The sequence below is a fragment of the Nonomuraea sp. NPDC050394 genome (assembly GCF_044459065.1).
Classification (GTDB): Bacteria; Actinomycetota; Actinomycetes; order Streptosporangiales; family Streptosporangiaceae; genus Nonomuraea.
Map to the genome: position 1 here is coordinate 168,277 of NZ_JBITIO010000016.1, position 89,991 is coordinate 258,267.

The following is an 89,991-nucleotide window of genomic DNA, read 5'->3' on the forward strand; positions in this document are numbered from 1 at the left end:
CGGCGCCGCGAGCTTCACCCGCCGGGCGCTCGGCATCGGCATGTCAGGAGACGCCGAACTCAGCCGCAACCTCAACATCCTCTTCGAGGCCGACCTGCGCGAGCACGTCGCCGACCGCCTCAGCCTCGTCTACACCATCGCCAGCGCCGAGCTCACCGGCGCCTTCATGACCGTCGACAACCGGCGCAGGTGGCTGTTCAACCTGGTGCACGACCCTGCCCGTCCCGCGGCCGGCGATCTCACCGATCTGGTACGGCGGGCGGCGGCCGTACCGGATCTGGACGTGAACGTGCTCGCCACGCAGGAGTGGAGCGCACCCGCGCTGCTGGCCGACCGCTACCGCATGGGAAGGGTCTTCCTGGCCGGCGACGCCGCGCATCCCATGACGCCCTACGGCGGGTTCGGTATGAACTGCGCGATCCAGGACGCGGACAACCTCGCCTGGAAACTCGCCGCCGTCGTGCGCGGGTGGGCGGGTCCGGGGCTGCTCGACAGCTACGAGGCCGAGCGGCGCCCCGTCGGCGCGGACACGGTCGCCGAGAGCCGCCGCAGCCTGCTCGCCTCACTCGACGCCACCCTGGTCCTGCCCGGAGTCACCGGCCCGCGCCCGACGTCCCGGCCCAGTGACGGCCTGGTGCTGGGCTACGCCTACGATCGGCCGGGCGCCGCGGTCGTGCCCGACGGCAGCGAGCCGCCCGCGCTCGACGACCCGGTCGCGGTCTACCGTCCCACGGCGCGGCCGGGACATCGCCTGCCGCACCTGTGGACCGGCGAGGAGCGGGTGTCCACGCTCGACCTCGTCGGCACCGGCTTCACCCTGCTGTCCGGGCCCGAGACGAAGGCGTGGCACGCGGCGGACCTTCCCATGCGCGTGCACTCCGTCGAGGCCGGGGTCGCCGGCGCGCTCGGCATCGGGGACGACGGCGCGCTCCTCGTCCGCCCCGACGATCACGTCGCGTGGCGGTGCGCCTCGCCGCCCGCGGATCCCGCGGCCGCGCTCGCGCGCGCCCTCGAGACGGTTCTCAGCAGGTGAAGGGAGCGATCGCGCCGGTGAGTATGGCCAGGCCCAGCGCCAGGAAGAAGTCACCCCAGACCAGCTCGTGCCGCGTGGCGACGCCACGATGAAGGTCGTAGCAGCCATTGAGCAGCCGGCCGTCCCTGACGTGGCCGGCGACCAGGTCGTGCAGCGTCCGTGCGGCCCGGTCCCGGAGGCGGCCGGCCGTGTCGCCGTCGGCCAGCGCGGCCAGTTTGAGCAGGCCGACGGCTTCGATCGCGTCTGCGGAGGTATCGGACGAAGGGCCCGGCGTCTCCGGGATCTGGCTCAGCAGCGGCGGGTCGGCGTGCGCGGCGTCGGCGAGCGCGAGCGTCAGCCACGGCACCGTCCGGCTCCACCCTGCCGGCGGTTCGGGGTGCGGCGCCCATTCACCGCCGGGCATGCTCCGCCAGGCGGGAACCGGCCGCTCACCACGCGTCACGAGGTCCACGTGACGGCCGAGGTGGCTGCGCATGGCACGAACGCCGCGCTCACCCGCGCCGGCGAGCAGCGGCACGAGCCCCGGCAGGCTGTCCACGCGGGCGAGGTCGCGCGGGCCGCCGAACGCCGCGCCCCACGGGACGATGCCGAGCACGGGATCGTAGGCGGCCAGCAGGGCTTCCGCCGCACGTTCCCTGAGTTCCGGTCCGGCGAAGGCCGTGCCGTACCAGAAGATCATGCCTCTGGTGGCGGTGTCGGCCTCGATCCAGGGAGCGAGGGCGGCCGTCCGGGTGCGGGCGGCACTGCGGCCGGCGGGGTCGGTGCTCAGTGCCGCCCGCAGCCAGAGCAGCCCGGCCCAGAAGCCGCCCGTCCATGAGCCGCGACGGGTGGTCGTCCAGACGCCGGTCTCCGGGTCGGCGAACAAAGGCCAGCGGGTGCCCACCGCCGCGTCCGTCACCGCCGCCCGATCCAGCACCGCGTCCAGCGTGCGCTCGGCCCAGGTCATGCCCGGCTCCGCAGCGGCAGCGCGACCAGGGCGGCGAGCGCGAACTCGGCGGCCACGAGAAGCCACGCGACGCCGTACCCGGCCGCGTCGATCAGCAGCCCGAAGGCCGGTGGACCGGCGGCGAACCCGGCGAAGAAGCCGGAGGAGACCAGCGCGGAGTCGCGTCCCGCGGCGCCCCTGCCCGCTTGGCCGATGACCACGACCATCGTGACCGCGTTGGCGGCGACCGCGAAGGCCCCGATGGCCGTCGCCCCCGCCCAGACCGCCGCGGGGACCCAGGCGGCCGCGCCGACCACCAGCGCGGCCAGGCACGCGCCCGCGGCCAGGAGCGCGAGGTAGGCCGGAGCCCGGCCGGACCGGTCCGCCCGCCGCGACCAGCCGACCCGCCCGGCGATGCCCGCCACACCGAGGACGGCGACCAGCCAGGCCGACACGACCGGCGTCAGCCCCACCTCCTGGACGCCGTACAGCGCCAGGTAGGTGTTGACCGCGGCGATGCCGCAGCCGAGCAGGAAGGAGAACGCCGCCAGCCTGCCGATCCGCACCCGGACAAGAGCGGCCCGGCCGGTGCTTCCACGTACGGGGTCGGCGGGCAGGCCGGTGCTTCCGGGTACGGGGTCGGCGGGCAGGCGGCGTACCGCCCAGGCGGCGATGACCAGCGCGATCCCCGCCGCGGCCCACATGACACCCCGCCAGCCCAGCCACCCCGCCAGCGCGGCCAGCGGCAGACCGGCGGCGAAGGCGCCCACCTGCACACCCGACTGCTTCCAGCCGGTCACCGCGCCCCGGTGGACCGGGTCGACCGACGCCACGATGACCTTGTTCGTGGCGGGGTTGGCCAGCGCCTGGGGCAGGCCGCCGAGCGCGAGCGCGGCCAGCAGGGCCGGTGTGCTCACCGACGTACCGATCAGGGCCAGCGCGAGCGCCGCCACGAGGGACAGCACGACCACGCTGCGTCGCGCACCCAGGCGATCCACCCACCTACCCGCCGTCAACGACAGCAGCGCGGCGACGCAGAACCCGGCCGTGGTGGTCCAGCCGAGCACTCCGCGGGGGACCACCGCCTGCGCCACCAGCAGCGGGCCCAGCGCCCCCACGAGGAAGAGCTGTGCCATCGACACCGCCATGACCGCGGTGAGCAGAGCCGTGACGGATCTGTCCGGCATTTCCATCTCCTTTCTCAGGAAGGATCATGATGAGAACTGATCTCGGCGACGACCTGCTCACCGAACTCGCGGTGAGCGCGCGGGACGGCTCACCCGCCGATCTGGAGGCGTTCGTCCTGGCCGCCTATCCCTGTGTCCGGAGCTTCGTTTCCTACCTGGCCGATCCGCAGTCGGCCGACGACCTCGCGCAGGAGACGTTCCTACGTGTCATCGGCAGCCTGCGCACGTTCGCCGCCCGTTCCTGCGTGCGCAGCTGGCTGCTGTCCATCGCGCGCCGCGTCGTGATCGACCGCTTCAGAGCCGCCGCGGCGCGGCCCGCCGTCGCCGAGCTTGCCGACTGGCTGGCCGTCGTCGAACGGCGGCGCCTGGGCACCACCCCCAGCCCGGAGAACGAGGTGGTGCTGGCTGACCTGCTGGCGGAGGTTCCGGGTGAGCGCCGCGTGGCCTTCGTGCTCACCCAGCTCGTAGGACTGCCCTACACCGAAGCGGCCGAGGTGCTCGGCTGCCCGGTCGGCATGATCCGTTCCCGTGTCGCCCGGGCCCGGCTCCAGCTTCTGACCTCGATCCATGAGGCGGACCGGGCGGCCTGACCCGTCCTCACGCAGAGCGCGGCAGTAGCGCACGCAACGCGTCGCGATCCGGTTTGCCCGCCGGGGTGAGCGGCATCCGCTCGATCAGGAGCAGGTGCTCGGGATGCTTGCCCCGGTCGAGTCCCTGCCCCGTCAGGTGGGCGGCGAGGTCGTCGAGGGTGAGCTCATGCCCCGCCCGGAGCACCACGCACGCGCCCAGGCGTTCGCCCATCACCGCGTCGGGCACACCCAGGCAGACCGCCTCCCGCACGCCGGGGTGCGTGGCCACCGCACGTTCGACCTCGGCCAGGCTGATGTTGGCCCCGCCGCGGATGACCACCTGCTTGAGCCTGCCGACCAGCCGCAGGCATCCGGTCTCGTCGATCGTGCCCAGATCGCCGGTGCGTACCCAGCCCTCGGCGGTGCGGTAGCGCTGGTTCAGCTCGGGCGCCCCCACATAGCACATGGGGGTCATCGGCCCGCGCGCGATGATCTCCCCGAACTCCTCGCCGGGCACCGGGCTGATGCGGATCTCGGCCACCCGGGGATCCGGCGGGCCCACCACGACCCCGGGTCCGGCGTCCTGTCCGGGAACGAAGCCGAGGCCGCCGTGGCAGTTGACGCCGTCGGCGGAGCCGTACAGGTTGACCACGGGACAGCCGAACACCTTTCGCGCCTCGGCCGCGGTCGCCGCGTCGAGCTCGGCTCCACCGAGCACGAGCGCGGTCATGGGCGGCATCGGCGCCGTCCCGGGGCGGTCGAGCATCATCCGGATCATGGTCGGTACGGCCAGCACATGCGTCGGCCGGTGTTCCCGTATCGCGGCCAGCGCCGCCTGGGGCGAGAAGTGCTCCAGCAGGACTAGGCAGCCGCCGTGCCTGGCCAGCGTGACGGCGGTGCCGTTGCTGCCGAACGCCGAGGCCAGCGGCACCAGGAACAGGCAGCGCGGCGGAACCCGATCGGGGATCAGCGTCGCCAGGAAGTTCCCCCGCCCACCGGCCAGGGCGTTGTGCGAATAGGCGACCATCTTGGGCTCGGCCTCCGACCCCGACGACACCAGGATTCGGGCGGCGGCATCAGGATCGGGGCGGGCAGGGACGAACGCCACCGGATCGGCCGACAGCACGTGCTCCCACGGCACGCAGCCCGGCGGCACCTCCTGAGGTCCCACGGCGATCGCCGTGCGCAGCGCGGGCAACCGTTCGGCGGCGGCCAGGAGGTCCCGGGCATGGAAGGCGCCGCGGTGTTCGACGGCGGCCACGACGGCCCGCGCCCCTGAGCGGCCCAGCAGCGACACCGCCTCGGACACGCTCCGGCCCGCAGGGAAGGGCAGCGCGATCGCCCCGAGCGCGGCCAGCGCCAGGTCGGCGATGACCGCGTCCCTGCCGTTGGGCACCTGGACACCCACCACGTCCGCCTCGCGGACGCCGAGCGCGCGCATCCCGGCCGCCGCGGCGCGCACGCTCAGGTCCAGCTCGGCGTAGGTCATCACTCCGGCGGCGTCCACGACCGCCGGCCGGTCGGGCGCGGCGACGCGATGCGCACGGAAGAGCGCGTAGAGACCGAGGTCGGGACAGGTTCCGTCGGCCGCCCATGCGCGGCGGAGGGTGGCGGGAACCAGGTCGATCAGGGGAGCGGTCATGCGAACCTCCAGGGAACCGGCACGACGATGGCGCCGTGGTCGTCACGGCTGAGAGCGGAAGCGAAACGGGGATCGGAGGGAAGGGCGTCCAGGCTGGTCGTCACGGCGGTGCCCCGCAGGCCGTGCCGCCGGAGCAGGGCGACGGCCTCCGCCGTGGCCGCTTCGCGGGGAATCTCCGGAGCGTGGGCGGCGCAGTCGTCGGCCACCGCCACCCATCCGTCCGCGGTGGGTGCCGGCCGCCGGAAGCCTCCGGGGGCGCGCGGATCAAGCCCGGCTCCGGCCCGGCGTGACGCGGGCGCGGTGAGCACCTCGGCCGCGCCCAGCAGCGAGGAGTCCACGCGCACCCCGGCGCCGGTCCGCTCCCGCAGCAGCAGCCCGGCCAGCACCGCCTCGGCTCCCAGCAACCCGCCCAGCACGTCCAGCAGGGTCATCAGCGACGGCGCCGGAGGCTCGCCGCCGGGCCGTACGGCTTCACCCACGCCGGTGCGGGCCTGGACCATGAAGTCGGTGCCCAGCGGCGCGTCGGCGAGCCGCCCCGCCCAGCCGCTGGTGTAGGCGTAGACCAGGCCGGGATTGACCCGTGCCAGGTCGTCGTCGTCAAGGCCGAGCCGCTCCGCCGTTCCGGGCGCCCAGTTGTGCACGAACACGTCCGCGGCCGACGCCAGCTCGCGCAGTTCGCCCCGGCCAGGGGCGGACTTGATGTCGATCTCCACGGCCTTCTTGCCACGGTTGAGCGCCAGCCAGCGCGCGGACACACCGCCGCAGGTGGGCGGCATGCCGCGCAGCGGATCTCCACCGGGCGGCTCGACCCGGATCACGTCGGCGCCGAGCAACCCCAGGATGTGGGCGGTCAGGGGCGCCTGGATGCGCCGCCCGGCCTCCAGCACGGTGAAACCCGCCAGCGGGCGGGGGGTCTCCGGTACGCGGGCCGATGCCGGGCCACCCGGCTGACGGAGTGAGAGCCGCCATGGCGTTTCCGGGGCGGGTTCGGCCAGCCGGTCGGCCAGGGAGGTGAGCGGGCACACCGAGGCGCCGGATTCCCTGGCGGCCCGCCGTACCTCTGACCATGTCGCGGCACGCGCCCGCTCGTGCAGATCCACCGGCAGCGGCGAGCACGCGGTGGCGTAGCGGAACTGGAACGAGCGCCAGGCCGCGCCCGCGACCCGCCCGGGCACGCCGAGCGCGCGCCAGAACGCCACCCACACCCCGGGATCCAGCGTCTCGGCCTCGAAGATCACCCCGTCGGAGGTGGTGAACGGCGGGCCGCCCGGCGCGATCGGCACCGCCTCGGGGTCTTCGGCGGTGGCGGCGGCCAGGTACTGACTCACGGCGAGCAGTCCCGCCAGGTCCACGCCCATGCGCACCTGCGACACCTCGGCGCCGCGCAGCCGGCCGAGCCTGGCCGCGAGAAGCCCCTGGACGGTCAGCAGCGCGCACGCCGTGGTCAGGTAGTCGGCGGCCAGCCCGCGCGGCTCGCCGCGACTTCGTCCGTGCACGTGCATGACGCCTGTGGCCGCCTGCGCGGTGGCCTCGTCGCAGACCTCCTCGGCAGGGGACTCGCGGGCCCACGCGATCTCGGCGCGCGTCGTCCCGTCGAGGCTGATGACTCCCGCGCCGGTGCCGTACGCGGTGGCGTGGCGGTGGCAGCCGAGCAGTTCGAGATGGTGGGCGGCCAGGCCGACCAGGGCCGGCGGACCTGCCGTGCGCAGGCTGACGCCATCGAGCGGACGTGCCGTCCTGACCGCGGCTGGATGAGTCACGGACTCTCCTCTCCTGGAGCGGGAACCCGATGGCGCGTTCGCGCGACCTGTTCCACAGCACCCAGTCGGACGGAAATATCCGCAAGTTCCCGACTTATCCGGAGAAGAGATGATTGATAGCGATCTGTTCGGAGCGCCGGAGTGCCCGCCACAGGTGCGTGACCTGCGGGATCGAGTGGCCGGATTCGTCGCGGACCAGGTCATGCCGCACGAGGCGGTGCTCGACGCCGGCGGCGCGAAGGCCGGCGACCTCCTTCACCAGCTCAAACAGCAGGCGATGGCAGAAGGACTCTGGGGCCTGCCCCTCCCGCGATCTCTCGGTGGCGCGGGCCTGCCGCTGATCGACTACGCGCACGTGGCCGAAGCCGAGGGCGCCAGCGACCACGCCCCGGCCGTCCTCGGCTCCCCGGCCCTGCTCGACGTGAACGTCCTCGGCGAGCATCCCGGCCACCTCCACCAGGTCGCCCGCGGCGAGCTGACCCTCTGCAACGCCATGACGGAACCCGACGCCCCCGGCTCCGACCCCTCGCTCATCACCACGCGCGCCCAGCGCGAACCCGACGGCACCTGGACCCTCCACGGCCGCAAGTGGTTCGTCACCGGCGCCGATCGAGCAGACCTGGCGCTGGTTCTCGCCCGTGCCCCGGGGGGCCTTTCCGCCTTTCTCGTGCCGACCGGCTCGCCCGGCTTCCGGCTCGTGCGCGAACTGCCCGTCCTCGGCGCGGGCGGTCAGTGGGAGCTCGCGATCGAGGGGGCGAGCGGGCAACTCGTCGGCGCCGAGGGCAAGGGCCTGCGCGTGGTGGGCGAGCGGGTACGGCTCGGCCGCCTGCTGCGCTGCCTGCGCTGGCTGGGACAGGCCCGGCGCGCCTTCGATCTGATGCGTCACCGCGCCAGAGACCGGACCCTGTCCACGGGACGCCTCGCCGACCATCAGCTCGTCCAGAAACCGGTCTTCGACGCGTTGCTGGCGATCCGCACCACCCGTCCGCTGGTCTTCCATGTCGCCGCTCTGCTGGACGCAGGCCGCGACGCCCGCCTCGACACGGCCCTGGCCAAGGTCTCCGCCGCCCGCATGCTGTCCCAGGTCTCCGACGCGGCCATCCAGGTGTACGGCGCCGCCGGCCTCGGCCCCGACACCCCGCTGCCCGCACTGTTCCGCCTGGGACGGATGGCCCGCCTGCTCGACGGGCCGGACGAACTCCACATCACCACGGTGGCCCGCAAGGTGCTCGCCTGAGCGACTCACCCCGAAAAGCGGCACCAGGCGGCAACGCGTGTGGAAGCCGGCCATGACGCCGCCGCATATCGTCAGGCCACATCCGCCCAGGGAAGGAAGCCGAACAAGCGGCAGGACGACCGCCGGTGGGCCGTCATGCAATCTGCACATCGAGGTGGTGCACGGAGAACTACCGGGATCCGTGTGCTCATCAGCAGGATGAGCGGCATGAGTTCAGAAATCCGCCCCTTCGTGATCGATATTCCGCAGGTCGACCTCGATGACCTGGTCATGCGGCTGGGCCGTACCCGGTGGCCCGTCCGGCTGCCGGGGGCCGAGTGGAGCCGGGGTGTCCCGGTGCCCTATCTCCGGGAGCTGGTCGCTTACTGGCGGGACGCCTACGACTGGCGTGCGCAGGAAGCCAAGTTGAACGCGTTCCCGCAGTTCACCACTGAGATCGACGGACAGACGGTTCACTTCTTCCACGTGCGCTCCGCCAAGGAGGATGCCCTTCCTCTGATCATCACGCACAGCTGGCCGAACTCGATTGCCGAGTTCATGAACGTTCTGGGGCCGCTCTCGCAGACCTTCCACCTGGTGGTGCCCTCGCTGCCCGGTTTCGGCTTCTCGCCCTTCCCCGACCCGGCTGACGAACGGCCGTGGAGCGTGGAGCGCGTGGCTCGTACCTGGGCCGAGTTGATGAGCAGACTCGGGTATCACCGTTACGGGGCACATGGCAACGACGCGGGCGCACTGGTCTCCCCGCAGCTGGGCGCCCTTTTCCCCGAGCAGGTGGTGGGGGTGCACATCACGGGGGGTCTCGGCATGCCGACGGGTGACCCGGCCGAGCTCGCGGACCTGTCAGAAGAGGACAGGGCCAGTGTGGCGTGGGTGAGCGACATGCTCAGCGGCGTTGGCGGCAGCGGCTACGCGCCCTACTTGACCGCCCGGCCGCAGACGCTGAGCTTCGGCTGGTCCGATTCGCCCGTCGCCCAGCTCGCGTACCTCATCGAGCGGTTCAAGGAGTTCGACGGCTGGCCTGAGGGAGCGGCGCCCGGCGAGCCCATCGATCGTGATCTGGTGCTCACCAACGCCAGCCTCTACTGGCTGACGAACACGGGCGGGTCGTCTTCGTGGACCTACTACGAGGGCGCGGCCGGCATGCCGATCGATCAGGCGGTGGTGCCGACCGGTGTCTCGCACGGCGGCCCGCCGGCCTTCCGCAAGATCGCCGAGCGCGGCAACGACATCGCGCACTGGGCCGACCACGCGCACCCCAGCCACATGCTGGCGATGGCGGCGCCAGAGCCCCTGGTGGCCGACATCCGGGCCTTCTTCGCCACCTTGGAGGGACGCTAGCCGGGCACCGAGGCGGTCAGGGCGAAGGTTTCGTCGCCTTGGGCGCCGGCGGTGAACGTGCCGCCGGCCGCCTCGACTCTGGCCGCCAGATTGGCCAACCCCCTGCCCGTCCCTGGTACGGCTGCCGCCACGCCGTCGTTGGTGACGCGCAGCCGTACCTCATCGGCGTGGACGTCGAGCGTGATGGTGCACAGCCGCGCGGCTGAGTGCCTGACGACGTTGGTGACCGCCTCGCGAAGGACCCAGGCCAGCACCGGAGCCTCCTCGACGCCTGCGGTGTGCACCCGGGCCTCCACACCGGCGGAGGCGAGCAGCTCGCGAGCGGACTCGATCTCGGCGTGCAGGGCGAGCTTCGCCCTCTCGGCGGTGATCGAGCCCACGTCCGTGAGGGCGCGCACGGCCAGCGGGCCGATCTCCTGCAGCAGCCGCGCCGCGTGTTCCGCGTCGTGGTCGATGGCCCGCTGTGCCAGCTCGGCCTTGAGCGTGATGCCCGACAGGGTCGAGCCGAGCAGATCGTGCACGTCCCTGGCGACCCGGAGCCGCTCGGTGATCACGGCGGTCCTGGCGATCTGGCGGCGCAGGCCTCGCAGGTGCGCGGCCGCGGCGGGCAGGCGGTTGAAGGCGAACACGCTGATCGCGATGGCCAGGGCCGACGTGGTCTGGTAGAGCTGGTAGCCGGCGACCTCCGGATAGAGCCGCAGGGACTGGCCGATCCCGACCGCGCCGGCGACGACGATGGGCACCGACCACCGGGCAGGCAGCCACAGCAGCGTGTTGGCCACGGCCATGCTCAGAAGCGGCGTCAGAGTGCCATCTCCCACGTAAAACGCGGCCGCGCCCATGACGAGGATGTGCGAGGGCAGCGTCCAGCGCCAGGCCCGCGGAGCCGAAGCCCTGGGCGCGCCGTGGTAGAGCTGCAAGGCGACGGCCAACGGCGCGGCCAGCAGGGTGACGGCCCAGTCGCTCCGATCCGCGTCGCCCATGCCCGCGACGTTGCTGAGCACGATGACCGAGACACAGAGCGCCATCGCGGCGGTGAACCAGCGTGCCAGTGCGGTCAGCTCGTCCGGCGGATCGTGCCGGCGAACAGGCACCGGCTCGCGGCGCGCGTCGGCGACCGTCCGCGCCTGTGCCGCCGCCTCGCGGGAGATCCGCGCGATCTCGGTGAACGTGCCCGCCGTCGGCGCCTGACCCGACAGGCGAAGGACGCGGGTGAGCCCGGCACCGAGTACGTTGCGCAGGTCGTCGGCCGCGCGCAGTCGCTCATGCGTGACCTCCAGGTCCGCGAGCTGCCGGTTGGCGGCGTGGGTCTGGCTGAGCAGTACGGCCAGCCGTACCAAGGCGAACAGGGTGAGGCCCATGTTCACATCGATGACGGCCGAGCTGGCGATCGCGGAAGGCCGCAGCAGCGCATCGCCCACGATGACGGCCGCGAACAGCGACCATCCCAACGGGCCGGCCAGACTCAGCGGCGCAGCCGCGGCCAACGGCCCCGCGATCGGCCCCCAGAGCCCGGGGAAGGGCAGGTAGGGGCCGAAGGTCGCAACCGCGAGGAGGGGCAGCGCCCAGCGCCTGCCCCGGGCCGCCACGACGAACAGCAGGGGGATCACCATGATGAGCCCCAGGCCCATCACCAGTGTGAGCGGGGAAGATCGCCCCGTCATCTCGGCGGCGGCCATGAAGCGGGAGAACCGTGTGGGAATGAGCAGGCCCACGTAGCACACGACCAGCGCCCACCCCTGCCACTCCTTCACCATCACCTGAGCTGTCTATCATCAAGGGCGTGATTCGTGTGCTTATAGCCGAAGATGTCCGGATGCTTCGCGAGGCGATGGCCGCCCTGCTCAGCTACGAGGTGGACATCGAGGTCGTGGCCGAGGTGGCCACGGGCGACGCGATCGTTCCCGCCGCGCTGGAGCACCGGCCTGACGTCGCGGTGCTCGACATCGAGCTGCCCACACTCGACGGACTGGCCGCCGCCGCCGAACTGCACGAGCGGCTGCCACAGTGCCGCGTGCTCATCCTCACCGGGCTCGGCAAGCCGGGCCACCTACGGCGCGGTGCCGAGGCCCAGATCTGCGGCTTCATGCTGAAGGACTCCCGGCCCCAGGACCTGGTGGCCGCCATCCGGAAGATCGCGGCCGGCGAGCGTGTCGTCGATCAGCAACTCGCCTTCGCGGCGCTCGACGTCCCGGGCAATCCGCTGACCGAGCGCGAAGCCGCCGTCCTGCGCCTGTCCGGCGCCGGCGCCACACCCAGGCAGATCGCCCTGGACCTGCACCTCAGTTACGGCACCGTGCGCAACTACCTCGCCTCCGCTGTGACCAAGCTCAACGGACGCACCCGCATGGACGCCATCCGGATCGCCACGGAGGCGGGCTGGATCTGACCCCGCGCCGCGCCTGCATGGTGAGGACGCCGCAGGGACGTCGGCCGTGCGTGGCGGTTTCTGGCGAACCGCGGGCTGTCACCGCGCTGCCCGCCGGTCACCACCATGACCAGGTTCGCCTTGGTGGCCGGCTGGTCCGCACAGGCACTCACCACCGGCGAGCGTACTTGCGGCTGGTCGCGTGGAAGTGATCGACACATGACGAGGTCTCCGGTAGATCTGACCGACGGGGGTGAGCGGCGCTGCGGCTCCTGCCATCCGCCGGTGGCCGTGGCGTCCGGCGACCCTCAGCCCGAGGGGGTCGACCAGGCCACCAGCGGCGGGCGGACCGCCGCGCACAACGGCTGACCTTGGGCATCGGTCAGCCCCAGCCGTGCCACCAGCACGCCCTGCGCCACGGCCTCGTCCAGCACCCGATCGGGGATCGCGTCCAGGTGCAGTTTGGCCCGCCGGAACATCGAGAACGCCCCGGCCGCACTGACCGTCCCCCACGACAGGTAGATGAACCGGCCGCCCGGCCTGCCCTGGACGAACGAGCCACGCAGATCCCAGCCGGCCTCGGTACCGGTCGCGCTCACCTCCAGCTCCCACAGGGCCGAAGGGGCATCGCCCGGTGTCAGACCGAGCAGTTCCTCGCGGCGCTCGCGACCTTGCACGCCGACATGGATGTTGGCGTAGCCGGGAAAGCCCGGCTCGCGACCGCATGCCCGGCCAGGCAGTTCGGATGCCTCGATACGGATCAGCACCTGCCCATCATGCCCCGCCCCGGGGCAGTAGCGGCATGAGCGAGCCCGGCCCCCGCCGCGGGCCGTCTTCCGCCTTCTCTGGCGCACCCGTGCGTGAACAGTAGGATTCAGCGGGTCAGGGGGTATGCGCCGGAGGAGGGGCATTGATGGCGGCCCGGCCGGAGCTGGCCAGAAGAGTGCTGCTCTACTGGATGGACGGCATGATCGCGTTCATCGCGGTCGCCTTCGCCTTCATGCTGCTCGGCCTCGTGTCCGGGGGCACGATCTCAGCGGAACGCGCGCTCCTGGCCGGGGCGCTCCTGCTGACGCAGTTCGCCCTCTTTCCCTTCATCCTGCGCGCCGCCTACGACGACAAGCCCAGACCCACCGTCCTGCTGGTCATCTCCGGCCTGGCCATGCTGGCCTCGGTCGCGCTCGTCCCGCCCGGCCTCGGCGCCAGCACCTGGGAGATCGTCGCCGGTCTGTGGCTGGCCGGCCTGGCGATCAGCGTCCCGTGGCGGGTGAGCGTCGCCTTCGGCGTCGCCCTCGCCGCCATCACCGTCCCCGTGGCGGTGGTCGTGTCCGGGCTGCCTCTGGCCGTGGCGTTGGTTGGCGAGGGTGCCACGCTGGTGGTCACCCCGCTGGCCACGTGGTTGTTGGTGTGGCTCTGGCGCACGATCAAGGAGGCGCACGAGAGCCAGGAGGCCAAGTCACGCCTGGCCGTCGCCGAGGAACGGCTGCGCTTCGCCCGCGACCTGCACGACCTGCTCGGCCACAGCCTGTCGGTGATCAGCATCAAGAGCGAACTCGCGGCGAAGCTGTCGGCCAAGAACACCGGCCGCGCCGCGGGCGAGATGTCCCAGGTCCGCGAGCTGGCCGGGGTCGCGCTGGCCGAGGTCCAGGCCGCCGTCGAGGGCTACCGCTCACTCGACCTGTCCCTGGAACTGGCCACCGTACGCGCCACCCTGGAGGCCGCCGGCGCCCGCTGCACGGTCAAGGCCCACATCGACGACCTGACACCCGCCGCCCGCACGCTACTGGCCTGGGCGGTACGCGAGGGCGCCACCAACATCCTCAAGCACAGTACGGCCACACGCTGTGCCATCACCATCGACCGGGGCGTGCTGGAGATGCGCAACAACGGCGTCAAAGGCCCCCGGCGCACCACCGGCAGCGGCCTGCGCGGCCTGTCGGAACGGCTCACCGCCGCCGGCGGCACCTTCTCCGCCTCCGTCACCGACGCGGACTCGGACTCGGGCGAGTTCCTCCTGCGCGCGGCGGTCCCGGCATGATTCGGCGGCTTCTCAAGGCCGCCAGAGCTCTCGCCACTGCTGATGAAGTTCATAGGACAGTGCGCGGGCGCCGAGGAGGTGCCAGATGTCCTGTGTCATCGAAGAGCTGATCATTGTCAACGAAGGCTGATCCCGGGGCCCGAGGGGGTGCGCGAACTCGCGGCCCACCAGCACGTCGAGCCGCCCGAACTCCGTCACGGCCAGGCCGACGAGCCGTTCGAGGTCCTCGCGGGCGGTGACGTCCACGGCGCGGGTAACGGCGCGCCCGCCGCGGTCGCGGATCTCATGGGCGATCTTGTCGAGCCGCTCCGTCCGCCGTGCGCCGAGCACGACGGCGGCGCCCCGCCAGGCGAGCAGGCGCGCGGTGGCCTCGCCTATCCCGCTCAGGTCAGCGGCAGGGGGTCACCGCCTCGGGGGTCGATGAGGTCGGCGGCCTTCACCGCCTGGCCGAGGGTGGCGTAGGTGTGCAGCATCTGGCCGACGCCGGTGAGCCACAGGATGCGGGCGATGCGGCGGTGCGGTGAGGCCAGGTGCAGGCCGGCGCCGTGCTCGTCTTCGCGGTGGTGTTGTTCGATGAGCAGGTGCAGGCCGGAGCTGTCGATGAAGGTCAGCTCGGCCAGGTCCAGCACCAGCGGCAGTTCGGGCTGCGGGTGCTCGTGTTCGATGTAGGCGCTCAGCTGGTCGGTGTTGGTGGCGTCCAGCTCGCCGGTGACCTCGATCAGGGTGCCACCGATCAGGTTCCTGCTGTGCAGGTGCAACGGTGTCACTGTGGGCCTCGTCTCCGACCAGGTCCTTGTCAGCGGCCGGCCGCGTGCGGCGATCACCGCGACAGGTCTGCGTGGGTGCTGCGGGAACTTCCTGGCCTGTCTCGACGGTAACTCCGGAACGGTCTTACATGAAAGACGTTTCACGATAAACTTTAGGGTAATGAGTCCGATACCATCCGTCATCGGCATGGGAGGGGGGAGCGCCATGTTGGAGCCCGGCCGTCCCGTCCCTGGCTGGACGTTCCTGACCCACCACGCCCGGGTGCTGCTGGAGATCGCCCGCAACCCCGAGGTCCGCCAGCGCGAGATCGCCGCGGCCATCGGCATCACCGAACGCACCGTGCACGCGGTCGTCCACGACCTGCACGAGGCTGGCTATCTCACCCGCGAACGCGTCGGCCGCCACAACCGCTACACCCTCAACCCCGACCAGCACCTGCGCTACCCCACCGAAGCCGACCTGCCCGTACGCCGCCTGATCGACATGTTCTCCGAACGCGACCTGCCCACCGGCCCACCCCCATCGCACGGTGGATAAGTACGACAAGGGACGGCAAAGGCAGCGAAAGGCGCCTCGATAGCTGTCCTGTACGGCATCGCGCGCCCGGACGACGTGCTCATGCGCCGAGCGGGCCAGAGGCCGCCAGCTTCACGGCCGACTTCGCCGCGGCCAGGGCGATGTTCCTGGCCTCGTCGGGGGAGTATCGCCGGCTCTCCACGATGACGTTGAGCCTCATGTTGACGTCCCGGGCGTACAGATTGGCTATGCCCCGCTGCCAGTACGCCTCCTCACCGACTCCGACGGCGGTGCGCTCGTACGATCCGTGGGCGGAGGCGTAGCCGCTCTCGAAGCGCTCGTCTGCCAGTTCCGCTCCGGTCTTGCCGCCTTGGGAGAGGTGATGATCCCAGGAGATGACGATCCTGTCTCCGGTCTGGTTGCTCCAGAAGCACTGGTTGGACAGTTTCGGCGTTTCACCGGCTGCCTCCAGGTTGCCGCTCGGATTTCCGTACCCCGCGGGCACCTCGACCTTGCCGGTGGCCTCCTTGCACGTCGGCACCCGCTGCGTGTACTTGTCGGGGACCTTCGACAAGAGCGTCGTCCCGGGGGTCGGGACGGCCTCGCTGTTGCCCGGCTCCTGGGCGTCCGGTTTGTGCGGGAGCGGGCTCGACGGGTCGCCGGCGTCGCCGTTCAGGGATAGGAAGGTCAGGACCGCCGCCGTGGCCACCACTGCGGCCGCGGTGGCCCCGGCCAGCCACCAGGTGCGTTTGCGATGGGGTGTGGGCGGGGTCCTGACGGGCGCGGCGAGTGCCGGGGCACTGGAGGCGACGGGTCCACCGACCAGCTGATCGATCTCCGCCTGCTGTTCAGCCGCGAGCCGATACACCGCCTCGGGCCGAGGCCGGGACGCGGGCGTCACCGTGCCGATCGCCGTGAGCAGTTCCAGTGGCGACGGGCGCTGCGCCGGGTCCTTGGCCAGGCACACCTCGATGAACGATCGCAGTGCCCGCGGTACCGCGTCCAGGTCCGGTGCTCGGTGCGCGACGTTGTAGAGCACGCCCGGCACCGACGTACCCGCGAATGGCGGCTTGCCCGTGCACGCCATCACGAGGGTCGAGCCGAGCGAGAACACGTCGGCGGCGCCGTTCCGCGGGAGGTCCTGGACCTGTTCCGGCGCCATGAAAGGCGGCGAGCCCACCATGGCGCCGGCGTGGGTGAGCTTCGGGTGTCCCTCCGCGGCCCGTGCGATACCGAAGTCGATGACACGTACGCCGCCGTCCGTGGTGAGCAGCACGTTGGACGGCTTGAGGTCGCCGTGGACCAGACCCGCCCGGTGCACGTCGACCAGTGCCTGCGCGAGACCCTCCGCGAGCAGCCTGACCGCTTCCTCGGGCATCGGGCCCGCGGCGGCCAGGACCTGGCCCAGCGAGGGACCGGGCACGAACGCCGAGGCCAGCCAGGGCGCCGTGGCCTCCGTATCAGCGTCCAGTATGGCGGCGGCGTAGGCACCCGACACCTTGCGCGAGGCCGCCACCTCGTGCCGGAACCGGACCCGGAACCCGGCGTCCTCGGCCAGTTCGGGACGCACCTGCTTGACCACGACGAGACGGCCGTCGGGGGCGACGGCGAGCAGGACGCGCCCCATGGCACCCTGCCCGAGTTCGGCCACCGTCTGGAACGGGCCTATGCGCGACGGCCCGGCCCCCCGTGTCGCACGCATGACGCCCTGTCCCTTCCCGTGAAGACATACCGGTGGTCAACGCCCCGCTCCGCCTCCGCAGGGGCTCTACCAGGCCGTCACGGCGACCCGATACAGAAGCCCTTGCCGTCGTGTTCCCGCATGACGGAGGTGCCGTTGGGGCAATCGCCGACGCTGAGCGACGGACCTTCCAAGATCCCCAGTAGTTTGCGACCCGCGTCCGGTGACGAGCACTCGACGACGTCGTAGCCCCTGGTGGTGAAGCACGTTCCGACCTCGGAGCTGTTCCAGCCCTTCGAGCAGGAGGAGACGGCGGGTAGCAGCAGAACCACCGAGACGAGCAAGGCAAGGCGGGAGGGCAAGCGGACTCTCCTCAATCCATTCGTATGCGTCGAACCTAGCGGGCCCACGGGAAACTCGGCAAGATCACCAGATCCTCAGCCGCACAGCTCGGGCTGGTCAACGGGATCGCAGTCCAAGCTGCGGCAGATCACCTTCTCGTCCAGGTCGGTGTCCAGACGCACACCTCACCCGTGTGCCGGGCGCTACGGCTGGGACCTCAGGACCATCGGCGTTGTGGTGGGCTGCGCCACCTGTTGACCTTCTCGGCTCACATCAAGGCCCACTCAGAAATGCACATCCCTGCGGGAACCTACGTTGAGCTTGCGCAGGATCCTGGCGACGTGATCCTCGACGGTCCGGCGCGACAGGAACAGTGTTTGCGCGATCTCGCGGTTGGTACGGCCGCCTGCCAGCAACTCGGCGACTTCACGTTCGCGGGGTGACAGCTCGTCGCCGTAGCCGCGGCGTCCTCGGGGGGATGGGGTGGCGACGCCGGTGCTGCGGATGAGGTGGCGGCAGCGGGCGGCGTCGAGGGGAGCGCCGAGCTTTTCGTAGGAACGCGCCAGCTCGGTGAGCACGCTGGTGCTGGGCGGGTGGATCCGAGCGGCCTCCTCGGTGAGCCGAGCCGTCTGGTAGGGCAGGCCGAGTTGCCGGTGCCGATGGATCGCCGTCTCGAACAGGCGGGCGGCTGCGGCCGGGCTTCCCGTGGCGAGGGCGAGCCGGGCGCGGCAGGCCACCAAGGTCGCACGGGCCAGCGGAGCGTAGCGGCCGGCGAGTCCGGCGCGCATGTCCTCGATGAGTCCGCGCGCGTCGCCGGTCCGGCCTTCCGCCAGATAGGCCTCGACGGCCTGCGGCGCCAGGTCGCCCGCCCACACCCACAGACCCTTGCGGTGGAGCAGGGCGGTCCCGCGGTCGGCGTGAGCGCAGGCGGCGGAGACGTCACCGCGGCTCAGCAGCATGGTGATCATGCCGCCGGTCGCGGCGTTCGCGACGGGGATGATCGCGGAGTCGGGCTGGGACATGCGGGTGGCCTGGTAGCAGGACTCGGCGCGACCCCAGTCGCCGCGTGTCGCGGCCAGCCAGCCCAGGACGAGGTGCAGTTCGCTGGTGACGGGCAGCAGGTACGCGTAGGTCTGGGCCATCCGCTCGGCCCGCTCGCGCAGCCCTTCCCACGCACCGGCCAGCCAGTCCAGCCGGATGCGGGTGGACTCGGCGGTGCCGATCACGTACGAGGCGCCCGACTGCGTGGCGAGGCTCAGCCCGGTGCGCAGGTGCTCCCGCGCCTCCGCGTAGTCGCCTATCCACGCGCAGGCGTCGGCCAGGTTGCAGTGTCCCCGCGCCAGCTCCCGCGTCTGCTCCGTGCCGCCCGGATCCCGGGGTGGTCTCAGCAGGGCGATACGCTGCCGGGCCTCGGGGTCGCCGGACATGAGCCGGGCGCTCACGGTGTTGGCCAGCAGTGAGGTGGGCAGCGCGCCGGGCGGCAGCGCACCGAGCGCGTTCTCGACCCGCTCCAGCCAGGCTCGGCTGCCGGTGATCGGCGTGGTGCCCAGATAGGGCAGTGCGAGGACGGCCATCCCGCGCAACCTTCGCTCGGGGCGTTCGCGCAGCGAGCCGATGGCCTGCTCGATGTAGGTACGCCCCCGGTCCATCTCGCCGGTCTTGCGCACCAGTAGCAGGCCCAGCCAGAGCTGAACCTCACCGCGGGCCGCGCCGGACAGCCGGGAGTCCGACAACAGCCGCTCGATCTGGGCGATCACCTCGTCGTGGTGCAGGCCGGTGAGCGCGTACTGACACAGCTTGGTCGCCAGCCTGTTCACGTCCGGCGTGGCGGCGGATGGGTCGGCGACGGTAGCGCAGAGCAGGTCGATCGCCGTCGGGGCGTCTCCCGCGTCCGCCGCGGCGTCGGCGGCCAATTCGCTGTAGCGCAGCCAGTCGTCGGCCAGTCCGGCATGCTTGGCGTGCGCGGCCAGCCGTACCAGTGGGGGCGGGTCGAGGACGGCCAGCGCCCGCACCGCGCGCAGGTGCAACTCCTGCCGGTAGGGGCCGGGCAGCACGTCGTAGACGGCCCGCTGGGCCAGGGCGTGGCGGTAGCCGTACTCGTTCTCGGCGGTCTCGACCAGGACCGCGTCCTCCAGCAGCCGGGTGAGCTGCTCGCCGCTCCCGCACGCGGCGACGGCGGCCAGCAGCTCCGCGGTCGCGGGTACGGCGAGGACGGCCGCAGCCTGCGCGAGGGCGCGCGCGGCAGCGGGCAGCGCGAGCATGCGTTCGGCCATGGTGTCCCGCAGCAGCGTGGGCACCTCGACGTCGTCGAGCAGGCGCCGCGCCGCCATGCCGTCGAGCTGGAGGTCGTCGCCGCGGTCGCACAGCGCGTACGTGGTCTCTTCGACGACGAAGGGGATGCCCGCGGTGCGTTGCCGCATGGTCTCGGCGAACCCCAGGGAGACGTTCCGCCCGCCGAGGATGGCCTCGACCAGCTGGCGGACGCCCTCGGTGTCGAGTGGGCCCAGGACGAGGTGCGCGGCCGTGGTGCCCGGCCGCGGGCGGAAGGCGCGGCCCAGTGGCGCGTCGGCGGGCAGGTCCTCACGGCGGAAGGTGACCACGAGCGACAGGGCGGGAGGCGGGTCCGTCATGACGAACCGCAGGAGCTGGCGAGTGCCGTCGTCGGCCCAGTGAACGTCCTCGATCACCAGCACCGCTCGTCCGAGCGCGTCCAGCAGCTCACGGATCGCCCGGAACAGCCGGTGCCGCTCGGCGGCCGGATCGTGCAGCGGGCCGGGTGCGGCGGGTAGCCGGTCGGCCAGCTCGGGCAGGTAGGGGCGCAGCACGCCGGTCACCGCGCTGGGCCGGCCAATCCGGGGGCCGCAGGAGTGCAGACATTCGAAGATCACGCCATAGGGGAACGGCTCACGCAGCGGCTGGCAGTGCCCAGCGGAGACCCACGGCTCCGGTCCGGCCGTCAGCCCGGTCATCAGCTCGTTGACCAGCCGGGTCTTGCCGACGCCGGCTTCCCCCTCGACGAACACGATGGACGGGGACGCGGCGACGGCGGTGACGAGGGTGTCCAGCTCGGTCCCACGCCCGATCAGCACGGGGGAACCGACGCGGACCCTCGATCGGCCCCGCGCGAACAGGTGCCTGCCGTCGGTCATCGTTGGCTCCCGGCCGGAGTGTCACGTCGCGGCCCGCAGGCGGCGCCGGTGCGGATCTCCCGAGCGTATGGCGCACCGTACGGTTGCGGAACCCGGGCGGTCGCGATCGGTAAATCCCGTACCCCTTACGGGTCGTTACCACGGTTGTTCCCCGCCGCGTGGTGACGGATGGTAGCCGCCGAGCGGCCAACTTTTCCCCCACCCCCCACCCTGCGGGCCGCTTGTCCCAGCCGCCCGCGCGCGGCCGGGACCGGGGAGACGGAGTGGTCATGGCACAGACAGAACGAACCCCGACAGGGGCCGGGCGAGGGTCCGTGCGCCGCACATCCCTGGCCGCGGCCCTGGCCGTCTTCGCCTGCGCTACGGCGATGCCGGCCGGCACCGCCGCGGCCGACGGCCCGGACGGCGAGGTGGTGCAGGCCGATCGCCACGTCACCGGGCAGTACATCGTGGTCCTCAGGGAGGACGCCCCGCGGGCCGCCCGCGGACAAGCGGCCGCGCTGAGCCGCCGCTACGGCGGCGACGTCACCGCCACCTATGCCGTCACGCTCAACGGCTTCACCGTCAGGGAACTGTCTGACCGGCAGGCGCGCAAACTCGCCGCGGACCCGTCGGTCAAGGCCGTGTACGAGGACGGCATCACCCGGGCCGCCGACGAGCAGCCGAACCCGCCCTCGTGGGGCCTGGACCAGATCGACCAGAAGACGACCACCCTCGACAAGAAGTACGTCTACCCCAACACCGCCGGGAGCGTCACCGCGTACGTCATCGACTCGGGGGTCAACAAGGGCCATACGGAGTTCGAGGGCCGCGCCTCCTACGGCTACGACTTCGTGGACGACGACGCCGACGCCTCCGACTGTTTCTGGCACGGCACGCACGTCGCCGGAACGATCGCCGGCAAGACCGTCGGCGTCGCCAAGAAGGCCAAGGTCGTGGCGTTACGCTCGCTCGGCTGCGGCGGGAGCGCACCGGACTCGGCGACCGTGAGCGCGATGGAGTGGGCCGGCGCGAACGGCGTGCTCCCGGCCGTGGTGAACATGAGCCTCACGATGGACTCGGCCGGCGTCGGCGACGAGCAGGTGAAGGCGCTGGTGCGGAAGGGTTTCGTGGTCGCGGTCGCGGCCGGCAACAACGGCCAGGACGCGTGCGGCGTGAGCCCCGCCAGGACACCAGAAGCGATCACCGTCGGCTGGATCAACCAGGGCGGCGGACGCAGCGGGAACTACGGCACCTGCCTTGACCTGTTCGCACCCGGCGGCGGTATTCACTCGGCCGACCACACCGGCGGCTACCGCTCCGGCAGCGGCACGTCCATGGCCTCGCCGCACGTCGCCGGTGCGGCGGCCATGTACCTGGAGGCCAACAGGGCCGCCACGCCGCAGCAGGTGCGGGACGCCCTCGTCGACAACGCCACCCCAGGCCTGGTGACGAGCCCCGGCACCGGCTCACCGAACAGGCTCCTGTGGACGGGCTTCATCGGCGGCGGCACCCCGACGTGCGGCACCGTGGCCAACGACGAGGACGTCGACATCCCCGACCCCGCGACCGGCGCCAGCCCCCCGCGCCCGGTGGGCACCACCATCGTTCAGGATGCCTGCGAGGGCCGGGCGTCCGCCACGCTGCCGGTCAAGGTGGACATCGATCACACCTACACCGGAGACCTGGCGATCGACCTCATCGGCCCAAGCGGCACCGTCTACAACCTCAAGAAGGCCGGCGGCCTCGGCGCGCACGACGGAGTGCACCAGACCTACACCGTGGACGCCTCACGTGAGAACGCCAACGGCACCTGGAAGCTGCAGATCCAGGACGTGTACCGGTTCGACACCGGCAAGCTCACCGGCTGGTCCATCACCTTCTGATGCGTACGCGCCGTTCCCACCACACCCCACAGCAAAGGGAACTCGAATGCGAGCACCACGTCTCATACTGCCGCTGGCCGTCGCGCTGGCCGTGACGATGACGCCCATGACGGGCCGGGCGGCGGCCGACCCGCCGCCGCGCCCGCGCAGCACCGCGGCCACCCCCACCGACCGGCTCACGCCGGGCGCGACCCCGGGCCCCGGCATCGTCAACGGGCAGCCGGCCTCATACCGCGACCACCCGTCCGTCATCGCAGGCTTACGCGTTGGTGGCAGCGGGCCGCAGGGCGCCTCCTGTACGGCGTCCGTCGTCGGGAAACGAACGATTCTCACCGCCGCACACTGCATGATCGACGTCGCCGGCGAGAAGAGCTACGTGTACGGCGACGACGACCTGACCACCGCAGGCGACGAGGCGTTCCGCACGCGGGTGAACAAATACGTCACGCACCCGGAGTACCGGCAGGCCAACGACTGGCGCAAGGGGTACGACGTCGCCGTCGTCACCACCCAGGACGACCTGCCCGTACCCCAGAGCCAATGGGCCAGGGTGGCCGGGTCGGGGGACGCCGCGCTCACCCGGCCGGGCAGGACCGGCACCGTGCTCGGGTTCGGCAAGCACCAGCAGGGCAAGCTGTACTCGGCCACACTGCCGGTCAACGACCCCGGCGGCTGCCAGGTGTTCGACGTCAGCGTCAACGGCGAGGTCATGCTGTGCACGGGATATGACGACGGCCGGACGGGGATCTGCTCCGGCGACAGCGGCGGCCCGTTCACCGTGGACGGAGTCGTCGTCGGCATCGTGTCGTTCGGCGCGGGCACCTGCGACCGCTACAGCATCATGGCCCGTCTCACCAACGCGATGGGCGACTGGGCCAAGGAGACCATCGGTCAGGAACCCGGCGAGGGAACGTTCGGCGTCGGTCTCAGCCCGTCGGCCGGCAAGGTGGAGCCCGGCGCGTACATCTCCACGACCGTCACCAGCCAGGCCGGCGATCAGGGACCGGAAGGGCTCGACCTGTCCGCCGCGGGGCTGCCCGCCGGCGCCAGAGCCACCTTCCAACCGGTCAGGGTCAACGCGGGCGACACCGCCAAGCTCACCATGGAGACGGCGGCGAGCACCCCGAAGGGCATATACAAGATCACTGTCACGGCCCAGAACGGCTCCGGCGGCGCCAAGACCGCCGACTACACCCTGACCGTCGGCGACGGCGGCGGCACCGAAGGCCCACAGGTCTCCGTCTCGCCCGCGTCCGGAACCGTCCAGCGCGGCGGGCTCGCGCAGGCGACGGTCACCGTGACCGGCGGATCGGGCACCAGCAGGCTGAGCGCATCCGGTCCCGGGCTGCCCATCAGCCCGTTCTTCAACCCCTCGTCCGTCGGCCCCGGCGGGACATCCCAGGTCATGATCTTCGCGCCCTTCACACCGGGCACATACAAGATCACGATCACCGCCACGGACGGCGCGTCCAAGTCCGGCAGCACTCTCTACACCCTCACCGTGCGATGATCTCGCATCGGTGAGCACAGGACCCGGCGGGCCGCGCGAACCGGCCACGGCCCGCCGGGCCGCTGTCGGATCTGGAGAACGAACGCCATTCCACCGGCATCGCCCGCATCAGGGCCGTTCCCTCCGCCCGCCATGGCACGAACCCAGGCAGGTGATCGACATGACCTCCCGGATTCACCACCGAAGGCCTGTCACAGGACTGATCAACGAGTACCGCAGAGCAGCCTGATCGCTCGACGAACGCGCAGTTCGCACGACGTCGCCGGCGAGGCCTCTGCAGGACCCCTCCGCCCGGGTCCGTGTAATGTGCCTCAAAGATGACAGGCGATGCAGCGGACGTCCAATGGGACTTGTTGTCCTCACGGGGCTTCGCCTCCAGATTTGCGGGGACGTGGGTTGAGGGAGGTGACCCGGACGTTCTCGCCGAAGTTCTGCGGGTTGATCCGCAGAGCCGGCTGGAATGCGACCTGGCGACTGCCATGCGCTGGTACGAGCCGTACAGCAACGACGACATCATCTGGATCGGCGAGCACGCGCCGGGCTGGACCCACATCATCAGCATCAGCGGACTCGGTATCTGGCCCGGCCCGCTGAGCGAGCACGATCGCAGGGTGTTCTTCCTCGAATACGACGACGGAGAGGAGGGACTGCACGGCCTGACCTACTGGCGGGACGGAACACGAGCCGGGGATGCCGGGCGAAATTCCAACGACCCGGGTGACCTGGCACCGCTGTTCGAGCGGCACGGTATCGAAAGCGACGCATTCGACGATGGGGAAGGCGAGCTCAACGCCTACCTCTTTCTCCTCGGACAGATCACCGGACGGTTCATCGACGAGGAGTGGCTGGCCGCCTCCCGCTCCTTGTACCGCATCCCGCCGAACGCATGGGCAGACATAGCCTGAAACCTCGCGACCCGTGTCACTTGAGCGCCGACAGGTTCTTCCGCACCAACCTCGTCAAAGGGTGACCGCCGTCCGGTACCCGCTCGTGGTCCGCGAGGGTGGCCCCAAGCGGGGGGACGGCCCGGCGACCCGCCGGACATGTTCCTGGGCGGATCGGGTGCACCCCATGGCTGGCAAGTGCCCTTCCCGGTGAGCTACATCTTGTCTCGTCGACAATCCCATCGCAGGTCAGCGGCAAAGTTCCGACGAGAACTGCCATTCGGTCACTGACCGGCGCGGCCGCATAACTCCGAACCCCGGCCGCCGATCGATGGAACTGACAGGTGGCCGTTCCGAGGAAGCTCGCCAAGGTCGGAAAGCCCCGCCGTCACACCGGTGTGCACCTGACCACGTCGTTACCCTTCACGCTGCCGAAGACGGCCGCTGATCAAGATGGAAAAGGCTCAGTAGCTCACGACGGACACGTGTCGCCCTCAACCTCGGAGGAGCTTGACGGGCATCCGATTTGACTAACTGGATGGTTAAGAAATAGCGTTCCCGCAACTAAACAACCAGTTAGTTACAGGAGCTGTAGTGGCTGATCATCTCTTCATCGCCAACCGGTGGGTGCCCGCCCAGAAGCTGCTGCCCGTCGAGAATCCGGCGACCGGCGAGTCCTTCGCCTTCGCTCCGGAGGCGTCCAGGACCGAGGCGGCCAACGCCGTCGCCGCGGCCCGGCACGCCTTCGACGAAGGCCCGTGGCCGCGCACCGCCCCCCGCGTGCGGGGCGCGGCATTGCGCCGCCTGGGCGAGGTCATGGACCGCCGACGCGACGAACTGGTCGATCTGGTGGTGCGGGAGAGCGGCTTTCCCCGGCCACTGGCCGAGCAGGTCCATGTGCGAACCGCCATCGACTTCCTGTACGACGTGGCCGACCGGCTGCTTCCCGCGATGACCTTCACGACGCCGCTCAATCCCCACGCCGCGTACTCCATCACCGGACAACTTCAGACCACCCAGGGCGTGGTCGCCAGAGAGCCGGCCGGGGTGGCCGCGCTGCTCACACCGTTCAACGCAGCCGTGCCGCTGACCGTGCACAAACTCGCCTCGGCACTGGCCGCCGGATGCACCGCCGTGGTCAAACCGTCGCCCTACACGCCACTACAAGTCCTGTTGCTCGCCGAATACCTCCAGGAGGCCGATCTCCCGCCCGGCGTGGTCAACGTCATCACCGGCGACCTCGAAGCCGGCGTCGAGCTGACCACCAACCCCGGCGTCGACATCGTCAGCTTCACCGGCTCGAACGCGGTCGGCCGCCAGATCGCCGCGCAGGCGGCAGCCACGTTCAAGAAGGTCGTATTGGAGCTGGGTGGCAAGTCGGCCAACATCGTCTTCGCCGACGCCGACCTGGACCGGGCCGCGCTGGAGGTGGCGGGCAACACCGTCACCAATGCCGGCCAGGGCTGCCTGCTGCTCACCCGAACCCTGGTGGACGAACGCGTCCACGACGAACTGGTCGCCAAAGTGACCCCGCTGCTGGAGGCCGTCACCATCGGTGACCCCGCCGACCCGGCAACCGCCATGGGGCCGCTCATCAGTGCCAGGGAACGCGATCGCGTCGAGGCGATGATCCGGCAGGGCCAAGCCGAAGGCGCCACCCTCGCCCACGGTGGCAGCCGCCCGCGCGGCTTGGCCCAAGGCTTCTACCTGGAACCGACCCTGTTCACGGGCGTCGACAACGCCATGACCGTCGCCCAGCGCGAGTTCTTCGGCCCGGTCAACACGGTCATTCCCTTCGCCGGCGAGGACGCGGCCGTACGCATCGCCAACGACACCGACTACGGGCTCAACGCCGGCATCTTCACCCGCGACTTCGCTCGCGCCCACGCGGTCGCCCGCCGGCTGCGCACCGGGATGGTCAACATCAACGCCTCCTGGGGGGTCAACCCAGACGCGCCCTTCGGCGGCTACAAGCACAGCGGGATCGGCCGGGAAGGCGGCGCCTACGGCATCGAGGAGTTCCTGGAGCACAAGTACATCTCCTGGCCCGTCGGCGCCTAACCGGTTAGTCAACTGTCACACTTGGGGTCATGTCCCGCGCCCAAGCCACCCAGGCCCGCATCCTGCGGGCGGCCACCGCCGAATTCGCCGCCCACGGCCTGGCCGGTGCCCGCGTGGACCGCATCGCCCAGGCAGCCTCGGCCAACAAGAACCTCATCTATGTCTATTTCGGCAGCAAGGAAGCACTGTTCGACGCCGTCTTCGAGGCCCAGGTCACCCAGGGCCTCGAAGCCGTCCCGTTCACCGTCAACGACCTGCCCGCCTACGCCGGGCAGGTACATGACCACTGCCGCAAGCATCCGGAGGTCATCCGGCTGACCGCCTGGCACCGGCTGGAAGGCGCCGACCGGCCGGAACCCACTACCGCAACGCCCGCCTACGCGGCCAAGCTGGCCGCCATCGAAACCGCTCAACGCGACGGACGCGTCAGCGACGCCTGCCCTCCGGCCGTGTTGCTGGCACTCATCGTCGCCCTGGCCACCGCCGACAGCCCCGTCGGCGCGACCACGCCCCCCGGCCCGGCCAACTGGCCCGGCCGCGACGACGAGATCCGCGCAGGCATCGTCGAAGCCGTCCGCAGACTCATCGCCCTCCCGCAGAACATGTGAGCCCACCCTTCACCGCCCGGGTCTGGCTGGGCCACCACCTCACCGGCAGCGCCGACCTCCTGGATCTGGACACCCTTCACCACCACCTTGCCGGCGCTCACCGCGAAGCAGCGGTTCACGCGCGTCAACATGGCCGTGCCCGCGTGGGCCGCATCGACTCCGAGATCCACACAGGCGAGTCGACGTCGGCGACCCGGGACTTGTCCGGCCCGCACAGTGAGGCCTGCATGGCACACGGCAGTGATCCATGCGACAAGGCAGGCGCGACAACAGAACCTGTTCGTCTCCTCGCAGCAGTCCCAGAAGCGCGCCTAAGCCGGCCGTACCGGGCTGACCGGAGCGGTCCGGCGGGCGCGGGCCCACAGCAGGGCGGCCAGCGCGACGGTGAAGGCGGTCCAGGCCACGTAGATCCCAGTCAGTCCGAGGCCAAGGGCCAGCCCGAGCAGCCAGCTCAGCGGGATGAGCAGGAGATAGTCCCCGGCGACGTTGGCGATCATCACCGAACGGGTGTCGCCGTGGGCCCGCAGGAAACTGCCGAAGGCCATGGCGGGCACCATGGGCGCCAGGCTCAGCAGGGCCAGCGGCACCACCGACCAGGCCAGCGCGGCCACGGCGCCGTCGCCGGTGAACAGGGTCAGCAGCGCCGTTCCGCCGATGAGCACCAGGGCCGAGGGGACAACGTACACGATCAGCAACAGCCGGGTCCCGATGCTCCGCCACCGGACGGCCTGCTCCGAGGAGCCCGCGCCGACCTCGTGCCCGGCGAGGATGGCGATGGAGGCGGACGCCGAGGCCATGACGGTGAAGACGACGAGCAGCAGGTTGTCCACGATGCGGTAAGCGGCCAGGTCCGGGGTGCCCATCCGGGCGGCGAACCCGGTGATCAGGGCCTCGTTGAGGTATCCGAGGCCCATGGCGCTCATCTCCGGCCAGCCGATCTTCCAGAGCTTGCCGGCCACCGGGGCGCCGTCGCCCGGGACGCGGGGCAGCCGGGCCCGGCCGTACACGAGCAGGAAGGCGGTCCCGGCCGTGGTCGCGGCCAGCGTGGCCAGGGCCGCGCCGGTGACTCCGAGGCCGGCGGAGAAGATCAGCCACAGCCCGAGCGGCAGGTTCACGAGGTTGACCACGAGCGCGTGCCACATGGACGCGCGGGTCACACCAACTCCCGAGCAGGCGCTCTGCAGCGTGAAGGACGCGGCGGCGAACGGCACCGCGAACGCCAGCACGCGCAGGTACGCCACCCCGGGCCCGATCAGCTCGGCGGAGGCGCCCAACACGGTCAGCACGGGTTCGGCGACCATGGCCAGCACGGCGCCGATGGCCATCCCGGCCAGGAACGAGGTGGCCAGCCCGACCCGGACGATCCGCGCCACCGCGGCCGGATTCCCGGCGCCGTGCGCCTGGGCGACCGTGATCTGCACGGCGGTGGCCCAGCCTCGCACGACGACCAGGGCGACCAGGTAGACGGGGGCGGCCAGGGCGAAGGCGCCCAGCGCCGTGGTGTCGTAGCGGGCCAGCAGAGCGGTGTCGACGATGTTGACGATGATCTGCGTCAGCCCCGCCACCAGCAGCGGCAGCGTCAGCGCCCACATCCGCCTCACAGGACGGCCCGGGCGGCTTCCAGGAAGGCGGCGTCGCGGTCGAGCAGGATGACCGTGTCGGCCCGGGACTCCCGCCACACCGTCAGCCGCTCGGTCATCGCCTGGACCGGGCCGACCAGCGCCACCTCGTCCAGCAGCCGGTCGGGCACCGCGCCGGTCGCGGCGGCCCGGTTGCCGTCGGCGAAGTGTTTGCGGATGTCGTGGGCGGGGCCCTCGTAGCCCATCCGCACCACCACGTCGGCGTAGGTGTTGCGGACGCCGGGCGAAGCCGCGCCGATCAGGTGCGCGTAGAGAGGCCGTAACTTCTCCCGCCCCTCCTCGACGGTCGGGGCGTGCGCGACGTACAGGATGGGACAGATCTTCACGTCCTGCTTCGCCCGTCCGGCTTTGGCGATGCCCGCGTCCAGCGGGGCCAGGATGGCGGCCTCGTGTTCGGGGGCGTACATGCCGGACAGCCAGCCGTCGGCCAGTTCGCCGGTGAGCCTGAGGTTGCCGGGCCCGATCGCGGCCAGGTAGATCGGGATGCGGGGGCGCAGCGGGGTCATCTCGGAGCGGATCGGCCGGGCCCGACCGGTCGAGCCCGGCCCGGTGTAGGGCAGACGGTAGAGCTCCCCGTCGTAGGCGACGCGCTCCTCGCGAGCGGTGGCCTTGCGCACGATCTCGACGTACTCGCGGGTGCGGCGCAACGGGCGCTCGTACGGCAGGCCGTGCCAGCCCTCCACGATCCAGGGCACGGAAAGGCCGAGGCCCAGCTGGAAGCGGCCCCGGGACAGGACGTCGAGGGTCATGGCGGTCATCGCGGTCGCCGCGGGAGTGCGGGCCGGGATCTGCATGATCGCGGTGCCGAGCTCGACGCGCTCGGTCACGGCTGCCAGGTAGCCGAGCACACTGACCGCGTCGGGACCGTACTCCTCGACGCTCCACACCGAGTCCACGCCGATGCTCTCGGCGTGCCGGATCACCGGGAGCACCTCCTCCATGGGTTCGCCGCCGTAGCCCATGGCCAGTCCGAGCCGCATATGTCCTCCTACGGGGTCAGGCGAACGGCAGTGGTTGCCGCGTGAGATCGGGTGAGGCGGGCAGCCGGGTCCCGCCGAGGAAGGGGAAGGCGGCAGGGGCATCGCAGTACAGGCCGGGCACGATCACCCGGGCGACCTGCAGGTCCGATCCCGGGACGGTGAGGTCGACGGCGTACGCGCGGAAGGCCGCCGATGTGGTGACGGGGCGTCCCGTGGGCGCGCGCAGCCGGTCCAGCGCCTCACCCTGAAGGCGTTCGTCCAGGTAGATCTGCACGTGCAGGCGGACGTCGTTGACGTCACGCCAGCCACGCCGCAGATCGTCGAGATAGCGGCGGTCGTCACGACGTTTCAGGTACGGCGGGCCGGCATCCCGGCGCAGCAGCACGCGGCCGTTCTCGTAGGTGCCGACCGCCTCGGTGAACGCCTTGGCGGCGGCCTCGGCCTCGGTGTCCCGGCAGGCGCTGCCGAAGCCGACGACCCGGCGCCGTGGATCTTCGACGAACACTCCGGCGACCGTGGCACCGAACTCCGAGGGCAGCCGCAGCAACGTGACCGTCAGCCCGGACCCGGCCGCCTCGCGCAGCGCTGCGGCGAGCGGCCCGCCGGCGGGTTCCTCGATGGGCGCGGCCGGGGCGTTACCCGCCCACCAGATGGTGACGGCATCCCGCTCCAGCACCTCCCGCAGTGCCGCCCGCCTCGCCTCCTCCCGCGTCGGGGCGGCGGCGGTGCCGGCGAGAATCGGGTAGTTGGTCAGCGGCTCGGCCCGGCGCGGGCCGGTGAAGTAGTTGACGTAGACCAGCGAGGCGGGCACCAGAACCCGTTCGCCGGAGGTCAGGTCTTCGGCGGGCACCCAGGCGATCTCCAGGTCCCGGGTGATCGGCACGAAGGGGAAGCCCCGGGCGGCGTACTGGTCCGGCGAGTAGAGAGCGAGGTCATCGGGGTCGATCGCCGCTCGCCTCAGATCGCGGTAAGCGGCCTTGAGCAGTTCTCCGGGTACCTGGTTGGCGCTGTGGCGTTCCACCGCCTCCCCGATCGCGGCCGAACGCGCCGCCTCCTCGTCGCCGAGCGCGGCGCCACCGGTCACCTCCTTGCCCTGTGCGGGGAAGGCGGAGTAGGAGACCAGACTGGGAACGACGGGCTCACATGGGCGGTCCCGGCGCACCTCTCTGATCACGCGTTCTCCTCTCGCCGGGCGGCCGGGGCCGCGTTGGCGGCGGCCCCGGCCCGAGGTGACCTACTCGTCGTCGTCCTCACGCCACTCGAACGGTGAATCCACCGCGGGGGTGTGGGACTTCAGGCACCCCTGAGGCTCTTCGGGCTCGGCGAAACCGTGATGCGCCATGTCTCCTCCTTTGCGAGAGAAATGCAGGTACGAACCACTTGCGATAACCATAGGCACAGGTTCGGGAAGAACTCAATCGTTCATTCTTCGAGCAATGCGCAGTCTCCGCATTTGATCCCGTTGGGCACCCGGTAATAAAGGCAGCACGTGGTACGCCGGAATGTCAGGTCCGGGGAGATCAGGTCGCCTTTCCCGGCCAGCCCGCCCCGGCCGAGCAGGCGGGTGATCAGCCGGGCCGCGGGTCCGGCGAGATCCGGCCGGGCGCTCACCACGGTACGGCCGGCCTCGGCCAGGGCGGAGGCGGCGTTGCCGTACAGCAGGCCGGAGGCGACCTTCACCCGCAGTCCCTTGGCGAGCGCGTCCAGGTGCGTGCGGACCACCATGTCGTAGAGCAGCTCGGTGACCTGCTCCTCCGTCCCGGCTACCCAGCCGGCCAGGGCGGGGAGCCGGACACCGGCGCCCTCGTCGGCGCGGTCCAGGCGGGTCAGGTCGGGGATCACGCCGTGGGTGAGCACGGCGCCGACGACCGGCGACCAGAGCCGCGCGGCATGGCCCAACTGGGCGATCGAGGCGCCGATGCGGAGTTCGCGGGTGTCGTATCTGGCGGCGACGGCCTCGACCAGATCCATGAACCCTCGGTCGTAGTCGGCGCGCACGTCATGCCATCCGGCGGTGCCGGCGCCGATGTGCGGAGAAAAGAAGGAACCGAATTCGGCGACCTCTTCCAGCGCTGCTCGGACCGATTCCCTGGACGCCGATTCCATTGCTCCGCGCTCCATTCGTAAAATCGCATGGCGAAAATGCCGAACGTCGAATCCGGCTGTTCTGCGGCGGGGATTTCAGCTCAAGGCGCGGCTCCCTCCGGTGCGGAGGCTCACCTGCGGAATCCCCGTCTCGGGGTGGGCGGCCACCTCGCCCTCCACCCGGTAGACGTCGGCCAGCAGGGCGGGGGTCAGCACCTCGGCGGGCGTGCCGAGAGCCACGACCTGGCCGCCGTCCATGACGCAGAGCCGGTCGCAGAACGCGGCGGCCATGTTGAGATCGTGCAGGGCGATCACGGCGGTGACACCAAGCCCGCGCACCAGGTTCAGCGCGTCGAGCTGGTGCCGCAGATCGAGGTGGTTGGTCGGTTCATCGAGCACCATCGTGGCCGGCCGCTGGGCCAGCGCCCGCGCGATCAGCACCCGCTGCTTCTCGCCGCCCGACAGCCGGTCGAAGGGGGCGTAGGCCAGATCGGCCACGTCGAGCCGGTCGAGCGCGTCGGCGATGATCGCCCGGTCCCGGGCGTTGTCACCGTCGAACGCGCGCTTGTGCGGAGTCCGGCCCATGGCGACCACGTCGTACACGGTGAGCTCGAAGTCGCCGCCGGTCTCCTGGAGCACGGCCGCCAGCCGCCGGGCCAGCCAGCCCGCCGGCATCTTCCAGACGTCCTCGCCGTCCAGCAGCACACGGCCCGACGTGGGCCTGAGGGCCCGGTAGAAGGTGCGCAGGAGCGTGGACTTGCCCGCGCCGTTGGGCCCGGCCAGTCCCAGCACCTCGCCCTTGGCGACCTCCAGGGAAATCTCACGGACCAGGTCCCGGCCGCCGATGCGGACCGACACGTCCTCCACGACCAGTGTCACTTCGATCGCCTCCGCATCAGCCACAGGAAGAACGGCCCGCCGACCAGCGCCGTGATGATCCCCACCGGGATCTCCTCCGGCGCGATCAGAGTGCGGGCCACGAGATCGGCCGTGACGAGAAAGGCCGCTCCGAGCAGCGCCGTCGCCGGGAGTGCCCGGCGATGATCGGCGCCGATGAGCAGGCGGACGACGTGCGGCATGATCAGCCCGACGAACCCGATGGACCCGCTGACCGCCACGATCGTGCCGATCATGATGGCCACCAGCACGAACAGCGCCGCCCGGAACCGGTGCACGTCCAGCCCGAGCGAGGCCGCCGCCTCCTCCCCGGCCAGCAGCAGGTTCAGCGGCCGGGAGACCCCGAGCAGCACGAGCGTGCCGGCCAGTACCGCCACGGCCGGAATCCACACCATCGTCCAGGTCGTCCCGGCCAGGCCACCGAGCATCCAGCGCAGCGCCGACTGGGTCTTGTGCGGGTCGTTGGACGTCACCACCAGGAAGCTGGCCACGGCCGACAGCACCTCGGCCATCGCGACCCCGGCCAGCACCAGCCGCACCGTGGTCATCCGGCCGCCGGACCTGGCCAGGAAGTACACCGCGACCAGCGCGGCCAGAGCTCCGAGGAACGCCGCGACGGGCAAGGAGAACGCGCCGAACACGGTGAGGCTGAACACCACCACGCTGACCGCGCCCACGCTCGCGCCGGAGGACACGCCCAGCAGCATGGGGTCGGCCAGCGGATTGCGGACCAGCGCCTGCAGCGCCATGCCGCACACCGACAGCCCGGCGCCGATCACCGCCGCGAGCAGCACGCGAGGCACCCGTACGTCCATGACGATGGTCTCCCGCACGACCGGCCAGGTGGGCTCGGCCAGCGCGGGGTGCACGCGGTGCAGCAGGATGCCCCACACCTGCTCCGCCGGGAGCGTGACCGACCCGGCCGCGATCGCCGCCGTCGCCGCCGCGCCCAGCATGACGAGCAGCAGGGCGATCACGATCGGGTACGGCAGGCCGGGCCGCCGCGCACCCACCTTCGGATACGGCAGGCCCAGCCGCCGCGCATGAACCTCCGGCCCGCCTACCTTCGGCTCGCCCACGTTCGGCTCGCCCACCTTCGGCCCGCTCACTTGAAGCGGTCGGCGTGGAGCTGCCTGGCCAGGGCTTCGACCGCCGCCGGGGCGCGCACACCGAGCACCACCGACGACAGCGGCAGCACCGCCAGCCTCTTGTTCTTGATCGCCGGCACGTCCTTGAGCGCCGGGTTCGCCAGCAGGAACCGCTGCTTGTCGGCCACCGACTGCTCGCCGTAGTCGTAGATGACGATCCACTCGGGCGCGCGCTCGGCGACCTGCTCGAACGAGACGTCTCCCCAGGTCTTGCCGAGGTCGGCGAAGACGTTCTCCGCCCCCGCCAGCTTGATGATCTCGTTACCGATGCCCGCGCCGCCGGCGGTGAAGGCGGTCTTGTCGCCGCTGTCGTAGACGAACAGCTTCACCGGCGCCGCCCCGGCCAGCTTCTCCCGTACCCCGGAGAGGGTGGCGTGCAGCTTGGCGAGCAGCGGCTCCGCCCGGCCGGGCACGCCGAAGATCTTCGCGACGTTGTGGATCTCCTGGTCGATCAGCTCCATGGTCACCGGGCCCTTGGCGCACTCCTCGACGTTGAGGTAGCTGTTGATCCCGGCCTTGGTGAGGGCGTCGCGGCTGCGTCCCTGCTTCTCGTCGAAGGTGCTGGCGAAGCCGCCGTAGACGAAGTCCGGCTCCTGCGCCAGCAGGGCCTCGTAGGCGGGGTACTCCTTGGACAGCACCTTCACGCTGTCGTAGGCGGCCTGGTACTCCGGCAGGATCTTGTCGTCGAGGTAGCCGGTACCGACCATCGACTTCTCCAGCCCCAGCGCCAGGAGCACCTCCGTGGCGTGCTGGTTGAGCGAGACCGCCCTGGCAGGCGGGCGTTCGTAGGTGGTCTTCACGCCGCAGTTGTCGATGGTGACCGGGAAGCCCGCGGCGGCGGAAGCGGCCGGAGCCTGCCCGGGAACGGCTCGTTCAGCCGGGGCGCCGCCGCAGGCGGCCAGCACACCGGATACCAGGAGGGCGAGCAGGAGGGACGTAAAACGTCTGCCCGTCATGGAGGGTTCCTCTCACGGAATCTGCACAACGGGGCGGATCGGAAGGAGGGAACGCCAAAGGCCCGCCGGACACCACAGGCCCACTCCTCTCCGGGGAGATCCGCCCCAGTTCATCGAGGAGGCGACCGCGTGAGTCTCCTGGCTCTCGGGTCGAGGCTCGTCCCCGCCTTCCCACCCCGTGGGGGCAGTGGCTCAGTGAGGATCCGCTCGCCGATCACAGTGGCGGGACCGCGCCGGATTCACACCGGCTTCCTCAGTCCGCGCTCGCCTTTTCCCGGCCATCATGACACGAACCAAATCAATTCCTAGCCGTGAGGTTCCACGAACAGCGTGTTCTCCGGAGGCAACGCGCGTGGAAGACGGCCATGAGAGCGCCGCAGGACGCCGGACATGCGGCAGGACGACCGCCCGACGGCGCTGGTGGCCGGAACCTCCACCGGTAGCGGCGTTCTATATGGCCTGCGGCCTGCCGACCTGGTGTTCTGAGTCGTTGACGGCGGCCGCGGTCTGTCCTGAGGCTCGAAGTCCGGGCCGCCGGTGCTGACGCTTGCGCCGGAGTGAGCCCCGCCCGGCCCGGTCAATCGCGGCCATGACCGGCCAGCGCGTCGATCAGGGTGCGGAGCCCGCTCAGGAACGCGGCCTCGTGGTCGAAGGCCCGGACCACGCGGCGGATACGTTCCGGGTCCACGGCCGCTGACTCCAGCAGTCTCTCGCGGGCGGCGCGTCGTTCGGGGGTTGCGCCAGGCAGGTAGCTCAGGTGGCCGAGCACGTACCACCAGAGTTGAAGATACGCGTCGGTGGCTCGGTGGTCGTCGAGACCGAGATCGCGGAACCGGTCCAGTGCCCAGGTGAACATCGCGGTGGCCCGCGGCGCGAACCACTCGCCTTGCCGCAGGATCTCCACTACCCACACGTGCCCCGCGAGGTAGGCGTCCAGTCCGGCGAAGGCGGCGATCAGGCGCTCCTGCGGAGTGCCCTCGTCGGCGGGCAGCGGCGGAAGCCCCTTCGCCACGTCGTCCAGCAGGGCGAGGATCAGTTCCTGCTTGTCCTTGACATGCCGGTAGATCGCCATCGGAGCCGCGCCCAGTTCTGCGGCGACCCGGCGGATGGTCAGCCCGTCCACGCCCTCGGACTCGGCGACCCGCCGTCCGGCCGCGACGACCCTCTCGCGGGTGAGGAACTGGCGACGTCGGCTGGAACTCGTGCTGGCGATCACTCCCTCAACTGTACTCGCGTGGAATTTCTCCAAGCTCTCAAGTAAGGCTAGCCTTGCTTTAGTGTACTAAGTACGCAAGAGTTCGCGGTGGCGGGGTCGCGGCTGCCTCTAGCCATTGAAAATGATTGTCGTTACCATCTCCTGCTGTCTGGCCAGAAACGAAGGGTGTGGCATGTCCACGATGTCAACGGCGCGGCGGGCGCCTTCGGTGCTGGCTCCCGCTCGCGCCACATTGGTCGGCTGCGGCATCCTGACCGCCGTCAGCGCGCTCGCCGGCATGGCGCCGCTGGTCGCCGTGGTGGAGATCAGCCGCCGGCTGCTCCACGGCGACACGGAGGTATGGCCGATCATCGTCGTCGCGCTCGTGGCACTGGCGGTCAAGCAGCTCGGCACCTTCGGCGCGGGGGTTCTGACGCATCTGGCCGACATCCGGGTCTCGTTCGGCATCCGCAGAGCCCTTCTGGGCAAGCTGCGCAGGCTTCCCCTCGGCTGGTTCACCGATCGCAACTCGGGGGCCGTGAAGAAGACCGTTGAGGACGACGTGGCGGCGCTTCATCAGCTCATCGCGCACTCCGTGGTGGAAGTCACGGCGGCGGCGGTCCCGCCGGTGGTGGCGATCGCGTACCTCGTGGTCGTCGACTGGCGCATGGCCCTGATCGGGGTGCTGCCCATGGTGGTCGGACTGGTCGTGTACCAGCGGGCGATGGCGGACGCGGGGACGAAGTACCCGGAGTTCATCCAGTGGCTGACCCGGCTCAACGGTGCCGCGGTCGAGTTCGTCAACGGCATCGGGGTCGTCAAGGCGTTCGGAACGCCAGGCGTCGCCAGCCGCCGTTTTCAGGATGTCTCGCGGAGGTTCGCGCGGTTCTTCCTCGAGTGGGCCCGCTCGACGAGCGCCGCGGGCGTCATCGCGGAGATCCTCCTGTCGCCGCCCAGCGTGCTCGTGGTCATGGCGAGCGCCGGAGGCGCGCTCACCGCGGCGGGCCGGCTACCGGTCGAGAGCTTCATCGCCTTCCTGGTGTTCGGCACGGTCACCACCGCGGGGTTGATGACGGTCATGATGTCGGTGCATCCGCTGGTCACCGCACTGAGCGTGGCCCGTGGCATCCGTGAGGTGCTTTCCAGCCCGGAGCTGCCCGTCCCGGCCCGGCCTGTCGCGCCGGACCCGGACGCCCCAGGTCCTGTGGTCAGCATGCGCGCGGTCCGCTTCGCCTACGGCGACACCGTGGCGCTGGACGGGATCGACCTGGACCTCGAGCGAGGCACGGTGACCGCGCTGGTCGGTCCGTCCGGTTCCGGCAAGTCCACGCTGGCCAAGCTCCTGCCCCGCTTCGACGACCCGCAGGAGGGGACGGTGGCGCTGTACGGCGTGGCCCTGCGCGACATCGACCCGGCCGAGCTGTATCGCCATGTGGCCTTCGTGTTCCAGGAGTCGGCGCTGCTGCGCATGAGCATCAGAGACAACATCCGTCTGGCCCGTCCGGACGCCGATGACGCGGCGGTCCGCGCCGCGGCCGCCAAGGCACAGATCCTGGAACGGCTCGACGAGCTGCCCCGGGGGCTCGATTCCGTGGCCGGCGAGGACGCCGAGCTGTCAGGAGGCGAGCGGCAGCGGGTATGCATCGCCCGGGCCATCCTCGCCGACCGGCCGGTCCTGGTGCTCGACGAGGCGACCGCGAGCGCCGACCCGGAGAACGAGGCCCGCATTCAGGACGCGCTCAGCGAGGTCGCCCGCGACCGTACCGTCCTGGTCATCGCCCATCGGCTGAGCACCATCCGGGGCGCCGACCGGATCGTCGTACTGGACGCCGGCCGCGTGGTGGAGCAGGGACGGCATGCGGAACTGCTCGCTCTCGACGGCCTCTACACCCGGCTGTGGGAGCACGACCAGCGTGCGCGTGAGGGCGCCGTGGCGGGAACGGAGACGCGCTGATGGTCACCATGATCCGATACCTGTTCGAGGTGCTGGACGAGAAGGGCCGGCGGCACCTGCGAGTCATGCTCGTCCTGCAGGCGGCGCAAGGGGTGCTGCAGGGGCTGGGATTCCTGCTCGTGGCACCGCTCGTCGCAACCCTGACGAGCCCGCCCGTGGACTGGCCCGGATTCTGGCTCTGGCTGGGGACGATCGTGGCCGTCGTCGCCGCGCACCATGTGCTGCTGGCCCGGAGCACGTCGCTGGGCTACCTCGTCGGGACGGACGTCCTCACCAGCTTCCACGAGCGCATCGGCAACCATCTCGCCACGCTGCCGATCGGCTGGTTCGGCGGCGACCGTACCGGGCCGGTCGGCCGGATGCTCGGCAAGGGCACGATGGATGTGGCCAACATCCCCGCGCACCTGCTGCGGCACGTCGTCGTCGGCGTGACCGCGCCGGCGGTCATGATCACCGGTAGCTTCCTGCTCGACTGGCGGATCGGCCTCGCCTTCACCGCGGGCGCGGCCCTGTGCGCCCTGGCGCTGCGGCTGCTCATGGTGATCGTCCGGCGTAACGACGACGACTACGAGCACGACATCGGCGCGACCTCCTCCCGCGTCGTCGAGTACGCCCGCCAGCAGCCTGTCCTGCGCGCCTACGGCGTGCTCGACCGGCCCGAGATGGGCACGCTGGAGGAGTCCCTGGTCCGCCAGCAGGGGTCCCAGTCACGCCTGACGATCCGCGGCGCCTGGGGACTGATGGTGTTCTTCGGCACCCTGCAACTGGTGGTCACGGCCGTCATCGCCATCGCCGTCGCACTCACCTTGCAGAGCGTCATCACCCTCCCGGTCATGATCGGCGCGCTGATCGTCACCCTTCGCATGCTTGATCCGATCACGCAGCTCGGCGAGCTGGCCGGGCACGTGCAGGTCAATGCCGATGCGATCGGACGGGTGCGCGCGTTGCTCGCCGTCCCGTCGCTGCCCGAGCCGGAACGGCCCGCCGAGCCCGTGGGCGCCGACGTCGAGCTGCGCGGGGTCCGCTTCGGCTACGAGGACGGCCCTGCCGTACTGGACGGTATCGACGTGACGATACCGTCGGGGAGCCTCACCGCCGTCGTGGGTCCGTCCGGGGCCGGCAAGAGCACGCTGCTGAAGCTCATCGGCCGGTTCTTCGACGTCGACGCCGGTATGGTCGCCATCGGCGGCAGGGATGTCCGCGAGCTCGGAAGCGCGGGCGTGTCGCGGCTGACGGCCCAGGTGTTCCAGGACGCCTACCTGTTCGAGGGCACCATCGCCGACAACCTCCGCATGGCCGCACCGGACGCCGGCGATGCCGATCTCGACCGCGTGGCCGCCATCGCGCGGCTCGACGAGGTCATCGAACGGCTGCCCGACGGCTGGCACACCCGAGTCGGCGAAGCGGGCTCGACCCTGTCCGGCGGCGAGAAGCAGCGGGTCTCGATCGCTCGCGCCCTGCTCAAAGACGCTCCCGTCGTGCTGCTCGACGAGGCCACGGCCGCCCTCGACGCGGTCAACGAGGCCGCGGTCGCCGACGCCATCGCCGTACTGGCCCGTGATCGCACCGTCATCATCGTCGCCCACCGTCTGTCCACCGTGGTCGCCGCCGATCACATCCTCGTCCTCGACCGGGGACGGATCACCGAGCAGGGCGACCATGAAGCCCTGCTCACCGCGGGAGGTACATACGCCCGCTTCTGGAACGAGCGGGTACGCGCCCGCGGCTGGCAACTCGCCCCGAAGGGAACCCCGTGACCACAACAACTCCGGCCGAGCGTCACCTTGACGTGGCCATGAGCCCCAAGGACCTCATCAACATCGGCGTCTTCGGCGCCCTCTACATCGCCGTGGTGTTCGCGATCAACATGCTGGGGTTCGTCAACCCGGCCGTCATGCTGATCGCCCTCGTCGCGAGCATCGTCGCCGGGGGAATCCCGTTCATGCTGTTCCTCACCCGGGTACGGCACGCGGGCATGGTCACGATCTTCGCGATCGTCACCGCCGGGCTCCTCATGCTCACCGGGCATCCACTGATCAGTTTCGTGATCACCATCGGCTGCGCGCTGGTCGCGGAGGTGATCATCTGGTTCGGCCGGTACGGCTCCCGCCGCCTGAGCGTGCTCGCCTACGCCGTCTATTCCGCCTGGTACGCCGGGCCCATGATGCCCATCTTCTATGACCGCGACGCCTACTTCGCGGGCCCCTCGATGCAGATGATGGGCGCCGACTATGTCAGCCAGATGCGGACGCTGCTCTCGCCGGCGGTGCTGCTCGCCTTCGACGTGTCCACGATCGTCTTCGGCCTGCTCGGGGGGCTGCTCGGCCTTCGGCTGACCCGCAAGCACTTCGAGAAGGCGGGACTGGCGTGACCACCAGCCCGGTGGCGGCCTCACGCGAGCGAACCGTCACGGCGGCCCGCTCACGTCCAGCGCTGCGGCTGGACCCGCGGACCAAGGCGGTGCTCGTGCTCGCGACGAGCCTGGTGGTCATGGCCCCGGAAGGCGTCTCGTTCATCCCCGCGGCGCTTGTTCTCGGCGTGCTGCTCGCGTTCAACGAAGGCGCGTGGGTACGGGCGCTCGCGCTGCCGGTCGCCGCGGCCGGAATCGGGACGATCGCCTACCTGCTGCCGATGTACGTCCCGCATCCGGTGGTCGGCGTGGTCGCGACCATGGCCGCGTACCTTGTCCGCCTCGTCGCCATCGGCGGCGTGGCCCTCCATCTGATGTCCACGACCTCGCCCATGGAGCTGACGGCGGCGTTGCGCGCCGCACGCGTACCGCGAGCGATCACCGTCTCCGCGGCCGTGATGCTGCGCTTCCTGCCGACGATCATCGCCGAGGCCCGCGCCGTCTACGACGCCATGCGGCTGCGCGGGATCGGCGGATGGGGCGGCATGCTGCGCCACCCCGTGCTCAGCATCGAGCGCTTCACCGTTCCGCTCATCGCCTCAAGTCTGCGCGTGGCCGAGGACCTGTCCGCCTCCGCGCTGCTGCGCGGGCTCGGCTCGGCCTCCCGCCCCACCGCGATGCGCCCGCCGCGCCTCGGCGCCGCCGACGGGGCGGCCGTTCTCGTCGCGGCGGGGCTCGCCGTGGTCACGGTCCTGTGGTGATCCGGATCGACGGGGTGCGCTGGGCCTACGCGGGCGCGGCCGCTCCCACACTCAACGACTTCACCCTGAAGGTGATGCGAGGGGAGACCGTCGTGCTGTGCGGACCCAGCGGATCGGGCAAGAGCACCGCGCTTCGACTCATGAACGGCCTCATCCCGCACTTTCACGAGGGCGAGCTCGACGGCACGGTTCATCTTGACGGGCAGGCCGTCGCCGACCTGGCACTCGATCAGCTCGGCCGGCTGACGGGCACCGTACTCCAGCACCCGCGCCGCCAGTTCTTCACCGACGAGTGCGAGGCCGAACTCGCCTTCGCGATGGAGAACTTCGGCGAACCCGCAGAACGCATCAGAGAACGTGTCAGCCTGGTCGTGGACGAACACCACCTGCGCGGCATCGCGGGACGGAGACTGCAGGATCTGTCCGGCGGCCAGCAACAACAGGTCGCCTGTGCCGCCGCGGCCGCCCATCGCCCGCCTTTGCTGCTGTTCGACGAGCCCACCTCGAATCTGTCCGCCGCCGCGATCGAGCGCTTCACGGCCACGCTCAGCCGCCTGCGCGCGGGCGGCGCGACCATCATCATCGCCGAGCACCGCCTGCACTTCCTGCGCGGCGTCGCCGACCGCGTCGTCGCCATGCGCGAAGGGCGCGTCGAGACGGAATGGTCAGGCGCGGAGTTCGCCGCCCTCAACGACGACACTCTGTCGGCCGAAGGGCTGCGCACCCTCAGCCCGACCCCACGCCGCGTGCTTCCCCGCATCCGTGCTCATGGCCCCAGCATCGACGGGAACACGCCTTCATCGGGGCCCGTCGAGGCGGGTGTGACCCTGCGTGGCGTGGGCTGCGCCTTCCACGGGCGTCGCGTGCTCGACATCGAGGAGGCGTACCTGCCCGCTGGGGCGATCACCGCGGTAACCGGTCCGAACGGCGCAGGCAAGAGTACGCTCGCCCGCGTCCTCACCGGCCTGCAACGGCACGAGGGCGAGGTGCTCCTCGGCGGGCGGCGGCTCGGGCGCGCGGAACGGCAGCGTGCGAGCGGCATCGTCATGCAGGACGTGCAACGGCAGCTGTTCACCGACAGCGTCTCGGCCGAGCTCCGGCTGGGCCTGTCCGGCGGGGAGCAGTTCGGAGACCTCCTGCGCAGCCTCGACCTCGAACCCTTCCACGACCGGCACCCGTTGTCCCTTTCGGGAGGGCAGCAGCAACGTCTGGTGGTGGCCGCGGCCCGGCTCGGCGCCCGCCGCATCGTCGTGTTCGACGAACCCAGTTCCGGTGTCGACCGCCGCCACCTGCATTCCATCGCACAGGTCATGCGCGAACTCGCCGCCGAAGGCGTCATCGTGCTCGTCATCAGCCATGACGACGAACTTCTTGACCTCGCCGCAGACCGCGAACTCCAACTCAGGGTTCTCGACGGAGCGTCCTCCATCAACAGATAGGGCGCGGGCCGCCCCTTTTGAGGTCGGAGTCCGGGTCCACCTCCTCCACCGTCCAGGTGTTCTTGATCGCGTCGCGGTGGCGCTCGGTCAGCTCGCCGAGCGGGTGTATTCGTCGGCCAGCGCTCTGTAGGGCTCTGGCGTCATCGTCAGCCTCTCGCAGCCGAGCCACCGCATCAGCCTTCCGGCCCAAGACCATGGTGGGCCGGTCGGGGCGGGTCAGTGGCCGGCGATGCCGCGTTCGCGCATGAGACGTTCCACCCGCATGGAACGCCGCGCGCCTGGGAGCAGGCTCCCAGGCGACAATCCTCCACGCGGACGACGAGAACCAGTCCCGTTCGGCCGAGGATGAAAGTCATGATCACTCAAAGATCCCCTGAGCCTTCTCACCGGGCCACGAGACCCGCGACACCGGGGGGAGGACCATGAAGAAGACTCTCGCGATTCTCGCCGCCGCCGCGGCCATCGCAGCAGTGGCGCCGGCGGCCGAGGCCGCGCGGCTGACCTGGAACAAGTGCTCAGACCAGACACTTCCCGCGCCCACGGAGTGCGCCTCGATCGAAGTGCCGGTGAACTGGGCCGAGCCCGACGGCAGGAAGATCCGGCTGGACCTCGCCCGGCTGCCCGCCACCGAACCCGACCGCCGGATCGGCAGCGTCCTGGAGGTAACCGGCGGACCCGGGAACAGCGGCATCCCCGAGGTGAAGTTCGCCGCGTCCAATCTCAAGGAACTGGGCCGCCGCTTCGACCTCGTCTTCTTCCAGACGCGCACCAGCCTGTGGTTCAGAAACATGCCCAAGGTCTGCTGGAAGCCCGGCACCCAAATGGAAGACCCTCGCAGCCGCAAGCGCTACACCGCCCAGACCGCCGCGATGACCAGGTCCTTCCTCGCCTGCCAGAAGGCGGACACCACCGGCCTGTTCGCCCATGTGGACTCCATGTCGATGGCCAGGGACATGGAGGCGATCCGGGCGGTGCTGGGCGAGGAGCGGCTCAGCATGGTGGCCCACTCCTACGGCGGGGTGCCCTCCATCGCCTACGCCCGCCTGTTCCCGCAGCGGATCCGGGCCCTGTACGCCGACGGGGTGATCAACCAGGCCGCAGGCTTCAACGACCAGATGCTCCGGATATCGACCGTCTTCGAGGAGAAGTTCAAGGAGTTCACCGTCTGGTGCGCGGACACCCCCGCCTGCGCGCTGCACGGCGAGGACGCCGAAGCGGTATGGCGCGCACTCGTCCGCGCAGCCGACCGTAAGCCGATCCCCGGCACCTCCGCCGAGTTCGGCAAGGGCGAGATGACCGGATGGATGCTGCGGCAACACGCCTTCACCTACGCGGTTGACCCGGGCAAGGACCACGCGAACTGGCTGGCCTTCGCCGAGTCGGTCGACAAGGCGCGGCGCGGGGACGGATCCGGGTTCGGCGATCACGTCATCACCGGCACCAGCGTCTGGAGCACGCCCGGCGTCCTGGCGATGAGTTGCGGCGACGGTCGCGGCTTCGCCGACTATGACGAACTGCGGAACTACCGTCGCACGGCGGAGAAGACCAGGCCGAATCTCGGCTCCGTCCGGATCGAAGGCGTCGCGTGCACAGGCTGGCCACTGAAGGTGGCCAACCCGGTCCGTCCGCTCCCGTCGCACGGCCTCCCGTCGATCTTGGGCGCGGGAAGCACCTACGGCGACGTGGTGACGACCCGGACCCTCACCGAGATGATCCCGGGTTCGGTGACCGTCACCTACGAGGGACCCGGGCACGTTCTGTGGATGATGAACAAGAAGTGCCCGATCAAGCACGCGACCTCGTACCTCACCGACCTGAAGCTCCCCCCACCGGGCACGACCTGCCCTGCTGAGTGATCTCCGGCGGCAGCCGTACGCCAGGCGATGCTTCGCCCCGCGCAGGGGCGAAGCACATCTGCCGGCCCTCCAGGTGGGGCTGCCGCCGCCGGTGCGCTTGCACGATCTACGGCACGGTGCGGCGACGCTGATGCTGGCGGCCGGTGACGATGTGAAGATCGTGCAGGAAACCCTCGGGCACGTCTCCTAGACCTTCACGCGTGACACCTGTTGTTGTAGGCCGGCAGGATGGTCAGGGAGGCGTTCGTTCGCGGGGTCGTCGGTGTCGAGGAGTCCGGCGTTCGCGAAGGGGGCAAGTTGTTAGGGGAGGGCGTCTTCGGCCCCTTGGGGTCACCCCGCAACCAGCACCGTCACGATCATCCTCGGTCAAACGGACGCGACAAATAGCGCGGCAGAACGAACTACCCACAGCGATGCACGTCACGGGCGGATCGCGCCGTCAGGGATCGCGCCTGTTGCGGCGAGGGTTGCCTCTTCCCAGGCCGGGTGGTGCGGGTTCCTGCCCGATGAGGCCATGGAGGTGGGCGTAGGAGACGGCGTGGATCCGGTCGCGCAGGTTCAGTTTGGTGAGGATGCGCGAGACGTGGGTTTTGACGGTCTCGTCGCCGATGCCGAGGTACTCGGCGATCGCGGCGTTGCTGTGCGCTTGGGCGAGCAGCAGGAGGACCTCGTGTTCCCGGGGGGTGAGGAGGTCGAGACCGGCCGGGGTGGGTGGTGGGGCGATGCTGTCGGCGAGGCGGCTGCTGAGCCGCCGGATGACCGACGGGTCGATGAGGGTGTCGCCGCGGGCGGCCACCCGGATGGCCGCGATGAGTTCCTCGGGCGGGAGGCTCTTCAGCAGGAAGCCGCTGGCCCCAGCGCGTAGCGCCCGATGGACGTAGGCATCCTGGTCGTAGGTGGTCAGCAGGATCACCTTGGTGGTGTTGGCCGGGTCGGCGAGTATCGCCTCCGTGGCGCGCAGGCCGTCCAGGCGCGGCATGCGGATGTCGACGATCGCCACGTCAGGACGTAGCCGCAGGACCTCGCTCACGGTTGCCCGCCCGTCCGCCGCCTCCCCTGCGCACATCAGGTCGGCCTGGGTGTCCAGGACGGCGCGCAGACCGGAGCGGAACATGGCATGGTCGTCGGCGATCAGGACGCGCAAGGTCATGAGGGGTCCAGAGGGAAGGTGGCGGTGGTGATCCAGGTGCGGCCGTCAGGCGAGGGCCCGTAGCTGGTCGAGCCGGCGAACATGGTGACCCGGTCACGGATGCCCTGCAGGCCGCGGTGTGGTGAGCCCAGCCGGGGGCGGATGCCGGCTCCGAGGGGATTCGACGTGGTCACGGTGAGGTTCACGCCGTCGTAGCGCAGGCCGACCTCCGCGACGCGGCCGGCGCCGTGCCTCAGAGCGTTGGTGAGCATCTCCTGCACCACCCGGTAAGCGGTGATATCCAGCGACTCGGGCAGCCTGGACGGGACACCGTGGACGGTCACCCGCGCACTCAGGCCGACGCCGCTCAGTGCGTCGAGAAGTTCCGGCAGATTGTCCAGGCCGGGCTGGCTGTCCTCTCCAGCGGGGTCGCCGTGCAGGATGTCCAGCAGGCGTCGCAGGTCGAGCATGGCGGCCCGGCTGGAGGTCTCCACCGCGGCCAGCGATGTCGTCAGATCCTGGTCGTTCGCCGCCGTCGTGGCCCGTATCCGGGCCACCCCGGCGTGCATGCCGATGGCGCTGACATGGTGAGAGATCACGTCGTGCAGGTCGCGGGCGATGCTGCTGCGCTCCTCGGCGATGGCCGCGGACAGCGCCTGCCGGGCCTCCGCCTGCTCGCGCTCTGAGCGCTTTTCCAGCTCGGCGATGTACGCGCGGCGCGCGGTGGTGTACCGCCCGACGAGCCAGGGCAGGAGCGCGTCGCCCAACACGTTGATCAGGAACCGTCCCCCTTCGAAGCCCGCCCCGCCGGCGATCGGCCGCATGACAGCCGCCCCGGCCAGGCAGAGCAGGGACAGCACCGCCGGTCCCGGGTTCAGCCAGGCGCCCGCCCGGTAGGCGGCGATGAGCAGTCCGGCCCTGTTCAGCAGAGGCACCGGCATCGGGCCGGTGGATGGCAACGCCCCGTCGTGGGCGAACAGCGCCGCGCCCACCACCATGACGGACGCCTGGGCGGCGGCCACCATGCCGGACCGGCGCGGCGCGCCGGCCAGAAGCGCGTCCACCACGACGATCGCCGCCAGCACGGACCAGCTCGTCACCACCGGATAGGAAGGGAAGCGGGGGGAAAGGACGAAGAAGAGAACGTCCACGGTCAAAGTGACCGCGGCGATCACCATCGCCTGGCGGGTCAGCGAGCCGCTGACGTCGTGGATGCGGACGCGCCGGTCACAGCCTTCTCTGCCGGGCACCGGCCCTCCTTCCGTCCACGCTCAGGCCGCCCGCGGCTACGAAATGCGGGCGGCGACAACCCCATGATGTCCGGTCACGGATCACGGGGAGTCCCCCGTCCGGGGGACCACCATCCCCTGATGCTGTGACGACAGCGGCGGGCGGGCATCCCTAGGCTCCCGCACGATGAACGACAGCGCCCCTCCTCGACGCCGCCTCGGCGCACTGTTCGCCCTCCTGGCGGGCACCCTCACGCTGCTGCTCGCCCTCAGCCCGCGGGCCGAGGCGGACTCCCCGGCGGGCGGAGACATGCACGTCGCCCAGACACTTGGCGACCGGGAACTGACGGTCATCCTGCGCCGGGTCACCGGCGTGCCCGGACCGCTGCACGTGGACGTGATCACCCGCACCGGCACGGCGGCCGGTCGCCTCGACCTGGCGGTGCTTCCCACGGGCGTCTCCATGTCCGCGTCCGCCGCCGCGGCGTCGGGTACGACCGTGGACACCGCGGTGGTCACCTTGAGCACCCGGCCGGGGACGTACTCCGCGATTCTGAACGTCACCCAGGCGGGCCCGTGGGAGCTGTCGCTCAGCGACGGGAAGAGGACCGCGAGGATCCCCTTCATCGTGCCGAAGCAGGTCACATCGCCGCCCGAGACCGCGGTCTATCTGGGTTTCAGCGGCGCCGGACTCCTTGTCCTCGTCACCGTTCTGGTCGCTGTACGCGCGCGTCGCGGCTGGTGGACACTGGTGCCGGGCGGCGGCCTGGTCGCCTGCCTGACCGTGGCGGTGACCGGCGCGCTCCTGTCGTCCCAGGTACCGCCGCCGCCGTCCCAGGGAGGCCAGGTCGACGCCACGATCGACGGCGTCAACGATCCCTATGCCGACGCCGGGCGGCCGAGCGGCGACTACGCCCGCCCGCCGGGCACGATGCTGCTGTCGACGTCCACGAACAGGGCGGGAGACGTCGCCGACGTGCGGCTGGCGCTGTCCGACGCGACCACCGGTCTGCCCCTGGACGACGTCGTCGTCCACGACGGGGCGCTGCTGCACCTGCTGGTCGTCGGCCCTTCGGGACAGTTGTGGCATCTGCACCCCGTCATGACCGGTGCAGGCGTGTTCGAAGCACCGTTGTTCCTGCCCGAGGCCGGCCACTACGCGTTCTCCGCCGAGTTCGCCCGCCGGGGCGGCGGCGTCCATCAGGTGCGCTCCGCCTCCGGCATCGACGCGGTGTCCGATGACGCGCGGACGACATCCGGCGACCTGCCGGTGGGAACCGGTTCGCGGACGGTGGCCGGCGTCCCGGTCCGGCTCACGGCATCCTCGCTGACGGCGGGCGAAGCCGTCGTACTGACCGCCCGCGTAGGGGACACGGCGACCCTGCAGCCCTGGCTCGGCATGCTGGGGCACCTGGTCGTCGTCGGCCCGCTCTCACCTGAGGCACCGGTGGGGGCGGCTACGCAGGGCGCCCAGGTGTGGGCCCACTCCCATTCGATGGGCGCGATGCCGGACGGCACTCACGACGCGAGCGGCACGGAGGCGACGGGACACGCGCACGGCACGGGGACGCGCACGTCCTCGCCGGCCATGCCCGCGATGGCCGGGCTGACTTCCGTCAACGGCGACAGCACCGCCGACGAGACCGTCGCCGCATACGGCCCCGACCTGTCCTTCGTCTATACCTTCCCGGCCCCCGGCCATTACCGGATCTGGATCCAGGCCGAGCGCGACCACACCATTCTGACCGCTCCCTACCTGCTCCAGGTGGCCGGCGCCGCGGAGGGGACACCATGAGGCGACGGTTCCTGATCGCCGCGGTGGTCCTGGCCGCGATCCTGCTCACCGCGTTGTCGGTGCATGCGCTGTGGGCGCCATGGTCCGGTACGGCACAGCCCGCGTCCGACGCCCCGCCGGGTTCGGCCACGCTCACCGGCGGCACTGCCCGCGAGACGGTGACCCTGACGGTCGCCACACCCGTCACCGGCGCCACCGCGGTCGACGTCCGATTGGCGCCCCGCGAGGGTGCGTCCGGCGGTCCGGCGCCGGTGGTCACCATTTCCGCGGTGCTGCCCACCGCTGGGCACGCCGTACCGGATCACACCGCGGTGTGGGCCGCGGACGGCCGTCACCACGTGGCCGCCCTTCCGCTGATGATGGCAGGCCGCTGGCAGATTCTGATCGCCATTGACGACGGCGACCGCCACAGCAGGCTCGTCTTCCCGCTCGTCATCCCCCGTTGACCCCACCAGAAAGGCACGAGCCCGATGGACTCCGTTCCCGCATCCACGTCCCGGTCCGCGGGCGCGGCCGGCGCCTACACCGTGCTGGCAGGCACCCTGATGTCGCTGGTCGGCGTCAACTGGGACGTGCAATGGCACCTGGACGTCGGCCCGGACACCTTCTTCACCCTGCCCCACCTCATGCTGTACTCGGGCAGCGCCATCGCCGGCGTCGCCAGCTTGGTGATGGTGCTGCGCGCCACCTTCGCTCAACGGGCCGGCCGGCCGGCCGACACCGCCGGTGGCAGTCCGGTCCGGGTGCTCGGCGGCGCGTTCACCGCGCCCCTCGGCTACCTCGTCGCCGGGACCGGCGGCGCGCTGTTCCTGCTGTACGGCCTGCTAGACCTCTGGTGGCACTCCCTGTACGGCTTCGACGCCGTCCTGGACTCCCCGCCCCATGTCGCCCTGTTCATCTCCATCAGCTTGACCATGGTGGGCAGCGTCATCGTCTTCGCCGCAGCCCGTACCCGGCGCTGGGGCCCGATCGGGCTCATCGTCAGCATCCCCGTGCTGATCATGTTCACCCCGCTCACCACCAATGCCTTCAACAGGCTGAGCCTGCCCATCCAGCCCCAGCTCGCGGGCAGCGTCTTCTTCGCCGTCTGCTTCGTCCTGATGGGCGCGATCACTCTGCGCCGCCGGCGGGCGGCGCTGTCCATAGCGGTCGTCCTCGGGCTCATGCAGCTGTTTCTCTGGTGGTTCTCGCCGTGGGCCGCGAGGGTCTACGCGAACTACGTGGGGCTGCCGCTGCGGGACCATCTCATGGACATCCCGCCCATGCTGCCTTCAGGCATCCCGATGTTCATGCTGGCCGCGGCCCTGGTGATGGAGGGAGTGCTCTGGCTCGGGCGGAAGCGCGGCTGGCCGGTTCGCTGGCTGCCCCAGCTCACCGGTGCCGCCGGAGGTGTGGTGGTGAGCCTGTCGATACTCCTGCAGACTTCGATGCTCCGCGGGGGAGGAGGGCCGGGGCCTTTGGGCCGGTCCGGCGCAGTGACAGCGGTGGTGACGGACGTGCTCGTCGGCCTGGCGTTCGGTGCGCTGGCCGGATTCCTCGCCGCCCGCTTCGCCGTCCTGCTGCACCTCACCATCCCCGCCGATCAGGAAGGCAGCTGACTCGATGCGTCTCAGAACCCTCCTCGCCGTCTGCGCCACGGGCGCGGCCGCACTCCTCCACGCTCCGTCCGCACAGGCCCAGCCCGAGCAGGTGTACGCGCCGGTCGAGGTCGTGCACACGGAGCAGGTGCAGGCCGGCCCGTACCATCTGACCATCGGCTTCTCGACCTGGCCGCTGCGCGCCATGCAGTCGCTGGACTTCACCTTCGTCCCCGATGGAGGGCTGATCGGCAAGTCCGGCACCCTCAGCATGACGGGTCCCGGCATGAAGCAGGGCATGCGCAGAGCGAGCTCCCTTTCCCGCCACCCGCGCAAACGGGATGTCTGGGGCCTCGACATCCAGGCACTGCCCAGGGCCGGGCAGTGGAACTTCACCTTCACCGTCAACGGCCCGCGAGGGAAGGGCGAGGGCACGCTCGGCAACCTCACCGTCCTGGAGCAGCCCGGCCCTCCGCTGGCACTGAGCTGGGCGCTGTGCATGCTGCCGGTGGTCGGGCTGATCGCCTTTCTCGTCGTCGCCTGGCGACGTCACCGTCCTTCCCGCCACCTCGCGACCCTGGGCATCTGACAGCTCGGCGATCTGCTCACGCAGCCGGCCGGTTGAGTGCGCGGTGATTTCCACAGCACGAGCCGGTGGACGACCACCCCGGCTTCAAGAAGGCTTGGCCTGGAGATGGTCGTTGATGCGGTCCCTCACGTCGGCCACCCCGGTGACGGTGCCGGTCAGCGGAGACACCGGCATGGGCGAGACGTGGCCGGCCCGCCGTGTCCCGGCCGAGTCGACGGCGGCGGTGAAGGTGGCCGTGGGCTGCCGCCGTGGCCGCATGTGGTGACGCCTCGGCCGACGCCCGCGTCCGGTGCACGAAGGTCGTCACCAGCGCGATCTGCTTGCTCCAGCCCTGCCTGTCGATGAGCGTGGCTGAGGCAGGGTTCGTCTCGGCCACGCTCCACCGAAGCGCCTCGGGGTGCCCGACTCCACGGTCGCCCGCGTGTTCACAAAGACAGTGCGCGGCCACGGTTCCGTTGAGTGCGTTCCCCTCCTGTCGATCCCTCCCTGCAGAGCAGCCCCGGCGCGCCTGTGTGGCTCATGCATCGCCTCAAACGCAGGCTCCAATCGTCGCCGTGATGCCCGATGGTCATGGGACGGTCTCCAGGGATGGCGGGACTGATATTCGCGGCATAGCCTCGAAGCCGAGAGGAACGGCCATCGCATGACGCCACGGAGGCAGAAAGGATCGTCATGACGGCACTGCTCGAGCTCGTCCCTCGCGACGCCGGCGTCGCCCCGCCCGAGGTCACTGTCGAGTTCCTGGAAGGCGCCACTCTCCACGAGGTCGCCGCCTGCTGGATCACGTGCACGCTCGCGTGCCGGCAAACCGAGAATTCGGCCGTCCCCTCAGCCGACGACGCGAACTGAACCATCCCCGGTGCAGGCTCCTCCTCAAGTCGCGGCCATCGTGTCGGACCTGGTGTCGGCCGCCGGCGGCCGGGTCCGGCACACCGCGACGTGGCTCCACGTGGACGGTCCCCGGCAGCGGCTGCCGGAGCACGGCTGGAAGTTCCACATCTCCTCGCGGTTCGCAGACCTTCCCGATCTGGTGCTGGTGCTGGTGCCGTACCTGCTCGCCGAGGGCTGCACGTTCAAGGTGGCCCGCTCGGCCCACGTGCTGAGCGAGCTCAACGACGGCATCACCGCGCCGCCGTCCGTGGGGAAGGCGGTGACGATCTACCCGGTTCAGGACCGGGTGCCTCATCTCGGCGCCGGCCTCGTGGAGCTGCTGCGCGGCCGGGCCGGGCCGCAGGTGCTCAGCGATCGCCGCCTGGCAGCTGACGCGCCCGTCTATTACCGGTACGGGCCGTTCAGTAGCACGCTCGTGGCGGGCCGGGACGGGAACCTGCGCTCGGTCATGACCGGTCCCGGCGGTGACACCTTCGAAGGGACGGCCACGCTCACGTATCATCAGCCCCCGTGGGCCACCGATCCGTTTCGTGCGTCCGCCGCCGAGGTGGGCGCGCCGGGCTTGCTCGGCAACCACTATCAGCCGCTCAAGGGGTTGCTGGAGTCGGTGCGAGGCAACGTGTACGCGGCCACCGACGTCCGCACCGGCGAAACCGTCGTGGTGAAGCAGGCGCGGGCGTACGTCGCGGAGTCACCCGACGGGGACGACACGCGCATCCGCCTGCGCAACGAACGATTCGTGCTCACCGCACTGCGGGACGTCCCCGGTGTGGCACGATTTCGCGACCACTTCCGTCACGGCCTGGACGAGTACCTGGTCACCTCGTTCGACGGGAAGTTCAGCCTGACCGAGGACATCGCCCGCAAGGGCCGGTACCTGCCGCTCGCCGGCTCCCGCAGCCTCGACACCCTCGCCTGCCGGCTCGCCGGGATATTGCGGGCGATCCATGCCCGCGGGTACCTGCTGCGCGATCTGAGCGCGAAGAACATCGTCGTCAGCCTGGCCGGCGACGCGGTGACCTTCATCGACTTCGGCCACTGCAACCACCACGACGTGAAGATTCGCGGCGGCACCCGGGGCTATGCCCCGGCGCGGCAGGTAGCCGGCGAACCCGCCGTGCCAGGCGACGACCTGCACGCGTTCGGCATGACGTTGTTCGTCGCGTTGACCGGCGCGGAACCGCTCCTCGGCGACGACCCGGACACCTCACGGGTGACGGCGCTGCGCATGCTCGACCGAATCTACGGCGACAGGCTGCCCCCGGTGGTGGCCCTGATCACCGACCTGCTCTCGGGGGAGCCCGAGACGATGGCAAGCGCGTTCACCACCCTGGCAGATGCCCGCCCGCCGGGTGACGGCTCGCGGGCCCGGCGGCACACCCTGGCCCCGCATCGACGCGGACCGGACACCGCCGCGCTGGTGGAGCGTGTCCTCGCGTCCCTTCTGTCGCGGGTCAATCACGTGCTCGACCAGCCGGAGGAAGTCCTCGACGCGAGCGTCTACCGCGGCACCGCGGGCATCGGACTGTCGCTGCTGCCACATCTTGACCGCCCCGGTGTGGCCGCCACCGTGACGCGACTGGCCGCGGCCACCGCGCGTACCGCCGAGCGGGTGAAGTTGCGCCCCGCGCTCTACCTCGGCACCACCGGCGCGGAGATCTTCCTCCGGCGCGCGCACGCGACGCCGCTACCGGCCGAACTCCTCTTCGGACAACCTGGCGAGAGCCCCGACGGCGACGACATCATCGTCGGCGGCGCCGGGATCGCGCTGGGTCACCTGCTGTTGAACGAGCTGGATCCGCGACCGGAGCACGAAACGATCGTCCGGCGTCGCCTCGACTTCATCAGTGCGTCCGGTGGTGTCGTCTCGTTCTTTCCCGCACCGCGGACGCCGATCCCCGGGCTCGACACCACCGTCGGCGTCGCCCACGGCCAGGCTGGGCTGGTCGAGTTTCTGCGGCAGTACGCCCGCCGCCATCCATCGGCACCGGCGGAACGTTTGCTCGCCACCCGCGCGGCAATGCTCGCCGAGCAGGTGTCGAAGCTTGTCGGCCTGGCTGCCGAACCCAGCGCCGTGCCGTTGTGCGCCTCCTGGTGTCGTGGCATGGCCGGCATGGGCCGGGTTCTCCTCGCCGCCGGGCGGCACCTGCACGACGCCGCACTCATCGATACGGCAGTGGCCTGCGCGGACGGTTGCCTGCGGTGGTTGCCCTACCTCGCCACGCCTGGTCAGTGCTGCGGGGTGGCGGGCATCGGCGAGCTCTTCTGCGACCTCGCCGACCACGAGGAGCGGTTCCTCGCCGCGGCGGAATCGGCCGCCACCCAGCTCCTGGTACTCGGCGCCGACACACCGCCGGCCGTGCCCGTCGGCAGCTGGAGCCGGCCCAACGGCCTGTCATGGGCCAGCGGCGCCGGCGGCGTCCTCGGCTTCCTCACCCACCTGCGCGACCTCACCCCCGCCCCGGGTGCCGTCAGCCCGTTCTGACCGCCCTCGCCAAGGAAGGCCGCGTTGGACCCGGGACCTGGGCGCCGAAACTCGTTCACGTGGTTTGAGCTTGTGCTTCTTCGGGTCGGCAGAGGCCTTCCCAACGCGCCATCGCCTCCTGGCAGCACGCGGCTGTAGAACCTTGCCCAGAGAAGCGCTCAGATGGACCCGGCAGGCTGGATCATCTCCGCTATCGGCACACTGATCGCCGTCGGCATCGCCGGCCGGCTGGAAGTCGGCCGTAGAAAGAGCAGCCGCAGGAAGGGCAACGAGGCAGGACCACCCAGCCTTTGACGCCACCCCTACGACCTCACGCGCTTGCGCCGAGGGGCCGCGGCGGGCAGCGGTACTCAGCGCCGGTGGGCCAGTAAGAAGGCACCGACCCAGCGGTCGGCACGCTGACGACCCGCACGGCGTTCTCGCCGCCACCTTCACCGGCAGCACGTTGACCACCACCGCCGCCTATGACCCGCTCGGAACCGTCACCCTCACCCCCAACCCGTCAGTCCAGGGCAATCGCCACACCTACGCCAACGCAGTCCCCTCACCGGCATCGACCCCACCGGCATCGACCCCACCGGCCTCGAGGACAGCTACACGGGAGACCCCTGCGGCACCTCCGGGCCCATCCAGCGATGCAGCGATCGCGGCCCAACTTCATGCTCATCGGGGTTCCGTCGGCGGAGGCGCGCCCTGGGCGCACGACGTGTGTGGACTTACCGCATGCGACGCGAGCCGGGGCGGGTGGCCGGTCGTCAGGGGTGGAGCAGGGTGGTCGCGAGGATCCAGGCGAGCCATTCCTCGTACGCGGCCTCGGTCCACCCGCAGACCTCGGTCAGCTTCTCGAAGTTCTCCGTCGAGGTGAGGACATAGATCTGCGCGGCCGCTTCGGCAGGCGTGAGGCCCGGCCGCAGGGCGCCGAGCTTGTGCAGGTGGCGGGCCGGTGCGTGGCTGCCCTTCAGCCTCTCGTGTTCGATGCCGGCCAGGACTTCCCGGAGTCCCGCGTCAGCCGGGGAGGCGGCGGCGGCCGCGCGCAGGACGCGGTGCACGGGCTGGACGCGCCGGAGGATGCCGGTGGCCATCGTGGCGTACCCGGCCAGCTTGCGCACGGGGTCCGGCTCGTCGATGATCGCCTGGACCTCGGGGCGGCCGCTCTGCGGCAGGGGACGGGCGTCGCCGGCCAAGGTGATGTCGTAGACGAGCTTGGCCAGGGCGGGCTTGCCGCCGGGGGAGGACGTGTACAGCGTCTGGAGTGCCACGCCGGCCTCGCGGGCGACCTCGGCCATGGTCGTGTCTGCGTAGCCCTTCCCGATCATCAGTTTCCGCGCCGCGTCCGCGATCTTCCGCCGCGTGGCCTCGGCCTGCTCCTGGCGTAGGGAGCTGGTGTACGGGCGGCGCTTGCTCTGCTCAGTCATCGGGCACCATGATTCCAGAGACATATTGACTGTATAGGCATCTAATGAAAATGTGTGCCTCTAGTTAACATGTGTCGGAGGAGGGTGTGCCGTGTCCGTGGTGTACGCCGCGTCCAGGGTGGTCGCGCTGCTGCTGATCGGCCTGTACGCGGGCGGCGTGGTGTTCGTGGTGCTCGCTCCGTCCGTGGCGCGCCTGCCGGGACCCGCGTACGTCCGGTACTGGCAGGCGCTCAACACTGACTACGGCCGGGCCATGCCGCCGCTGCTACTGGCCGGCATCGCTGCCCTGGTCGTTGTGGCGGCCTGGTCGTGGCGGCGCGGATGGTTCGTGTTCGGCCTCGTCGCGGCGGCCCTGATCATGGTGGCCCTCGCCGTGGTCCTCAGCTTGTCGGGCCTGGATTCGCTCAACCGGGTCGTGGACGGCTGGGATCCCGACCTCCTGCCCGACGGCTGGGAAGAGATCCGCCGGCGGTGGCTGGGTCTGCACCTCGTCCGTAGCGTACTCGCGTTGGCGGCGTTCGCCTGCCTGGTCATCGCCCAGACCTTCGACCGCGGCTGAGTGCCGGAGGTACCGTGCGGTTCAAGAGCATCCTCGGGCGCTGCCCCGAGCTGGAGGCCATGCGTCAGCACGTCGGCAGCTTCGCCAACGTGATTCAACGCCTTGACGGAGACAGGCTCCCGACCTGGATTGAGGCTGTTCGGGCTGATGACCTGCCCGCGCTCCACCACTTCGCGACCACGACGCTGTCACCGCCGGGCTCACCCTGCCCTGGAGCAACGCTCCTACCGAGGCACCATGAACCGACTGAAAATGATCAAGAGAGCATGTACGGCCGAGCCAACCTCGACCTACTTCGCCGACGAGATAGGTGGGTGTGGGCGGAGTGAATCGCGCCTGAACTTTCCCGCTTCATGCGTCGTCGAACACTCACGATCACCATCGTTGGCCTCCCGGGGAGTTCAGCATGAACACGCTGCGCGTGATCGCACTGTCAGCCGCCGCGCTGGCCCTTGCCGGCTGTACAACTCCTCGCGCTTCCCCACCGCCCACCGCGCAGACTGCCGCGACGCACCAGCCCGCGACCAGCCCGCCCGCGCAGGAGCCCGTCCCGGCCTCGCCGTCCGCCTCGCCCGCGAGGGCCCTGCCCAAGCCGACCGCGACAACCGGCCCCGTGCCCCGTCCCCGCCCCAAGATCTGCGACCGCCGCGGCGTCCACCGCGTCCCCGCCCCCGACGTCCTCAGCATCAACGAGATCGCCCTCGACGGGAACCGCGTGATAGTGAAGGCCAAGCCCACCATCATGGTGTGCGGCCCGAAGGTCGACAACGACGCCTACTTCGAGCCCGTCCCCGGCCCCGCCAAGACCTACCGGCTGACCTGCCACGCCACCGTCATCCTGGTGGACATGAGCGACGGACCCCGTCCCGCGCATTACGGCGCGGCGGCGTTCGTCAAGCTACTGCGCGCCACACCCGAGCTGAGCGTGGATCACGGCAACCTGGACCCGCACTTCCGCGCCTTCCACACCGCCACCTTCAACTCCTCGGACGGCACGGAGATCACCATGCTGGCCCAGCACTACCACCCATGAACGACCGCAGCAAACCGCTCTGCCAGTTACGCGCCAAACCGAGGGCGGCTTGGCCGTCTTCGACCGCGGCACGTACATCGTCGGTCAGGGGGATCTCGTTCGTAAACCAGTCATGGCGATCCGGATGTGGTCGACGCTAGTGGCCAGGGCGGCACACGATGTCACCGGCGAGAGCACGGAGGAAGCCGTGACCGACGCCTCGTCATGACGGTTCGCGACACACCTGCGAGCCTGCCGGACATGACCCAGACATGAACGTCACCGACACCGGGCCGCCGCGCACCCAGCGCTTCGCCCACCTCTACGAGCAGACGTATGCCGCGTTGCTGCGGTTCGTCGAGCGTCGCGTCCACCCCTCCCACGCCGAGGACGTGGTCGCCGACGTGTTCCTCGTCGCCTGGCGGCGCCTGGACGACGTGCCGCCGGCGGCGGATGAGGCGCGGGCCTGGTTGTTCGGCGTGGCGCACCGCACTCTGCGCAACGGGCTGCGGGCCGACCGGCGGCGGCAGGCGCTCACCGTCCGCATCGCCGACAGCCAGCTGACCGGCGCCGCGGCGGTCGGGCTGGACCCCGAGCTGGTGGCACGCCGGCTCGACCTCGTCCAAGGGTGGCGGCGGCTCAGCCCGCGTCACCAAGAGACGCTCGCCTTGGCCGTGTGGGATGGCCTCACAGCCCCACAGGCCGCGCGGGTGCTCGGTATTTCGCCCGTCGCGTTCCGGCTCCGGCTCACCCGGGCCCGGCGTGCCCTGCGCCACCACGCCGACGCGGCGCCCGCCACCACAACCCAGCCCGTGGCGACCGCCACCGTGGACTCCCGGAGCATGCGATGAACGACACCCTCGATCACGCCCTGCGCGACCTCGACCCGGCCGTCACCCCCGCCGACCTGGACGCCAACATCGACCCCAAGGCTCGGGCCCTGCTGGCCCGGGTGGTGGCCACCGACCCGATGCAGGCACCCGCACCTTCGACCAGCAGCCCTCGCCTGCTCACCACCAGGCGCATCACCGCCGTCGGCGCAGGGGTGGCCGCCGGCATCACGGCAGCGCTGCTGCTTCTGCCCGGTGTGTTCGGCGGCGGCTCGGCGATGGCAGCCTGGACCGCGACGCCGCACGCGGTAATCGGTGACCGGGCCGCCGACGCCCAGGAGAAGTGCCTCGACAACGCCCAAGACACCGCCAAGCGCACAACCGGGCGCGAGCTCGGCTTCCGGCCCTTGGTGACCGAGGGCCGGGGACCATGGACACTCGTCTACGTCAACGACGACAGCAGCCACCTGGCCGAAATCACCTGCCTGCTCCACGATGGCGACCTCGTCGGCTCGACGGGCAGCACGCCGGGGCCCGACGCACAACCGCTTCCGCCCGTTCCCGCGACCTCGGCGCGGGCCGACCTCGGCGCGGTCATGAGCACGAGCGAGGAGAGCGTGCGCGTCGTGACCGGCAGGGTCGGTGCCAACGTGGTGGGTCTGGAGCTCTCCACAGAGGCGAAAGGCAGCGTGAGCGCGACCGTCACCGGCGGCTACTTCGCGGCCTGGTGGCCGGACGCGCCGACGACAGAGCAGCGCGAGAACACCTCGCCTCGTGGCGGCGTCAAGAGCGTCACGGCGATCCTCCAGGACGGGTCGAGGCGCAGCGTCTCCCTCGAGGAGCTCACCGGCCGGACGAGCGCGCAGCTGAACACATCAGCCACAGGCGGCTCCACACGCGACTGACCTGGCCACCCGCGGCGGCGCCGGCCTCACAACCCGGCGTCGCCGACGGGGTGGAGCTTTCCGCGATGGCCGCCGTGCTGACGCAGGACCCGGCCCCCGCGCGCAGGGCGGGGCCGCTGGCCCCGGCGCTGGCCGCGCTCCTGGTGACGAAGCCGGCCCGCCGCATCCCCCCGAGCGGGCTGCCCACGCCCTCCACACCATCGCCCAGGGCGCTCACCCGGACGGCCCGCGCAAGAACAAGGGCGCCGTCCTGGGAGCGACCTCACGGGAGACGCCGCCAAGCTTCTATCGGCGGCAGTCGGCCGGCGCCGCCAGGACACTTCGCCCGCGCGCCGGACCGGTGCCCTTCTCCCGCACGCCCCAGGAGGCGGACGGCCCGCCGGGTTGTCGGTGGCGATCACTAGGCTGCCGGCCGTGATCGAGAACACGGTAGGCCCGGCGGTGCACCGGGTGCTCGGGCGGATCGAGAGCGGGTCCCTCACGAGCCTCGTGGCGGACCTCAACGCCCTCGGCGACGACGATCGGCGCGCGCTGGCCCGGAAGCTGCCCGCCCACCTGGCCGAGCGCATGCGGGCCGGGGTCAACGGTGAGCGGGTCGTCACCCGCTACCGCCTGGCGGGGGTGGCCTGTTTCGGCGGGGCGGAGCAGGTGGCGTCCTGGCTCTACCGGCGGGACCTGCCGTGGGCGCAGGCGCAGGGCGGTACCGGCCAGGTCATGGCGTTGCTCGCCCGGCGGCCCGAGACGTGGCGGCGCGACCTGGCCGTCCGGCTGGTGCGGCGGCTGCGGCCGGGCACCGGGCCGCTGTGGTGGCGCATGCGGGCGCGGGGCGGCTGGGAACTGGCCGCGGCGCTGGTGATCGAGACGGGGGTCGAGCCGCCGGAGAACGACGCGTTCGTGTCCGGGTGGGTGGCGCGTCTGGCCTATCAGCGGCGGATGCACCGGGCAGCGCCGGCGCTGGGCGAGGATCAGCTGCTCGATCACATGCTGCCGCGGCTGTTCCGTGCGCAGGGCGTGGCGGAGGTGCTGGAGTCGAACCGGCTCTCGGCCGACGTCCCCACCATCATCGGCGAACTGGCCGCGCTGTCCGCGACGGGCCGCGTGTCGCGCCAGGCGCTGATCGACGGGTGCGTGAGCCGGTTTCTGACCGGGGTGGCCACGGGTGAGGCAGGGCCTTTCATCGCGTTGTGGCGGGAGCTGGCGCCACGGGTGGCCGAGATCCCCGTGGCCGATTTCGTGCGGATGCTGCCGTCGGCTTCCTCCTCTGTCGTCCAGCTCGCGGTGGAGGAGTTGCGGCGGGCCGAGTCCGAGGGGGCGCTGGGCGACGAGTTGTTCGCCGAGGCGGCCGAGGCGCTGGCGTACCGGCCGGAGAAGAAGCACATGACGGCCGCGGTGAAGTGGATCGCGGCCGCCCCGCAGTCCAGGGGCGGCCTGGCGGTGGGCGCGTTGGCGGCGGTGTTCCTCGTGGACACGCCCAGCCTGCGCGAGCGTGCCGTCCGGGCCGCGGTCAAGCTCGCTCCGCACGCCTGCGCGCAGGCCCGGGACGCGATCCGGGAGGCGGCCGCGCGGCTCCCCGCCGACCTGCGCGTACGGCTGGCCGCCGGGTACGGCGCGGTGGAGGAGGTCGCGGAGGAACCCGGGGCCGCCCCCACGCTGACCGCCCGGCCGCTGCCCGCCCTGGACCCGCCCATCGCGTCGGTGGCGGAGCTGGCCGCGGAGCTGGACAGACCGCTGTGGCCGGAGAGCCCCGCGCGCTTCGAGCGCATCCTCGCCGCCCTGGTCACGTTGACCTGCCACGACCGCGACGCCGTCGTGGCAGCGTTGCAGCCCTGGTGGCGCTCGAACTGGAGGCATCCCTTCGACGCCGCCGCCTACGCGTCCTGGTACGACGAGGACATCCGCCTCCTGCTGGAGCGCTGTGCGCTGGCCGTGGTCTCGCCCGCCGACAGCCGCGCGCTGACCTCGGCGTGCGACGACCACCACCGGCCGGACACCGTCCCGGCGCCGGAGCGCTTCGTCCGGCAGCGCTTTCGCGAGGTGGTGACCCTGCTCGAGCGGGGTGAGACGATCCCCGTGCTGCTGGCCACGCCCACCGCGGCCACGGGGCACGTCGCGGCCGCCACCCTGGTCGCGCGCATGGAACTCCTGGGCGAGACCGAGCCGCCGGAGCACGACTTCGCGCAGGCACTGCTGCGGCTACCACGCCAGACCAACCCAGAGCTGATCGACCCAGAGCCGATCAACCCGGAGCTGATCGATCCGGAGCTGATCGACCCAGAGCCGATCAACCCAGAGCCGATCGACCCGGAGCCGATCAGCCTGAAGCCGATCGACCCGGAGCTGATCGCGCGGGCGGAGAAACTGCCGTCGCGGGCGGGCCGGCGGCTGGCGGACGTGCTGCGGGCCGGTGGGCTGCCCGATCCGGTCGTGACCTGGGCCATGGAGACCTACCCCCGCCCGGAGTACTACCGCGAATCGCTGGAGGAGGCGCATGCCCGGCTCACGCCGCCGGAGGGTGTGCCCGAGCAGGTGGCCGCGTTGTGGACGCTGGCGCCCAAGACCGGTTATCCCGCCCACTCCCGGGACATGGTGTGGTGGCCGCCCCTCATGCCCTCCCACCGGGAGGCGGTGGCCGCGCACGTCCTCGAGTGCCTGCCGTGGTTCATGACCGGCAGCGACGGCCAGGTGGCGGTCGTGGCCGCGCTGGCGCACGGCGACGGCCCGGTGGGCCTCGCGACCGCGAGCGCGATCGTCACCGGCATGGGCCACGAGCGGGCCGCCGAGCGGGCCGAGGCCGCCGGCGCGATCATCACGCTGGCCGCTCATGGGCAACTGCCCGCCGCCGGCCTGGGCCTTGCCGTGGCCTGCATGGTCCGCGGCGAGCAGGTCAAGCTCAACCGGATCACCGGTGTCCTCGACGAGGTCACGGCGGCCGGGGCGTACGCCGAGGTGTGGGCCGCCCTGACGCGGGCGCTGCCGCTGCTGCTGCCCGGGCCGGGGGAGAAGGTCAGGGCGGGGCTGGGCGAGCTGCTCAGGGTCGCCGTACGGGCCGCAGCGCAGGCAGGCGCACGAGATGAGCTGCCAGGGCTGGCCGAGCTGGCCGCGCGCAAGGGTTCGAGCCTGGTGCTCCACGAGGCCCGGCGGCTGCACGAGGTGATCTCCGCCTGATGTGAAGAACGCACATCAACTGGTGACGGATGCCTCTGGGCGGCATCTGGCGACATTCCTAGCGTTGGGGCGAAATCCACAGCATGCGCCAAGGAGGGAACACCGTGCCACTCATCCCGCGCTTCACCGTCGTGGCCTTGGCCGCGGCGGCCCTCGTCACCTCGCCGGTCGTGGGCGGAGCCGCCCACGCCGCCGCAGGGTCCTACACCTGTTTCGGCGGCACCGTCACCCAAGGGCACATCTCGGCCAACCCCTGCGACGGCTGGGGCGGCGTCGACGTCCTCGTCTCGCTCCGGTTCGGCACGAACGCGGGCACCTATCGCTGTGCCAGCGCCTTTTCCTGGAACGGCTTCCTGGGAGCCGACGGTTGCCGAAAGGAGAGCGCGGCGTGAGAAGGCTGAGCATCGCCGTCGCGGCGGCCGCCTCGATCGCGGCAGCGGCACCCGCGCCCGCCCTGGCCGACCCGCCGCCTTCTGAGCGCGCCTACGTGTGCGAATACGGCAGCCGCTACTTCAACTCATGGACCAGCAGCTGGAACGTCACGGGGATCACCTGCACCGGGCCCACGGGAGGCACCGGGTCCGCCACCATCACCCTGCTGACGGGGCATCACCCCTCACCGGCGACCTTCACCTGCCGGTACGTCGCGTTCCACTCGGGATGGGCGATCGGCTCCTTCTGCTGAGCGCGCCAGAGATCGCGGTTGCGGCGAGGGGGCGTGGACGACCTGGTCGGCCCGCGCATGCCCGCGGCTGGGCAAGGAACCGGCCTGCCTTTCCCCGCGGGGGCCGGATGTTCATCCGCGCAGGTCGTGGGCACGGAAGGGCGATCTCGGGCCGACGGGTGTCCCGAGCGCCTCGGTGAGCGGCATGATGATCGGTCGTGCTGCGCTCGGCCTACCTCACGGTGACGACCGTCTTCTCGATTCTGGGGCTGCTGTCCGCGAGCGACCGCGAGTAGGACATCGGGATCTTGATGCTCCGGTATCAGCTGACCGTGCCGGCATCGTGATCTGCTGGGGCGCCGGCATGCCGTAACCAGTGCTCATCGGCGGTGGGGACGCCCGCGAACCGTTCGATCCATCCGCGTCCTGGTGTTGAGGCTGGTCCGGGGGAACTCCTCGTGGGGATGCCGGCGTATCCACGGCGGGCTGGCCGCGCTCGGCATCAAGGCCGCCGCCGCCACGGTCTGGGAGATCCTCAAGGCCCTCGGCATCGATCGATCTCCAGAACGGGGTCAGTCCTCCTCGGTGAACACGATCTCGCGACGCCGCCGGATCGCCGGGAGCGCCGCGATGACCAGGGCCGCCACGGCCAGCCCCAGCAGCACCGCCGAGATCGGCCGGGTCAGGAAGACGGTCGCGTCGCCACGCGAGATGATCAGCGCCCGCCGCAGGTTCTCCTCGATCAGCGGTCCGAGCACGAACCCGAGCAGCAGCGGCGCCGGCTCGCAGCCGCATTTGATCAGGACGTACCCCAGGAGCCCGAAGAAGACGATCGCGTAGACGTCGAATGCGTTGAATCCCAGGGAGTAGGTCCCGATCGCCGCGAACAGGATGATCATCGGGAAGAGCACCTGGTAGGGGATGCGCAACATGCGTACCCAGATGCCGATCAACGGCAGGTTGAGCAGCACCAGCAGCACGTTGCCGATCCACATCGAGGCGATCAGACCCCAGAACAGCGCCGGCTCGTCGGTGATGACGTTCGGTCCGGGGGTGATGCCGTGGACGATGAAGGCGCCGACCATCAGCGCCATCACCGGGTGAGCGGGCAGGCCGAGGGTGAGGAGCGGGATGAAGGAGGTCTGCGCGGCGGCGTTGTTCGCCGACTCGGGGCCGGCGACCCCTTCGATCGCGCCGTGGCCGAACTCCTCCCGGCGCTTCGAGACGCGCTTCTCGACGGCGTAGGAGGTGAACGAGGCCAGCACGTGACCGCCGCCGGGGAGCACGCCGAGCGCGGCGCCGAGCCCGGTGCCGCGCAGGATCGGGCCGATGATCCGGCGGCGGTCCTCGCGGGTGGGCCAGAGGTTGCGCACCCGGCCGGCGATGGTGGTGCGGGCGTGCTTGTTCTCCAGGTTGCGCAGGATCTCCGCGACGCCGAACATGCCCACAGCGACCGATACGAAGTCGATGCCGCCGAACAGCTCACGCTGGTCGAAGGTGAAACGCGGGGTGCCGGTGTAGATGTCCTGGCCGACCGTGCCGAGCAGCACGCCCAGCGCGATCATCGCCAGGGCCTTCAGCGCCGAGCCGCGCGCCAGCGAGATCGAGACGATGAGGCCGAGGAGCACGAGCGAGAAGTACTCGGCGGGCCCGAACTGCAACGCGACGCGGGCCAGGGGAGGGGCTGCGACGGCCAGCACCACCGTCGCCACCGTTCCCGCGATGAAGGAGCCGACCGCGGCCGCCGCCAGCGCCGCGCCCGCCCGGCCCTGGCGGGCCATCTCGTGGCCGTCGAGGGCGGTAACCGCCGCCGATGACTCGCCGGGCAGGTTGATCAGGATGGCCGTGGTCGAGCCGCCGTACTGCGCGCCGTAGTAGATGCCCGCCAGCATGATCAGCGCCGTGACCGGCTCGAAGTTGAAGGTGATCGGCAGCAGCAGCGCCACCGTCGCCGTCGGCCCGATGCCGGGCAGGACGCCGACCGCGGTGCCGAGCAGGACGCCGACGAAGCAGTAGACGACGTTCTGGATCAGCAGGGCGGTCGAGAAGCCCAGGGCGAGATTGTCGAGGAGGTCCATGTCACATTCCTAGCCACGGGCCGATCAGCGGGATCCGCAGCCGCAGTCCGACGACGAAGATGACGGTGGCCGCCGCGGTCAGCCCGGCCGTCACCGCCACGGCCACGAGCGGGCGCACGCGGGCGCTGGCCAGCGTCGTCAGCAGGACGGTCACGGCCGAGGCCGGGACGAAGCCAAGGCCGCGGACCGTGAGCCCGAAGAAGACGAGCGCGGCGCTGATCGCGGCGGCGGCCCGCCACGGGATCCGCCCGAACTCGATCAGCTCGCCCGCCACCAGGCCCTTGACGACGATCGCCAGGCCCAAGGCGGCGACGATCAACCCCGCCAGCAGCGGGAAGGCGCCGGGGCCCATCCGCAGCGGGGTGCCCAGCTCGTAGCCGAGCGACCCCGCCGCGAACGCGCCGCCGATCAGGACGAAGATTCCCCCGGCGAGGACGTCGGGAAAGGATCGGCTGCGCTTCACCTCAGGAGGCCTTGACCCCTGCGTCGGCGATGACCTTGCCCCAGATGCGGAGCTGCTCCTCCAGCTTGGCGCGGTGCGCCTGCGGGGTGACGTCCTCGGCCTTGACCGGCTCTGTGCCGAGCTTGGCCATCTGGTCGATGACCTTCTGGTCGGCCAGCGCGGTCTTCAACGCCTCCGTCAGCTTCTGCACGACGTCCTGTGGCGTGCCCTTGGGCGCGTACAGTCCGTGCCAGACGCTCACCTTGAGGTCGGGCAGGCCCGCCTCGGCGGTGGTGGGCACGTCGGGCAGGCTCTTGACCCGCTCGGGCGTGGTGACCGCGTAGGCCTTGACCTCGCCGGCGGTGATCTGGCCGCTGGTGTTGGTCGTCTGGTCGCACATGAAGTCGACCTGGCCGCCGACCAGGTCGGTCAGCGCGGGCCCCGTGCCCTTGTACGGGACCTCCTGCAGTTTGACCCCGGCTGCCGTCTGGAACAGCAGGCCGCACAGGTGGGAGGCGGCGCCCACGCCGGCGTTGGCCAGGGTGACCTTGGCGGCGTTCGCCTTCACGTAGGTCACCAGCTCCTGCAGCGTCTTGGGCTCGAAGTCCTTGCCCGCGACGATCGTCATGGGCACCTCGGTGACCAGGCCGATCATCTCGAAGCTCTCCAGCGGCTTGAAGCCGAGGTTGGCATAGAGGGCTGGGGCCGTGGACATGCCGATGTGATGCATCAGCACGGTGTAGCCGTCGGGGTTGGCGTTGGCGACCTCGTCCGCGCCGACAGTGCCGCCCGCGCCCTCGACGTTCTGGACGACGATCTTGGCGCCGAGCTTGGCGGCCATCGGCTCGGCGATCATGCGGGTGACGGTGTCGGTAGGGCCGCCCGCGCTGAACGGGACCACGATGGTGATGTTCTGCTCCGGGTAACCTCCGCCGCCGCCCGTGCTCCCACCTGCACCACAGGCGGCGGCGAGGGACAGGACGCCGATCGTGGCGATCATCCGTAATGTGCTGGTCCTAGGCATATCGCGGCCTCCTCGGCAGGGCAGGCGCAGGTGTCGTAGTGCGCGGCCTAAGTCTGGGATGGCGGGAGCGCGGATGGTGTCAAAAGAATCCCAAGAAATTCGGGGGTAACACAAGCATCGGACATGCCCCTACAATCCGCCTTCATGCGGATCACCATCATCGAGGATGACGACCGCGTGGCTCGGGCGCTGGTGACCGTGCTGACTCAATCGGGGTTCGACGTCAGCCGTATCGCCACCGCGGCGGAAGCCGTACAGGCTGATCCGGCCGATGTGGTCCTCGTCGACCTGGGGCTGCCCGACGGCGACGGGCTCGACGTGATCCGCAAGCTGCGCGACCGTCCGGAGACCGCGGTCATCGCGGTGACGGCGCGCTCCGAGGAGCACGAGCGGGTACGCGGGCTCCGCGCCGGCGCGGACGACTACATCGTCAAGCCGTTCGGGGTCCCCGAGCTGCTGGCCAGGATCGACGCCGTCCTGCGGCGCACCAGGGTCGCCCGGTCGCTGAGCCACCCGGACGAGCCGCTGGTACTGGGCCCGCTGCGGATCGTCCTGGGCACCAGGGAGGTGAGCGTCGACGGCGTGCCCATGGCGCTGACCCGTAAGGAGTTCGAGTTACTCCTGCTGCTGGCCCGCCGGGCGCCGAACGTGGTCAGCCGCGAGGCCATCCTCGACCAGGTCTGGGGTGCGGCCTGGGAGGCCTCCAGCCGCACCCTGGACACCCACATCGCCGCGGTCCGCCACAAACTCGGTCCGGCGGTTCCCATCCGGACGGTCCACGGGGTCGGCTACCGGGTCCAGGCCTGACCCGCCGTGCACCGCCGCCTGCTGGTCGTCCTGGTACCCCTCGCGGTACTGCTCGTCGTGGCGCTCGGGGCGCCGCTCAGCGTCACGGTGGCCGAGCGGGAGATGCAGGAGACCTACGTCGACCGGCTCAACGACGCGGGCCGCTTCGCCTCGCTGGCCGACGCCGCGCTGTCGACGGGCCGGACGCAGGCGCTGCAGCAGGAGCTCGCCACCTACCACGAGCTTTACGGCATCCGGGCCGCCGTCATCGACACCTCGGGCGCGGTACTGCTGGGGCCGTCGGGAGCCTACCTGGAGGCGGCGAGGGCGCAGCCGGCCCTGCCCAGGATCGTGACGGCGGCGCTGGCGGGCACACGCTCGGAGCCATCGGGGGAGTGGGCGCCGTGGGACGACGCCGCCCTGGTCGTCGCCGAGCCGGTGGGCCGCGACAGCGAGGTCGTCGGCGCGGTCGTCACCATTTCGGACCTGTCGAAAACCAGGCACCGCATCCTCGTCCGCTGGGCCCAGCTGGCCGGACTCGGACTGCTGCCGCTCATCGGCCTGGTGGCCGTCGCCTGGCCGGTGTCGGCGTGGGTGCTCCGGCCCGTGCGCGAGCTGGACGCGGCCAGCTCGCGCATCTCCCAGGGCGATCTCACGATCCGGGCGGACGCCGAGGCGGGCCCGATGGAGCTGCGGCGGCTCGCCGGCTCGTTCAACACGATGATGGACGCGGTCGAGAACGCGGTCAGGCGGCAGCGGGCGTTCGTCTCCGACGCCTCCCACCAGCTGCGCAACCCCCTGACGAGCCTGCGCCTGGCGGTGGAGAGCGTCGAGCCGTATCTCCGGGCGGAGGGGCGGCCGGTCTACGAGATGGCCGTCGACGAGGCCAAGGCGATGCACGACCTGCTCAACTCACTGCAGGCCAGCGCCCGCATGGAGAGCATCCGTACGGCTTCGCCCGTCGACCTCGACGAGGTCCTGGCCACCCGGCTGGAGCGCTGGCGGGCCCTGACGGGTACGGCGGGGCAACGCCTGTTGGTCGACGTACCGCCGGGCCTGCGGGTCCTGGAGCCCTCCGCTGGGCTGGGCAGCGTCCTGGACGAGCTGGTCAGCAACGCGCTGCGGTTCTCGGACGCGGGCCTCGTGGAGGTCTCCGCTCGCGCCCGCGACGAGGTGATCACGATCGCCGTCCGCGACGACGGCCAGGGCATGGACGAGCCCGAACGGTCCCAGGCGTTGCAGCGCTTCTGGCGCTCACCCCGGCACCAGAACATTCCGGGAACAGGTCTGGGCCTGGCGATCTGCGCCGACCTGGTCGGCGCGGCCGGGGGCGGGCTGCGCATCGAGGACGGGCTGCCGCGCCCCGACGGCTCCACCCACGGCCCGGGACACGGCTTCGCGACGGTGATCACACTGCCGGCCGTACGGGGCGAGGCCGGATAGGGCATCCGGTCAGTGCTTGCGGTCGCGGAACCACGCGGCCGCGCCCGGGTGCAGTGGCACCGGGCCGGTGGAGATCCCGGTACGCACATTGATGTGCCACGCCTCCGGCACCGCCTCGGGGCCGGAGTTCCCGCCCCCGGTGATCGCCCGGGTGTGCGTGAAGATCGTGTCGGCAATGGCATGCACCAGATCGGCGGCCACGTCGTCGCGCACGAGCAACACGTTCGGCACGGCGATGGCAGGCGTCGCCGGTACCCCCGCGTAGGCGGTCGCCGGGATCGTCCCCGGGCTGTATGGGCCGGGATAGGCGGTGAAGAGCGCGTCCACCTGCGAGTCCAGCGGGATCAGCCGCACCCGGTGCCGCAGCGCCAGCTCCGTGATCGCCGGAGTCGGGACCCCGGTCAGCGAGAACATCGCGTCGATCGCCCCGTCCCGCAGGGCCGCCGCCGACTCCGCCTGGCTCAGGAGCCGCCCCACCGCCGCGACCCGGCTCAGCTCCAGCACCCGCCGCGAGGTGAACTCCGTGCCCGAGTCACGCGCACCCAGGGAGACCCGCTTGCCCACGAGGTCGCGCAGCGCCCTGATCGGCGATCCGGCCATGACCACGAGATGCAGATGGCTGTCGTAGAGCCGGCAGACCGCAGACAGCCCCGGGGGCGCGCCGCCGTCGGCGGTGATGAGCGCGTCGAGGCTGGACAACCCCAGGTGGACCTCCCCGGCGCGCAACATCCGGATGTTGTCGGTGGACGCACCGCTCGGCACCGTGCTCATGGTCACGCCCGCCACCCGCTGCGAGACGTGCTCGGCCAGCGCGCCGCCGATCCGCCGGTACACCGCCCCCGCCGGGCCCGTCGCCAGGCGCAGCCGTACCACGTCGGCCTCCGGGCCCGTGGCGCACCCGGCCAGCATCCCGCCGGCGGCCACGAGCACCGCCCGCCGGCTGAGCCGGGGCACCACATTCGACACCATGGCGAGATGATAGGGACGGTTTGAAGACCCGCTGGGCATCGCCGCGCAGTACAAGCGACATTCCGCCGACAAGGGCGGAAAGAAGGGCCTGCTGGCCGAGCGCCGGGAACGTCCTGAGCAAGCTGGCCGAGACCGCCGAACACGCCGGCGAGTTCGCTGCCCAGAACTGGGTCGGCATGGACGAGGCCGAGACCGCCGACTGGCGCAAGATCCTGAGGGACTTGGAGGCCGCCACCGCCGCCACCTTCCGCCGCACCGTGAACCTCATCGACTGACCCGGGTTCGAGGGACGCCCCACCCTCCGCATCAGAATGGCCAGTGGCGATAGCCGGAGCCCCAACGGCTCCCTAGCGCCACTGGCCGATTGGTTGCTGCTCAGTGCCTACACTTCGCGAGTCCTGCCACGACCTCCACAACGCGTCGTACACCCCGCCCGCCGCGACCAGCTCGTCGTGGGCTCCGACCTCCACCACCTGGCCGTTGTCCATGACCACCACCCGGTCGGCGTCGCGGGCTGTGTGCAGGCGGTGGGCGATCGCGATGACGGTCCGCCCCTCCAGGACGGCGGCGAGCGAGCGTTCGGCGCGCCTGGCCGTACGGGGGTCGAGCATGGCGGTGGCCTCGTCGAGGATGACGGTGTGCGGGTCGGCCACGATGACCCTGGCCAGGGCGAGCTGCTGGGCCCGGTCCGGGCCGAGGGTGGCGCCGGACGACTGGGACCCCAGCTCGTCGTCGAGCGAGGCGACCCAGTCGGCGCCGACCGCCGCCAGCGCCTTGCCCAGGCGGTCGTCGCTGGCCGTCGGATCTGCCAGCAGCAGGTTGTCGCGGACGGTGCCGAGGAACAGGTGCTGTTCCTGGGTGACCAGGACGACGTGCTCGCGGAGTTGGGCGGGAGAGAGGTCGGCGACGGGCACCGAGCCGACGGTGACCGTGCCCAGGCGGGGGCGGTCGACGCCGGCCAGCAGCTTGCCCAGGGTGGACTTGCCGGCTCCGGAGGGGCCGACGACGGCCAGGCGCTCGCCGGGCCGTACGGTCAGATCGACGCCGGTCACCACGTCGTCGCCGCCTTCGTAGGCGAAATGCACGCCGCACGCCTCGATGCGGTCGCCCTGCGGCGCCGCGGCGGCGACCTCCTCCCGCGCCGATGTCGCGAGGCCCTCGATCCTGGCGAAGGAGGCGCCGCTGCTTTGCAACTGCTCCAGCCAGATCAGGATCGTCTCGATCGGCTGGCCGAGCTGGCGCAGGTAGAGCACGCAGGTGACGACCGCGCCCAGCGTGACCTGGCCGCGGTCCAGGAGCACCCCGCCGAGCAGCAGCACCAGCACGGGCGGCAGGAGCGAGGAGACCTCCACCGAGGGCCAGAGCACGCTGCGCAGGAAGAGGGTCCGCAACTGGGCGGCCCGGCTGCGCTCGATCACCTGTTCCGCCGCCCGCGTGCGCTTGGCCTGCAGGCCCAGGGCCTCGATGGTGCGGGCGCCCGCGGCGTTGGCGGCCAGGTGCTCGGCCAGCTCCGAGCGGGCGGCGCCTTCCTCCAGGTAGGCGGGGTGGGCGCGGCGAAGGTACCAGCGGGAGGCGGCCACGATCCCGGCCATCGCGAGCAGGCCGCAGACGCCCAGGACCGGGTCGACCAGGAAGACGGCGACGATCAGGAAGAGCGCCTGCAGGCTCGAGACGAGGATCGCGGGGGCGGCGTCGCGCAGGGTGCGGCCGACGACGGCCACGTCGGTGGTGCCGCGGGCGGTCAGGTCGCCGGTGCGGATGTGCTCGACCGTTGCGGCGGGCAGGGCCAGCACGCGGTCCAGGAGTTCGGCGCGGATGTGTTCCTGGACACGCTCGCTGAAGCGGGTGCCGATCTTCCCGGCGTACCGGGACAGGACCAGCTGGGCCAGCGCCGCGCTCACGGCGGTCGCGGCGAGCAGGTCAACCGTGCCTCCGGCGCTGATGGCGTCGATGATGCGGCCCAGCAACCACGGGCTGACCAGCGCTGCGGCCGCCGCCAGGCTGTTGAGCAGCAGTGTCGCGGTGAAGCCCGGCACGTCGCGCCTGACCAGGCGCAGGGCGGCCCGCCGTACCTGCCGGCGGTCGGCGATGGGCAGGTCGCGCCTCATGCGAGCACCGATCGGTAGGCGGGGGTGGACTCCATCAGCTCGTGGTGGGTGCCGGCGGCGGCCACCCGCCCGTCCTCGATGAACAGCACCCGGTCGGCCTGGGCGAGTAGCAGCGGCGAGGTGGTGGCCACGACCGTCGTACGGCCGGCGCGTGCCGTACGAAGCCGCCCCGCGAGAAGGGACTCGGTGTGCGCGTCCAGCGCGGAGGTGGGCTCCACGGCCAGCAGCACCTCGGGCTCGGCCAGCAGCGCCCGGGCCAGGCGCACGCGCTGACGCTGGCCGCCCGACAGGTTGCGGCCGCCGGGTTCGATCATCGAGTCGAGCCCGTGGCGCAGCCCGGCGACCACGTCCTGCGCCACCGCGACGTGCACGGCCCGCTGGATGGCCTCGTCGTCCGCCTCGCCCCGGCCTTGGAGTACCTCGCGCAGCGTGCCCGCGAACAGGGTGGCGTCGTGGTCGGCGATCAAGCAGGCGCCGTCGAACCCGCCCAGCCCTTCGAGCAGCGCCACACTCTCCTCGGGCCGGGCGCTGACCAGCCCCATGAGGCTCCCCGGCGCGACCTCAGGACCGGCGGGCTCCGCGGCGCGCAGTCGCCCCTCGGCGCGCAGCGCGAGGAAACGGGTGACCTGGCGGGCGGCGACCAGGCCGTGGCTGATCTGGAAGCTGCCCTCGATGAAGAAGGAGACCGGCACCACCAGTACGGCGATGTACCCGTATACCCCGACCAGCTCGCCCACCGTGATCGTCCCCTCGGCGGCCAGCCGCGCGCCCAGCCAGGTGACGGCGGCCAGGAACAGAGCGGGCAATCCGGCGCCCAGCGCGCCGATCCAGCTCGTCAGCGACGCCACCCGGTAGCCCTGCTCGCGCAGGCTCGCCGAGTCGGCACAGTACCGCTCGGCGTAGGTGCCCTTGCCGCCGAAGGCGTTGAGCACCCGCAGCCCCTCGATCAGGTCGACCAGGCGAGTGGTCAGCCTGCCCTGGGCCTCGCGGTAGCCGTTCTGCACCTTCATCAGCCGCCCGAGCAGCGGGCCGAGCAGGAGCGCCAGCAGCGGCACGCCCAGCAGCACCACCACGGCCAGCACCACAGAGACCTGCAGCAGCAGCGCCGCCACCACGCCGTAGCTGATCACCGCGCCCACGCCGGGGCCGGTCACCGTCAGCGAGGCGGCGATGGCGATGACGTCGCCGATGCCGATCGTCACCACGTCGCCCGTCGAAGCGCGCTTGGGCAGGTCGGCGCCCAGCTTGTTGATCTGCTCGACCAGGGCGCGCACGGTGCGGAAGTTGGCGTCCATCCGGATCTTGGTCATCGTGCGGTGCCGCAACATCGCCAGCCAGGCGTTGACCAGGCCCGCGCCGAGCAGCGCCAGCACCCAGCCGGGCGCCAGGTTGTCGTCGATCGCCCTGGACAGCAGGTACGGCGGGAGCGTCAGGCCCGCCATCCAGAGAGTTCCCAGCGTCGCGCCCAGCGCGACCCGGCCCTTCTGCGCCCAAGCCAGCCAGCACAGATACCGAGCCGCCTTCATGATGATCACGCTAGAGCATGGAGTTGGTGCCTCTTTGCCCGCCCTCGAACGGCCGTTTGTAGCGGCTGACCCAGGTGATCGGTCCCACCTCGTGGCGCGGCCCGGGTGCGCCCGTGACGGCGACGTCGCCACGGTACGCGAAGCCCCGCTCGCGGTAGTAGGCACGCAGCCGATCCCCAGTCCCTGATCCGAGCCGTACGGCGTGCCGCCCCGCCCGCACCACGAGTCCGGGTCAGCATGAAGCGTGAGCGACACGAACCCACGCAACGACGGCGCAGGGCAGCCCGCGGAGGGTTCGCGTGCCAACTGGTTCGAGCTGTTCTTCGACCTCGTCTTCGTGGTCACCCTCTACCAGCTCGCCCACGAACTGCACGGCGACCCCCACCCGGCCGACTTCGCCGCCTTCCTCGCCCTGTTCTTCCCCGCCTGGTGGGCCTGGATCAACCTGACCGTGACCGTCAACGTCTTCGGCCCCGCCAACTGGCGCACCCAGGCGATGCTGGTGGCCGCCATGCCCGGCCTCGGCCTGATGGCCGCCGCGATCCCCGACGGCCTCGGCGAACGCGCCTGGGCCTACGCCCTCGGCGCCGCCTGGGTCCGGCTGGTGTACCTGCCCCTGTGGTGGCGCGCCGCCCGCTCGGCCTCCAACACCTTCCCCCTGCTCCAGCCCCTGCTGTACGGCCTGCTCCCCGCCCTGCTGTGGGCCATCTCAGCGGCCGTCCCCGGCCCCGCCCGCTTCGTGCTGTGGGCGATCGCCGTCGGCCTGGAACTGCTTCTGCTCGCCGTGCGCGCCGGCGTGGTCCGTACCGTCTTCACCGCCTTGGCCGCCGAGCACCTGGCCGAACGCATCGGCCTGTTCGTCATCATCGTGTTCGGCGAAAGCGTGCTCACCATCGTCTTGGCCCTGGCCGGCCACTTCACCCCCGCCTCCGGCATCGCCGCGCTCGCCGGCTTCGCCACGATCACCGCCCTGGCCACGATCTTCTACCTGTGGGGAGCGCCCGGCACCGCCCGCGGCCTGCGACGCGCCCACCACACCGCCGCCACCCGCCGGATCCGCGACGCGATCATGTACCTGCCGTTCGTCCAGGTAGCCGGGATCACCGTCCTCGCCGCCGCCCTGGACACCACCGTGACCGAACCCCTGCACACACTCCCGCCCGGCGCCCGCGCCGCCCTGTGCGGTGGCCTGCTCGCCTACACCACCGCGGCCGCCGTCCTCGACCTGCGCTACGGCACCCGCCCCCGCACCACCCTGCGCTGGTACTTGCCCAGCCTGGCCACCACCGCCCTGCTCATCCCCGCCACCACCGTCCTGCCCGCCTGGAGCGCCGTCACCGTCGCCGCCGCCCTGCTGATCCTGCTCATCACCCTCGGCAGGCTCCGCATCCTGACCCGGGCCTGACCTCGGGGCTGAGGAACCCGTGGACAGCCGTTGGTGGTGCCAGCGAGTAACTTGGCTGGGCGCTTCGGTAGCGCCTTCGGTCGGGAGGAGCGTGGGGCAGGCCCGGCTGGCCGGGGTAGTAGCTCGGCCAGCGCGGTTCGGATGGCAGTCCGGCTCACCCCATGCGCACGGGCATGGAGAAGCCTGGGCCTGAACGACGGCGGCCTTGAGGTCGTCATACCGGACCTTGCCGGTGGGCACCTCGCCGACCAGGCTGAGGACGGCTCGCTAGCCCGCCGTGGGGCCCACCTGGGCGGCGGTCAGCGGGCCGGGGCCGATCTCCGGCGCGTACTCGTCGGAACCCACGTCGGCGACGCCCTGGCGGGTCTGGCCGTCCAGGTCGTGCGAGACGGCCGGGTAGCCGCCCTTGGCCGCGTTGACGGCCGGGCTGCCGGAGCTGAGACGAAGGATCCCGTTGGCGTCCTGGACCAGCTTGGGGTTGGTTCCCGAGACGGTGTCCCACGACAGGTTGCCGCGGACGGTGGGGGTGACGGCGTTGCCGAGCGAGATCAGCGTGCCCTGAGAGGCGCGGGCGAACAGGTTGTCGGCGACCAGCGGGGAGGTGGCGGGGTTGGAGCCGCCCTGCGCGGAGATGGCCGCGCCACCGGCGTTCACGACGGTGTTGAGCAGCACCTTGACCCTGACGGCCGCGTCGTGGATGGCGTCGTAACCGGCTCCGAGGTAGACACCGTCCCGCCGTACGCCCTGGATGTGGTTGTTGACGATGGTGTGCTCGGCGCCGTAGACGCGCATCCCCCTGTCGCCGCCGATGATGTGGTTGCCCTCGACGGTGTTGCGCGAGCCGAAGCGCAGCGTCAGCACACCCTTGGCACCACCTCGGATGGTGTTGTGCCGTACGACGGAGTCCGAAGCCTTCACCGAGATCACCTCGTCGTCGCCCACGACGTTCTCGAACAGGTTGTGCTCCACCACCGCGCGCGCCGAGACCTGCCCGAGGGCGCCGAGGCCGAGCCTGATGCCCTCGCTGCCGTTGACGGTGGAGGTGTTGTCGCGGAAGTGGTTGCGCCTGATCGCCACGCGCAGCGGCATCGTCGCGCCGCCGACCTGCAGGAAAACGCCGTGCTCTGTCTTGCCCGCGAAGAGATTGTTGGCCACCTCCGCGTCGTCTCCCTGGACGTCCAGGAAGTGAGTCTCGGCGCCGTCGACCTCGGCGAGCTGGAAAGTGTTCCTGGCGATGCGGATGCCGGTGGAGTTCGACGGGACGATGATGCCGGTCCGCTGTTTGAAGACGAAGCCCTCGACGGCCACGTTCGCGGAGCTGTCGAAGGTGAAGGTTCTGGACCCGGTGAGGGTGACGCCGCCGACGGACTGGGCGGCGATGGTGACGCCGCTCCTGCCGGCGATCGGGATGGCGGCGTTGACGGCGTAGGTTCCGTTGGCCAGCACGATGCGCTGTCCGGGCTGCGCGGTCCTGATGGCCTCGGTGAGGGCGGCGATCGAGGTGACCACGGTGCCGCCCGGCTCCTCGCCCACCGGGCGCACCGTCACCTTGTCGAGGTTGGGCCCGTTCGCGATGGTGGTGGTCAGGCGTACGGTGTTGGCGCCGGCCTTCAGGGTGGCGCGCACGGTCGTGGAGCGCCAGGTGGCCCAGTCGGTGGAGGGCGAGAAGGGCCGGGTGGCGATCTTGACGCCGTTCACCGCGACGTCCAGCGGGCGATCGACGGTGCTGCCGTTGGAATACCTGAAGATCAGGTCGACCTCGGCAGGCGTGTCGGCGGGGACGACGAACTCGACGTAGGCGCCCGTCGCGGAGTCGTAGTCGGCGAAGCCCGAGCCGCTGTAGCCGGGCGACCTGTTGGAGACGACCGCCTTGACCAGCGTCGCGTCCTCTGCCTCGTACAGCGTCTGCGCCTCCGCGTGGGCCGGGGCCGCCACGAGCATGGTGGACAGGACGCACAGAGCCAGTAAACGTCGCACACGCACTCCCTAGACGTAGGAGGATTACGCAATCCGCCCGATGATCACGGAGGCTAGAGGTAAACGCCTGTGAGGGCAAGGGCCCCTGTGCTAGGACATTTTCTGGAGAAGTGCCAGGAAAATGGCGTCGGCGTTGTGCCGGTGGGGCCAGAACTGCACCTAAGGACCGATGCTCAGTCATCCGACCTATGGCAGGTGCGCGCGGGCCCCGAGGGTCTCGAAGTCGTCCCGGCCCTTGAGCACGTCGGCGACTACGACGCTGGTCTCGGTCAGGTGCGGCGAGCAGGTCAGCAGGCGACGACACCGCCTGGCCGGAAGGCGTCGAGCCACGGGGACGGCGTCACCATTGCAACCGCCTCATCCGTCATGATCACCCGCGCTTGGGGCTTGGTGACACGTTCGTTGACGGCACGTCCGCAGTGAGTTCAGCCGGGCTGAAGGACGCTCATCGGGAACACACGCGAGTTCGGTTGGTGGGATCTGAGCGGGTGTGGCGGCTTTGGTCTGGTCGGTAGGTCGGGATTGGCGGTGCCGCCGAACTGGTGAGGCGGGCTGGAACTGCTTCTGTGGGTCAGGCGGAGGCTTGGCCGGCTGGATGGCGACTTCCACTGAGATGGTGTCGGTGCTTGTCGATGGCCCGTTGTCGTCAGCTCGCCTGGTTGCCCTTGGTCCAGGTGTGCCGCCAGCGGAAGCCGGGGCCGCTGAACGCGATCCCCGCCGAGTCGACGTCGTGGGTGAACTGCTCGGGCAGGAACGGCCACTTCTGCCTGATCGGCGCCGGCCCCTCGATGAGCCCGGTGTCGTTGTAGATCGCGTACTCGTCGCCGATCAACGCCATGTGCTTCCACACGTTCCGTTCGTTGACGGTGGTGACCGCGTCGAAGTCGCGCAACGCCGACGCGGACGCGGGTACGGTTCCCCCACCCAGCACGGCCACGACGGCGAGCAGCGGTATCAGCCGCCGTCGTAGGGAATGTGATCCTATGGGCACCCTCTGCTCCATTCATCCGGCCGTGCCTTCGCCCGGCGGTCGGGAGCTATTCGTGTGAAGTCCCTGACGCGGATGGGTGGGGGCCTGGGCACGTCCGCCCGCCGCGAGGTGGGAACAATGCGCTCGTGGTCGTAACCGCGCAAGCATCAGGGAGTTCGCCCATGAATCTCGATCATGTACTCGTCAGTCGTGAAGCCGATTTCGTGACGATCACGATGAACCGTCCGCAGCGCCGCAATGCCCTGTCGCTGTCGCATCTGCGCGACCTGATCACCGCGTTCGATGCCGCGGGTGAAAGCGACGCCTCGGGGATCATCCTGGCCGGGTCAGGTCCGGTCTTCAGCGCCGGGCATGATTTCGCCGATGTGGCCGAGGCCGACGAGGCCGCGGTGCGTACCCTGCTGGACGCCTGTCTCCAGCTGATGGAATTGATCGAGTCCGTCCCGCAGCCGGTCGTCGCCCGGGTCCACGCTCTGGCGACCGCGGCGGGCTGTCAGCTGGTCGCGGCCTGCGATCTGGCCGTCGCCGCCGACTCCGCGGGCTTCGCCGCGCCCGGTGGGAAGGGCGGCTGGTTCTGTCACACTCCCATGGTGGCCATCGCCCGCAACATCGGCCGTAAGCGTGCGGCTGAGCTGGCCTACACCGGTGACACCATCACCGCCGCGCAGGCTCTGGAGTGGGGGCTGCTCAACCGGGTGGTACCCGCCGGCGACCTTGATGGCGCCGTGGCCGACCTGCTCAGCCGTGCCACCCGGGGCAGCCGCGCCTCCAAGGCTCTGGGCAAGCGGACCTTGAACCGGCAGTTGTCCCTGCCCCAGGCCGAGGCCTACCGGCTGGCCACCGAGGTCATGGCCGCCTCCTCGCAAACGGTCGCCGCCCGCGAAGGCATGTCCGCGTTTCTGGGCAAACGCCGCCCGGAATGGAGCGACTGACACCTGTGGCCAGGACCGCACGGTGGGTGTCAATCGCGTCGCATGATCATGCGGTCGGGCCGGTGCAGCAGGGCGGTGCGCCAGCCTCTGCGGCGGTACAGGCCGATGGCCGCCTTGGCGCCGGGGTGGGTGGCGAGCCACTTGGTGGTGTCGCCGGCGGCCCGGAGCACGGCGTCGTGGAGACGTACGCCCAGCCCGTGTCCCTGGAGGGAAGGCGGGACGGCGAGCTCTTTGAGGGTGAAGTCGTCGCGGGGCGGGCGGGAGGCGAGGAGGGCGAGCGCGGAGCAGCGGTGGCCGTAGGCGAAGCCGTACACCTCATCGCCGTGCACGGCGAGAGCGAGAACGAAGCCGGGACGGGCGCGGTCGGCGAGGGCTCGGGAGGCGACGGAGCGGGCGGCGGGGTAGGGCTCGCGCCAGGGCGGCCGGGTGAAGGTGGAGCCGCCGACGTCCGCGAGCGCGGGCAGGAAGGCGGCGACGTCCGGGGCGGAGACGAGGAGGATGCGGGCCTGTACGGCGCCTGCCCGCTGTTCTGGACCAAACTGGTGGGCAGGCGCCGAGCTCATCGGAGGTCAGGCGCCTTTGGCCGCGGCGAAGCGGGCGTTGACGTCGTCCCAGTTGATCAGGCTCCACAGCTTTTCGACGTAGTCGGGGCGGACGTTGCGGTACTGCAGGTAGTACGCGTGCTCCCATGCGTCGAAGACCAGGAGCGGCGTGGTGTTCATGCCGACGTTGCCGTGGTGGTCGTAGACCTGCTCGACGACCAGACGGCGGGCCAGGGGCTCCCAGGCGAGGATGCCCCAGCCGGAGCCCTGGACGGTGGCGGTGGCGGTGGTGAGCTGCTTCTGGAAGGCCTCGAAGGAGCCGAAGTGCTCGGTGATGGAGTCGCCGAGGTCGCCGTCGGGGCGGTCGCCGCCGTCGGGGGAGAGGTTCTGCCAGAAGATCGAGTGCAGGACGTGGCCGGAGAGGTTGAACGCGTAGGTCTTCTCCAGGCCGACCAGTCCGCCGAACTCGCCCTTGTCGCGGGCCTCGGCGAGGCGCTCCAGGGTGTCGTTGGCGCCCTTGACGTAGGCCGCGTGGTGTTTGGCGTGGTGCAGTTCCAGGATCTCGCCGGTGATGGCGGGCTCCAGAGCGGCGTAGTCGTAAGGCATGTCAGGCAGTGAATACTGACCCATCAGCTTCTCTCCGCACGTAGTCGCGAACTCTTCGCAACTACACTACTGCCGCGATAACTCGCCATCTGGTATCCCCTTGACCCCTCGGGGTGCCGGAACCTAGTTTGCGAGTAGTTCGCATCTGCGAATATGACGCAAGTTCTCCACGAGGAGGATGGCCATGGCACATGTCTCGTTCGAGGAGATCGAAGACCTGCAGGTCTGTGTGAGGGCGCACATGCCGGCCATCGACGCCGCGTTCAGCTGGAACGAGGACGACAGCGAGTGATTCGGGGGCGTGCACACGGGTGAAACGGTCGCCGGGACCGTGCACCCGCCACACGCCGTCAGGTCCGCGGTAGTCGTGCGAAGGGTGCGGGAGGCCGGGGACCTCCCGCGCGAGTATGCCGCCAAGAGCTTCCCCTTCGTCCCGATGACCAGGCGACTGGAGATCGAGTGGGTGCCCGGACGCGACCTGTACAGCGGCGAGGAGGTGCCGGTCCCCGCGCCTTTGGTCCACCTCCACTATCGTCGCCCGCCGCACACCGGCATGCACCTCAACGCGGGCATCGCGGACGGCGCCTCCGCCGCTCGGGCCGAGCGCTCGGCACTGCTGGAGGTGCCGGAACGCGACGCGGTGACCCTGTGGTGGATGAGCGGCAGGCCGCGACCGGCTTCAGGCCACGGACCCTCGACCCTCACCTCGCCGAGCTGGATCTGCCGGTGACCTTCCTGCACATCCCCTCCGAGTTCGGTGTCCCCGTCGTCGCCGCGTTCGTCGAGGACGAACGAAGGATCGTCGCCCTGGGTACGGCGTGCCGCCCCCGGGCCGAGGACGCGGCCACCAAGACGTTCACCGAGGCCGTGATCTCCTACACGATGAGCCTGCGCCCGCTGGATCCGGACACGTGGAAGGCCGCCGATCACCCCTACTTGCCCTTCCGCGCCGATCGCTCCCACCGTGACGCCTTCCGCACTGCTCCGCGCCGTCTACCGCGCACTGCGCCCGTCGGCCGGGCTGATCACCGTCGAGGGCGACGACGTGGTACGGCTCTCGCACCGCGAGGCCGCCAGGCGTACCGCCGTCGTCGCCCAGGACAGGCCGGCCGAGCTGGACTTCACCGTCGCCGAGATCGTCGCCATGGGCCGGCCCCCGCACAAGCGCCCCCTGGACCGCGACACCGCCGCCGACGAGCTGATCTGCGCCGACGCCCTGCAACGCGTCGCCGCCGGGCACCCGGCGCGCAGAACGATGGAGGCCGGGCGCATCGTCGCGGGCGGCACGCCGGAGCAGGTGCTCACCCCCGGGCACATCGCCAGGTGTACGGCGTGCGAGCCGTCCACCGCACCCAGCTCGTCTTCGAACGACTCAAGGAGGAGAAGTGATCACCCGGCTGCTGGCCCTGTCACCGGAAATCCGCTCACGACTGGCCGGCCTGGTCGCCCTGCTGCTGGCCATCACCGCGACCTACGTCGGCCAGGGCGTGCTCATCGCGCACAGCCTGGCCAGAATCTTCGCCGGCGACGGCGTGGCCGCGATCATCTGGCCGGTGGCCGGGATCGTCGCCCTGCAGGTCGGGCGGTGCCTGGTGCTGGCCGTACGAGAAGGCTTCGCGCTGCGGGCCTCGGCCGGAATCAAAGCCCTCACCGCGCTCGGCGTCTTCCACCCCGCCCTGGCCCTCGCTCTCGCGCCCGCCCTGATCGGCCTGGCCGCTGTCCCGAGATGGCTGCGCCGCGGCGCCGAAGCCCAGGGCACCGCCCTGCGCGCCCGCATCGGCGAACTCAACGCCGAAGCCGTCGACACCCTCCAGGGCCTGCGCGAGCTCATCACCTCCGGCGCCGGTGAACGTCAGCTCGACCGCCTCGCCGAACAGGACGAGCGTCTGCTGGAGGCCAAACTCGCCCACGGCCGCCGCTCCGGTCTCGAGCACGCGGCCACCAACGCCCTGGCCACGTTGGGCCTGCTGGCAGTCCTGCTTACGGCCGCCTTCCTCGTCACTTCCGGCAGCCTGGAGGCCATCCTCTTCCCGGTCGCCGTCGTGCTGTCGGGCGCCACCTTCGCGCCCGTCGTCGCCGTCACCGACGTCGCCCGCGATCTCGGTCTCGTCACCGCCGCGGGCGCCCGCATCATGACCCTCCTGAACACCCCCGCTCCGGTGACCGACCGCGTCACCCAGCCGCCGCCCGGCCCCCTCACGCCGGACGTCGCCTTCACCGACGTCAGCTTTCGGTACGGCGCAGCCCTGCCCGACGCCGTCACCGGCCTCACCTTCACCATCTCCCCGGGCGAGACCGTCGCCCTCGTCGGCCATTCGGGAGCGGGCAAGTCCACCTGCGCCAGCCTGCTCATGCGCCTGTGGGACGTGAACGCCGGATCGATCGCCCTCGGCGGCCACGACATCCGCGACTACCCCCAGGAAGACCTGCGCCGCCAGATCACCCTCGTGCCGCAGGACGTCTACCTGTTCAACATCCCGCTGACCGACAACATCCGCCTCGGCCGCCCGGACGCCACGCATGACGAGGTCGTCGCCGCCGCCCGCGCCGCCCAAGCCCATGAGTTCATCTCCGGCCTGCCCGACGGCTACGACACCCTGCCCGGCGAACTCGGCACCCGCCTGTCCGGCGGGCAACGTCAACGCATCGCCATCGCCCGCGCCATCCTCAAGGACGCCCCGATCCTCGTCATGGACGAAGCCGTCTCCAACCTCGACACCGAAAGCGAACAGGAGGTGGCCGCCGCCATGGCCTCCGTGCGCCGCGACCGCACCACGCTGGTCATCGCGCACCGCCTGTCGACCATCCTGACCGCCGACCGCGTCGTGGTGCTCGAATCCGGCCGCCTCGCCGAGATCGGCACACACGAGGAACTGCTGGCGCGCCACGGCGCCTACGCCCGCCTCATCTCCGCCCAGCTGGCCGGATCCGTCTAACGGCCCGGCGCGGCTCAGGTCTTCTTGCTTTATGTGGTGCCTCGAACCACATAGTGCGGCCAGCCCGCTCCTGGTGATCAACCAAGGGCGGGCTGTTTCGTTCTGTCTGCGCGGAGTTGCCGGGCCATGCCCAAGATGTGACATCCGAGCGTGACCCAGACCAGGCGTGAACGTCTACGCTGCATCCGGTGCGGAGTTCAGCCTCGATCTGTTCGCCCCCCGGCGATCCAGACCTCGACGGCCCCCGCACCGCAGCTCACCATTGGCACAGCCGCTGAGCCGCCGCGCGGCAGCAGACGGGAGTCGACATGCCGCTCGGCCATGACGTGGCGCATTCGCTGGCCACTGTCGTCGAACTGGTCAACACCGCTCCCGGCACCGCCGGCCAGGAGGATCTGCCCGGCCTCGCCGAACTTCGGGCGTTCGTGGACTCGCGCGAGTTCAGCGCGGTCAGCACCCTGACGCCCGATGACCTGGACCAGGTCAGGATGGTCCGAGATGCCTTTCACCGTGTCTTCACCGCCCTCGATCAGGCGAGCGCGGTCCGTATCCTCAACGCCCTGCTGGCGCAGACCCGCATCACCCCCAGGCTGACCGACCATGACGGCCATCCGCTGCACATCCACTACCATGCGGCAGGCTCGGTCCTGGCCGGGCGCCTGGCCGCCGACTGCGGAGTGGCCGTGGCTCGCCTGCTGGTCGAAGGCGAATGGGGACGTCTGCGCACGTGCTCGGTCTCCGATTGCGACAAGGTCTTCGTGGATGAGTCTCGCAACCGCTCCCGCGTCTACTGCGACAGCCGCACCTGCGGCAACCGCATGCATGTCGCCGCCTACCGTGCCCGCCGCCGCACCTGACCACCACGATTCCGCCCACGCCAGGTGGCGGCCCCTACCCGAGGCGCTGCGGCAACGATCACCGGCAAGAGACGGTTGCTGCCTATGGCGCCGGCTGAGTGCTGTCCTCGGCCAGCCTGGCCTGGACCCAGGGCACGCTCCGATCGAGCCGCTCGGCCAGGCGCCGCAGACTCCAGCCCTCCGCCCGCCGTTCCCGAAGCCAGCGGCGCAGATCCGCGGCGCCGACCGCGGCGGCGGCCTTCGCGATGTTCGCCGTGATGCGGGAGCGTCGTCCGGTGTCGGTGGTGGCACCGGACGCGCGCAGCGCGACACCCTGCTCGACCAGCGCGTCGCGTAGCGTGCCCCTGCCCACGCCGAGCTGGCGCGCGAGTGCCTCCATGCCGATCCGGCCCTGGCCGTACAACGCGATGAGCCCCTGCCCGACCTCCGGATATCCCCGCTCGCGCAAGGCTTCGCGCAGCCGCCCGCGCGCTGCACGCCTCTGGGTGATCCGGCCCGAGCGCAGTTCCTCCTGCTGGGCGGCACGCCGCTGCGGGCTCGTGCGGCGGGCCAGGAGGTTCAGGTCCCCCAGAAGTCCCGAAGGCGCGTGAAGTCGATCGTCCATCATGACCTCCTGTTGCATATATTTCGCAATAGCACATTCGATGCAACGAGGGAGGTGGCTTATCCAAGGTGCGCGCGCAGCCGAGCGGTGCCCACCCGTCCGCGGATCTGGCCGACGACCTGCACAGCCGGGGACTTCGCCGGACGATCCCCCGGATGACCATCCTGGCGATCTTGGAACAGGTGGGAACCCATCTCAACGTGACGGAGCTGACCAGACTCGCGATCGCCGTCCATCCGACGATCAACGCCTCGACGGTCTACCGGAACGTGGCGGCGATGAGGGACGTGGGCGTCCTGCACAGCATCGACTACGCGGGTGAGACCCTGTTCGGTCTGGCCGCGGCACCCCACCACCACCTGGTGTGTGATCAGTGTGGCACCCTCACCGAGATTCCGGCCGAAGCCCTCGGCCTGACCACCCGCTGCGGTTTCCGGCTCAGCCCCGCCGGGCAGGTGCTGCACGGCCACTGTCAGGGGTGCGCGGGCGCCTCTTGATGCTCCCGGAACTCCGCCATGACGGCCTTGCGCGCCGCGGCCGGCAGGCGGTCGATGTAGAGCATGCCGTTCAGGTGGTCGGTCTCGTGCTGCAGGCAGCGGGCCAGAACCCCGGTCCCGTGTACGGTCACCGGCTCGCCGGCCGCGTCGAAGCCGTGGCAGGTGGCCAGGTCGGGGCGGCCCACCACGGCACGCGGGCCGGGCACCGACAGGCAGCCCTCATCATCGGTGTCCAGATTGCGGTCCTTGACCGGCGGAAGCTCCAGCCGCGGATTGACGATCACGCCTTTACGGAAGACGTCATCCGCGTCCGGGCAGTCGTAGACGAACACGCGCAGGTCCACACCGATCTGGTTGGCGGCCAGCCCCACGCCTTTGGCCGCGTACATGCTGGCGAACATGTCCTCGACCAGGCGGGCCAAGTCGTCGTCGAAGTGCTCGACCGGGCGGCACGGGGTGTGCAGCACCGGGGTTCCGACGATGGTGATGGGACGAGCGATGCCGGTCATACACAAACCGCCTTGGTCAGCAGGGCCGAAGAGTCGGTGGACAGGTCGAGGGGCGCCGGTGGATGCCCGGCCTCAGCCAGCAGGTCGCCGACCGCGGCGATCATCAGGCCGTTGTCGGTGCACAGCGCGGGCGGCGGGACGCGCAGGGCGATGCCGGCGGCGGCGCAGCGCGCGGCGGCCACCTCGCGCAGGCGGGCGTTCGCGGCGACGCCGCCGACGATCAGCAGGGTGCGCACGTCGTGCTCCAGACAGGCGGCGACGGCCTTACGGGTCAGGACGTCGACCACGGCCTCCTGGAAGGAGGCGGCGATGTCCGGCACGTTCCGCTCGCCGCGCTCGACGTGGCGGGCCACGGCGGTCTTCAGCCCGGAGAAGGAGAACTGGTAGCCCTGGCCGAGCATGGCGCGCGGGAAGGCGACGGCGCCCGGGTCGCCCTCGGCGGCAGCGCGGCTGACCGAGGGGCCGCCGGGGTAGCCGAGACCCAGCAGGCGGGCGACCTTGTCGAAGGCCTCGCCGGCGGCGTCGTCGCGGGTGTCGCCCAGGTGCACGATCGGGTCCCGGGCGAGGTCGTTCAGGAGCAGCAGCGAGGTGTGGCCGCCGGAGACGATCAGCGCGACCGAACGTTCCGGCAGCGGCCCATGTTCCAGGGTGTCGGCGGCGACGTGCCCGGCCAGGTGGTGCACGCCGTAGAGCGGCTTGTCCCAGGCCAGCGCCAGCGACTTGGCGGCGGCCAGCCCGATCTGCAACGCACTGGCCAGCCCGGGGCCCGAGGTGACGGCGATGGCGTCGATCTCGCCGGGCTTGATCGCCGCCTGCTCCATGGCCGTGCGCAGGCAGGGGACCAGGGATTCCAGGTGCGCTCTGGCGGCGATCTCCGGGACGACGCCGCCGAAGCGGGCGTGCTCGTCCATGGAGGAGGCCAGCGCGGCGCCCAGGATGCGCCCGTCGGCGACAATCCCGACGCCGGTCTCGTCGCACGAGGTCTCGATCCCCAGGACAACGGCCACACCGACTCCTTATCGCAAATGATTTGCAAGTACGAATAATATGCGAACCATGAGAACGGCTGAGGTCAAACGGCGCTTCCTTGAACACTTCGAGCGGGCGGGGCACACCGTCGCCGCAAGCGCGCCGCTGCCCGCCGAGGACCCGAACCTGCTGTTCGTCAACGCCGGGATGGTGCCGTTCAAGCCCTACCTGCTCGGCCAGGTCACCGCGCCCTACCTCCGGGCGGCCAGCGTGCAGAAATGCGTGCGCACCCTCGACATCGACGAGGTCGGCAAGACCACCAGGCACGGCACGTTCTTCCAGATGAACGGCAACTTCTCCTTCGGCGACTACTTCAAGGAGGAGGCGATCCGGCTGGCCTGGACGCTGTCCACCACGCCGATCGCCGACGGCGGCTACGGCCTGGACCCGGCCAAGGTCTGGGCGACGGTCTACCACGAGGACGACGAGGCGTACACGATCTGGCGCGATGTCATCGGGCTGCCCGAGGAGCGGATCGTGCGCCGGGGCAAGGCGGACAACTTCTGGTCCATGGGCGTGCCCGGTCCCTGCGGGCCCTGCTCCGAGCTGTACTACGACCGCGGTCCCGCCTACGGCCCCGAAGGCGGGCCCGAGGTGGACGAGGACCGTTACCTGGAGTTCTGGAACCTCGTCTTCATGCAGTACGAGCGCGGCGAGGGCACCGGCAAGGAGGACTACCCGATCCTCGGCGAACTGCCCGCGCGCAACATCGACACCGGGATGGGCCTGGAGCGCATGGCCGCGCTGCTGCAGGGCGTCGCCAACATCTACGAGATCGACGAGATCCGGCCGATCCTCGACGCCGCCGCCCGGCTGACCGGCACGGCGTACGGGAAGAACAAGGACGACGACGTGCGGCTGCGGGTGGTCGCCGACCACGTGCGCACCGCGCTCATGATGATCTCCGACGGCGTCACCCCCGCCAACGAGGGACGCGGCTACGTGCTGCGCCGCATCCTGCGTCGCGCGGTGCGAGCGGTCCGGCTGCTCGGCCACGACGGGCCCGTGCTGCCCGCGCTGCTGCCGGTGGCCCGCGACTGCATGGCACCTTCCTACCCGGAGGTGGCCACCGGCTTCCCGCGCATCTCCGCCTACGCCCACGGCGAGGAGAACGCCTTCGACGCCACGCTCAAGCAGGGCAACGCCGTGCTGGACCGCGAACTGTCCGGCGCGAGCGGGCGGCTGCCCGGCTCCACCGCCTTCCGCCTGCACGACACCTACGGCTTCCCGATCGACCTGACCGTCGAGATCGCCGCCGAGCGCGGCCTGGCGGTCGACGTCGATGGCTTTCGCACGCTCATGGAGGAGCAGCGGCGGCGCGCCAAGGACGACGCCCGGGCCAAGAAGCGCGGCCACGCCGACACCGCCGTCTACCGCGAGGTGCTCGACCGCTCCGGCCCCACCGACTGGCTGGCCTACCAGGGACTCGAAACGGATTCCGTAGTCGTGGCCGTCCTCCGTGACGGCGCGGCTGTGGCATCGGCCGCCGAGGGGGACATCGCCGGGATCGTGCTCGACCGCACGCCCTTCTACGCCGAGTCCGGCGGCCAGGACAGCGACGCGGGCACCCTGACCGGCGCGGGCTTCGCCGGAGAGGTCATCGACGTGCAGCGGCCGGTCAAGGGCCTGGTCGTGCACCAGGTCCAGGTCACCGGCGGCACGGTCGGCGTGGGCGCCGCCGTCCACGCCGCAGTTGATCCCGAGTGGCGGACTGGCGCCAGGCAAGCACGCTCCGGTACGCACGTCGTGCACGCGGCGCTACGCGAGGTCCTCGGCCCGGCCGCCCTGCAGTCCGGCTCCTACAACCGGCCCGGCTACCTGCGCCTGGACTTCTCCTGGCCGGGCGGACTGTCGGCGGCCACCCGCAGCGAGGTCGAGGAGGCTGCCAACCTCGCCATCCGCCGCGATCTGCCGGTCGAGGTGCGCCACATGTCACTGCCCGAGGCCCGCGCCGAAGGAGCGCTGGCGCTGTTCGGCGAGACCTACGACGAGACCGTGCGCGTCGTGGAGATCGGCGGCGCCTGGTCGCGCGAGCTGTGCGGCGGCACCCACGTGGACCACGCGGCGCAGATCGGCTCGATCGCGCTCACTGCGGAATCGTCGGTCGGTGCCGGGCAGCGCCGCGTCGAGGCGGTCACCGGCCTGGAGTCCTTCCGCTACCTGGCCCGCGAACGCGATCTCGTCACCCGGCTCGCCGAGCAACTTGGCGCGCCCCGCGCCGAACTGCCCGACCGGATCGGCGGCCTGGTCGAACGGATGAAGCAGGCCGAACGCCAGGCCCAGGACCTCCGCGAACGCCTCCTCACCACCGAAGCCGTTTCGGTGGCCGGTTCCGCGCGCGATCTCGGCCCTGCCTGGCTGGCCACCGCGCACACCGACCTCGACCCGCGCGTCCTGGCCGAACTGGTCCGCGACCGGCTGGACGGACGTGCCGTCGTCGTGGCGGTGACCTCGCCCGGCGGCTTCGTCGTGGCGCTCAATGAGGCGGCGCGCGGTGCGGGACTGTCGGCCGGGACTCTGGTCAAGGCGGTGCTCGACGGCAAGGGTGGCGGCGGACCCCTTCTGGCCCAGGGCAGGGCGCCCGCGGACCCCGGGGCGGCTTTCACCGCGATCGCCACGCTCGTCTCGCGCTGACCGGTAGGTTGGACCCCCATCTCCAGCCGATTACGGAGTGGACCTTCTCAACCACGTCATGCGTTGAGAAGGTCACCCCACTGGTCCGGCATCACGTTCTGTGGCCGGGTCGCTCCACTCAACCATGCGTTTCCGTGGGGACCGCCGAAACGGTGTTACCGGAAGGGCAATGGGCTTCGCCTACGGGATTCGGCGGTGTGGGGCGACCCGCCGGCCGTTGGCCCGCCCTGGGGTCCGCGCCGGCGTGATCGTGATTCGTGACCAGCGGGTGCTGATCATCGCCCTTGACGATCCCCTGCGGCAGCGGTCGTGCGTGGGCTGCGCGAGGATGTCTGAGGCGGCTCGCTTCTGGAAGTACGGCCGCCGGGAGATCGGTATGAGGGGAACTGCGAGAAGCGTCGGTCAGGTCCGATCCGTGATGGCTTGTGCGATGGCGCGGGCGCAGCAGTCACCATCGCATGAGCCGTCCGACTCCTCGTGTGCGCGAAGGAGCGCCTCGACTTTGGCCAGACGATCGCTGGTCAGGTCGAGCTGCAGTTTCAACGTTCTGATCCGGGTGGCCTGCGCACCGATCTGACGGCGAGTTCCCAGCAGACGCTCGTATTCCTCCAGGCTCATCGCCACCATGTCGAGGTCGCCCAGCCGGAAGGGGTAGGGTTTCGGAGCTTTGCCCATACTGGCCGCCCATTCGTGAGAAGCAAGGGGCCCGACCGGCTGCCGGACCCCGTAATGGTTTAGCTTGTCTGGTTCTCGCGGATCTGACGGGCGGCGGTGGTCAGGTTGGTGAGGGAGGCGCGGACTTCTTCCCAGCCGCGGGTCTTCAGTCCGCAGTCGGGGTTGCCCCACATCCGCTCGACCGGGATGGCCGTCAGGCCGGCGCGCAGCAGGGTCGCGACCTCCTCCACGCCGGGTACCCGCGGTGAGTGGATGTCGTAGACGCCGGGTCCGACCTCGCGCGGGTAGCCGCCCTGGGACAGTTCGTGGGCCACCTGCATGTGGGAGCGGGCGGCTTCCAGGCTGATGACGTCGGCGTCGAGGTCGTCGATGGCGCCCAGGATCTCGCCGAACTCGGCGTAGCACATGTGGGTGTGGATCTGGGTGTCGTCGCG

81 protein-coding genes, 3 pseudogenes and 1 riboswitch (1 of these 85 only partly in view) are annotated in these 89,991 nt (G+C 70.9%); of the genes and pseudogenes, 43 read left to right on the forward strand and 41 right to left on the reverse strand.

Features of this window, described 5'->3' with window-relative positions; translation table 11 throughout:
- Positions 1 to 1,033: the 3' portion of an FAD-dependent monooxygenase gene (locus tag ACIBKY_RS44210; protein WP_397106797.1), read on the forward strand. 491 nt of this gene lie to the left of the window's left edge; 1,033 of the gene's 1,524 nt are visible here — the last part of the coding sequence; the start codon falls outside the window, past its left edge; it ends in the stop codon at positions 1,031 to 1,033.
- Here the strand turns inward: ACIBKY_RS44210 and ACIBKY_RS44215 are convergent.
- Both ACIBKY_RS44215 and ACIBKY_RS44220 read right to left on the reverse strand, forming a co-directional pair.
- Complete coding sequence (locus ACIBKY_RS44215; RefSeq protein ID WP_397106798.1) at positions 1,023 to 1,979, reverse strand: hypothetical protein; 957 nt, start codon at positions 1,977 to 1,979, stop codon at positions 1,023 to 1,025. The genes ACIBKY_RS44210 and ACIBKY_RS44215 overlap by 11 nt on opposite strands.
- The gene (locus ACIBKY_RS44220; protein ID WP_397106800.1) at positions 1,976 to 3,145 is read right to left on the reverse strand and encodes an MFS transporter; all 1,170 of its coding nucleotides are present in this window, start codon (positions 3,143 to 3,145) and stop codon (positions 1,976 to 1,978) included. The genes ACIBKY_RS44215 and ACIBKY_RS44220 overlap by 4 nt, the downstream gene beginning before the upstream one ends.
- Before the next feature lie 26 nt (positions 3,146 to 3,171).
- Here ACIBKY_RS44220 and ACIBKY_RS44225 point away from each other — a divergent pair, with 26 nt between their 5' ends.
- Positions 3,172 to 3,735: a sigma-70 family RNA polymerase sigma factor gene (locus ACIBKY_RS44225; RefSeq protein WP_397106802.1), complete on the forward strand. Its 564-nt coding sequence runs from the start codon at positions 3,172 to 3,174 to the stop codon at positions 3,733 to 3,735.
- 7 nt (positions 3,736 to 3,742) lie between these two features.
- On the opposite strand, the gene ACIBKY_RS44230 is transcribed toward ACIBKY_RS44225, so the two are convergent.
- Positions 3,743 to 5,356, reverse strand: coding sequence for a class I adenylate-forming enzyme family protein (locus ACIBKY_RS44230; RefSeq protein ID WP_397106803.1), 1,614 nt, complete (start codon positions 5,354 to 5,356; stop codon positions 3,743 to 3,745).
- Positions 5,353 to 7,116, reverse strand: coding sequence for a CoA transferase (locus tag ACIBKY_RS44235; protein ID WP_397106805.1), 1,764 nt, complete (start codon positions 7,114 to 7,116; stop codon positions 5,353 to 5,355). Before ACIBKY_RS44235 ends, ACIBKY_RS44230 begins: the two co-directional genes overlap by 4 nt.
- A 109-nt stretch (positions 7,117 to 7,225) precedes the next feature.
- Between ACIBKY_RS44235 and ACIBKY_RS44240 the strand changes: the two genes are divergently transcribed.
- Both ACIBKY_RS44240 and ACIBKY_RS44245 read left to right on the forward strand, forming a co-directional pair.
- Entirely contained in the window at positions 7,226 to 8,353 is a 1,128-nt protein-coding gene (locus ACIBKY_RS44240) for an acyl-CoA dehydrogenase family protein (RefSeq protein ID WP_397106807.1), read from the forward strand.
- Positions 8,354 to 8,560: 207 nt separating this feature from the next.
- A complete protein-coding gene (locus ACIBKY_RS44245) occupies positions 8,561 to 9,691 on the forward strand; it encodes an epoxide hydrolase family protein (RefSeq protein ID WP_397106809.1) in 1,131 nt (376 codons plus the stop codon).
- Here the strand turns inward: ACIBKY_RS44245 and ACIBKY_RS44250 are convergent.
- Positions 9,688 to 11,448 (reverse strand): sensor histidine kinase, encoded by a 1,761-nt coding sequence (locus ACIBKY_RS44250; RefSeq protein ID WP_397106951.1) that lies wholly within the window; start codon positions 11,446 to 11,448, stop codon positions 9,688 to 9,690. The two genes, ACIBKY_RS44245 and ACIBKY_RS44250, sit on opposite strands and share 4 nt — an antisense overlap.
- Before the next feature lie 26 nt (positions 11,449 to 11,474).
- Between ACIBKY_RS44250 and ACIBKY_RS44255 the strand changes: the two genes are divergently transcribed.
- Positions 11,475 to 12,080 (forward strand): DNA-binding response regulator, encoded by a 606-nt coding sequence (locus tag ACIBKY_RS44255; RefSeq protein ID WP_397106811.1) that lies wholly within the window; start codon positions 11,475 to 11,477, stop codon positions 12,078 to 12,080.
- 287 nt (positions 12,081 to 12,367) lie between these two features.
- On the opposite strand, the gene ACIBKY_RS44260 is transcribed toward ACIBKY_RS44255, so the two are convergent.
- Positions 12,368 to 12,826, reverse strand: coding sequence for a DUF5990 family protein (locus tag ACIBKY_RS44260; protein WP_397106812.1), 459 nt, complete (start codon positions 12,824 to 12,826; stop codon positions 12,368 to 12,370).
- A 146-nt stretch (positions 12,827 to 12,972) separates the two neighbouring features.
- Here ACIBKY_RS44260 and ACIBKY_RS44265 point away from each other — a divergent pair, with 146 nt between their 5' ends.
- Positions 12,973 to 14,097, forward strand: coding sequence for a sensor histidine kinase (locus ACIBKY_RS44265; RefSeq protein WP_397106814.1), 1,125 nt, complete (start codon positions 12,973 to 12,975; stop codon positions 14,095 to 14,097).
- Between the two features lie 12 nt (positions 14,098 to 14,109).
- Here ACIBKY_RS44265 and ACIBKY_RS44270 read toward each other — a convergent pair whose 3' ends face one another.
- Positions 14,110 to 14,484 (reverse strand): SDR family oxidoreductase, encoded by a 375-nt coding sequence (locus ACIBKY_RS44270; RefSeq protein WP_397106953.1) that lies wholly within the window; start codon positions 14,482 to 14,484, stop codon positions 14,110 to 14,112.
- Positions 14,481 to 14,864: an STAS domain-containing protein gene (locus tag ACIBKY_RS44275; protein ID WP_397106816.1), complete on the reverse strand. Its 384-nt coding sequence runs from the start codon at positions 14,862 to 14,864 to the stop codon at positions 14,481 to 14,483. The genes ACIBKY_RS44270 and ACIBKY_RS44275 overlap by 4 nt, the downstream gene beginning before the upstream one ends.
- Before the next feature lie 205 nt (positions 14,865 to 15,069).
- On the opposite strand from ACIBKY_RS44275, the gene ACIBKY_RS44280 reads away from it, so the two are divergent.
- Positions 15,070 to 15,402, forward strand: a complete 333-nt coding sequence (locus ACIBKY_RS44280) for a helix-turn-helix transcriptional regulator (protein WP_397106818.1) — start codon at positions 15,070 to 15,072, stop codon at positions 15,400 to 15,402.
- Positions 15,403 to 15,481: 79 nt separating this feature from the next.
- Here ACIBKY_RS44280 and ACIBKY_RS44285 read toward each other — a convergent pair whose 3' ends face one another.
- From ACIBKY_RS44285 to ACIBKY_RS44295, 3 genes are all read right to left on the reverse strand, one after another.
- The gene (locus tag ACIBKY_RS44285) at positions 15,482 to 17,083 is read right to left on the reverse strand and encodes a serine/threonine-protein kinase (RefSeq protein WP_397106820.1); all 1,602 of its coding nucleotides are present in this window, start codon (positions 17,081 to 17,083) and stop codon (positions 15,482 to 15,484) included.
- A 77-nt stretch (positions 17,084 to 17,160) separates the two neighbouring features.
- Entirely contained in the window at positions 17,161 to 17,424 is a 264-nt protein-coding gene (locus tag ACIBKY_RS44290) for a hypothetical protein (RefSeq protein WP_397106822.1), read from the reverse strand.
- 264 nt (positions 17,425 to 17,688) lie between these two features.
- Positions 17,689 to 20,553, reverse strand: coding sequence for an ATP-binding protein (locus tag ACIBKY_RS44295; RefSeq protein ID WP_397106824.1), 2,865 nt, complete (start codon positions 20,551 to 20,553; stop codon positions 17,689 to 17,691).
- A 314-nt stretch (positions 20,554 to 20,867) separates the two neighbouring features.
- Here ACIBKY_RS44295 and ACIBKY_RS44300 point away from each other — a divergent pair, with 314 nt between their 5' ends.
- The 5 genes from ACIBKY_RS44300 (at position 20,868) to ACIBKY_RS44320 (ending at position 27,481) form a co-directional block, all read left to right on the forward strand.
- Positions 20,868 to 22,418, forward strand: coding sequence for a S8 family peptidase (locus ACIBKY_RS44300; RefSeq protein ID WP_397106825.1), 1,551 nt, complete (start codon positions 20,868 to 20,870; stop codon positions 22,416 to 22,418).
- A 46-nt stretch (positions 22,419 to 22,464) separates the two neighbouring features.
- Positions 22,465 to 23,928, forward strand: a complete 1,464-nt coding sequence (locus tag ACIBKY_RS44305; RefSeq protein ID WP_397106827.1) for a trypsin-like serine protease — start codon at positions 22,465 to 22,467, stop codon at positions 23,926 to 23,928.
- 317 nt (positions 23,929 to 24,245) lie between these two features.
- The gene (locus ACIBKY_RS44310) at positions 24,246 to 24,833 is read left to right on the forward strand and encodes a hypothetical protein (RefSeq protein ID WP_397106829.1); all 588 of its coding nucleotides are present in this window, start codon (positions 24,246 to 24,248) and stop codon (positions 24,831 to 24,833) included.
- Between the two features lie 573 nt (positions 24,834 to 25,406).
- Positions 25,407 to 26,873 carry an aldehyde dehydrogenase family protein gene (locus ACIBKY_RS44315; RefSeq protein ID WP_397106831.1) on the forward strand — a complete coding sequence of 489 codons (1,467 nt, stop codon included), beginning with the start codon at positions 25,407 to 25,409 and terminating at the stop codon, positions 26,871 to 26,873.
- 29 nt (positions 26,874 to 26,902) lie between these two features.
- A complete protein-coding gene (locus tag ACIBKY_RS44320) occupies positions 26,903 to 27,481 on the forward strand; it encodes a TetR family transcriptional regulator (RefSeq protein WP_397106833.1) in 579 nt (192 codons plus the stop codon).
- Between the two features lie 311 nt (positions 27,482 to 27,792).
- Here ACIBKY_RS44320 and ACIBKY_RS44325 read toward each other — a convergent pair whose 3' ends face one another.
- The 8 genes from ACIBKY_RS44325 to ACIBKY_RS44360 all read right to left on the reverse strand — a co-directional run bounded on the left by ACIBKY_RS44325 (position 27,793) and on the right by ACIBKY_RS44360 (position 36,403).
- Positions 27,793 to 29,073, reverse strand: coding sequence for an MATE family efflux transporter (locus ACIBKY_RS44325; RefSeq protein WP_397106835.1), 1,281 nt, complete (start codon positions 29,071 to 29,073; stop codon positions 27,793 to 27,795).
- Positions 29,074 to 29,078: 5 nt separating this feature from the next.
- The gene (locus ACIBKY_RS44330; RefSeq protein ID WP_397106837.1) at positions 29,079 to 30,101 is read right to left on the reverse strand and encodes an LLM class F420-dependent oxidoreductase; all 1,023 of its coding nucleotides are present in this window, start codon (positions 30,099 to 30,101) and stop codon (positions 29,079 to 29,081) included.
- A 16-nt stretch (positions 30,102 to 30,117) separates the two neighbouring features.
- Positions 30,118 to 31,275 carry a YcaO-like family protein gene (locus ACIBKY_RS44335; protein ID WP_397106839.1) on the reverse strand — a complete coding sequence of 386 codons (1,158 nt, stop codon included), beginning with the start codon at positions 31,273 to 31,275 and terminating at the stop codon, positions 30,118 to 30,120.
- Between the two features lie 248 nt (positions 31,276 to 31,523).
- Positions 31,524 to 32,207: a (2Fe-2S)-binding protein gene (locus ACIBKY_RS44340; RefSeq protein WP_397106841.1), complete on the reverse strand. Its 684-nt coding sequence runs from the start codon at positions 32,205 to 32,207 to the stop codon at positions 31,524 to 31,526.
- A 75-nt stretch (positions 32,208 to 32,282) separates the two neighbouring features.
- Positions 32,283 to 33,065 carry an ABC transporter ATP-binding protein gene (locus ACIBKY_RS44345; RefSeq protein ID WP_397106843.1) on the reverse strand — a complete coding sequence of 261 codons (783 nt, stop codon included), beginning with the start codon at positions 33,063 to 33,065 and terminating at the stop codon, positions 32,283 to 32,285.
- Positions 33,062 to 34,192, reverse strand: coding sequence for a FecCD family ABC transporter permease (locus ACIBKY_RS44350; protein ID WP_397106845.1), 1,131 nt, complete (start codon positions 34,190 to 34,192; stop codon positions 33,062 to 33,064). The genes ACIBKY_RS44345 and ACIBKY_RS44350 overlap by 4 nt, the downstream gene beginning before the upstream one ends.
- Positions 34,189 to 35,187, reverse strand: coding sequence for an ABC transporter substrate-binding protein (locus ACIBKY_RS44355; protein ID WP_397106847.1), 999 nt, complete (start codon positions 35,185 to 35,187; stop codon positions 34,189 to 34,191). Before ACIBKY_RS44355 ends, ACIBKY_RS44350 begins: the two co-directional genes overlap by 4 nt.
- A gap of 110 nt (positions 35,188 to 35,297) precedes the next feature.
- A riboswitch (cobalamin riboswitch) is annotated at positions 35,298 to 35,494 on the reverse strand.
- Between the two features lie 270 nt (positions 35,495 to 35,764).
- On the reverse strand, positions 35,765 to 36,403 hold the full coding sequence (locus ACIBKY_RS44360; protein ID WP_397106849.1) for a TetR/AcrR family transcriptional regulator: 639 nt from the start codon (positions 36,401 to 36,403) through the stop codon (positions 35,765 to 35,767).
- A 172-nt stretch (positions 36,404 to 36,575) separates the two neighbouring features.
- Between ACIBKY_RS44360 and ACIBKY_RS44365 the strand changes: the two genes are divergently transcribed.
- From ACIBKY_RS44365 to ACIBKY_RS44395, 7 genes and pseudogenes are all read left to right on the forward strand, one after another.
- Positions 36,576 to 38,336 carry an ABC transporter ATP-binding protein gene (locus tag ACIBKY_RS44365; RefSeq protein WP_397106851.1) on the forward strand — a complete coding sequence of 587 codons (1,761 nt, stop codon included), beginning with the start codon at positions 36,576 to 36,578 and terminating at the stop codon, positions 38,334 to 38,336.
- Positions 38,336 to 40,093 carry an ABC transporter ATP-binding protein gene (locus ACIBKY_RS44370; protein ID WP_397106853.1) on the forward strand — a complete coding sequence of 586 codons (1,758 nt, stop codon included), beginning with the start codon at positions 38,336 to 38,338 and terminating at the stop codon, positions 40,091 to 40,093. The genes ACIBKY_RS44365 and ACIBKY_RS44370 overlap by 1 nt, the downstream gene beginning before the upstream one ends.
- The gene (locus ACIBKY_RS44375) at positions 40,090 to 40,707 is read left to right on the forward strand and encodes an MptD family putative ECF transporter S component (RefSeq protein ID WP_397106855.1); all 618 of its coding nucleotides are present in this window, start codon (positions 40,090 to 40,092) and stop codon (positions 40,705 to 40,707) included. The genes ACIBKY_RS44370 and ACIBKY_RS44375 overlap by 4 nt, the downstream gene beginning before the upstream one ends.
- Positions 40,704 to 41,447 carry an energy-coupling factor transporter transmembrane component T gene (locus ACIBKY_RS44380; RefSeq protein ID WP_397106857.1) on the forward strand — a complete coding sequence of 248 codons (744 nt, stop codon included), beginning with the start codon at positions 40,704 to 40,706 and terminating at the stop codon, positions 41,445 to 41,447. The genes ACIBKY_RS44375 and ACIBKY_RS44380 overlap by 4 nt, the downstream gene beginning before the upstream one ends.
- Positions 41,444 to 42,886 carry an ABC transporter ATP-binding protein gene (locus ACIBKY_RS44385; RefSeq protein ID WP_397106859.1) on the forward strand — a complete coding sequence of 481 codons (1,443 nt, stop codon included), beginning with the start codon at positions 41,444 to 41,446 and terminating at the stop codon, positions 42,884 to 42,886. Before ACIBKY_RS44380 ends, ACIBKY_RS44385 begins: the two co-directional genes overlap by 4 nt.
- Before the next feature lie 422 nt (positions 42,887 to 43,308).
- On the forward strand, positions 43,309 to 44,742 hold the full coding sequence (locus ACIBKY_RS44390; RefSeq protein WP_397106861.1) for an alpha/beta fold hydrolase: 1,434 nt from the start codon (positions 43,309 to 43,311) through the stop codon (positions 44,740 to 44,742).
- 85 nt (positions 44,743 to 44,827) lie between these two features.
- Positions 44,828 to 44,929 (forward strand): annotated as a pseudogene (locus ACIBKY_RS44395) (tyrosine-type recombinase/integrase); the annotation flags it as partial.
- 252 nt (positions 44,930 to 45,181) lie between these two features.
- Here ACIBKY_RS44395 and ACIBKY_RS44400 read toward each other — a convergent pair.
- Positions 45,182 to 45,892 (reverse strand): response regulator, encoded by a 711-nt coding sequence (locus ACIBKY_RS44400; RefSeq protein ID WP_397106863.1) that lies wholly within the window; start codon positions 45,890 to 45,892, stop codon positions 45,182 to 45,184.
- Positions 45,889 to 47,121, reverse strand: coding sequence for a sensor histidine kinase (locus ACIBKY_RS44405; RefSeq protein ID WP_397106865.1), 1,233 nt, complete (start codon positions 47,119 to 47,121; stop codon positions 45,889 to 45,891). Before ACIBKY_RS44405 ends, ACIBKY_RS44400 begins: the two co-directional genes overlap by 4 nt.
- Positions 47,122 to 47,287: 166 nt before the next feature.
- Between ACIBKY_RS44405 and ACIBKY_RS44410 the strand changes: the two genes are divergently transcribed.
- Genes ACIBKY_RS44410 through ACIBKY_RS44425 form a run of 4 tightly spaced genes read left to right on the forward strand, consistent with a single transcriptional unit; the run spans position 47,288 to position 51,061 of the window.
- Positions 47,288 to 48,895, forward strand: a complete 1,608-nt coding sequence (locus ACIBKY_RS44410; RefSeq protein WP_397106867.1) for a hypothetical protein — start codon at positions 47,288 to 47,290, stop codon at positions 48,893 to 48,895.
- Positions 48,892 to 49,341 (forward strand): hypothetical protein, encoded by a 450-nt coding sequence (locus tag ACIBKY_RS44415; protein WP_397106869.1) that lies wholly within the window; start codon positions 48,892 to 48,894, stop codon positions 49,339 to 49,341. The genes ACIBKY_RS44410 and ACIBKY_RS44415 overlap by 4 nt, the downstream gene beginning before the upstream one ends.
- A gap of 24 nt (positions 49,342 to 49,365) precedes the next feature.
- On the forward strand, positions 49,366 to 50,493 hold the full coding sequence (locus ACIBKY_RS44420) for a hypothetical protein (RefSeq protein ID WP_397106871.1): 1,128 nt from the start codon (positions 49,366 to 49,368) through the stop codon (positions 50,491 to 50,493).
- Between the two features lie 4 nt (positions 50,494 to 50,497).
- A complete protein-coding gene (locus ACIBKY_RS44425) occupies positions 50,498 to 51,061 on the forward strand; it encodes a hypothetical protein (RefSeq protein WP_397106873.1) in 564 nt (187 codons plus the stop codon).
- 84 nt (positions 51,062 to 51,145) lie between these two features.
- Here ACIBKY_RS44425 and ACIBKY_RS44430 read toward each other — a convergent pair whose 3' ends face one another.
- Positions 51,146 to 51,319 carry a hypothetical protein gene (locus ACIBKY_RS44430; RefSeq protein ID WP_397106875.1) on the reverse strand — a complete coding sequence of 58 codons (174 nt, stop codon included), beginning with the start codon at positions 51,317 to 51,319 and terminating at the stop codon, positions 51,146 to 51,148.
- A gap of 414 nt (positions 51,320 to 51,733) precedes the next feature.
- Between ACIBKY_RS44430 and ACIBKY_RS44435 the strand changes: the two genes are divergently transcribed.
- Both ACIBKY_RS44435 and ACIBKY_RS44440 read left to right on the forward strand, forming a co-directional pair.
- The gene (locus tag ACIBKY_RS44435) at positions 51,734 to 51,910 is read left to right on the forward strand and encodes a hypothetical protein (RefSeq protein ID WP_397106877.1); all 177 of its coding nucleotides are present in this window, start codon (positions 51,734 to 51,736) and stop codon (positions 51,908 to 51,910) included.
- A 40-nt stretch (positions 51,911 to 51,950) separates the two neighbouring features.
- On the forward strand, positions 51,951 to 54,437 hold the full coding sequence (locus ACIBKY_RS44440) for a lanthionine synthetase LanC family protein (protein ID WP_397106879.1): 2,487 nt from the start codon (positions 51,951 to 51,953) through the stop codon (positions 54,435 to 54,437).
- Positions 54,438 to 55,192: 755 nt separating this feature from the next.
- Here ACIBKY_RS44440 and ACIBKY_RS44445 read toward each other — a convergent pair.
- The gene (locus tag ACIBKY_RS44445; RefSeq protein ID WP_397106881.1) at positions 55,193 to 55,852 is read right to left on the reverse strand and encodes a TetR/AcrR family transcriptional regulator; all 660 of its coding nucleotides are present in this window, start codon (positions 55,850 to 55,852) and stop codon (positions 55,193 to 55,195) included.
- A 91-nt stretch (positions 55,853 to 55,943) separates the two neighbouring features.
- Here ACIBKY_RS44445 and ACIBKY_RS44450 point away from each other — a divergent pair, with 91 nt between their 5' ends.
- The 7 genes from ACIBKY_RS44450 to ACIBKY_RS44480 all read left to right on the forward strand — a co-directional run bounded on the left by ACIBKY_RS44450 (position 55,944) and on the right by ACIBKY_RS44480 (position 63,008).
- Entirely contained in the window at positions 55,944 to 56,411 is a 468-nt protein-coding gene (locus ACIBKY_RS44450; RefSeq protein ID WP_397106883.1) for a DUF1772 domain-containing protein, read from the forward strand.
- A gap of 406 nt (positions 56,412 to 56,817) precedes the next feature.
- Positions 56,818 to 57,444, forward strand: coding sequence for a hypothetical protein (locus tag ACIBKY_RS44455; protein ID WP_397106885.1), 627 nt, complete (start codon positions 56,818 to 56,820; stop codon positions 57,442 to 57,444).
- 251 nt (positions 57,445 to 57,695) lie between these two features.
- Complete coding sequence (locus ACIBKY_RS44460) at positions 57,696 to 58,274, forward strand: RNA polymerase sigma factor (RefSeq protein ID WP_397106887.1); 579 nt, start codon at positions 57,696 to 57,698, stop codon at positions 58,272 to 58,274.
- Positions 58,271 to 59,158, forward strand: coding sequence for a hypothetical protein (locus tag ACIBKY_RS44465; protein ID WP_397106889.1), 888 nt, complete (start codon positions 58,271 to 58,273; stop codon positions 59,156 to 59,158). Before ACIBKY_RS44460 ends, ACIBKY_RS44465 begins: the two co-directional genes overlap by 4 nt.
- A 414-nt stretch (positions 59,159 to 59,572) precedes the next feature.
- The gene (locus ACIBKY_RS44470) at positions 59,573 to 62,323 is read left to right on the forward strand and encodes a DUF6493 family protein (RefSeq protein WP_397106891.1); all 2,751 of its coding nucleotides are present in this window, start codon (positions 59,573 to 59,575) and stop codon (positions 62,321 to 62,323) included.
- Positions 62,324 to 62,427: 104 nt separating this feature from the next.
- Positions 62,428 to 62,715: a hypothetical protein gene (locus ACIBKY_RS44475; protein WP_397106893.1), complete on the forward strand. Its 288-nt coding sequence runs from the start codon at positions 62,428 to 62,430 to the stop codon at positions 62,713 to 62,715.
- Positions 62,712 to 63,008: a hypothetical protein gene (locus ACIBKY_RS44480; protein ID WP_397106895.1), complete on the forward strand. Its 297-nt coding sequence runs from the start codon at positions 62,712 to 62,714 to the stop codon at positions 63,006 to 63,008. Before ACIBKY_RS44475 ends, ACIBKY_RS44480 begins: the two co-directional genes overlap by 4 nt.
- Before the next feature lie 551 nt (positions 63,009 to 63,559).
- Here ACIBKY_RS44480 and ACIBKY_RS44485 read toward each other — a convergent pair.
- From ACIBKY_RS44485 to ACIBKY_RS44495, 3 genes are read right to left on the reverse strand one after another with little or no spacing between them, the layout of a single operon-like run.
- The gene (locus ACIBKY_RS44485) at positions 63,560 to 65,065 is read right to left on the reverse strand and encodes a tripartite tricarboxylate transporter permease (RefSeq protein WP_397106897.1); all 1,506 of its coding nucleotides are present in this window, start codon (positions 65,063 to 65,065) and stop codon (positions 63,560 to 63,562) included.
- A 1-nt stretch (position 65,066) separates the two neighbouring features.
- A complete protein-coding gene (locus tag ACIBKY_RS44490; protein WP_397106899.1) occupies positions 65,067 to 65,528 on the reverse strand; it encodes a tripartite tricarboxylate transporter TctB family protein in 462 nt (153 codons plus the stop codon).
- Between the two features lies 1 nt (position 65,529).
- Positions 65,530 to 66,531 carry a tripartite tricarboxylate transporter substrate-binding protein gene (locus ACIBKY_RS44495; protein ID WP_397106900.1) on the reverse strand — a complete coding sequence of 334 codons (1,002 nt, stop codon included), beginning with the start codon at positions 66,529 to 66,531 and terminating at the stop codon, positions 65,530 to 65,532.
- A gap of 144 nt (positions 66,532 to 66,675) precedes the next feature.
- Here ACIBKY_RS44495 and ACIBKY_RS44500 point away from each other — a divergent pair, with 144 nt between their 5' ends.
- Positions 66,676 to 67,338 carry a response regulator transcription factor gene (locus ACIBKY_RS44500; RefSeq protein ID WP_397106902.1) on the forward strand — a complete coding sequence of 221 codons (663 nt, stop codon included), beginning with the start codon at positions 66,676 to 66,678 and terminating at the stop codon, positions 67,336 to 67,338.
- A 6-nt stretch (positions 67,339 to 67,344) separates the two neighbouring features.
- Positions 67,345 to 68,760, forward strand: coding sequence for an ATP-binding protein (locus ACIBKY_RS44505; RefSeq protein WP_397106904.1), 1,416 nt, complete (start codon positions 67,345 to 67,347; stop codon positions 68,758 to 68,760).
- A 9-nt stretch (positions 68,761 to 68,769) separates the two neighbouring features.
- Here ACIBKY_RS44505 and ACIBKY_RS44510 read toward each other — a convergent pair whose 3' ends face one another.
- The gene (locus ACIBKY_RS44510) at positions 68,770 to 69,729 is read right to left on the reverse strand and encodes a TAXI family TRAP transporter solute-binding subunit (protein WP_397106906.1); all 960 of its coding nucleotides are present in this window, start codon (positions 69,727 to 69,729) and stop codon (positions 68,770 to 68,772) included.
- Positions 69,730 to 69,749: 20 nt separating this feature from the next.
- On the opposite strand from ACIBKY_RS44510, the gene ACIBKY_RS44515 reads away from it, so the two are divergent.
- Positions 69,750 to 70,004, forward strand: coding sequence for a hypothetical protein (locus ACIBKY_RS44515; protein WP_397106908.1), 255 nt, complete (start codon positions 69,750 to 69,752; stop codon positions 70,002 to 70,004).
- 72 nt (positions 70,005 to 70,076) lie between these two features.
- Here the strand turns inward: ACIBKY_RS44515 and ACIBKY_RS44520 are convergent, their stop codons facing one another.
- Genes ACIBKY_RS44520 through ACIBKY_RS44530 form a run of 3 tightly spaced genes read right to left on the reverse strand, consistent with a single transcriptional unit; the run spans position 70,077 to position 73,586 of the window.
- Entirely contained in the window at positions 70,077 to 71,837 is a 1,761-nt protein-coding gene (locus tag ACIBKY_RS44520) for an ABC transporter ATP-binding protein (protein ID WP_397106910.1), read from the reverse strand.
- Entirely contained in the window at positions 71,834 to 73,363 is a 1,530-nt protein-coding gene (locus ACIBKY_RS44525; RefSeq protein ID WP_397106912.1) for an ABC transporter transmembrane domain-containing protein, read from the reverse strand. The genes ACIBKY_RS44520 and ACIBKY_RS44525 overlap by 4 nt, the downstream gene beginning before the upstream one ends.
- A 10-nt stretch (positions 73,364 to 73,373) precedes the next feature.
- On the reverse strand, positions 73,374 to 73,586 hold the full coding sequence (locus ACIBKY_RS44530) for a hypothetical protein (protein WP_397106913.1): 213 nt from the start codon (positions 73,584 to 73,586) through the stop codon (positions 73,374 to 73,376).
- A 21-nt stretch (positions 73,587 to 73,607) separates the two neighbouring features.
- Here ACIBKY_RS44530 and ACIBKY_RS44535 point away from each other — a divergent pair, with 21 nt between their 5' ends.
- Positions 73,608 to 74,768: a low temperature requirement protein A gene (locus tag ACIBKY_RS44535; protein ID WP_397106915.1), complete on the forward strand. Its 1,161-nt coding sequence runs from the start codon at positions 73,608 to 73,610 to the stop codon at positions 74,766 to 74,768.
- A 267-nt stretch (positions 74,769 to 75,035) separates the two neighbouring features.
- Here ACIBKY_RS44535 and ACIBKY_RS44540 read toward each other — a convergent pair whose 3' ends face one another.
- The 3 genes from ACIBKY_RS44540 to ACIBKY_RS44550 form a co-directional block, all read right to left on the reverse strand.
- Positions 75,036 to 76,745, reverse strand: a complete 1,710-nt coding sequence (locus ACIBKY_RS44540) for a chondroitinase-B domain-containing protein (protein ID WP_397106917.1) — start codon at positions 76,743 to 76,745, stop codon at positions 75,036 to 75,038.
- A 186-nt stretch (positions 76,746 to 76,931) separates the two neighbouring features.
- A complete protein-coding gene (locus tag ACIBKY_RS44545; RefSeq protein ID WP_397106919.1) occupies positions 76,932 to 77,075 on the reverse strand; it encodes a hypothetical protein in 144 nt (47 codons plus the stop codon).
- Between the two features lie 316 nt (positions 77,076 to 77,391).
- Positions 77,392 to 77,736, reverse strand: a complete 345-nt coding sequence (locus ACIBKY_RS44550) for a hypothetical protein (RefSeq protein WP_397106921.1) — start codon at positions 77,734 to 77,736, stop codon at positions 77,392 to 77,394.
- Between the two features lie 125 nt (positions 77,737 to 77,861).
- Between ACIBKY_RS44550 and ACIBKY_RS44555 the strand changes: the two genes are divergently transcribed.
- Entirely contained in the window at positions 77,862 to 78,668 is an 807-nt protein-coding gene (locus ACIBKY_RS44555; protein WP_397106923.1) for an enoyl-CoA hydratase-related protein, read from the forward strand.
- Between the two features lie 29 nt (positions 78,669 to 78,697).
- Here ACIBKY_RS44555 and ACIBKY_RS44560 read toward each other — a convergent pair whose 3' ends face one another.
- The gene (locus ACIBKY_RS44560) at positions 78,698 to 79,231 is read right to left on the reverse strand and encodes a GNAT family N-acetyltransferase (protein ID WP_397106925.1); all 534 of its coding nucleotides are present in this window, start codon (positions 79,229 to 79,231) and stop codon (positions 78,698 to 78,700) included.
- 6 nt (positions 79,232 to 79,237) lie between these two features.
- Positions 79,238 to 79,840, reverse strand: a complete 603-nt coding sequence (locus ACIBKY_RS44565) for a superoxide dismutase (protein WP_397106927.1) — start codon at positions 79,838 to 79,840, stop codon at positions 79,238 to 79,240.
- Between the two features lie 343 nt (positions 79,841 to 80,183).
- On the opposite strand from ACIBKY_RS44565, the gene ACIBKY_RS44570 reads away from it, so the two are divergent.
- Positions 80,184 to 80,546: a YcaO-like family protein gene (locus ACIBKY_RS44570; protein WP_397106929.1), complete on the forward strand. Its 363-nt coding sequence runs from the start codon at positions 80,184 to 80,186 to the stop codon at positions 80,544 to 80,546.
- A pseudogene (locus tag ACIBKY_RS44575) lies at positions 80,543 to 80,689 on the forward strand (YcaO-like family protein); the annotation flags it as partial. The gene ACIBKY_RS44570 and the pseudogene ACIBKY_RS44575, both read left to right, overlap by 4 nt.
- Before the next feature lie 120 nt (positions 80,690 to 80,809).
- On the opposite strand, the gene ACIBKY_RS44580 reads toward ACIBKY_RS44575, so the two are convergent.
- Positions 80,810 to 81,163: a hypothetical protein gene (locus ACIBKY_RS44580; protein WP_397106955.1), complete on the reverse strand. Its 354-nt coding sequence runs from the start codon at positions 81,161 to 81,163 to the stop codon at positions 80,810 to 80,812.
- Between the two features lie 38 nt (positions 81,164 to 81,201).
- Here ACIBKY_RS44580 and ACIBKY_RS44585 point away from each other — a divergent pair, with 38 nt between their 5' ends.
- Together ACIBKY_RS44585 and ACIBKY_RS44590 are read left to right on the forward strand one after the other, a co-directional pair.
- Entirely contained in the window at positions 81,202 to 82,752 is a 1,551-nt protein-coding gene (locus ACIBKY_RS44585; protein WP_397106931.1) for an ABC transporter ATP-binding protein, read from the forward strand.
- 308 nt (positions 82,753 to 83,060) lie between these two features.
- Positions 83,061 to 83,609, forward strand: coding sequence for a CGNR zinc finger domain-containing protein (locus ACIBKY_RS44590; RefSeq protein ID WP_397106933.1), 549 nt, complete (start codon positions 83,061 to 83,063; stop codon positions 83,607 to 83,609).
- A gap of 82 nt (positions 83,610 to 83,691) precedes the next feature.
- Here the strand turns inward: ACIBKY_RS44590 and ACIBKY_RS44595 are convergent, their stop codons facing one another.
- Positions 83,692 to 84,213, reverse strand: a complete 522-nt coding sequence (locus tag ACIBKY_RS44595; protein ID WP_397106935.1) for a hypothetical protein — start codon at positions 84,211 to 84,213, stop codon at positions 83,692 to 83,694.
- A 68-nt stretch (positions 84,214 to 84,281) separates the two neighbouring features.
- Between ACIBKY_RS44595 and ACIBKY_RS44600 the strand changes: the two genes are divergently transcribed.
- The gene (locus ACIBKY_RS44600; protein WP_397106937.1) at positions 84,282 to 84,710 is read left to right on the forward strand and encodes a Fur family transcriptional regulator; all 429 of its coding nucleotides are present in this window, start codon (positions 84,282 to 84,284) and stop codon (positions 84,708 to 84,710) included.
- On the opposite strand, the gene def is transcribed toward ACIBKY_RS44600, so the two are convergent.
- Together def and tsaD are read right to left on the reverse strand one after the other, a co-directional pair.
- Positions 84,686 to 85,219 (reverse strand): peptide deformylase, encoded by a 534-nt coding sequence (gene def / locus ACIBKY_RS44605; RefSeq protein WP_397106939.1) that lies wholly within the window; start codon positions 85,217 to 85,219, stop codon positions 84,686 to 84,688. The two genes, ACIBKY_RS44600 and def, sit on opposite strands and share 25 nt — an antisense overlap.
- Entirely contained in the window at positions 85,216 to 86,226 is a 1,011-nt protein-coding gene (gene tsaD / locus ACIBKY_RS44610) for a tRNA (adenosine(37)-N6)-threonylcarbamoyltransferase complex transferase subunit TsaD (protein ID WP_397106941.1), read from the reverse strand. The genes def and tsaD overlap by 4 nt, the downstream gene beginning before the upstream one ends.
- A 49-nt stretch (positions 86,227 to 86,275) precedes the next feature.
- Between tsaD and alaS the strand changes: the two genes are divergently transcribed.
- Positions 86,276 to 88,882, forward strand: coding sequence for an alanine--tRNA ligase (gene alaS, locus ACIBKY_RS44615; protein ID WP_397106943.1), 2,607 nt, complete (start codon positions 86,276 to 86,278; stop codon positions 88,880 to 88,882).
- 402 nt (positions 88,883 to 89,284) lie between these two features.
- On the opposite strand, the gene ACIBKY_RS44620 is transcribed toward alaS, so the two are convergent.
- Positions 89,285 to 89,557, reverse strand: a complete 273-nt coding sequence (locus ACIBKY_RS44620; RefSeq protein WP_397106945.1) for a hypothetical protein — start codon at positions 89,555 to 89,557, stop codon at positions 89,285 to 89,287.
- A 59-nt stretch (positions 89,558 to 89,616) separates the two neighbouring features.
- Positions 89,617 to 89,991 (reverse strand): annotated as a pseudogene (locus tag ACIBKY_RS44625) (5-methyltetrahydropteroyltriglutamate--homocysteine S-methyltransferase); the annotation flags it as partial.

Bases quoted from the DNA above. Each gene is read 5' to 3' on its own strand.
- ACIBKY_RS44215 (WP_397106798.1), bottom strand. From the start codon at position 1,979: ATGACCTGGGCCGAGCGCACGCTGGACGCGGTGCTGGATCGGGCGGCG.
- ACIBKY_RS44220 (WP_397106800.1), bottom strand. From the start codon at position 3,145: ATGCCGGACAGATCCGTCACGGCTCTGCTCACCGCGGTCATGGCGGTG.
- ACIBKY_RS44225 (WP_397106802.1), top strand. From the start codon at position 3,172: ATGATGAGAACTGATCTCGGCGACGACCTGCTCACCGAACTCGCGGTG.
- ACIBKY_RS44230 (WP_397106803.1), bottom strand. From the start codon at position 5,356: ATGACCGCTCCCCTGATCGACCTGGTTCCCGCCACCCTCCGCCGCGCA.
- ACIBKY_RS44240 (WP_397106807.1), top strand. From the start codon at position 7,226: ATGATTGATAGCGATCTGTTCGGAGCGCCGGAGTGCCCGCCACAGGTG.
- ACIBKY_RS44245 (WP_397106809.1), top strand. From the start codon at position 8,561: ATGAGTTCAGAAATCCGCCCCTTCGTGATCGATATTCCGCAGGTCGAC.
- ACIBKY_RS44250 (WP_397106951.1), bottom strand. From the start codon at position 11,448: ATGGTGAAGGAGTGGCAGGGGTGGGCGCTGGTCGTGTGCTACGTGGGC.
- ACIBKY_RS44265 (WP_397106814.1), top strand. From the start codon at position 12,973: ATGGCGGCCCGGCCGGAGCTGGCCAGAAGAGTGCTGCTCTACTGGATG.
- ACIBKY_RS44280 (WP_397106818.1), top strand. From the start codon at position 15,070: ATGTTGGAGCCCGGCCGTCCCGTCCCTGGCTGGACGTTCCTGACCCAC.
- ACIBKY_RS44285 (WP_397106820.1), bottom strand. From the start codon at position 17,083: ATGCGTGCGACACGGGGGGCCGGGCCGTCGCGCATAGGCCCGTTCCAG.
- ACIBKY_RS44295 (WP_397106824.1), bottom strand. From the start codon at position 20,553: ATGACCGACGGCAGGCACCTGTTCGCGCGGGGCCGATCGAGGGTCCGC.
- ACIBKY_RS44305 (WP_397106827.1), top strand. From the start codon at position 22,465: ATGCGAGCACCACGTCTCATACTGCCGCTGGCCGTCGCGCTGGCCGTG.
- ACIBKY_RS44310 (WP_397106829.1), top strand. From the start codon at position 24,246: ATGACAGGCGATGCAGCGGACGTCCAATGGGACTTGTTGTCCTCACGG.
- ACIBKY_RS44320 (WP_397106833.1), top strand. From the start codon at position 26,903: ATGTCCCGCGCCCAAGCCACCCAGGCCCGCATCCTGCGGGCGGCCACC.
- ACIBKY_RS44325 (WP_397106835.1), bottom strand. From the start codon at position 29,073: ATGTGGGCGCTGACGCTGCCGCTGCTGGTGGCGGGGCTGACGCAGATC.
- ACIBKY_RS44330 (WP_397106837.1), bottom strand. From the start codon at position 30,101: ATGCGGCTCGGACTGGCCATGGGCTACGGCGGCGAACCCATGGAGGAG.
- ACIBKY_RS44340 (WP_397106841.1), bottom strand. From the start codon at position 32,207: ATGGAATCGGCGTCCAGGGAATCGGTCCGAGCAGCGCTGGAAGAGGTC.
- ACIBKY_RS44355 (WP_397106847.1), bottom strand. From the start codon at position 35,187: ATGACGGGCAGACGTTTTACGTCCCTCCTGCTCGCCCTCCTGGTATCC.
- ACIBKY_RS44365 (WP_397106851.1), top strand. From the start codon at position 36,576: ATGTCCACGATGTCAACGGCGCGGCGGGCGCCTTCGGTGCTGGCTCCC.
- ACIBKY_RS44370 (WP_397106853.1), top strand. From the start codon at position 38,336: ATGGTCACCATGATCCGATACCTGTTCGAGGTGCTGGACGAGAAGGGC.
- ACIBKY_RS44390 (WP_397106861.1), top strand. From the start codon at position 43,309: ATGAAGAAGACTCTCGCGATTCTCGCCGCCGCCGCGGCCATCGCAGCA.
- ACIBKY_RS44400 (WP_397106863.1), bottom strand. From the start codon at position 45,892: ATGACCTTGCGCGTCCTGATCGCCGACGACCATGCCATGTTCCGCTCC.
- ACIBKY_RS44410 (WP_397106867.1), top strand. From the start codon at position 47,288: ATGAACGACAGCGCCCCTCCTCGACGCCGCCTCGGCGCACTGTTCGCC.
- ACIBKY_RS44415 (WP_397106869.1), top strand. From the start codon at position 48,892: ATGAGGCGACGGTTCCTGATCGCCGCGGTGGTCCTGGCCGCGATCCTG.
- ACIBKY_RS44420 (WP_397106871.1), top strand. From the start codon at position 49,366: ATGGACTCCGTTCCCGCATCCACGTCCCGGTCCGCGGGCGCGGCCGGC.
- ACIBKY_RS44425 (WP_397106873.1), top strand. From the start codon at position 50,498: ATGCGTCTCAGAACCCTCCTCGCCGTCTGCGCCACGGGCGCGGCCGCA.
- ACIBKY_RS44430 (WP_397106875.1), bottom strand. From the start codon at position 51,319: ATGCGGCCACGGCGGCAGCCCACGGCCACCTTCACCGCCGCCGTCGAC.
- ACIBKY_RS44435 (WP_397106877.1), top strand. From the start codon at position 51,734: ATGACGGCACTGCTCGAGCTCGTCCCTCGCGACGCCGGCGTCGCCCCG.
- ACIBKY_RS44445 (WP_397106881.1), bottom strand. From the start codon at position 55,852: ATGACTGAGCAGAGCAAGCGCCGCCCGTACACCAGCTCCCTACGCCAG.
- ACIBKY_RS44455 (WP_397106885.1), top strand. From the start codon at position 56,818: ATGAACACGCTGCGCGTGATCGCACTGTCAGCCGCCGCGCTGGCCCTT.
- ACIBKY_RS44460 (WP_397106887.1), top strand. From the start codon at position 57,696: ATGAACGTCACCGACACCGGGCCGCCGCGCACCCAGCGCTTCGCCCAC.
- ACIBKY_RS44465 (WP_397106889.1), top strand. From the start codon at position 58,271: ATGAACGACACCCTCGATCACGCCCTGCGCGACCTCGACCCGGCCGTC.
- ACIBKY_RS44485 (WP_397106897.1), bottom strand. From the start codon at position 65,065: ATGGACCTCCTCGACAATCTCGCCCTGGGCTTCTCGACCGCCCTGCTG.
- ACIBKY_RS44495 (WP_397106900.1), bottom strand. From the start codon at position 66,531: ATGCCTAGGACCAGCACATTACGGATGATCGCCACGATCGGCGTCCTG.
- ACIBKY_RS44500 (WP_397106902.1), top strand. From the start codon at position 66,676: ATGCGGATCACCATCATCGAGGATGACGACCGCGTGGCTCGGGCGCTG.
- ACIBKY_RS44510 (WP_397106906.1), bottom strand. From the start codon at position 69,729: ATGGTGTCGAATGTGGTGCCCCGGCTCAGCCGGCGGGCGGTGCTCGTG.
- ACIBKY_RS44520 (WP_397106910.1), bottom strand. From the start codon at position 71,837: ATGAGGCGCGACCTGCCCATCGCCGACCGCCGGCAGGTACGGCGGGCC.
- ACIBKY_RS44525 (WP_397106912.1), bottom strand. From the start codon at position 73,363: ATGAAGGCGGCTCGGTATCTGTGCTGGCTGGCTTGGGCGCAGAAGGGC.
- ACIBKY_RS44560 (WP_397106925.1), bottom strand. From the start codon at position 79,231: ATGAGCTCGGCGCCTGCCCACCAGTTTGGTCCAGAACAGCGGGCAGGC.
- ACIBKY_RS44565 (WP_397106927.1), bottom strand. From the start codon at position 79,840: ATGGGTCAGTATTCACTGCCTGACATGCCTTACGACTACGCCGCTCTG.
- ACIBKY_RS44590 (WP_397106933.1), top strand. From the start codon at position 83,061: ATGCCGCTCGGCCATGACGTGGCGCATTCGCTGGCCACTGTCGTCGAA.
- ACIBKY_RS44595 (WP_397106935.1), bottom strand. From the start codon at position 84,213: ATGGACGATCGACTTCACGCGCCTTCGGGACTTCTGGGGGACCTGAAC.
- def (WP_397106939.1), bottom strand. From the start codon at position 85,219: ATGACCGGCATCGCTCGTCCCATCACCATCGTCGGAACCCCGGTGCTG.
- alaS (WP_397106943.1), top strand. From the start codon at position 86,276: ATGAGAACGGCTGAGGTCAAACGGCGCTTCCTTGAACACTTCGAGCGG.
- ACIBKY_RS44620 (WP_397106945.1), bottom strand. From the start codon at position 89,557: ATGGGCAAAGCTCCGAAACCCTACCCCTTCCGGCTGGGCGACCTCGAC.